The 110,509-nt window shown below is 63.2% G+C and carries 117 protein-coding genes (1 of these 117 cut by a window edge); 59 read left to right on the plus strand and 58 right to left on the minus strand.

What is annotated here, in order from left to right; genetic code table 11:
* Nucleotides 1–92 precede the first annotated feature (92 nt).
* Together soxR and RFM98_RS25430 are read right to left on the minus strand one after the other, a co-directional pair.
* Nucleotides 93–581, minus strand: coding sequence for a redox-sensitive transcriptional activator SoxR (soxR, locus tag RFM98_RS25425; protein ID WP_320311374.1), 489 nt, complete (start codon nt 579–581; stop codon nt 93–95).
* A gap of 149 nt (nt 582–730) precedes the next feature.
* Nucleotides 731–1,189 (minus strand): tRNA (cytidine(34)-2'-O)-methyltransferase, encoded by a 459-nt coding sequence (locus tag RFM98_RS25430; protein WP_320311375.1) that lies wholly within the window; start codon nt 1,187–1,189, stop codon nt 731–733.
* 446 nt (nt 1,190–1,635) lie between these two features.
* Here RFM98_RS25430 and RFM98_RS25435 point away from each other — a divergent pair, with 446 nt between their 5' ends.
* The 6 genes from RFM98_RS25435 (at nt 1,636) to RFM98_RS25460 (ending at nt 8,764) form a co-directional block, all read left to right on the plus strand.
* Complete coding sequence (locus RFM98_RS25435; RefSeq protein WP_320311376.1) at nt 1,636–2,052, plus strand: hypothetical protein; 417 nt, start codon at nt 1,636–1,638, stop codon at nt 2,050–2,052.
* A gap of 25 nt (nt 2,053–2,077) precedes the next feature.
* Nucleotides 2,078–3,958 carry an ABC transporter ATP-binding protein gene (locus RFM98_RS25440; RefSeq protein WP_320311377.1) on the plus strand — a complete coding sequence of 627 codons (1,881 nt, stop codon included), beginning with the start codon at nt 2,078–2,080 and terminating at the stop codon, nt 3,956–3,958.
* A gap of 237 nt (nt 3,959–4,195) precedes the next feature.
* Nucleotides 4,196–6,088 carry an ABC transporter ATP-binding protein gene (locus tag RFM98_RS25445; protein ID WP_320311378.1) on the plus strand — a complete coding sequence of 631 codons (1,893 nt, stop codon included), beginning with the start codon at nt 4,196–4,198 and terminating at the stop codon, nt 6,086–6,088.
* A complete protein-coding gene (locus RFM98_RS25450) occupies nt 6,085–7,968 on the plus strand; it encodes an ABC transporter ATP-binding protein (RefSeq protein ID WP_320311379.1) in 1,884 nt (627 codons plus the stop codon). Before RFM98_RS25445 ends, RFM98_RS25450 begins: the two co-directional genes overlap by 4 nt.
* A 10-nt stretch (nt 7,969–7,978) precedes the next feature.
* A complete protein-coding gene (locus tag RFM98_RS25455; RefSeq protein ID WP_320311380.1) occupies nt 7,979–8,452 on the plus strand; it encodes a GNAT family N-acetyltransferase in 474 nt (157 codons plus the stop codon).
* Nucleotides 8,453–8,764: a DUF6665 family protein gene (locus RFM98_RS25460; protein ID WP_320311381.1), complete on the plus strand. Its 312-nt coding sequence runs from the start codon at nt 8,453–8,455 to the stop codon at nt 8,762–8,764.
* 9 nt (nt 8,765–8,773) lie between these two features.
* Here the strand turns inward: RFM98_RS25460 and RFM98_RS25465 are convergent, their stop codons facing one another.
* Nucleotides 8,774–9,118 carry a cupin domain-containing protein gene (locus RFM98_RS25465; RefSeq protein WP_320311478.1) on the minus strand — a complete coding sequence of 115 codons (345 nt, stop codon included), beginning with the start codon at nt 9,116–9,118 and terminating at the stop codon, nt 8,774–8,776.
* Nucleotides 9,119–9,430: 312 nt separating this feature from the next.
* Between RFM98_RS25465 and petA the strand changes: the two genes are divergently transcribed.
* The 5 genes from petA (at nt 9,431) to RFM98_RS25490 (ending at nt 13,890) form a co-directional block, all read left to right on the plus strand.
* Nucleotides 9,431–9,991, plus strand: a complete 561-nt coding sequence (petA, locus tag RFM98_RS25470) for a ubiquinol-cytochrome c reductase iron-sulfur subunit (protein WP_027164966.1) — start codon at nt 9,431–9,433, stop codon at nt 9,989–9,991.
* 16 nt (nt 9,992–10,007) lie between these two features.
* A complete protein-coding gene (locus RFM98_RS25475; RefSeq protein WP_320311382.1) occupies nt 10,008–11,309 on the plus strand; it encodes a cytochrome b in 1,302 nt (433 codons plus the stop codon).
* A gap of 27 nt (nt 11,310–11,336) precedes the next feature.
* Entirely contained in the window at nt 11,337–12,209 is an 873-nt protein-coding gene (locus RFM98_RS25480) for a cytochrome c1 (protein ID WP_320311383.1), read from the plus strand.
* A 246-nt stretch (nt 12,210–12,455) separates the two neighbouring features.
* Entirely contained in the window at nt 12,456–13,151 is a 696-nt protein-coding gene (locus RFM98_RS25485) for an acid phosphatase (protein WP_320311384.1), read from the plus strand.
* 193 nt (nt 13,152–13,344) lie between these two features.
* Nucleotides 13,345–13,890, plus strand: a complete 546-nt coding sequence (locus RFM98_RS25490) for an adenine phosphoribosyltransferase (RefSeq protein ID WP_320311385.1) — start codon at nt 13,345–13,347, stop codon at nt 13,888–13,890.
* Between the two features lie 162 nt (nt 13,891–14,052).
* On the opposite strand, the gene RFM98_RS25495 is transcribed toward RFM98_RS25490, so the two are convergent.
* From RFM98_RS25495 to RFM98_RS25520, 6 genes are all read right to left on the minus strand, one after another.
* Entirely contained in the window at nt 14,053–14,523 is a 471-nt protein-coding gene (locus tag RFM98_RS25495) for a MaoC family dehydratase (RefSeq protein WP_320311386.1), read from the minus strand.
* Nucleotides 14,520–14,990, minus strand: a complete 471-nt coding sequence (locus RFM98_RS25500) for a MaoC family dehydratase (RefSeq protein ID WP_320311387.1) — start codon at nt 14,988–14,990, stop codon at nt 14,520–14,522. The genes RFM98_RS25495 and RFM98_RS25500 overlap by 4 nt, the downstream gene beginning before the upstream one ends.
* Nucleotides 14,991–15,104: 114 nt before the next feature.
* A complete protein-coding gene (gene corA / locus RFM98_RS25505) occupies nt 15,105–16,079 on the minus strand; it encodes a magnesium/cobalt transporter CorA (RefSeq protein WP_320311388.1) in 975 nt (324 codons plus the stop codon).
* Between the two features lie 23 nt (nt 16,080–16,102).
* Nucleotides 16,103–17,206, minus strand: a complete 1,104-nt coding sequence (ychF, locus tag RFM98_RS25510; RefSeq protein ID WP_320311389.1) for a redox-regulated ATPase YchF — start codon at nt 17,204–17,206, stop codon at nt 16,103–16,105.
* 244 nt (nt 17,207–17,450) lie between these two features.
* A complete protein-coding gene (pth, locus tag RFM98_RS25515) occupies nt 17,451–18,173 on the minus strand; it encodes an aminoacyl-tRNA hydrolase (RefSeq protein ID WP_320212676.1) in 723 nt (240 codons plus the stop codon).
* 114 nt (nt 18,174–18,287) lie between these two features.
* On the minus strand, nt 18,288–18,932 hold the full coding sequence (locus tag RFM98_RS25520; RefSeq protein ID WP_320311390.1) for a 50S ribosomal protein L25/general stress protein Ctc: 645 nt from the start codon (nt 18,930–18,932) through the stop codon (nt 18,288–18,290).
* Nucleotides 18,933–19,280: 348 nt separating this feature from the next.
* Here RFM98_RS25520 and RFM98_RS25525 point away from each other — a divergent pair, with 348 nt between their 5' ends.
* The 6 genes from RFM98_RS25525 (at nt 19,281) to RFM98_RS25550 (ending at nt 24,728) form a co-directional block, all read left to right on the plus strand.
* Nucleotides 19,281–19,925, plus strand: coding sequence for a glutathione S-transferase family protein (locus RFM98_RS25525; RefSeq protein WP_320311391.1), 645 nt, complete (start codon nt 19,281–19,283; stop codon nt 19,923–19,925).
* 140 nt (nt 19,926–20,065) lie between these two features.
* On the plus strand, nt 20,066–20,623 hold the full coding sequence (gene msuE / locus RFM98_RS25530; protein ID WP_320311392.1) for an FMN reductase: 558 nt from the start codon (nt 20,066–20,068) through the stop codon (nt 20,621–20,623).
* Nucleotides 20,624–20,658: 35 nt separating this feature from the next.
* Complete coding sequence (locus RFM98_RS25535; RefSeq protein ID WP_320311393.1) at nt 20,659–22,023, plus strand: LLM class flavin-dependent oxidoreductase; 1,365 nt, start codon at nt 20,659–20,661, stop codon at nt 22,021–22,023.
* 22 nt (nt 22,024–22,045) lie between these two features.
* A complete protein-coding gene (locus tag RFM98_RS25540) occupies nt 22,046–22,891 on the plus strand; it encodes an ABC transporter permease (protein ID WP_320311394.1) in 846 nt (281 codons plus the stop codon).
* Between the two features lie 62 nt (nt 22,892–22,953).
* On the plus strand, nt 22,954–23,949 hold the full coding sequence (locus RFM98_RS25545; protein ID WP_320311395.1) for an ABC transporter substrate-binding protein: 996 nt from the start codon (nt 22,954–22,956) through the stop codon (nt 23,947–23,949).
* A gap of 17 nt (nt 23,950–23,966) precedes the next feature.
* The gene (locus RFM98_RS25550; protein ID WP_430682347.1) at nt 23,967–24,728 is read left to right on the plus strand and encodes an ABC transporter ATP-binding protein; all 762 of its coding nucleotides are present in this window, start codon (nt 23,967–23,969) and stop codon (nt 24,726–24,728) included.
* 16 nt (nt 24,729–24,744) lie between these two features.
* Here the strand turns inward: RFM98_RS25550 and RFM98_RS25555 are convergent, their stop codons facing one another.
* A complete protein-coding gene (locus tag RFM98_RS25555) occupies nt 24,745–25,188 on the minus strand; it encodes a MarR family winged helix-turn-helix transcriptional regulator (RefSeq protein WP_320311397.1) in 444 nt (147 codons plus the stop codon).
* A gap of 148 nt (nt 25,189–25,336) precedes the next feature.
* Between RFM98_RS25555 and RFM98_RS25560 the strand changes: the two genes are divergently transcribed.
* Complete coding sequence (locus RFM98_RS25560) at nt 25,337–26,194, plus strand: alpha/beta fold hydrolase (protein ID WP_320311398.1); 858 nt, start codon at nt 25,337–25,339, stop codon at nt 26,192–26,194.
* Nucleotides 26,195–26,274: 80 nt separating this feature from the next.
* On the opposite strand, the gene RFM98_RS25565 is transcribed toward RFM98_RS25560, so the two are convergent.
* Both RFM98_RS25565 and RFM98_RS25570 read right to left on the minus strand, forming a co-directional pair.
* On the minus strand, nt 26,275–27,192 hold the full coding sequence (locus RFM98_RS25565) for a hypothetical protein (RefSeq protein WP_320311399.1): 918 nt from the start codon (nt 27,190–27,192) through the stop codon (nt 26,275–26,277).
* Nucleotides 27,189–28,238, minus strand: a complete 1,050-nt coding sequence (locus RFM98_RS25570; protein ID WP_320311400.1) for a glycosyltransferase — start codon at nt 28,236–28,238, stop codon at nt 27,189–27,191. Before RFM98_RS25570 ends, RFM98_RS25565 begins: the two co-directional genes overlap by 4 nt.
* 259 nt (nt 28,239–28,497) lie before the next feature.
* Here RFM98_RS25570 and RFM98_RS25575 point away from each other — a divergent pair, with 259 nt between their 5' ends.
* On the plus strand, nt 28,498–29,664 hold the full coding sequence (locus RFM98_RS25575) for a glycosyltransferase (RefSeq protein ID WP_430682348.1): 1,167 nt from the start codon (nt 28,498–28,500) through the stop codon (nt 29,662–29,664).
* Nucleotides 29,665–29,764: 100 nt separating this feature from the next.
* Here RFM98_RS25575 and RFM98_RS25580 read toward each other — a convergent pair whose 3' ends face one another.
* Entirely contained in the window at nt 29,765–30,994 is a 1,230-nt protein-coding gene (locus RFM98_RS25580) for an MFS transporter (RefSeq protein ID WP_320311402.1), read from the minus strand.
* A 111-nt stretch (nt 30,995–31,105) separates the two neighbouring features.
* On the opposite strand from RFM98_RS25580, the gene RFM98_RS25585 reads away from it, so the two are divergent.
* The gene (locus RFM98_RS25585; RefSeq protein ID WP_320311403.1) at nt 31,106–31,975 is read left to right on the plus strand and encodes an AraC family transcriptional regulator; all 870 of its coding nucleotides are present in this window, start codon (nt 31,106–31,108) and stop codon (nt 31,973–31,975) included.
* Nucleotides 31,976–32,096: 121 nt separating this feature from the next.
* Nucleotides 32,097–32,657 (plus strand): dihydrofolate reductase family protein, encoded by a 561-nt coding sequence (locus tag RFM98_RS25590; RefSeq protein WP_320311404.1) that lies wholly within the window; start codon nt 32,097–32,099, stop codon nt 32,655–32,657.
* A gap of 98 nt (nt 32,658–32,755) precedes the next feature.
* On the opposite strand, the gene RFM98_RS25595 is transcribed toward RFM98_RS25590, so the two are convergent.
* The 7 genes from RFM98_RS25595 to RFM98_RS25625 all read right to left on the minus strand — a co-directional run bounded on the left by RFM98_RS25595 (nt 32,756) and on the right by RFM98_RS25625 (nt 38,861).
* Nucleotides 32,756–33,691, minus strand: a complete 936-nt coding sequence (locus RFM98_RS25595; RefSeq protein ID WP_095817296.1) for a ribose-phosphate pyrophosphokinase — start codon at nt 33,689–33,691, stop codon at nt 32,756–32,758.
* A gap of 204 nt (nt 33,692–33,895) precedes the next feature.
* Nucleotides 33,896–34,516 (minus strand): hypothetical protein, encoded by a 621-nt coding sequence (locus RFM98_RS25600; protein ID WP_320311405.1) that lies wholly within the window; start codon nt 34,514–34,516, stop codon nt 33,896–33,898.
* A 54-nt stretch (nt 34,517–34,570) separates the two neighbouring features.
* Complete coding sequence (locus RFM98_RS25605; RefSeq protein ID WP_320311406.1) at nt 34,571–35,722, minus strand: M24 family metallopeptidase; 1,152 nt, start codon at nt 35,720–35,722, stop codon at nt 34,571–34,573.
* Nucleotides 35,722–36,510, minus strand: coding sequence for a peptidoglycan editing factor PgeF (gene pgeF / locus RFM98_RS25610; protein WP_320311407.1), 789 nt, complete (start codon nt 36,508–36,510; stop codon nt 35,722–35,724). Before pgeF ends, RFM98_RS25605 begins: the two co-directional genes overlap by 1 nt.
* Nucleotides 36,511–36,599: 89 nt before the next feature.
* Nucleotides 36,600–37,667: a class I SAM-dependent methyltransferase gene (locus RFM98_RS25615; RefSeq protein ID WP_320311408.1), complete on the minus strand. Its 1,068-nt coding sequence runs from the start codon at nt 37,665–37,667 to the stop codon at nt 36,600–36,602.
* Nucleotides 37,664–38,518, minus strand: a complete 855-nt coding sequence (lgt, locus tag RFM98_RS25620; RefSeq protein ID WP_320311409.1) for a prolipoprotein diacylglyceryl transferase — start codon at nt 38,516–38,518, stop codon at nt 37,664–37,666. Before lgt ends, RFM98_RS25615 begins: the two co-directional genes overlap by 4 nt.
* Before the next feature lie 103 nt (nt 38,519–38,621).
* The gene (locus RFM98_RS25625) at nt 38,622–38,861 is read right to left on the minus strand and encodes a BrnA antitoxin family protein (RefSeq protein WP_320311410.1); all 240 of its coding nucleotides are present in this window, start codon (nt 38,859–38,861) and stop codon (nt 38,622–38,624) included.
* Nucleotides 38,862–39,069: 208 nt separating this feature from the next.
* On the opposite strand from RFM98_RS25625, the gene RFM98_RS25630 reads away from it, so the two are divergent.
* From RFM98_RS25630 to RFM98_RS25640, 3 genes are all read left to right on the plus strand, one after another.
* On the plus strand, nt 39,070–39,372 hold the full coding sequence (locus RFM98_RS25630) for an accessory factor UbiK family protein (protein WP_320311411.1): 303 nt from the start codon (nt 39,070–39,072) through the stop codon (nt 39,370–39,372).
* A gap of 313 nt (nt 39,373–39,685) precedes the next feature.
* On the plus strand, nt 39,686–40,186 hold the full coding sequence (locus RFM98_RS25635) for a type III secretion system chaperone family protein (RefSeq protein WP_040989643.1): 501 nt from the start codon (nt 39,686–39,688) through the stop codon (nt 40,184–40,186).
* A gap of 18 nt (nt 40,187–40,204) precedes the next feature.
* A complete protein-coding gene (locus RFM98_RS25640; protein ID WP_320311412.1) occupies nt 40,205–40,564 on the plus strand; it encodes a tRNA-binding protein in 360 nt (119 codons plus the stop codon).
* On the opposite strand, the gene RFM98_RS25645 is transcribed toward RFM98_RS25640, so the two are convergent.
* The 4 genes from RFM98_RS25645 to RFM98_RS25660 form a co-directional block, all read right to left on the minus strand.
* The gene (locus tag RFM98_RS25645; RefSeq protein WP_320311479.1) at nt 40,561–41,637 is read right to left on the minus strand and encodes a glycosyltransferase family 4 protein; all 1,077 of its coding nucleotides are present in this window, start codon (nt 41,635–41,637) and stop codon (nt 40,561–40,563) included. The two genes, RFM98_RS25640 and RFM98_RS25645, sit on opposite strands and share 4 nt — an antisense overlap.
* 274 nt (nt 41,638–41,911) lie before the next feature.
* Nucleotides 41,912–43,324, minus strand: a complete 1,413-nt coding sequence (locus tag RFM98_RS25650; RefSeq protein WP_320311413.1) for an ATP-binding protein — start codon at nt 43,322–43,324, stop codon at nt 41,912–41,914.
* Nucleotides 43,325–43,376: 52 nt separating this feature from the next.
* Nucleotides 43,377–44,096: a response regulator gene (locus tag RFM98_RS25655; RefSeq protein ID WP_040989639.1), complete on the minus strand. Its 720-nt coding sequence runs from the start codon at nt 44,094–44,096 to the stop codon at nt 43,377–43,379.
* The gene (locus RFM98_RS25660; RefSeq protein WP_430681725.1) at nt 44,083–44,613 is read right to left on the minus strand and encodes a MarR family winged helix-turn-helix transcriptional regulator; all 531 of its coding nucleotides are present in this window, start codon (nt 44,611–44,613) and stop codon (nt 44,083–44,085) included. The genes RFM98_RS25655 and RFM98_RS25660 overlap by 14 nt, the downstream gene beginning before the upstream one ends.
* 257 nt (nt 44,614–44,870) lie before the next feature.
* Here RFM98_RS25660 and RFM98_RS25665 point away from each other — a divergent pair, with 257 nt between their 5' ends.
* The 3 genes from RFM98_RS25665 to RFM98_RS25675 all read left to right on the plus strand — a co-directional run bounded on the left by RFM98_RS25665 (nt 44,871) and on the right by RFM98_RS25675 (nt 46,981).
* Nucleotides 44,871–45,764, plus strand: coding sequence for a branched-chain amino acid aminotransferase (locus tag RFM98_RS25665; protein WP_320311414.1), 894 nt, complete (start codon nt 44,871–44,873; stop codon nt 45,762–45,764).
* Between the two features lie 146 nt (nt 45,765–45,910).
* Nucleotides 45,911–46,210: a hypothetical protein gene (locus tag RFM98_RS25670; protein ID WP_320311415.1), complete on the plus strand. Its 300-nt coding sequence runs from the start codon at nt 45,911–45,913 to the stop codon at nt 46,208–46,210.
* A gap of 132 nt (nt 46,211–46,342) precedes the next feature.
* Nucleotides 46,343–46,981, plus strand: coding sequence for an MBL fold metallo-hydrolase (locus RFM98_RS25675; protein WP_320311416.1), 639 nt, complete (start codon nt 46,343–46,345; stop codon nt 46,979–46,981).
* Nucleotides 46,982–47,220: 239 nt separating this feature from the next.
* Here RFM98_RS25675 and RFM98_RS25680 read toward each other — a convergent pair whose 3' ends face one another.
* The 3 genes from RFM98_RS25680 to RFM98_RS25690 form a co-directional block, all read right to left on the minus strand.
* Nucleotides 47,221–47,634: a BA14K family protein gene (locus tag RFM98_RS25680; protein ID WP_320311417.1), complete on the minus strand. Its 414-nt coding sequence runs from the start codon at nt 47,632–47,634 to the stop codon at nt 47,221–47,223.
* 217 nt (nt 47,635–47,851) lie between these two features.
* Complete coding sequence (locus tag RFM98_RS25685; RefSeq protein WP_006202521.1) at nt 47,852–48,064, minus strand: cold-shock protein; 213 nt, start codon at nt 48,062–48,064, stop codon at nt 47,852–47,854.
* A gap of 238 nt (nt 48,065–48,302) precedes the next feature.
* Nucleotides 48,303–48,515, minus strand: coding sequence for a cold-shock protein (locus RFM98_RS25690; RefSeq protein ID WP_006202520.1), 213 nt, complete (start codon nt 48,513–48,515; stop codon nt 48,303–48,305).
* Nucleotides 48,516–48,944: 429 nt separating this feature from the next.
* Here RFM98_RS25690 and RFM98_RS25695 point away from each other — a divergent pair, with 429 nt between their 5' ends.
* Together RFM98_RS25695 and RFM98_RS25700 are read left to right on the plus strand one after the other, a co-directional pair.
* Nucleotides 48,945–49,340: a Kazal-type serine protease inhibitor domain-containing protein gene (locus tag RFM98_RS25695; RefSeq protein ID WP_320311418.1), complete on the plus strand. Its 396-nt coding sequence runs from the start codon at nt 48,945–48,947 to the stop codon at nt 49,338–49,340.
* A 197-nt stretch (nt 49,341–49,537) separates the two neighbouring features.
* A complete protein-coding gene (locus RFM98_RS25700; protein WP_320311419.1) occupies nt 49,538–51,172 on the plus strand; it encodes a tetratricopeptide repeat-containing sulfotransferase family protein in 1,635 nt (544 codons plus the stop codon).
* Nucleotides 51,173–51,462: 290 nt separating this feature from the next.
* Here RFM98_RS25700 and RFM98_RS25705 read toward each other — a convergent pair whose 3' ends face one another.
* The 7 genes from RFM98_RS25705 to RFM98_RS25735 all read right to left on the minus strand — a co-directional run bounded on the left by RFM98_RS25705 (nt 51,463) and on the right by RFM98_RS25735 (nt 59,922).
* Nucleotides 51,463–51,816 (minus strand): DUF1428 domain-containing protein, encoded by a 354-nt coding sequence (locus tag RFM98_RS25705; protein ID WP_320311420.1) that lies wholly within the window; start codon nt 51,814–51,816, stop codon nt 51,463–51,465.
* 173 nt (nt 51,817–51,989) lie between these two features.
* Nucleotides 51,990–52,409: a VOC family protein gene (locus RFM98_RS25710; RefSeq protein WP_320311421.1), complete on the minus strand. Its 420-nt coding sequence runs from the start codon at nt 52,407–52,409 to the stop codon at nt 51,990–51,992.
* A 159-nt stretch (nt 52,410–52,568) separates the two neighbouring features.
* Nucleotides 52,569–52,751, minus strand: a complete 183-nt coding sequence (locus RFM98_RS25715; protein ID WP_320311422.1) for a hypothetical protein — start codon at nt 52,749–52,751, stop codon at nt 52,569–52,571.
* A 92-nt stretch (nt 52,752–52,843) separates the two neighbouring features.
* Nucleotides 52,844–53,233 carry a nuclear transport factor 2 family protein gene (locus RFM98_RS25720; RefSeq protein ID WP_320311423.1) on the minus strand — a complete coding sequence of 130 codons (390 nt, stop codon included), beginning with the start codon at nt 53,231–53,233 and terminating at the stop codon, nt 52,844–52,846.
* A 103-nt stretch (nt 53,234–53,336) separates the two neighbouring features.
* Nucleotides 53,337–54,863, minus strand: a complete 1,527-nt coding sequence (locus RFM98_RS25725) for an ABC-F family ATP-binding cassette domain-containing protein (RefSeq protein ID WP_320311424.1) — start codon at nt 54,861–54,863, stop codon at nt 53,337–53,339.
* Nucleotides 54,864–55,323: 460 nt separating this feature from the next.
* Nucleotides 55,324–58,437: an excinuclease ABC subunit UvrB gene (gene uvrB / locus RFM98_RS25730; RefSeq protein WP_320311425.1), complete on the minus strand. Its 3,114-nt coding sequence runs from the start codon at nt 58,435–58,437 to the stop codon at nt 55,324–55,326.
* A 231-nt stretch (nt 58,438–58,668) separates the two neighbouring features.
* Entirely contained in the window at nt 58,669–59,922 is a 1,254-nt protein-coding gene (locus tag RFM98_RS25735; protein WP_430682349.1) for a hypothetical protein, read from the minus strand.
* A gap of 138 nt (nt 59,923–60,060) precedes the next feature.
* On the opposite strand from RFM98_RS25735, the gene RFM98_RS25740 reads away from it, so the two are divergent.
* Entirely contained in the window at nt 60,061–61,110 is a 1,050-nt protein-coding gene (locus RFM98_RS25740; RefSeq protein WP_320311427.1) for a CapA family protein, read from the plus strand.
* Between the two features lie 463 nt (nt 61,111–61,573).
* The gene (locus RFM98_RS25745) at nt 61,574–62,545 is read left to right on the plus strand and encodes a DUF3137 domain-containing protein (RefSeq protein WP_320311428.1); all 972 of its coding nucleotides are present in this window, start codon (nt 61,574–61,576) and stop codon (nt 62,543–62,545) included.
* Between the two features lie 3 nt (nt 62,546–62,548).
* Here RFM98_RS25745 and RFM98_RS25750 read toward each other — a convergent pair whose 3' ends face one another.
* A complete protein-coding gene (locus RFM98_RS25750; protein ID WP_320311429.1) occupies nt 62,549–63,031 on the minus strand; it encodes a YegJ family protein in 483 nt (160 codons plus the stop codon).
* Nucleotides 63,032–63,256: 225 nt separating this feature from the next.
* Between RFM98_RS25750 and RFM98_RS25755 the strand changes: the two genes are divergently transcribed.
* Nucleotides 63,257–63,883: a hypothetical protein gene (locus tag RFM98_RS25755; RefSeq protein WP_320311430.1), complete on the plus strand. Its 627-nt coding sequence runs from the start codon at nt 63,257–63,259 to the stop codon at nt 63,881–63,883.
* A gap of 6 nt (nt 63,884–63,889) precedes the next feature.
* Here RFM98_RS25755 and RFM98_RS25760 read toward each other — a convergent pair whose 3' ends face one another.
* The gene (locus RFM98_RS25760) at nt 63,890–64,405 is read right to left on the minus strand and encodes a hypothetical protein (RefSeq protein ID WP_320311431.1); all 516 of its coding nucleotides are present in this window, start codon (nt 64,403–64,405) and stop codon (nt 63,890–63,892) included.
* Nucleotides 64,406–65,311: 906 nt separating this feature from the next.
* Here RFM98_RS25760 and RFM98_RS25765 point away from each other — a divergent pair.
* Nucleotides 65,312–66,250, plus strand: a complete 939-nt coding sequence (locus RFM98_RS25765) for a diacylglycerol/lipid kinase family protein (protein ID WP_320311432.1) — start codon at nt 65,312–65,314, stop codon at nt 66,248–66,250.
* Between the two features lie 72 nt (nt 66,251–66,322).
* On the opposite strand, the gene RFM98_RS25770 is transcribed toward RFM98_RS25765, so the two are convergent.
* From RFM98_RS25770 to RFM98_RS25780, 3 genes are read right to left on the minus strand one after another with little or no spacing between them, the layout of a single operon-like run.
* Nucleotides 66,323–67,240, minus strand: coding sequence for an NAD(P)-dependent oxidoreductase (locus RFM98_RS25770; RefSeq protein WP_320311433.1), 918 nt, complete (start codon nt 67,238–67,240; stop codon nt 66,323–66,325).
* Entirely contained in the window at nt 67,237–68,448 is a 1,212-nt protein-coding gene (locus RFM98_RS25775; protein WP_320311434.1) for a mandelate racemase/muconate lactonizing enzyme family protein, read from the minus strand. The genes RFM98_RS25770 and RFM98_RS25775 overlap by 4 nt, the downstream gene beginning before the upstream one ends.
* Nucleotides 68,445–70,061, minus strand: a complete 1,617-nt coding sequence (locus tag RFM98_RS25780; protein ID WP_320311435.1) for a GMC family oxidoreductase — start codon at nt 70,059–70,061, stop codon at nt 68,445–68,447. The genes RFM98_RS25775 and RFM98_RS25780 overlap by 4 nt, the downstream gene beginning before the upstream one ends.
* Before the next feature lie 191 nt (nt 70,062–70,252).
* Between RFM98_RS25780 and RFM98_RS25785 the strand changes: the two genes are divergently transcribed.
* Nucleotides 70,253–70,648 carry an acyl-CoA thioesterase gene (locus RFM98_RS25785; protein ID WP_320311436.1) on the plus strand — a complete coding sequence of 132 codons (396 nt, stop codon included), beginning with the start codon at nt 70,253–70,255 and terminating at the stop codon, nt 70,646–70,648.
* A 114-nt stretch (nt 70,649–70,762) separates the two neighbouring features.
* The gene (locus RFM98_RS25790; protein WP_320311437.1) at nt 70,763–70,966 is read left to right on the plus strand and encodes a hypothetical protein; all 204 of its coding nucleotides are present in this window, start codon (nt 70,763–70,765) and stop codon (nt 70,964–70,966) included.
* Nucleotides 70,967–71,136: 170 nt separating this feature from the next.
* Here the strand turns inward: RFM98_RS25790 and RFM98_RS25795 are convergent, their stop codons facing one another.
* Nucleotides 71,137–71,505 carry a winged helix-turn-helix transcriptional regulator gene (locus tag RFM98_RS25795; RefSeq protein WP_320217523.1) on the minus strand — a complete coding sequence of 123 codons (369 nt, stop codon included), beginning with the start codon at nt 71,503–71,505 and terminating at the stop codon, nt 71,137–71,139.
* A gap of 89 nt (nt 71,506–71,594) precedes the next feature.
* Here RFM98_RS25795 and RFM98_RS25800 point away from each other — a divergent pair, with 89 nt between their 5' ends.
* Nucleotides 71,595–72,200: an NADPH-dependent FMN reductase gene (locus RFM98_RS25800; RefSeq protein WP_320217524.1), complete on the plus strand. Its 606-nt coding sequence runs from the start codon at nt 71,595–71,597 to the stop codon at nt 72,198–72,200.
* A 367-nt stretch (nt 72,201–72,567) separates the two neighbouring features.
* Here the strand turns inward: RFM98_RS25800 and RFM98_RS25805 are convergent, their stop codons facing one another.
* Nucleotides 72,568–73,461: a LysR family transcriptional regulator gene (locus RFM98_RS25805; protein ID WP_320311438.1), complete on the minus strand. Its 894-nt coding sequence runs from the start codon at nt 73,459–73,461 to the stop codon at nt 72,568–72,570.
* Between the two features lie 112 nt (nt 73,462–73,573).
* On the opposite strand from RFM98_RS25805, the gene RFM98_RS25810 reads away from it, so the two are divergent.
* The 4 genes from RFM98_RS25810 to RFM98_RS25825 all read left to right on the plus strand — a co-directional run bounded on the left by RFM98_RS25810 (nt 73,574) and on the right by RFM98_RS25825 (nt 77,975).
* Entirely contained in the window at nt 73,574–74,611 is a 1,038-nt protein-coding gene (locus RFM98_RS25810) for a DUF1254 domain-containing protein (protein WP_320311439.1), read from the plus strand.
* Between the two features lie 138 nt (nt 74,612–74,749).
* The gene (locus RFM98_RS25815) at nt 74,750–75,298 is read left to right on the plus strand and encodes a winged helix-turn-helix transcriptional regulator (RefSeq protein ID WP_320311440.1); all 549 of its coding nucleotides are present in this window, start codon (nt 74,750–74,752) and stop codon (nt 75,296–75,298) included.
* Complete coding sequence (locus RFM98_RS25820; protein WP_320311441.1) at nt 75,295–76,404, plus strand: HlyD family secretion protein; 1,110 nt, start codon at nt 75,295–75,297, stop codon at nt 76,402–76,404. Before RFM98_RS25815 ends, RFM98_RS25820 begins: the two co-directional genes overlap by 4 nt.
* A gap of 8 nt (nt 76,405–76,412) precedes the next feature.
* Entirely contained in the window at nt 76,413–77,975 is a 1,563-nt protein-coding gene (locus RFM98_RS25825; RefSeq protein WP_320311442.1) for a DHA2 family efflux MFS transporter permease subunit, read from the plus strand.
* Nucleotides 77,976–78,253: 278 nt separating this feature from the next.
* On the opposite strand, the gene RFM98_RS25830 is transcribed toward RFM98_RS25825, so the two are convergent.
* The 7 genes from RFM98_RS25830 to RFM98_RS25860 form a co-directional block, all read right to left on the minus strand.
* Nucleotides 78,254–78,448, minus strand: coding sequence for a hypothetical protein (locus RFM98_RS25830; RefSeq protein WP_320311443.1), 195 nt, complete (start codon nt 78,446–78,448; stop codon nt 78,254–78,256).
* Between the two features lie 379 nt (nt 78,449–78,827).
* The gene (locus RFM98_RS25835; protein WP_320311444.1) at nt 78,828–80,138 is read right to left on the minus strand and encodes a hemolysin family protein; all 1,311 of its coding nucleotides are present in this window, start codon (nt 80,136–80,138) and stop codon (nt 78,828–78,830) included.
* 46 nt (nt 80,139–80,184) lie between these two features.
* Nucleotides 80,185–80,415: a hypothetical protein gene (locus tag RFM98_RS25840; protein WP_320311445.1), complete on the minus strand. Its 231-nt coding sequence runs from the start codon at nt 80,413–80,415 to the stop codon at nt 80,185–80,187.
* A 4-nt stretch (nt 80,416–80,419) separates the two neighbouring features.
* Entirely contained in the window at nt 80,420–81,127 is a 708-nt protein-coding gene (locus tag RFM98_RS25845; protein WP_320311446.1) for an LssY C-terminal domain-containing protein, read from the minus strand.
* A 68-nt stretch (nt 81,128–81,195) separates the two neighbouring features.
* On the minus strand, nt 81,196–82,020 hold the full coding sequence (locus RFM98_RS25850; protein WP_320311447.1) for an extensin-like domain-containing protein: 825 nt from the start codon (nt 82,018–82,020) through the stop codon (nt 81,196–81,198).
* A 167-nt stretch (nt 82,021–82,187) separates the two neighbouring features.
* On the minus strand, nt 82,188–83,234 hold the full coding sequence (locus RFM98_RS25855; RefSeq protein ID WP_430682350.1) for an extensin-like domain-containing protein: 1,047 nt from the start codon (nt 83,232–83,234) through the stop codon (nt 82,188–82,190).
* A gap of 75 nt (nt 83,235–83,309) precedes the next feature.
* Nucleotides 83,310–83,735: a DUF3775 domain-containing protein gene (locus RFM98_RS25860; protein WP_320217531.1), complete on the minus strand. Its 426-nt coding sequence runs from the start codon at nt 83,733–83,735 to the stop codon at nt 83,310–83,312.
* Nucleotides 83,736–83,913: 178 nt separating this feature from the next.
* Between RFM98_RS25860 and RFM98_RS25865 the strand changes: the two genes are divergently transcribed.
* Both RFM98_RS25865 and greA read left to right on the plus strand, forming a co-directional pair.
* Nucleotides 83,914–84,450: a tetratricopeptide repeat protein gene (locus RFM98_RS25865; RefSeq protein WP_320217532.1), complete on the plus strand. Its 537-nt coding sequence runs from the start codon at nt 83,914–83,916 to the stop codon at nt 84,448–84,450.
* Nucleotides 84,451–84,722: 272 nt separating this feature from the next.
* The gene (gene greA, locus RFM98_RS25870; protein WP_126088090.1) at nt 84,723–85,196 is read left to right on the plus strand and encodes a transcription elongation factor GreA; all 474 of its coding nucleotides are present in this window, start codon (nt 84,723–84,725) and stop codon (nt 85,194–85,196) included.
* Here greA and waaC read toward each other — a convergent pair.
* The 3 genes from waaC to rfaD are packed head-to-tail and all read right to left on the minus strand — an operon-like array spanning nt 85,193 to nt 88,082.
* Nucleotides 85,193–86,155 (minus strand): lipopolysaccharide heptosyltransferase I, encoded by a 963-nt coding sequence (gene waaC / locus RFM98_RS25875; protein WP_320311449.1) that lies wholly within the window; start codon nt 86,153–86,155, stop codon nt 85,193–85,195. The genes greA and waaC overlap by 4 nt on opposite strands.
* On the minus strand, nt 86,152–87,159 hold the full coding sequence (gene waaF, locus RFM98_RS25880) for a lipopolysaccharide heptosyltransferase II (protein ID WP_320311450.1): 1,008 nt from the start codon (nt 87,157–87,159) through the stop codon (nt 86,152–86,154). The genes waaC and waaF overlap by 4 nt, the downstream gene beginning before the upstream one ends.
* Nucleotides 87,132–88,082, minus strand: coding sequence for an ADP-glyceromanno-heptose 6-epimerase (gene rfaD / locus RFM98_RS25885; RefSeq protein WP_320311451.1), 951 nt, complete (start codon nt 88,080–88,082; stop codon nt 87,132–87,134). Before rfaD ends, waaF begins: the two co-directional genes overlap by 28 nt.
* Before the next feature lie 142 nt (nt 88,083–88,224).
* Here rfaD and RFM98_RS25890 point away from each other — a divergent pair, with 142 nt between their 5' ends.
* The 5 genes from RFM98_RS25890 (at nt 88,225) to RFM98_RS25910 (ending at nt 92,270) form a co-directional block, all read left to right on the plus strand.
* Nucleotides 88,225–88,461, plus strand: a complete 237-nt coding sequence (locus RFM98_RS25890) for a type II toxin-antitoxin system Phd/YefM family antitoxin (RefSeq protein ID WP_320311452.1) — start codon at nt 88,225–88,227, stop codon at nt 88,459–88,461.
* A gap of 362 nt (nt 88,462–88,823) precedes the next feature.
* Entirely contained in the window at nt 88,824–89,456 is a 633-nt protein-coding gene (locus RFM98_RS25895; protein WP_320311453.1) for a LysE family translocator, read from the plus strand.
* A gap of 127 nt (nt 89,457–89,583) precedes the next feature.
* Nucleotides 89,584–91,068 carry a D-glycero-beta-D-manno-heptose-7-phosphate kinase gene (rfaE1, locus tag RFM98_RS25900; RefSeq protein WP_320311454.1) on the plus strand — a complete coding sequence of 495 codons (1,485 nt, stop codon included), beginning with the start codon at nt 89,584–89,586 and terminating at the stop codon, nt 91,066–91,068.
* Between the two features lie 7 nt (nt 91,069–91,075).
* Entirely contained in the window at nt 91,076–91,648 is a 573-nt protein-coding gene (locus RFM98_RS25905) for a D-sedoheptulose-7-phosphate isomerase (RefSeq protein ID WP_320311455.1), read from the plus strand.
* Entirely contained in the window at nt 91,641–92,270 is a 630-nt protein-coding gene (locus RFM98_RS25910; RefSeq protein ID WP_320311456.1) for a D-glycero-alpha-D-manno-heptose-1,7-bisphosphate 7-phosphatase, read from the plus strand. Before RFM98_RS25905 ends, RFM98_RS25910 begins: the two co-directional genes overlap by 8 nt.
* Before the next feature lie 68 nt (nt 92,271–92,338).
* On the opposite strand, the gene RFM98_RS25915 is transcribed toward RFM98_RS25910, so the two are convergent.
* Nucleotides 92,339–92,815 carry an Lrp/AsnC family transcriptional regulator gene (locus RFM98_RS25915; RefSeq protein WP_320217112.1) on the minus strand — a complete coding sequence of 159 codons (477 nt, stop codon included), beginning with the start codon at nt 92,813–92,815 and terminating at the stop codon, nt 92,339–92,341.
* Nucleotides 92,816–93,048: 233 nt separating this feature from the next.
* Between RFM98_RS25915 and trxB the strand changes: the two genes are divergently transcribed.
* Nucleotides 93,049–94,023, plus strand: a complete 975-nt coding sequence (trxB, locus tag RFM98_RS25920) for a thioredoxin-disulfide reductase (RefSeq protein ID WP_320311457.1) — start codon at nt 93,049–93,051, stop codon at nt 94,021–94,023.
* 72 nt (nt 94,024–94,095) lie between these two features.
* Nucleotides 94,096–94,992: a LysR family transcriptional regulator gene (locus tag RFM98_RS25925; protein WP_140754530.1), complete on the plus strand. Its 897-nt coding sequence runs from the start codon at nt 94,096–94,098 to the stop codon at nt 94,990–94,992.
* Between the two features lie 216 nt (nt 94,993–95,208).
* Here RFM98_RS25925 and RFM98_RS25930 read toward each other — a convergent pair whose 3' ends face one another.
* The 3 genes from RFM98_RS25930 to RFM98_RS25940 form a co-directional block, all read right to left on the minus strand.
* Nucleotides 95,209–95,706: a methyltransferase family protein gene (locus RFM98_RS25930; RefSeq protein WP_320311458.1), complete on the minus strand. Its 498-nt coding sequence runs from the start codon at nt 95,704–95,706 to the stop codon at nt 95,209–95,211.
* A 672-nt stretch (nt 95,707–96,378) separates the two neighbouring features.
* Nucleotides 96,379–98,427, minus strand: coding sequence for an elongation factor G (locus tag RFM98_RS25935; RefSeq protein ID WP_320311459.1), 2,049 nt, complete (start codon nt 98,425–98,427; stop codon nt 96,379–96,381).
* 349 nt (nt 98,428–98,776) lie between these two features.
* Nucleotides 98,777–99,634, minus strand: a complete 858-nt coding sequence (locus tag RFM98_RS25940; RefSeq protein WP_320311460.1) for an alpha/beta fold hydrolase — start codon at nt 99,632–99,634, stop codon at nt 98,777–98,779.
* A gap of 148 nt (nt 99,635–99,782) precedes the next feature.
* Between RFM98_RS25940 and RFM98_RS25945 the strand changes: the two genes are divergently transcribed.
* Both RFM98_RS25945 and RFM98_RS25950 read left to right on the plus strand, forming a co-directional pair.
* On the plus strand, nt 99,783–100,334 hold the full coding sequence (locus tag RFM98_RS25945) for a methyltransferase family protein (protein WP_320311461.1): 552 nt from the start codon (nt 99,783–99,785) through the stop codon (nt 100,332–100,334).
* A gap of 46 nt (nt 100,335–100,380) precedes the next feature.
* Nucleotides 100,381–100,776 (plus strand): (R)-mandelonitrile lyase, encoded by a 396-nt coding sequence (locus tag RFM98_RS25950; RefSeq protein WP_320311462.1) that lies wholly within the window; start codon nt 100,381–100,383, stop codon nt 100,774–100,776.
* Nucleotides 100,777–100,888: 112 nt separating this feature from the next.
* Here the strand turns inward: RFM98_RS25950 and RFM98_RS25955 are convergent, their stop codons facing one another.
* A complete protein-coding gene (locus RFM98_RS25955; protein WP_320311463.1) occupies nt 100,889–102,091 on the minus strand; it encodes a pyridoxal phosphate-dependent aminotransferase in 1,203 nt (400 codons plus the stop codon).
* Nucleotides 102,092–102,292: 201 nt separating this feature from the next.
* On the opposite strand from RFM98_RS25955, the gene RFM98_RS25960 reads away from it, so the two are divergent.
* The 3 genes from RFM98_RS25960 (at nt 102,293) to RFM98_RS25970 (ending at nt 104,810) form a co-directional block, all read left to right on the plus strand.
* Entirely contained in the window at nt 102,293–103,192 is a 900-nt protein-coding gene (locus tag RFM98_RS25960; RefSeq protein ID WP_320311464.1) for an EAL domain-containing protein, read from the plus strand.
* Nucleotides 103,189–104,049, plus strand: coding sequence for an EAL domain-containing protein (locus RFM98_RS25965; protein ID WP_320311465.1), 861 nt, complete (start codon nt 103,189–103,191; stop codon nt 104,047–104,049). Before RFM98_RS25960 ends, RFM98_RS25965 begins: the two co-directional genes overlap by 4 nt.
* Before the next feature lie 152 nt (nt 104,050–104,201).
* On the plus strand, nt 104,202–104,810 hold the full coding sequence (locus RFM98_RS25970; RefSeq protein WP_320311466.1) for a glutathione S-transferase family protein: 609 nt from the start codon (nt 104,202–104,204) through the stop codon (nt 104,808–104,810).
* 742 nt (nt 104,811–105,552) lie between these two features.
* On the opposite strand, the gene RFM98_RS25975 is transcribed toward RFM98_RS25970, so the two are convergent.
* The gene (locus tag RFM98_RS25975; RefSeq protein ID WP_027168154.1) at nt 105,553–105,765 is read right to left on the minus strand and encodes a cold-shock protein; all 213 of its coding nucleotides are present in this window, start codon (nt 105,763–105,765) and stop codon (nt 105,553–105,555) included.
* Between the two features lie 285 nt (nt 105,766–106,050).
* On the opposite strand from RFM98_RS25975, the gene RFM98_RS25980 reads away from it, so the two are divergent.
* Nucleotides 106,051–106,377 (plus strand): hypothetical protein, encoded by a 327-nt coding sequence (locus RFM98_RS25980; RefSeq protein WP_320217125.1) that lies wholly within the window; start codon nt 106,051–106,053, stop codon nt 106,375–106,377.
* A 26-nt stretch (nt 106,378–106,403) separates the two neighbouring features.
* On the opposite strand, the gene RFM98_RS25985 is transcribed toward RFM98_RS25980, so the two are convergent.
* The gene (locus RFM98_RS25985) at nt 106,404–106,973 is read right to left on the minus strand and encodes a methylated-DNA--[protein]-cysteine S-methyltransferase (RefSeq protein ID WP_320311467.1); all 570 of its coding nucleotides are present in this window, start codon (nt 106,971–106,973) and stop codon (nt 106,404–106,406) included.
* A gap of 165 nt (nt 106,974–107,138) precedes the next feature.
* On the opposite strand from RFM98_RS25985, the gene RFM98_RS25990 reads away from it, so the two are divergent.
* The 4 genes from RFM98_RS25990 to RFM98_RS26005 all read left to right on the plus strand — a co-directional run.
* A complete protein-coding gene (locus tag RFM98_RS25990) occupies nt 107,139–108,134 on the plus strand; it encodes a transglycosylase SLT domain-containing protein (protein ID WP_320311468.1) in 996 nt (331 codons plus the stop codon).
* Between the two features lie 40 nt (nt 108,135–108,174).
* Nucleotides 108,175–108,672 (plus strand): GNAT family N-acetyltransferase, encoded by a 498-nt coding sequence (locus RFM98_RS25995; protein WP_320311469.1) that lies wholly within the window; start codon nt 108,175–108,177, stop codon nt 108,670–108,672.
* Nucleotides 108,673–109,062: 390 nt separating this feature from the next.
* The gene (locus RFM98_RS26000) at nt 109,063–110,325 is read left to right on the plus strand and encodes an ABC transporter substrate-binding protein (protein ID WP_320311470.1); all 1,263 of its coding nucleotides are present in this window, start codon (nt 109,063–109,065) and stop codon (nt 110,323–110,325) included.
* 23 nt (nt 110,326–110,348) lie between these two features.
* Nucleotides 110,349–110,509 carry the 5' portion of a carbohydrate ABC transporter permease gene (locus tag RFM98_RS26005; protein ID WP_320311480.1) on the plus strand. 754 nt of this gene lie beyond the right edge of the window, so the window shows 161 of its 915 coding nt (coding positions 1–161); its start codon is at nt 110,349–110,351; the stop codon falls past the right edge of the window.

Genomic DNA, 110,509 nt, shown 5'->3' on the forward strand with positions numbered 1-110,509 from the left:
CGGGCAGCGCGCCGAAATAGCTCTCTAGGCTCGAAATGGCAGTCTCTCCTCAGTTCGACTGCCTGCCCAAAGAATCTCTTCCTAGCCCAACTTCAAGTCCCAAAAAGCCATATGCGATTCCCCTGCCGTGAACGGGGAGAAGGAAGAACCAGCCGCCTCGCGCCTGTTCCCTCCCTGGCCAGCCGGTCTTCCTTGTTCCTCAGCGGGCATCTGTCGATCGACATGCAGCCGCAGCCGATGCAATCGGTCAGGCCGTCCCGCAATTTCTTCAACTGACTGATCTTATGATCGAGCCCATCGCGCCAAGCCGTTGAAAGCAGGTTCCAGTCCTCGCGGGTCGGGGTGCGACCTTCGGGCAGGGATTGGAACGCCGCGGCTATGTCGGCGAGCGGGATGCCGACCTCCTGGGCGACGCGGATGATCGCCACGCGCCGCAGCACGTCACGGCTGTAGCGGCGCTGGTTGCCCGACGTGCGGTGGCTGCGGATCAGCCCGCGCGCCTCGTAGAAATGCAGCGCCGATACCGCCACGCCGCTGCGCACCGCCACCTGGCCGACCGTCAATTCCCTTACCGGAGCCATTCTCAAATTCCCGCTTGACCTCAAGTTAAGTTGAGCTTGTAGCCAGGAAAAATTGATTGGGCAATTGCAGGAGAAGGCGAATGTGCGCCTGGGTGAGAACGACTGCCGAAGCGGAAGCCGTCCGCGACGGTGATGGAGCGTTGAAGATATTATCCCAGCTGGCGGAGCGCTTCGCCCGCGACCATGGCGACGGACAGCGCCACATTGATGCTGCGCGCGCCGGGCCGCATCGGAATGGTCAGTCGCGCGTCCGCCGCCTGGTGGACCTGATCCGGCACGCCGGCGGATTCGCGGCCGAAGAGAAGAATGTCGCCGGACGCGAAAGCGAAGTCCGTATAGGCGGTCGCGGCCTTGGTGCTGAGCAGCACCAGGCGGCGCGCATTGGCCCGCCGCCATTCCTCGAAGGCGTGCCAGTCGGCATGGCGGGAGAGCGCCGCCATTTCGAGATAATCCATGCCGGCCCGTTTCAGCGTCCGGTCCGAGAGCGGGAAGCCGGCCGGCTCGATGATGTCGACACCGATGTCGAGGCAGGCGGCGAAGCGCAGGATTGTTCCGGTGTTGCCGGCGATATCCGGCTGGTAGAGCGCGATGCGGAGACGATCGTTCATTTCCGCTTCCTGCTAATAAGTGGCAGATCGGCCACAGGCATCTCCAGCTTTCGGCGATTTCTGGACTGGCGGGTGGCCATTTTCTGCGAAGTCGAGTATATGCCGACCATCGTCAACCCAAACCGAAGGAGGGGGACCACATGATGACCATGCATTTCCAGCTCCTCTCCGGGGCTCACCTATGCCCGCCGGCGGTTTCGGTACGACGATTCTTCTGACACTTTAAGTCCTCATCGCACCGATTCCCGCCGAACCCAGTTTTCGGCCCTCGAAGGAATCTTGCGATGTTTTTCAAACTGCCAAAGGGGCACCGCGCCCCAAACGAACGTGTCGGGACCGACGCTTGTCGCCAGGCCCCGACCGGTCCGATCCGTGCCTCCGGCCGAATGCCGGCGGTCGAGGTCGCTTCACCCTTTTTAACGCATTTGCACATGGAGGACGGACCAATGTTCGATCCCTACAAGATACCGGGGTCAAGAAGCCTGCACGAACGCAAGGTGGCAACCTGGGCGCTGCTGATCGGCGAGACCTATTCGTCGGCGGTGCACGCCGAGGAACGGCGCCGGCCGCATCGCGGCATGCTGCCGGACGTCGATTTCTCGCACGCGGTGCCCGACCACAGCCGGCCCACGCTGGTGCGCCGGATCATCCGAATGATCCGGCCGGGCGACAAGAGCAGGGCAGGCTCGAGCTTCTCGTCAGGAAGTTCGGCGCCGTCAGGATCGTCAAGCGAGCCTGTCGGCGAAAAGCCCGCAACACCCTATATTGCGCGAAGCGGGGCCGGCGATACGAGTGATTCCGTATCGCCGGCCCGCAAAGCCGCGCGGCCGCAAAGTCTTGCCCGTCAATCCCGCGCCGCGTGAGCGCATAGACAGTCGAGTGCCTGGAATGTTCCGCTGGTTTGAAAACAGGCTCAATCCGTTTCCCGCCGCGGAGCCGGTCGAGCCGCCGAGGACGCTGATCGCCTTCTGCGTGCATTACACGCGCGGTGCGTGGCCTTACATCATAATGGACGCAGTCGTGGTGGCGGGGATCGCCATCGCCGAAGTGTGGATGTTCGGTTTCATGGGCCGCATCGTCGACTGGCTGTCGGCGCAGAACCGCGAAACCTTCCTGCAGACCGAGGGCTGGAAGCTCGCCGGCATGGCTTTCGTCGTGCTGTTCGCGCTGCCGGGCACGGTCTGGCTGCATTCGCTGCTCAACCAGCAGACGCTGATGGGCAACTATCCCATGCGCATCCGCTGGCAGGTGCATCGCTATCTCTTGAAACAGTCGATGGCGTTCTACCAGGACGAGTTCGCCGGCCGCATCGCCACCAAGCTGATGCAGACCGCACTCGCGGTGCGCGACTGCGTCATCAAGGTGATAGACGTCCTCAACTACGTCATCGTCTACTTCCTCGGCATGCTGTTCATCGTCGGCTCGGCAGACTTGCGGCTGGCGGCGCCGCTGGGTGTGTGGCTGGTCGGCTACATCGCGTTGCTGCGTTATTTCATTCCTCGATTGGGTAAAGTCGGCGAAGAACAGGCCAATGCGCGCTCGACCATGACCGGTCGCGTCGTCGACAGCTACGCCAACATCCAGACGGTGAAGCTGTTCAGCCACGCGCGCCGCGAGGCGGCCTTCGCCAGGGAAGGCATGGCGGGATTTCTGGAGACGGTCTACCGCTCGATGCGGCTGGTGACGGTGCTCTACGGCCTGCTCTACATCCTGAACGCGCTGCTGTTGTTCTCGGTCACCGCGCTGTCGCTGTGGCTGTGGCTCAACGATGCGGTGACGATCGGCGCCGTCGCCGTGGTCATCGGCCTGGTGCTTCGCATGTGGGGCATGTCGCAGTGGATCATGTGGGAGATGTCGGGCTTGTTCGAGAACATCGGCACGGTGCAGGACGGCATCGCCTCGATCTCGCTGCCGCGCCTGGTCGAGGACCGGCCGGATGCCAAGGACATTGTCGTCACCCGTGGCGAGATCCGCTTCGACGACATCCGCTTCCATTACGGCAGGCAGAAGGGTGTCATCGAGAACCTGTCGCTTGCCGTGAAGCCCGGCGAGAAGGTCGGCATTGTCGGTCGCTCCGGCGCCGGCAAGTCGACGCTGGTCAACCTCTTGCTGCGCTTCTACGACCTGGAAAGCGGCCGGATCCTGATCGACGGCCAGGACATCGCTGGTGTGGCGCAGGATTCGCTGCGCGCGCAGATCGGCATGGTGACGCAGGATACCTCGCTGCTGCACCGGTCCGTGCGCGACAACATCCTCTACGGCCGGCCCGACGCAACCGAAGAGATGCTGATCGAGGCGGCCAAGCGTGCCGAGGCGCTGGACTTCATCGCCGAGCTTTCCGATTCCGAAGACCGCAAGAATTTCGATGCCTATGTCGGCGACCGCGGCGTCAAATTGTCCGGCGGCCAGCGGCAGCGCGTTGCGATTGCCCGCGTCATGCTCAAGGACGCGCCGATCCTGATCCTCGACGAGGCGACCTCGGCGCTCGATTCGGAAGCCGAGGCGGCAATCCAGGAGAACCTCTACAAGCTGATGCAGGGCAAGACCGTCATTGCGATCGCGCATCGCCTGTCGACCATCGCGGCGATGGACCGGCTCGTCGTCATGGACAAGGGCCGCATCATCGAAGAAGGCTCGCATGAGGAACTCGTCGCCAAAAGCGGGCTCTATGCCCAGCTCTGGCAGCGCCAGTCGGGTGGCTTCCTGCTCGATGACGTACCGAGTGAGTTGGATACCAAGGCACCCGGAACCGAGATGGCAGCGGAGTGACGCGATCGCGATCAAAGCGCGTCGCGCTGAAACGGAGTCAAGCGACGCGCTTTAAGTCTCTATTTTGTTGCATGTCGTTGTCCCCAAACCGCTACGCACTTTGGGGCGACATGCAATAGCAACCAATGGGTTACGACGATTGCCGGGAATCGATCCCGGGCGTAACCACGGCATGGTCAGAGGCGCGCCGGCTGCCAGATTGAGTGCGGGCGGGTTTGCTGCGTCTACGAGAGAAAAATGTTCGACCGCATCTTCACCTGGTTCGAAAGCCGTTATTCGCCGGTGGCGCTCGCCGACGACCGGCAGCCGCCAATGGGGCTTTGGCGGTTCTATTGGTATTTCATAAGCCAGTTTCGCGCCGCCTATTGGCTGCGCATGGTCATCGTTGCGGTCGCTGCCATTTCGGACGCGATGCTGCCGATCTTCGTCGGCCTGATCGTGGGCGCGCTCACCGACGCCAAGCCAGGCGATTTCTTCGCGGCGCATGGGCCGCTGCTCGTCTTGATGGCGTTCGTCGTGCTGCTGCGTCCGCTGTCGATGGTTGTCGATGCGCTCATTCGCAACCACGCCATCGCGCCCAATCTTATCGACCTCATCCGCTGGCAGAGCCATTGGCATGTCGTGCGCCAGGACTGGTCCTTCTTCCAGAACGACTTCGCCGGCCGCATCGGAACCAAGGTCATGCAGAGCGGCGATTCGGTGGAGATGAGCGTCAATCTCACCGTCGATGCCGTCTGGTATGCGCTGGTCTTCGTCGCCGTTGCCATCGTGGTGCTGGCGCGGCTTGACCTGCTTCTCCTGGCGGTGGTGGCGGTGTGGCTGGTGTTCTATTGCCTGATCTTCTGGTTTGCGATGCCCAGGATAACGCGGCGATCTTCCGCGCTGTCGGAGCGGTGGTCGCAGGTCAGCGGCCGCATGGTCGACAGCTACACCAACATTCTGACGCTCAAGACATTCTCGACCGGCGAACACGAAGACAAATATGTCTCGAAAGCGGTGGTCGAGCACGCCGACACGTTTTACCAGCTGATGCGCGTTTTCACGCTGATGTGGTCGGCCTTGTTCGTCCTCAACGCGGTGCTGCTCATCGCCATAAGCTGGCTGGCGCTCGCCGGCTGGAACGCCGGCGCCATGACCACGGCGGCCGTGGCGACGGCAATACCGTTCGCGCTGCAGATCGCCAACATCTCCGGCAGGATCCTCGATGTCGGCGCCAACGTCTTCCGGCAGATCGGCGTCGCCAGCAATTCGATGACGACGATCGCGCGTCCCATCACCATGCAGGACCAGCCTGGCGCACCGGCCCTGGTCGTAAGCGCCGGCGGCATCGAATTCGACCGGGTGAACTTCAACTACTGGCGCAAAGACGGCAAAGGCGGCGTCATCGACGATCTGTCGCTGAAGATCGCGCCGGGTGAGCGGGTTGGCCTGATCGGGCGTTCGGGAGCCGGCAAGTCGACGCTGGTCAATCTCGTGCTGCGGCTGTTCGACGTGCAGGACGGCAAGGTGCTGATCGACGGACAGGACATCCGCAACGTCTCGCAGGAGAGCGTTCGCGCGGCGATCGGCTTCGTCAACCAGGATACGTCGCTCTTGCATCGATCCGTTCGCGAGAACCTGAAATATGGACGCCAGTCCGCCAGCGACGAAGCGATGGTCAGCGCCGCGAAAGCGGCTCAGATCGCCGACGTGGTCGCGGAACTGAACGATCCGCATGGGCAGAGCGGCTATGACGCGCTTGTCGGTGAGCGCGGCGTAAAGCTGTCCGGCGGCCAGCGGCAACGCATCGCCATCGCCCGCGTCATGCTGAAGGACGCGCCGATCCTCATTCTCGACGAGGCGACGTCCGCGCTCGATTCGGAGGTGGAAGCAGCGATCCAGGAGAATCTGTACAAGCTTATGCAAGGCAAGACCGTCATCGCCATAGCCCATCGGCTGTCGACCATTGCGGCGATGGACAGGCTGGTGGTGATGGACAGGGGGCGTATCGTCGAAGACGGCTCGCATGAGGCGCTGATCGCCAAGGGCGGGCTTTATGCCCAGCTCTGGCGGCGCCAGTCGGGCGGGTTCCTGCTCGAGGAAAAGCAGGCCGCCGAAGACCTGTCGACAAAAGGTGAAGCCGCGGAATGATGCAAGCCATCTATCGCTGGTTCGAGCGCTGGGTCTATCCGTTTCGAGAGCCGGCGAATCTGCGGCCGCCCGCCAGCGTCGGCGGCTTCCTCTGGCACTATGTCGGGCAAGCCAAGCTCGCCTTCTTCGCCATGCTCATCATCGGCGGCATCGCGCCGCTGGTCGAGGCCGGCCTCTTCTATTTCGTCGGAAGGCTGGTCGATATCCTCGACCAATTGCCCGGCGAACGCAGCTGGCACGCACTTTGGGCCGCGGCAGGCCCCGAGCTAATGTTCATGGGCGCAGTGGTGCTCGTCATCCGCACCGCCGTCGTCGGTCTTTCGGCGCTGGTCGACGAACAGACGATCACGCCCGGTTTCTACAATCTGGTGCGCTGGCAGGCGCACCGGCATGTCTCGCGCCAGTCCTACGCCTTCTTCCAGAACGATTTCGCCGGCCGCATCGCCACCAAGGTCTGGCAGGCGGGGCAGGCAACGGGCGACCTGATGGAGAGCTTCATCGAGGTCATCTGGTTCATGATCATCTATACCGTGACGACGCTGGCGCTGGTCGCGGGCCTGGACCTCAGGCTGGCGGTGCTGGTGATGATCTGGATCGCCGTCTTCGGCTGGTTGGCCAAGCTCTATCTGCCGGAGATCCGCAAGCATGCCGAGGCGACAGCCGAAGCCGGATCGATGATCACCGGCCGGATCGTCGATTCCTACTCCAATGTGCAGACGCTGAAGCTGTTCTCGGCCGACGGCGACGACCGCTACATCAGGAACGGCTTCAACATCTATCTCGATGCGCTTCGTCCGTTCACGCGCCGGCTGACCGGCGTGCGGATCGCGCTGACGACGCTGTCGGGCGTCATGATCACCGTGATCGCCGGCTTCGCCATCTATCTGTGGGTCGAGGGCTCGATCACGGTCGGCGCCGTTGCCTTCACGCTCTCTCTCGTCCTCAGGCTCAACATGCTGCTTGGACGGGTGATGATGCAGCTCAACGGCATTCTGCGGAACCTCGGCGTGCTGGAGAATTCCAAGGCGCTGATCACGCAACCGCTTGGCCTGACAGACGCCCCGGGCGCCAAGGAATTGATCGTCACCGGCGGCCGCATCGACGTCAAGAACGTCACCTTCCACTATGGCAAAGGGGCAGGGGTTCTCGACGGCATCGACCTCGTCGTGCGCCCGGGGGAAAAGGTCGGTCTGGTTGGCCCGTCCGGCGCTGGCAAGACGACGTTGGCCAATCTGATCCTACGGCTCTACGATCTCGAGGGCGGCCAGATCCTGATCGACGGCCAGGACATCGCCGGGGTCACGCAGAACTCGCTGCGCGGGAATATCGGCGTGGTCAGCCAGGATACGGCGCTGTTCCACCGTTCGCTGCGCGACAACATCAAGCTCGGCATGCCGAATGCCACCGATGCGCAAGTGATCGCCGCGGCCAGGAAAGCCGAGGCGCATGACTTTATCCTGGGACTGCGCGACAACCGCGATCGCGCCGGCTACGAGGCTTATGTCGGCGAGCGCGGCGTGAAACTCTCCGGCGGCCAGCGGCAGCGCGTCGCCATCGCGCGCGTGTTCCTCAAGGACGCGCCGATCCTCATCCTCGACGAAGCGACCTCGGCGCTCGATTCGGACATCGAGGCGGCGATCCAGGAGAATCTGACGCGGTTGATGGAGAACAAGACCGTGATCGCCATCGCGCACCGGCTGTCGACGATCGCCGCGCTCGACCGGCTGGTGGTGCTCGACGGCGGCCGCATCGTGGAACAGGGCACGCATGACGAGCTGGTGGCGCTCGACGGGCTCTATGCGCGGCTCTGGAAACGGCAGTCCGGCGGCTTCCTGTTCAACGAGGAAAGCGCGCTGGAAGAGACGCGGCCGGCGGAGTAGGGACAACGACGTGCTCTCGAAGGACTATTCGATCGATCGGATGCGGCCCACCACGGCGGCCTTCCGGCTGTTGGTGGAGGAAAGCCGGAAGGAAGGTTACTGGATGCTGGTGCGCCTGCACGATGGGTGGAAGAGCGGGCGCAATAAGTTTTCCAAGAGACCCGAAATACTTTTCGGCGCCCGTCACGGCAAGCAATTGGTTGGCGTCGGCGGGCTGAATGTCGATCCCTATTTCGAGGGAGGCGATTTCGGTCGCGTGCGCCATCTCTATGTCAGCGCTACCCATCGGCGGCACGGTGTCGGCCGTGTGCTGGTCGAGGCGATCGTCGAGCGGGCGCGGGCGCATTTTTCGGCGCTCAACACGCGCGCTCCGGCAGAATCATTTGCCTTTTACGAGAAGCTTGGCTTCCATCGCGTTTCAGGCGAGGAATTCGTCACCCATCGCATGATGCTGCGCGATGGCAATACCAAGGAGGCGAACTGAATGTCTCTGCGACCGCCATCCGGCTTGACCGGGCCTTCCGCCGGCGAACTTGCCTTTGACGCGCTCGGCCATGAAATATTGGCCGAGAAAGCGGCAGCTCTCGGCCGCGCCGGTCAGCGCGTCGAGGAGACGCTGGCCAAGCTGCGCGACAATGCCGAGGAGCAACTGCGGCCTCAACTGCTCAAGGCAGCGGCAGCGGCCGTCCACGCCTATTTCATCCAGCGCGAACTGTGCGGATTACGCAGGCACGACGCGGTGATCCGCGAGTACAGTATTCCGAGGGCCGTGCTGGTCAGGCTCGGCGCCAGCTGAGAGTTCGGCCTATTCCAGCCATTCAGTGATGAAGTGGCCGTTCTCGTGGATATCGGTACTTTCGAGCGGACCGGGGCCGAGATTGGTGAATTTGTGCGGCGTGTCGGGCGGCACGATCAGGATCTGGCCGGCCGTGGCTTTGATTTCCTGATCGCCGACCGTGAACAGGCCGGTGCCGGAGCGGATGACGAAGATTTCCGCATAGGGGTGCTTGTGCAGGCGCGGGCCGCCGCCGACCGTCGGCTGATAGTTGAAGATCAGGCAGGAATTGGCGCCGAACTGGCCGCATTGCAGCTCGCCTTTCCAGCGGTCGCGGGCCTCGGCCCAGCTGTCGCGTTCAATGACATGCGCCATGGCGGCAGAATAGACCGGGCCAGGACCCGGTGTCGAGGCAAACACCGGCCCGATTTCACCCCGGATTTCCCGCTGTCTCAGCCTGTTCGGCGGCGTGGCGGGGATGCTTCGCACATGGCCGCCGCACATCCCCGCGACAATCTGCCCTTGTGCCTTCACCCGACTGGACAAAAACGGGCTTCACGCATAAACCGAAAATCCAAATGCCGGAGGAATTCGCTAGCCTGTTCGCCATGCGCTGTCGGGCAGGTGCGATTGAGCGGGGACAAGGCTCGGCCTCCGGTTAGGAAGAGGCGAAAGGATCAGGCACCCGTGAGCGCAACCGACATCCACGATCCCAACCGTCGCGATTTTCTCTACGTAGCCACCGGCATGGCCGCCGTTGTCGGCGCGGGAGCCGTCGCGTGGCCGTTCATCGACCAGATGCGCCCCGACGCCTCGACGCTGGCACTTGCTTCGGTCGAGGTCGATGTCTCCTCGCTGCAGCCCGGTTCTTCGCTGATCGTCAAGTGGCGCGGCAAGCCGGTGGTGGTGCGCAACCGCACCGAAAAGGAAATGAAGGACGGCGAAGCCGTCAACCTTGGTGATCTCAAGGATCCGATCGCCCGCAACGCCAACCTGCCGTCCGACGCGCCGGCGACCGACGCCAACCGCACCACGCCCGGCAAGGAAGCCTGGATGGTGATGGTGCAGGTCTGCACCCATCTCGGCTGCATCCCGCTCGGCCAGGAAGGCGATTTCGGCGGCTGGTTCTGCCCGTGCCACGGTTCGCAATACGACACCGCCGGCCGCATCCGCAAAGGCCCGGCGCCGGAGAACATGGCGATCCCGGTATTCAAGTTCATTTCCGATACCAAGATCCTTATCGGTTGAGGCAGGGGACATTTCGATGAGCGAGGGACACTCGACCTATACGCCCAAGACCGGTATCGAGCGCTGGTTCGACGCCCGCATGCCGCTGCCGCGGCTGATGTATGACAGCTTCGTCGCCTATCCGGTGCCGCGCAACCTCAACTACATGTGGACGTTCGGCGGCATCCTGTCGATCATGCTGGTCGCGCAGATCCTGACCGGCATCGTGCTGGCGATGCATTACACGTCAGACACCAATCTCGCCTTCGATTCGGTCGAGAAGATCATGCGCGACGTGAATTCGGGATGGCTGTTGCGCTATCTCCATTCCAACGGCGCTTCGTTCTTCTTCGTCGCCGTCTACATCCACATCTTCCGCGGCCTGTTCTACGGCTCCTACAAGGCGCCGCGCGAGCTCTTGTGGATCCTCGGCTGCATCATCTACCTTCTGATGATGGCCACCGGCTTCATGGGCTATGTGCTGCCCTGGGGCCAGATGAGCTTCTGGGGCGCCACCGTCATCACCGGCTTCTTCAGCGCCATCCCGCTGGTCGGCGACTGGATTCAGCAGCTGCTGCTCGGCGGCTTCGCCGTCGACAATCCGACGCTGAACCGCTTCTTCGCGCTGCATTACCTGCTGCCGTTCATGATCGCCGGCGTCGTCGTGCTGCACATCTGGGCGCTCCATGTCGTGGGCCAGTCGAACCCGACCGGCATCGAGGTCAAGTCGAAGACCGACACCGTCGCCTTCACGCCCTATGCGACCATCAAGGACGCGTTCGGCATGATCGTGTTCCTATTCATCTTCGCCTATTTCGTCTTCTACCTGCCGAACTATCTCGGCCACCCGGACAACTACACGGTCGCCAACCCGCTGAAGACGCCGGCCCATATCGTTCCGGAATGGTACTTCCTGCCGTTCTACGCGATCCTGCGCGCCATCACCTTCAATGTCGGGCCGATCAATTCCAAGCTCGGCGGCGTGCTGTGCATGTTCGGCGCCATCGCCATGCTGTTCCTGGTGCCGTGGCTCGACACCTCCAAGGTGCGCTCGGCGGTCTACCGGCCATGGTACAAGCTGTTCTTCTGGCTGTTCGTGGCCGACGCCATCCTGCTCGGATGGCTGGGCTCGCAGCCTGCGGAAGGCAGCTACGTGTTCATGGCGCAGATGGCGACGCTGTTCTACTTCGCCTTCTTCCTGATCGTCATGCCGGTGCTCGGCCTGATCGAGACGCCGCGCAGGCTGCCGAACTCGATCACCGAGGCGGTGCTTGAAAAGAACAAGGGCGGCAGCGGACATCCGGCTGGCGCCACGGCCGCACCGCAGACCAAGGGCTGAGCGGTAGAGAATCTAAGGGGATTTGGCATGAAGAAGATTCTCACCTCGCTGGCGCTGATCGGCCTTGTGGCCGCCGGCACTGGGGCTGCCAGCACTTGGGCGATTGCAGCCGAAGAAGCGCACAATGCCGCCGCGCCGACGCATTTCCCGATCGACGAGCCGAAGGAAATGAGCTGGAGCTTCTCCGGGCCGTTCGGCACCTATGACAAGGGCCAGCTGCAGCGTGGCCTGAAGGTCTATAAGGAAGTCTGCTCTGCCTGCCATTCGATGAACCTGGTGGCGTTCCGCACGTTGTCGGACCTTGGCTATTCCGACGCCCAGATCAAGTCGCTGGCGGCGACCTACACCATCCATGACGGCCCCAACGATGCCGGCGACATGTTCGACCGTCCTGGCAAGCCGTCCGATCATTTCCCGGCGCCGTTCGCCAATGAGGAAGCCGCCGCTGCCTCGAATGGCGGTGCGGCTCCGCCCGACATGTCGCTGCTCGCCAAGGCGCGCGGTGTCGAGCGCGGCTTCCCGCGCTTCGTCTTCGATATCTTCACCCAGTATGCGCAGGGCGGCCCGGATTACATCCACTCGCTGCTCACCGGCTACGACCAGACGCCACCGGCCGGCATGGTGATCCCGGAAGGCACGCACTACAATCCGTACTTCCTGTCCGGCGTATCGCTGAAGATGCCAAAGCCGCTCTCGGACGGCCAGGTGACCTATGACGACGGCTCGCCGCAGACGGTCGACCAGTATGCCCGCGACGTCTCGGCCTTCCTGATGTTTGCCGCCGAGCCGCATCTGGAGGACCGCAAGAAGACCGGCTTCCGCGTCATGGTCTTCCTGCTGCTCTTGGGCGCATTGGTCTACATGACCAAGCGCAGGGTGTGGGCCGACGTGGCGCATTGACGCGCCATCGACCGCAAGAAATCTGAAGGGCGCCACAGGGCGCCCTTTTGCATTTAAAGCGCGTCGCGCTGAACCGGATTCAGGCGACGCGCTTTAAAAGTCTTTGTTTTGATGCATGTCGTTGTCCCAGAACCGCTGCACACTTCTGGGCGACATGCATTAGGCGCCCCGCAAACCGGGGACCATGTCACATGGCCGTCATCGCGCGCGGCGATCCTGCCTTGCCCTCATCAAAGGATCGCACCCATGAAAAGATACGCATCGCTCGCGGCCGGTTTCCTGCTGCTTGTCACCGGATATGCCGCCCATGCCGACGACGCCCAGCCTTTCGCCACCAACAAGGACATCGACCTGACGATGATCCTGCCGCCGCCGCCTGCCAATGATTCGGCCGTGACCAAAGCCGAACTCGGTGAAGTGCTGACGCTGCAGGTGACGCGCACGCCGGAGATGGAGAAGCGCGCCATTGCCGATGCCGAAGAGAATGTCTGGCGCTTCGCCGATGTCATGGGTGCGAAGTTCAACAAGGAGACGCTGCCGAAATTCAGCGCCTTCTTCGATCGGGTCGTGGCCACCGAAGGCGCCGTCGTCGATCCGGCCAAGGATGTCTGGAAGCGGCCGCGGCCGCACCAGCTCAGCGATCTGGTCAAGCCGGCGGTGAAACTGTCCAGCTCCGGCTCCTGGCCGTCGGGCCATGCGACGGTCGGCACGATGATGGGCATCATCCTGTCCGACATGGTCCCGGAAAAACGCGCCGAGATCATGGCTCGCGCCGCCGAATATGCCCATAACCGGGTGGTCGGCGGCATCCATTATCCATCCGACGTGGAGATGGGCAAGATTTCCGGCAGCGTCATCGCCGCGGTCCTGCTCGGCAGGCCCGACTTCAAGGCCGAATACGAAGTGGCGCGGTCCGAGCTGCGCTCGGATCTCGGCATGTAGCTGCACAAGCGACCCTGCTTTCGAAGGGCGCCCTCGCGGCGCCCTTTTGGTTACGGCTGAGGCCAGCTGGCAGCAATCCTTTGCCGGATGCGCTTGTCTCGGGCGAAGCATCGCGGTAGCCCTTGTCGGTCGCGTCGGGCAGGTATGGTCGACGCCGCCCTATCCGACAGCCGGACACGCGGAAAGCTTCTCCATGAAACCCTCGCTCGAAGACACGCTGCTTGCGGCCATCCGCACCATTCCGGATTACCCGAAGCCCGGCATATTGTTTCGCGACATCACCACGCTGCTTAGCGATGCGCGCGCCTTCCGCCGCGCCATCGACGAGCTGGTCCATCCCTATGCCGGGTTGAAGATCGACAAGATCGCCGGCATCGAGGCGCGCGGCTTCATCCTCGGCGGCGCCGTGGCGCATCAGCTGTCGGCCGGCTTCGTGCCGATCCGCAAGAAAGGCAAGCTGCCTTATGAGACGGTGCGGGTAGCCTACAGCCTCGAATACGGGCTGGACGAGATGGAGATGCACAAGGACGGCGTCTCGCCGGGCGAGAAGGTGATCCTGGTCGACGACCTGATCGCCACCGGCGGAACTGCGGAAGCGGCGGTGAAGCTGCTCCGGCAGATCGGCGCCGACATTGTCGCCGCGTGCTTCGTCATCGACCTGCCGGATATCGGAGGCCGCAAGAAGCTGGAAGCGCTCGGCGTGCCGGTCAGGACGCTGATCGGGTATGAGGGGCATTGAGCGCCTTCCCCTTCTCCCCTTGTGGGAGAAGGTGTCGCCGCAGGCGACGGATGAGGGGTGTTCCAGGGAACGCCAGCGTCTCACTCCGCTGGAACACCCCTCATCCGTCTCGGCGCTGCGCGCCGATCCACCTTCTCCCACAAGGGGAGAAGGAAGAGGCGCTCACTCCACCTTCACCAGCACGGCGCTGTCGAATTCGATGACCTTGTCGCCGGTCGAATCAAAACCTTCCGAGCGCAGCGTGAGCAGGTTCCAGCCTGGGCGCCCGGCAAGCGGGCGATGAGCGAGAGCGGTGCGCGTGAAGGTCACGGTTTCGCCGGCATAGACCGGCTTCAGCCATTTGAGGTTGCGGAAGCCTGGCGAGGGGCCGAATTCGGGCTGCGGGCCGGGGCCGGTCCAGCGCACGCCCTCGGTCTCCATGCGCTTTTCGAGGTTGTATTTCATCCAGGTCGCGGCGGTGTGCCAGCCCGAGGCGCAGAGCCCGCCAAGCACGCTCTTCTTCGCCGCCTCTTCATCGACATGGAATATCTGCGGATCGTATTTTTTGGCAAACGCCTTGATCTCGTCGGCCTCGAATTTATGCGAGCCGAGCGTGATGGTTTCGCCGATCAGGAAATACTCGTCCAAAGTCATGATTGGCCCTGTACGGCATCACGCGCGAGGAACATGCCGGTGTTCTCCAGCTCGAAGACGCATTCGCCGCGCTGGTTGAAGAGCTCGCTGCGCATGGTGATCAAGCCGAGCTGGGGCCTCGATTTGGACTGACGCTTGGAAAGTATGGTGACCGTGCCGGTCAGGCGGTCGCCGGCCAGAACAGGCCGTTTCCATTTCACATGCTCGATGCCGGGCGAGCCCTGCGAGGTCGAATCGAGCAGGAAGGCGTCGCACAGCATGCGCATGAACATCGCGCAGGTGTGCCAGCCCGAAGCCGAAAGCCCACCGAGGATGCTCGCCTTGCCGGCCTCCTCGTCGAGATGCATCGGCTGCGGGTCGAACTCGCCGGCGAATTCGATGATTTCGGCCGCGCTCACGTCCTTGCTGCCGAGGTCGAGCGAGGCGCCCTCGACGAAATCCTCATAGGCCCAGGTCTTTCCGGTCATGCTGACAATCCGGTTGACGAACGCTCGATCCCCAAGTCGGGCATTCCCGGATGAAGGTCCAAGGCAATTTGGTCAAGTGATTTCTGGTAAGCCAGCCGTCGCCGGCCAAGGCCGTCAGAGCCAGCCGCGGCGGCGGAAATACCAGAAGGGCAGGATCGCCGAGATGATCATCAGGCCGATGGCGAAGGGATAGCCAAGTTCCCACTTGAGCTCGGGGATGATGTCGAAATTCATGCCGTAGATCGAGGCGACAAGCGTCGGCGGCAGGAAGATGACGGCGGCGACGGAGAAGATCTTGATGATGGCGTTCTGCTCGATCGAGATCATGCCGAGCGTGGCATCGAGCAGGAAGGAGATCTTCTGCGACAGGAAGGTGGCGTGGTCGGCGAGCGAGAGCACGTCGCGCGACAGTGTCTTGATGCGGGCGCGCACATCCTTGCTCATCTTGGTCTGGGCCGCGACATGGGCGAGAAAGCCGGCCAGGCGCTGCAGTGAGATCAGGCTGTCGCGGACCGAGGAGGCGATGTCCTCCTTGCGGCCGATGCCTTTCAGCAGCTCCTGGAAATCGCGGTTGCGCTTCGAGGCCTTGGTCGAGCGCGCCTCGAAAATGTCGCGCGAAATCACTTCCACCTCACGGCCGGCGCGCTCGAGGATGTCGGCCAGGCGATCGACGATCGCTTCCAAAAGACCGATCAGGATGGTGTCGCCGCTGGTGCAGCCGGTCGCCACCTTTTCGGCGCGCAGCGGGAAGGTCTTGAAAGCCTTGGGTTCATGGTAGCGGATGGTGATCAGCCGGTTGCCTGCAAGCGCGAAGGTCACCGGCGACATCAGGGGATCGTCGGCCTCGGTCTGCGCCGGCAGGACGGCGGTCATGAAGTAGCCGCCGTCCTCGATATAGAGGCGGCTCGAAATCTCGATCTCCTCCATCTCCTCGCGGGTCGGTATGGCAATGCCCAGCCAGCTCTCGATGCGCGCCTCTTCCTCCTTGGTCGGATTGAAAAGGTCGGCCCAGACGACCCTGTCGCCATCCGCCGCAAGATCCTCGGTGAGGCGCAGGCGATCATTGTCCACGACGAAGGTTTTTATCATCGCCGGGTCTCTCTCCCTGGCCATCAGGTGTTGAACTTGAACAGCATGATGTCGCCGTCCTGGACGACATACTCCTTGCCTTCGTCGCGCGCCTTGCCGGCTTCCTTGGCGGCCGCTTCGCCGCCCAGCGTGACGAAGTCGTTGTAGGAGATGGTCTGGGCGCGGATGAAGCCGCGCTCGAAGTCAGTGTGGATAACGCCGGCCGCTTGCGGGGCCTTGTCGCCCTTATGGACGGTCCAGGCGCGCGTCTCCTTCGGCCCTACGGTGAAATAGGTGATGAGGTGCAGAAGCTCATAGCCGGCGCGGATGACCTTGTTGAGGCCCGGCTCGTCGAGCCCGATCGAGGCAAGGAACTCCATTTCCTCCTCGTCGGAAAGCTGGGCGACCTCCGCCTCGATCGCGGCCGAGATCACAACGGTGCTGGCGCCCTGCGCCGCAGCCATCTTCTCCACGGCTCGCGTATGCTCGTTGCCGGTTGCGGCATCGGCCTCGGCGACGTTGCAGACATAGAGCACGGGATGCGAGGTGAGCAAGTTCAGTCCCTGCAGGATGCGCAGGTCCTCGGTCGCGATGCCGTTGAGCAGCACGCGTGTCGGCTTGCCGGCCTGCAGCAGTTCGAGTGCCGCCTCCATCATCGGCAGGACGGCCATCGCTTCCTTGTCCTTGCCTGCGGCGCGCTTGCGGAACTGAGCGATGCGGCGCTCGAGGCTTTCGAGGTCGGCGAGCATCAGCTCGGTCTCGACGGTCTCGGCGTCGGCAACGGGATCGATGCGGCCTTCGACATGGGTGATGTCGTCATCCTCGAAGCAGCGGAGCACATGCACGATCGCGTCGACCTCGCGGATGTTGGCGAGGAACTGGTTGCCCAACCCTTCGCCCTTGGAGGCGCCGCGCACCAGGCCGGCGATGTCGACGAAGGAGATGCGGGTCGGGATGATCTCCTTCGACTTGCCGATCGCCGCGATCTTCTGCAGGCGCGGGTCCGGCACCGCCACCTCGCCGGTGTTCGGCTCGATGGTGCAGAAAGGATAGTTGGCGGCCTGCGCGGCGGCCGTTCTGGTCAACGCGTTGAACAGCGTCGACTTGCCGACGTTGGGCAAGCCAACGATGCCACATTTGAAACCCATGTTCGTTCAGTCCTATCGGAAATTCGATTTTGATGTGGGCTATGGGCGATAGCGGTGACGAACGTCAAGCCCTCGGCGTCGCCGGCGCGGGATTTCGGGCCTGGCGTTTCAGCCTGCCATCACGCCTTCGTCACTGCGGCGTGATGTGCACCTGCGATCAATTTAGCGCTGTCGCAAGACGGCGCCGCCCGCCGCCCGCCGCCATCGGCCGCTGAGCGGTCCTGCGCGGGCGGCGCCGCGCTTTCTAGTCTTTTCCGAACAGCTTCTTCAGCATTGCGGCCATCGGGCCGCTTTCGGGCAGCTTGGCCGCCGGCTGCTGCGGGCGCGCCTGGCGGACATGGCTTTGCTGCTTCGGTGCTTTGGGTGGCGGGCGGTCGTCATCGCCGGTCGGCACGAGCTTGTCGCGCAGGGCCAGCGTGACGCGGTTCATGAACGAGCTGTCGTCGCCTTTTGCCAACAAAGCGGCGCCGTCGGCGATGGCATCGAGCAGGACATCGAGCCATTCGCGATCAGCCTTGGCGAAATCGCCAAGCACGTGGCCGTGCACCATTTCCTTGACGCCGGGATGGCCGACACCGATGCGCACCCGGCGATAGGCGTTGCCGACATGCTGGTCGAGCGAGCGGATGCCGTTGTGGCCGCCGGAGCCGCCGCCCACCTTGACCCTGAGCTTGCCGGCGGCAAGGTCGATCTCATCGTAAAAGACAGTGAGAGCGGATGGTTCGAGCTTGTAGAAGCGCAGCGCTTCGCCGACCGACTGTCCGGACAGGTTCATGAAGGTCTGCGGCTTGATCAGCAGGATCTTCTCGCCGCCGAGCGTGCCTTCTGAAATCAGGCCCTGGAATTTTCGCGACCAGGGCGAAAAGGAATGGCGGCGGGCAATCGCGTCCGCCGCCATGAAGCCGACATTGTGCCGGTTGTTTTCGTATTTCGCGCCCGGATTGCCGAGGCCTGCAAAGACAAGCATCGCCGCCTCCGGGTCCTAGAGCATGATGCCGAAAAGTGTGAAGCGGTTTTCGGAAAACATCATGCTCTATTTCTTCGATCTAGAGCCGGATGAAATCATCCGGCTCGGGAGAAGTTACTTCTCTTCGGCCGCAGGAGCCGCTGCTTCGGGCTCCGCCGCTTCGGTGGTCGCTTCCGTCTCCGGCTTCATCGCCGACGAGCCGGCAACGGTCGCGATGGTGAAGTCGCGATCGGAGATGACCGGCTTGACGCCGGCCGGCAGCTTGACCGCCGAGATGTGGATCGAATCGCCGATGTCGGTGCCGGTGAGATCGACGGTGATGAATTCCGGGATCGCGTTGGCCGGGCAGTGGAACTCGACTTCGTGGCGAACGATGTTGAGCACGCCGCCGCGCTTGATGCCGGGCGACTTGTCCTCATTGATGAAGTGGACAGGCACGTCGACATTGACCTCGGTGTCCTTGCCGATGCGCAGGAAGTCGACATGGACAGGAAAATCCTTGACCGGGTCGAGCTGGAAATCCTTCGGCAGGACCTGGATCTTCTTGCCGTCGACATCGATCGTGGCGATCGTGGTCAGGAACCCGCCGCCATGGATCTTGTAGAAGAGATCCTTGTAGTTGAGCGCAATCGCCAGGGGAGGCTGCTTGTCGCCGTAAATAACTGCAGGCACTTTACCGTCGCGACGAACTGCACGGGCGGACCCCTTACCGACCTGTTCGCGCGCTTCGGCTTTGAGCTCATAAGCATCGTGGCTCATGGCATTTCCTTTCGCGTGTTGTGGAGCGTCCACGGCCGGCAAACCCGTCCGTAAACGTCGAAAGCCGTCGCGGCCTTGCACGATCTGTCCGATGCGTTTGGCGATCCAAATGCGTCTGGGGATCAAGCAGGCCTGGCCGGCCTTCCTCCGCGTTGCCTCCAAGGGTGTCTACGCGGGTGGCGGCTCTATAGCGGAAGGCTCGCGAGGGCGCAAGCGGTTGGGCCGGAAGGCTTGCAGGGTCGTTTCCAGTGCCGATGGCATAAACCGGAAATCCCATTTGTGACAAATGTAGGATCGGGCGGATTTCAGTCGTCCTGCGGCATGTAACCAACCCCGTGGGGACCAGACATGAAACTCCTGTTCAGCCGCAATCCCAATCCTCGCCTCGCGGTCGCGACAGCGCGCTATCTTAAAGCGGAGATCGCGTTCGAGTTCGCATCGCCCATGGCGCCGGGGCAGGCCGAGCGCTATCGCGCGCTCAACCCCAATCTGACCTTGCCGATCCTGGTCGGTCCGGGATGGAGCCTGTGGGAGACCGACGCCATCGCCTGCCGGTTGTCGCGCGGGGTGCATTCGGATTTCTGGCGCACCGGCGACGAGGAGCCGGAAATGATCCGGTGGATAAGCTGGGGCAAGGAACGGTTCGCATTCGCTTGCGACATGGTGCATTTCGAGCGCGGGACCAAGCAGCGCTATGGGATCGGTCCGATCGATCAGGCGCTGGTCGAGGAGGGGCTGAGGCAGTTCCATAGAGCTGCGGCGGTCCTCGAGCCCGAGCTTTCCGGACGGGAGTGGCTGGTCGGCAACTCCATCTCCTACGCGGACTTCCGCATGGCGACGTTCTTGCCCTTCAACGACGTCGCCGGATTGCCGCTCGACGACTACCCGGCGATCCGTCGCTGGTATCGCCGGCTGGAAGTGATCGACGCCTGGCGCGACCCGTTCCAGGAACTGGAAGCGCCGCAACTGCCGCCTGTCAAGGTCGAGGCGTGACCCGCATCCGCTGAACCAATCAACGGCGTGGGGACGCAAACTCAATCTCTCCATCCCGCCGCTTTTGAAATCTTCTCGCTCATTTAATTCTATAAAATCGGTAGTCTTAATGAGGAAACGCCTGCGAGGAGAGCCCGAAAATGAACAAGAAGCTGGTGGTGGGAATATCCGGCAATCTGACCCGCCCGTCGAAGACCAGGGCCTTCATCACCCAGATCGCAGGAGAGGTGGCGGGGCGCATCGGGGCTAGTTCGGCAATCCACGATATTGAAGATCTCGGTCCGTCGTTCCCGTCGGCACGGCGCATCTCCGATCTCGACGCGACGGCGCGTGCCATCGTCGAACAGTTGACCGGCGCCGATGTGCTGGTTGCCGGATCGCCGACCTTCAAAGGAAGTTACACCGGACTTTTCAAGCACTTGTTCGATCTGCTCGACCCATCGTCGCTGCGCGGAAAGCCGGTCATCCTGACGGCGACAGGCGGCGGCGAGCGCCATTCGCTGATCGTCGAGCACCAGTTGCGGCCGCTGTTCGGCTTCTTCGAAGCGCTGACGATCCCGACCGCAATCTACGCTTCGGACAAGGACTTCGCCAACGGCGCTCTGGTGTCGGAGGCGATCCATGCCCGCGCCCGCCAGGCCGTCGCCGAGGTTTTGCGCGTCGTCGGCCAGACCGGCAGCGTCGGCCTTGCCGCCTGAGTTCAGCCAGTCGTTTCCGAACCGAAGGATCAGCCATGACAAGCTCCAGCACGTCCAGACAGATCAAACTTGGCGCTTTCCTGCCCGGTGGCGGCCAGCACATCGCGGCATGGCGGCATCCGGATGCGCCCGCCGACGGCGCAACCAATTTCGAGTTCCACAAAAAACTGGCGCTGACCGCCGAGCGCGGCCTGTTCGACGCCTATTTCCTCGCGGACAATCTGACGGTCGGGCTCGGCGCGCGTGAAGGCGGCAACGCCAAGATCGCGGGTTTCGAACCGGTGACGCTGTTTGCGGCACTGGCGCCGCTGACCACGCATATCGGCTTCATCGCCACGGCCTCGACCACCTATGAGGAACCCTACACGCTCGCCCGCAAGTTCGCCTCGCTCGACCTTCTGTCGAACGGCCGCGCCGGCTGGAACGTGGTGACGTCTGCCGGCGACGACACGGCGCAGAACTTCAATCGCGACGTCCAGCCCAGTCATGCCGAGCGCTATGCGCGGGCGCATGAGCATGTCGAGACGGTCAAGGCATTGTGGGACAGTTGGGAAGACGACGCCTTCATCCGCGACAAGAAGACGGGTCGCTTTTACGACAGGGACAGACTGCACGACGTCAACCACAAGGGCGAGCATTTCAGCGTCAAAGGGCCGCTCAACGTGCCGCGTCCGGTGCAAGGTCATCCGGTGGTGGTACAGGCGGGGCAGTCCGAGGACGGGCGCGGGCTTGCGGCAGCCTCGGCCGAAGTGATCTTCACCGCGCATCAGAATCTGGCGTCGGCGCAGGAGTTCTATCGCGACATCAAGGCGCGCGTGGCGGCGGCGGGCCGCGATCCGGCGCAGGTGCTGATCATGCCGGGCGTGGCGCCTTTCGTCGGCCGCACCGAGGAAGAAGCCCGCGCCAAATACCGGCAGCTGAACGACCTGATCCTGCCCGAGGACGGCGTGGCGCTGCTCAACGGGCTTGCCGGCCAGACACTCGACCTCAGGGATTATCCGCTCGACGGACCGCTGCCCGTAGCCAACGAAACCGAGGGCATGAAGAGCCGCCAGGCGCTGATCCGCCAGATCGCCGACGAGCACAACTTCACCATCCGCCAGCTCTATCAATGGGTTGCGACCGCGCGCGGCCATTACACGGTGATCGGCAGCGCCTCGCACGTCGCCGACCAGCTGGAGGAGTGGTTCGCAGGCGAAGCCGCCGACGGCTTCAACATCCTGCCGCCGTGGCTGCCCGGCGCGCTCGACGATTTCGTCGACCTGGTCATCCCGGAGCTGCAGCGGCGCGGCCTTTTCCGCACTGCCTATGAGGGCAGGACCCTGCGTGAGAACCTCGGCCTCAGGCGGCCGCAGAACCCGTGGACGGTCGCCCGCTCGACCGTGCTCGCCGCCGAATGATCCCGAAGCGAAAGGCAGGACGATGACCTTGCAGCACATCGAACGAACGGCCGGTATCGGCTCGCGAGAGGGCTACGGCCTTCCCACGGAATTCCTGCGGCTGGCCGGCCGGACTTCGGCGCGGATCCTGTCACGCTATGGCGTGCTGCTGGGATTCCTTGGGCTCTGGCAGGTGGCGGCGAGCAGCGGCTGGGTCAACGCGGCCGTGCTGCCGCCGGTCGATACGATCGTCGCAGCGCTTTGGAAGGGTCTTGCCGGTGGCAGCCTGCTCGGCGATATCGCCATCAGCCTGCAGCGAGCTGGCCTTGCTTTCGCCGCCGCCGTCCTCGTCGCCATCCCGCTCGGCCTGATGATGGGCCAGGCGCGCGCCGTGGAAACGGCGCTCGACCCGATCCTGCAGCTGTTCCGTCAGACCTCGGCGCTGGCGCTCTACCCGGTTTTCATCCTGCTTCTGGGACTGGGCGAAGCCTCGAAAGTGTTCGTCATCTTCTGGGCGACGCTGTTCCCGCTGCTGCTCAACACGATCAGCGGCGTGAAGGAGGTCGACCCGAAATTGCTTGAGATGGCGCGTGTCTATGGCGCCCGGCGGCTGACGATTTTCCGCCGTGTGGTGCTGCCGGGCGCCGTGCCTTCGATCTTCGTGGGTTTAAGGCTCGGCGCCACCACCGCGCTGCTGCTCTTGATCGCCTCGGAGATGATCGGCGCCAACAAGGGCATCGGCTTCCAGGTGATGAACGCACAGTACAATTTCCAGATCCCGCTGATGTTCGCGGCGATCGTCATTCTTGCCGCGCTTGGCCTGATCGCCAACCAGGCGCTGGTCATCCTGCAGCGGCGGCTGTGCCGCTGGAGCAACCAAGTCGGCTAAGGAGCCGATCTTTCACTGTCATTCTTGAAAACTACGAACTTGAAACCACGAAAGGCCTGGCCATGAGCATCACCCGCCGTTCGCTTCTCCTGCGCGCCCCGCTTGCCGCCGGCATTCTCGCCGGCCTGCCATCGATTGCACGCTCGCAAGCCGCTTCCGTCAAAATCCGCTATCTCGCCAGCCGCGGCGGCATCTCCCCGCACGAGCTCGCCGGTGAGCTCGGCTATTTCAGAGGCCTCGGCATCGAGCTCGAAAATGTCGGCTATGTCGGCGGCGGTCCGGAGTCGCTGTTTGCGCTGGCCTCCGGCAGCGTCGATCTGGGTTCGGCAGCGACACCAGCGGTGATCAACTCGATCGCCGGCGGCAACGACTTTGTCGCGGCCTATCCAAGCAACGGCATCAACAAGGATGTGAAGAGCGTGTTCTACGTGCTCGAAGACAGCCCGATCAAATCGATCGCCGACATCGCCGGCAAGACGATCTCGGTCAACACACTCGGTGCCCATCTCGACTACACGGTGCGCGAGGCGCTGCACAGCGTCGGCCTGCCGCCGGATGCGGCCAAGCTCGTCGTGGTGCCCGGGCCGCAGCTCGAACAGACCTTGCGCTCGCAGCAGGTCGACATTGCCGGGCTGGGCTACTGGCAGGCGACCTTTGCCGGCAAACTGGTCAGCAATGGCGGCGTGCGCGGCGTCTTCAACGACACCGACGTGCTGGGCGAGATCGCCGGCGGCTTCGTTGTGCTGCGGCGCGACTTCATCGCCGCCAATCCCGATGCTGCCCGTAACTTCGTCGAGCAATCGGTGCGCGCCGCCGACTGGTCACGGCAGAATCCCGACGAGGCGCGCAAGCTGCTCGCCGACATCCTCAACAGGCGCGGCGAGAACGGCGAGCTGGCGCGTTACTGGACCGGCTTCGGCCTGCGCGAAAAGGCGGCGGTGACTGATCGCGACGTCGACTTCTGGGTGAGCATTCTCGAGCGCGACGGACGCCTGCCGAAGGGCAAGCTCAAGGCCGCCGATATCCTCTACCGCCCAGGCGAAACCAAAACCAACTGAGCATGGAGGCGCAAGCCTTGGTCACGGAACGCGGCGGCGAGGTCACGATACGCGACCTGTCGAAATCCTTCAGCCTCGGCGGGCGAAAGCTTGCCGTGCTGCGCTCGCTCAACCTCGATATCCGCTCCGGCGAATGCCTGGTCATCGTCGGTGCTAGCGGCTCAGGCAAGACAACGCTGCTGCGTATCCTTGCCGGGCTGGAGAGTGCCGACGGCGGCGCGGTCGTGATCGACGGCAGAGATGTCGAGGGCGTGGGCGAGGAGCGGGCGGTGATCTTCCAGGAGCCGCGGCTGCTGCCCTGGCTCACCGTGCTCGGCAATGTCGCCTTCGGTCTCGAAGTGCGCGGCGTCGCGAAGGCACAAGCCGAGAAGCGCGCGCGTTTCTATATCGCGCTGGTCGGCCTTGCCGAGTTCACTGACGCCTATCCCAGGCAGCTCTCGGGCGGCATGGCGCAGCGCGTCGGCATCGCGCGGGCGCTGACGGTGCAGCCCGGGATCCTGTTGCTCGACGAGCCGCTCGGCGCGCTCGACGCCATGACCAAGATTTCCATGCAGGAGGAGCTGGCACGCATCTGGAGCGAGGAAAACGTCACCATGGTCATGGTCACCCATGACCTGGAGGAGGCGATCTATCTCGCCGACCGGGTGCTGATCCTGCCCAAGGAGAAAGGCGGCGCGGCAAGGCTGATCGATGTCGACCTGCCGCGCCCGCGCGACCGCAGCGACAGCCGCTTCGTGCGTTATCGCGAGGAACTGCTGCGCGAGTTCGGCCTGCACTAAGGTTTGTTAACACACCTTAGACGGCGTTAACCGGCTGGCCGCCGCTCAGCGCATCGCGCAATTTTTGGATTTGCCGGTTCAAGGCATCGAGTTCAGCCAGTTTCATGCCTGAGCGCTCGATCAGCGTCTCGTTCAGGCAATTGCACCGGACGAGCAGGGTCCGTCCGCTTGGGGTCAGGTCGACCTGCACCTGGCGCTCGTCGGTCTGGCTGCGCTGTCGGGTGACGAGGCCGGCCTGCTCCATTCGCTTCACCAGCGGTGTGATGGTGCTCGATTCCAGGGCGAGCCGGTGCGCGATGCTGCCCACCGACATTCCGTCCGCCTCTCCCAGCGCATTGAGCACGAGATATTGCGGATAGGTGATGCCCATTTCGTCCAGCATCGGTTTGTAGGTACGATTGATTGTCATGCTGGTGGCGTAAAGCGTGAAACAGAGCTGATTGTCCAAGGGAAGAGGCACGGCACGATCCTTTTGCCGACTGAGTGCTGATTATATACCACGAAAAATGTTATCGTGGTATATAATTCTGTGGACAATCGAGCCCGATCCCGTTACGCATATCGTTATCGCGGTATTATTTATTGCGGAAATTACAAAGGAGATGGAGATGACTGAAGCTTCGCAGACCAAGATCGGCAGCGGCACGATCACCACGAAGGACGGAACGCAGATCTTCTACAAGGACTGGGGGACCGGTCAGCCGATCGTCTTCCACCATGGCTGGCCATTGAGCAGCGACGACTGGGACGCCCAGATGCTGTTCTTCCTGTCGAAGGGCTACCGCGTCATCGCGCATGACCGCCGCGGCCATGGTCGTTCGACCCAGACCGACATCGGCAACGAGATGGACACCTATGCCGCCGATGTGGCGGCGCTCGTCGCGCATCTCGACCTTAAGAACGCAATCCATGTCGGGCATTCGACCGGCGGCGGCGAGGTGGCGCGCTATGTCGCCCAATACGGTTCCGGCGGTCGCGTCGCCAAGGCCGTGCTGATCGGCGCCGTGCCGCCGATCATGCTCAAGACCGATGCCAATCCCGGCGGCTTGCCGATCGAGGTGTTCGATGGCTTCCGTTCCGCCCAAGCAGCCAACCGCGCCCAGTTCTTCCGCGACGTTCCGGCCGGTCCGTTCTACGGCTTCAATCGTCCGGGCGCGGTGGTATCGCAGGGGGTCGTCGACAATTGGTGGCGCCAGGGCATGATGGGTGGCACCAAGGCGCACTACGACTGCATCAAGGCCTTCTCTGAAACCGACTTCACCGAAGACCTGAAGAAGATCGACGTGCCGGTGCTGGTCATGCATGGCGACGACGACCAGATCGTCCCGATCGCGGACTCGGCGCTGCTTTCGATCAAGCTGCTCAAGAAGGGCGAGCTCAAGATCTACAAGGGCTTTCCGCACGGCATGGCGACGACCCATGCGGACGTCATCAACGCCGACCTTTTGGCCTTCTTCAAGGCCTGAGTCCGCCTGCCGAAAACACGAAAGCACCCGCCCAAGGGCGGGTGCTGCAAGGAGGATGAAGCACGAAATCGTCCTATCTGCTAGGGCTGTCCTGCTCGACCGGGTTTACCGAGGAGCCGCGCGAATTTGCGCCCCACCCTTGGTCGGATCTGGGTTCGCCAATCGGGGATGTCGCCCAAGGATATTCTGTTTGCAGCCTTGGCCTTCCTTGCCAGCCAGGTGACATCGACAATCGTGCTGCCGATTGCGAGCAATCGGTTCGTCAACATCTGCTCGTTGAGGATCGCCCTTGCCTTGCTCTCGAAAAAAGGCAGCGTCTCAAGTGTGAGATCGAACCCGGAATGCCATCCAGGTCCTTGCCCCGTCCCGACCCCGGTAAGCCATCCAACCAAAAACTGTCTATACGAGCGCGAGATCGGTGCGTCTTTCCGAAACGGCGCAAGCGGATCTCCGCTGAAAATCGGCGCGCTGCCGGTCACGCCGACCATCGATCCAAGCGCTTGCAAATGCCTGGGCCGCATCAGGATGAACGAGCTGCGGAGCCATGCCTGCGAGGAAGTTCCAAATACCGACACGGGCTCATTGTAGAAATCAACATGGCCGAGCACCGCGTTCAGACCCGGCAGATGCCGCACGACATTGTGGTCTATCAGCTTGAGATGGTCCGGCGTGTATTCGGCGAATGCCGACGTGGCGAGATGGACCAGATCATGGTCATTCACCCGTTTGCCCAGATAGGCAATGCCGCTGTCCCACGCGGAGAATTCCCAACTGGAGTTTGAGCCCCCGATCAATTCGACGCCGCGATCAAGGTCGGCGCGGTGGCCTTCCGGCAGTGCATTGTCGACCACAAGCATATGGTGTGACACGTCGGGCATTTGCGCGGCGAACATCGCCCTCAAATCCTGGAGCGCGGTGGGATACTTGGCGGTGCCATGACGCGCCAGCAGCGTCAGGATTCGCAACTTGGAAGGGTCTCGACCGTATCCAGGCGTCAACGCTTCTTTCCCCTAATACGCAAACTGATCCTCTTCATGGCAGCCTTGAGTGACGACCTTTGCCCGCGCGGTGAAATTTCCATATCAACCCTGCGGCGTCCCGGCCTAAGTGCATCATCGCTGGCTTTCAATTCCGCACGGACCGCGGCGAACACCGCTTTCCCGTCGGGGCCTCCCTGAGCCTCCCAGAGCTTTGCCCGATCGGCGATATCGTAAGTCGCTTCCAATTCAGCGCAGACGGCGGCAAAGGCCCGATTCCCATCCAGCCCGTCCTGTGCTTCCCAGAGCTTCACCCGATCGACGATGTCATAGACTGCCCGCAGAAGCGCTGCCGAGACAACATAGTCGGACCGGGATCTCGACTGAGCCAGCCAGAATTCTATTCGCTCCTGAGCGAAAATTTCCAGCGGTTTGCTGGTGTCGAAGAAAGAGACCCTATCTTGTACGTTGGTGTAGCGATTGGTCTTCTCGATCCATTGATAGGTATCCCGGTGAGACAGATTGTGAATGCACGCGCCTCCATCATAGGGGACATCATGGACATCTCCTTTTATGCGCCCGACCTCTTCATGAAGCGTTGAAACGAATTCGGCCGAGCCTCGGCGGAAAGCACGTATATTATAGGAAGGCCAGTAATATGCGTCTTCGTCGTGACGCCCCAGGATGTATTCGCGCTTGGGGAAGCGAAACACGCCGGCGGGATGCGAGCCGGCATTTTCCCTGACCCAATGGATGCCTTCGACGCTGAGACATTCGTCGTGGTCCAGATAGAGGATAAAATCATGGGAGCATGCGTCGTAGGCGACGAATCTCGTCTCGGTGGGCAGCGGCGACCACGGAACAGAGATGACCTTGTCGGCGTAGGCCGCTGCCACGGAAGGTGTTTTGTCCGTTGATGATTTGTCGATGACAATCAGTTCGTCGACGAAACGGAGGGAGCGGAGGCATGTCCTGAGAATCTCGCCGCTGTTGTAGGTGATGACGAAGCCGCTTATTCGAGGGTTGTTGGCGCCCATGTTCTCACCTTTGAAATCGCCAAGATCCATCCAGCATGCCTGGCATCCTTCCGCCAGCATCATGTCGAGACTTGGCGTCGAAATGGTAGCGTCCACGTGAGCACGGGAGCGAGAAAATGAATGCGACGTCGAGACCGCCATTTGCCGGCGGTTGCAGTATCACGTCGATCCGATGAGGTATGTGTCGCTCGGAACGTTTCCGATCTGGCGGCCGGTCCATGGCGGCCAATTGCGGGCAAATGCCGTTCACAGGGTCCTGCGGGATTGTGGATGGGAAACACACCATGTCGTGGTTACTCCCAACCGCGGCGCCAGGCGGGAAATGGAGGCCGGCGATCTTTTCATCGAGATGCCGCGCCGGTTTCGCAAGAAGATGGCCAGGCGCAAATGGCGTTCCGATGTCGCCACTGCCGAATTCGTCGCGGCCAGCAGGTTCCATCGTCGCGAAATCGCAAAATTTCTCGATGGCTTCAGGCCGGACGTCATCGCCCTGGAGCAATGTTGGCTGTGGCCGGCTTTGCGCGAGTACGTTGAGACATGCACGCCCGAGGCACGCTTTTCGATCGTGTACTGCTCGCAGAATGTCGAACAGGAATTGATGGCGCAAGAAGCCATGATGTCGGGCGCGGAGGTGGACCCATGGAGCGTCCAGCGCGCGGTGGAAATCGAGTCGGACCTTGCGGCAAAGGCCGACCTGGTGGTTGCCGTCAGCGAACAGGATGCCGCGTATTTTCGCAAACTCAATCCAGGCGTGGTGGTCGCCGCCAACGGCATCTGGCCGCGGGAAATGCCCGCCGGCCTCGATCACTGGGCATCGCGGCTTGCCGGCCTGCGCACGGCGCTGTTCGTGGCATCGGGCCACCCTCCCAACGCGAACGGATTTCTTGAGATGACGGCGCCGGATCTCGGCTTCCTCTCACCTGCCGAACGCATTGTGGTGGTCGGAGGCGTTGCCGGTCAGATTCAGAGCGATCCAAGATTTTTGCGAAGCGCGGACCTCAACAATGCCCGGATCGAGTTGCTCGGCGTACAGGACGGCCCGACCCTCAGCGCGTTGATCGAGTTTGCCGATGTCGTGATGCTTCCAATCGTCGACGGCGGTGGCACCAACATCAAGACGGCGGAAGCGCTGTACAATCGCAAGCCGATCGTGGCGACGTCCTTCGCGTTTCGCGGCTACGAGCATTTCCGGCACTGGCAGAATGTCCGGCTGGCGGATAATCCGGCGGATTTCCAGGACTCACTTGTGAAGGCGCTCAGGAGTGAAGCTGCCGTGCTAAAATCGACAGAGATCGAACAGCTCGATACGCTGCTCTGGACCGAGACGCTTCAAAGGCTTCCTGAGCAGTTCGCGGCTCTACCGAGGCAGCGCCGGGTGCCGGCGAACCAGGCCAATGGTTCTGGCCGCTTTATTCCTGGTCTTTTGCAGCGCCTGGGCTTGAGGAGAAAAAGCTGATCTCGCGTGCGGGGACGCACAGCAAGGCCCCGCAGGTTTAGACAATCGTCGCGGAAAGCCGCCGGATTGGAATATTCAAGGTTCCGAACCCGGCAGCGGCTCAGGCCTTGCGCGCTTCCTTCATGTTCGGCAGGAACACCGTCAGCAGGCCAAGCAGCGGCAGATACGAGCAGACCTGGAAGACGAAATCGATGCCCTTGATATCGGCGACGACGCCGAGCACCGCGGCGGCGATGCCGCCCATGCCGAAGGCAAAGCCGAAGAAGATGCCGGCGATCATGCCGACGCGGCCCGGAACCAGTTCCTGCGCGAAGACGACGATGTTGGAGAAGGCCGACGACAGGATCAGGCCGATCAGCACGGTGAGCACCATCGTCCACTCCAGATTGGCGTAGGGCAGCGCCAGCGTGAACGGCAGCACGCCGACGATCGAGAACCAGATCATCGCCTTCTGGCCGTAGCGGTCGCCGAACGGCCCGCCGAGCAGGATGCCGAGCGCCGAGGCGCCGAGGAACAGGAACAGCATCACCTGGCTCATCTGCACCGAAACCCCGAACTTATGCATGGCGTAGAAGGTGTAGTAGCTGGACAGCGAGGCGATATAGGCATTCTTGGTCAGCACCAGCAGCGTCAGCACGGCCAATGCCCACATGACCTTCCTGCGCGCGAAGGGCGACACGTGGGCGACCTGCTTGCGGGCGGCCAACGAGGCGCGCAGCCGGCTGTACCAGCCGCCGACCTGCCACAAAACGATGATGCCGATCAGTGAGCCGACGGCGAACCAGGAAATGCTGGTCTGCCCGAACGGCACGACGATGAAGGCGGCGAGCAACGGGCCCATCGCCTGGCCGAAATTGCCGCCGACCTGGAACAGCGATTGCGCCAGGCCGAAGCGGCCGCCCGAGGCAAAGCGGGCTATGCGCGATGATTCCGGATGGAAGATCGCCGAGCCGATGCCGATCAGCGAGGCGCCGATCAGGAGCAGCCAGTAATGGCCGGCGTGAGCGAGCACCACCAGGCCGACCAGCGACGAGGCCATGCCCCAGGGCAAGGAATAGGGCATCGGCCGCTTGTCGGTGATCATGCCGATCACCGGCTGCAGCAGCGAGGCCGTCACCTGGAAGGTGAAGGTCAGAAGGCCGATCTGCCAGAAATCGAGACCGTAATTGTCCTTGAGCAGCGGATAGATCGCCGAAAGCAGCGACTGCATGATGTCGTTGACGCAATGGCAGAAGCTCACCGCAAGAATGACGGTGAAGGCCGTCGCTTGCGCCGAGATGTTGCTTGCCGGCGCCGGTGCGGCGACGGAGGTGGCGGTCGTATCAGTCAAGGCAATGCTCCGTAGTCTTCTCGCGGCGAACCGCAGCCGGCCTTATAGCCCTGTTGCCAAGCGACTTCTTTCGTGGTTTGGTCCAATAGTTTCGCAAGTGGGCCACATCCGATGCCAAATAGCCGGGAGATCTTCAGGGGCGACGCCGCCGAGCTCGGCCGGCTGCATGAAAGCCGCTGGCAATGGCTGGAACAGGCTGTCGGGCCGGCGGTGGCGCTGCCGACGGAATGTCCGGACGGCTATCACGTGCCGCAGCACCGCCACAGCCGCAGCCAGCTTTTGCATGCCCTTGTGGGCGTGGTCCTGGTCACGACGAAGCACGGGCGCTGGATGGTGCCGCCCGACCATGCGATGTGGATACCGGCCGGCACCGAGCACTCGGTCGAGATGCTGGGCGACGTTTCGATGCGTTCGGTCTATGTCATGCCGGATGCCATTGCCGGCCTGCCGGAAGGTTTGCGCGTCGTCGGCATCACCGAGCTGATGCACAGCCTGATCGTTGAATCGGAGAAGCTGCCGCAGGGCGGCGAGCTCGAAGGGCGCGCGGCACTTGTCATGGGGCTTTTGCTGCACGAGATCCCGAACCTGCCGGAACGGCCGCTCGGCCTGCCTTTCCCGTCCGATCCGAAGCTCGCGGCGCTCTGCCGGCGTTTCGTGGCGGCCCCTTCGCCGCATGCGACGATCGACGAATGGGCGGATGCCGCCGGCATGAGCCGGCGCTCCTTCACCCGCGCCTTCCATCGCCAGACGCGGCTGTCGCTCTCGACCTGGCGACAGCAGGCATGCCTGTTCGCGGCGCTGCCGAGGCTCACCGACGGCGAGCCGATCACCAGGGTGGCGCTCGATCTCGGCTATGACAGCGTGCCGGCCTTCATCACCATGTTCAAGCGCATGCTCGGGACCTCGCCGCGCGGCTATATGCGCGGCGCGCGCGATGCCGGCGAGAACCCGCGGCGCACAGGCGGTCCGATCGCCGCGTGAAACCGCGCCGGCGGCATTGAGCCGATGCGTCGGCTGCCGGTCTGGCTCCATTTGCCGAATACCGATTGCAAATTGCAATCAGTTGTGCTCTTTTCGGAAAGGTAAGTTCGGAGGAACCCTGGTGGCGACGATCGTCTATGCCATGCTGACATCGCTGGATGGCTACATTGCCGGGCCGACCGGAGACATCGACCTGCCGGTTCCGGAAGAAGAATTGCATCAGCATTTCAACGACGAGATGCGGCGGACATCGATCGCGCTCTGCGGGCGCAGGATGTATGAAACCATGCGCTTCTGGGACAGCCCCGAACGCGAGATTGCCGCTGAAGAAGTCGAGCGGGATTTTGCCCGCGCTTGGCGGGAAACGCCGAAGATCGTGTTTTCAACCACGCTTCGAGAGGTTGGGCCGAATGCCCGCCTGGTGAAGGGCGGCGCGGAGGCGGTGGCAAGGTCGCTCAAGGCGGAAACGGATGGCGAGATTTCCGTCTCCGGCGCCGAGCTTGCCGGGCACCTTGCGCGCGCCGGCCTGATCGACGAGTACCGGCTCTATATGCATCCGGTCGTGTTGGGCGGTGGCAAGCCGTATTTCCGCTCCGGCCTGTCACTGGCGTTGAAGCCGCTCGGCACGGAGCGGCTTGCGCAAGGTGTCACGCTGCTGCGTTACGCACCTGCGGGAAATTAATGCATGTCGCCCAGAAGTGTACGCGGTTCTGGGACAACGACATGCATAAAACAAGGACTTAAAGCGCGGCGCCTGAATCCGTTTCAGCGCGACGCGCTTTAGTCGAACAGGCTCGACACCGACTCTTCGGTCGCGGTGCGCGAGATCGCTTCGCCCATCAGATCGGCGATCGAAATGACGCGAATGTTCGGCGCGTCGAGCACGGCCTGGCTCGGCTGGATGGAATCGGTGATCACCAGCTCCTGCAGCTTCGAGCCGGCGATGCGCGCCACCGCGCCGCCCGACAGCACGCCATGAGTGATATAGGCGGTGACGCTTGTGGCGCCGTTGGCGAGCAGCGCGTCGGCCGCGTTGCACAGCGTGCCGCCGGAATCGACGATGTCGTCGATCAAGAGGCAGTCCTTGCCGGCGACGGCGCCGATGATGTTCATGACTTCGGATTCGCCTGGGCGCTCGCGGCGCTTGTCGACGATGGCGAGTTGCGCGTCGAAGCGCTTGGCCAGCGCACGCGCCCGCACCACGCCGCCGATATCGGGCGACACGACGACGACATTGCCGAGCTGCTTGTACTTGGCTTTCACGTCGCGGGCCATCACTGGCACCGAGAACAGATTATCGGTCGGGATGTCGAAGAAACCCTGGATCTGGCCGGCATGGAGATCAAGCGTCAGCACGCGGTCGGCGCCGGCGCGGGTGATCATGTTGGCGACCAGCTTGGCCGAGATCGGCGTGCGGCCGGAGGCGCGGCGGTCCTGCCTTGCATAGCCGAAATAGGGGATGACCGCCGTGATGCGCCGGGCCGAGGAGCGCATGAAGGCGTCCATCATGATGAGCAGTTCCATCAGATGGTCGTTTGTCGGATAAGAGGTCGACTGCAGGATGAAGACATCCTCGCCGCGCACGTTTTCCTGGATCTCGACGAAGATTTCCTGATCGGCGAAGCGCCGGACGCTGGCCTTACCCAGCGGGACGTTGAGATAGCGAGCGACCGCTTCGGCCAGCACCCGGTTGGAATTGCCCGCGAAAAGCTTCATACACCGTTCCTGGCGAAGGATGGAGAGGCCGGAGAGACTCTCATGAGCCTTTTATGCGGGCTTTTAGCGGCCCGCGCCGGTATTGCAAGCCTCGTTGTGGGGAATCCTTCCGGCGACCGCAACAAACGTTGAAAACATCGCAAGCCGGCAACAGTTTGGCCGGCAACAGTTTGGCCGGCAACAGTTCGGCCGGCAATCGTTGGGTCAACCGGCGCGGCCGCTGCCGAGCCATGCGGCGAACTGGTCGATCGTCTGGTCGGCAATGGCCTGCATGGTCGCGGGTGCCACCGTGGGCCAGCCCTCGCCGGAGCCGACCGCAGCCGCCTTCTGCTGGCCATTGATGCGGTGCAGGCGATTTCCGGAGGGGTCGTAAATATCCCAGACGTAAATGACAGTGGTGTCCTTGCCTTCGGACATTGTCGAAAAATAGCCTTTCAGCACATGCGTCGCCGTCTGGTCCGTGCTGCCGACAAGCGTCAGGCCGCGCTGCTTGGCACGGGTCTGCAGTTCCGCCGTCAAGGGCGCCGCTGCGTCCACGGATGCGCCGACGATCGGCGCCACCTGCAGCCGCGTCCTGGCCAGGACGGCGGTCTGGGTGGCGGGTGTCGCGGACGCCGCCGCCGTCGCAGGGGCGGTCGAAGGGGCCGGCGCGGTCGTGGTCGGAGACGCGGCAGCCGTCGATGTGCCCTGCGTGGCGGGCAAAGACTGGGCCGAACTTGCCGGCGGAGTAATGGCCGAAGGTTCCAGAACGTCCTTGGCGTTGGTGCAGGCGCCAAGCGCCAGCACCGCAAGCAATGACACGGTCGTCACCTGCGATCGTCTCATTGCCTGAAAACTCCCTACTGGCGAACGCCCCCGCGTGAACCAACCATTATGGATTCACTGTACGATCAAGTCGAGATCATGGCGCGACAGCGGCTTCGGCGCCGATTCCGTGGTGAGGTAGGTGCGGCCGAGCGTCATTGCGGTCTCGGTCTCGGAGTCCATGATGATCATATGCGCGAACAGCGTCATATTGGGCGCGATCGGTTCCGGGTTGCCCTGATAGAACATCGGCATGTCCATCCAGGACGGCGTGAAGCGCGCGCCGACCGAGTAGCCGCAGGCGTTCAGCCGGTGCTTGGTGAGATTGTGCGCCTCGAGCGTGCGGGCATGCGCGTCGAAGACGTCGCCGAAGGTGTTGCCCGGCGTCATCGCCTTTTCGACCGCGAGCAGGGCGGCGCGGGAAGCGTCGAACAGCTCCTGATGGCGTTTCGACGCTTTGCCGGTCAAAACGGTGCGCATCATCGGGGCATGATAGTGATGGAAGACGCCGGCCCATTCGAGCGTCAGCTGGTCGTTCTTGGTGAGCTTGCGGCGGCCGGCCTTGTAGCGGCAGAGCAGGGCATCGGCGCCAGAGCCGATAATGTACTCGTTGGCGGGATAGTCGCCGCCGCCGGCAAAGACAGCGCCCTGCATGGCGGCGAGGATGAGCCCTTCGTCACCGCCCTGCTTGATCAGCGGCAAAGCGGCATCCAGCGCGTCGTCGGAAAGATTGGCGGCCTTTTCCGCCTTGGCGACCTCGGCCGGGCTTTTGAACAGGCGCAGCCGGCCGACGATGCCGGAAGCATCGGCGATCTGGCCGAAGGTCTGCAACTGCTCATCCAGGCGGCGGCCGTTGTAGGCGGTCAGGCCATGGGTGTCATATTCGACACCGATGCGGGCGCCGAGCAGATCGAGGTCGTTGAGCAGGTTGCGCAGGTCGATCGCCGGATTGGCGCCCTGACGATCGGTCCACAGCATGATGTTTTCGATGGTCGAGGTGTGACGCGCCTGCCTCAGATCGGCGGAACGGGTGAGCAGCACCATCGAGCCGTCGGCCTTCACCACAAGGCACTGGAAGAAGCAGAAGCCGAATGTGTCGTAGCCGGTCAGCCAGTACATGCTCTCCTGCGCGAACAGGAGCACGGCGTCGAGCTTCTTTTCGGCCATTTCGATCAGCAGCCGGTCGCGCCGCGCGTCGAATTCTGAACGTTCGAAATGCAGCGCCATTACTCTTTCTCCAGAACGATTGCTGAAACCTGGCGCCCGTAATCCGCTTCCTTGCGGTGTGTGGTGCGCCGGTAGGAATAGAAAAGATCTTCTTCCGCGTAGGTGCAGCGGCCAAGGCCCTCGGCGGTCACGCCGGCCTTGCGCAGCCGATCGACCGTATATTGATTGAGGTCGAACATCGAGTGGCCGGGGGTCTTCGATGGCCTGAAATAGCGGGCATTGCCGGCGTCGGCCTCGACGAAGCGGGCGACGAATTCCGGCCCGACCTCGTAATTGTCGGGGCCGATGGAGGGGCCGAGCACCGCGACGATCCGCTCGCGGCTGGCGCCGAGACCTTCCATGGCGGTGACGGTGTTTTCAAGCACGCCGGTGAAGGCACCCTTCCAGCCGGCATGGGCGGCGCCGATGATGCGGGCCTCGGCATCGGCGAAGAGAACCGGCCCGCAATCGGCGGTCGAGGCGCCGATGGCGATGCCCGGACGGTCGGTGACGATGGCATCGGCCTTTGGGCGAGGGCCTGCGAAGGCTTGCCTGGCGACGACGACATCGGGCGAGTGGATCTGGTGCGCGGTCAGCAGATAATCCGGCGGCACGCCCATCCAGTCGGCAACGCGTCGCCGGTTCTCGGCGACCAGCATTTGATCGTCACTGGAGCCCGTGCCGACGTTGAGGCCCCGATAGATACCGTCGGAGACGCCGCCGATACGGGTGAAATAGCCGTGGCGTATGCCTTGCGCCTTTTCAAGGAGCGGCGAGCGTACTGGATCGGGTCTGGTCTGACTCAGCATGGTTGGGTTTGTCGTCCGTGCGGGGCGGTTTCGTCAAGGCGAAGTTCGGACGACCAAGAGGGCCAGGCGGCGGAACCCGCCAACCAGGCTCAGGCGGCTCTCGCTGCCGGCAGGACCTTCATCACCTTGAACAGCTCACCCATCGCGTCGGGACCGGCCAGGCGTTCGACCGCGTCCGAAATGGCTTGACGTGTCTTGGCATCGGCATCGGCGCCCAGCGTGCCGGCACGCTCGATCAGGCCCATGCCAAGCAGGAATTCGCCCTGCGTCGACAATTGCGCACCGAGCCCGTGAGCGCCCGCCATATCGGCAAGAGGAGCGAAATCGACATGGGCGGTGAGATCGGCTTCACCTGGATTGGCCAGCACGTCTTCATGCCGATGCCGGCGCAAGGCCTGCAACGTGTCGCCGATGCCCGGCCGCAAATGGCCGTAGTCGATGAAGAGGCCCGCGCCGCCCTGGGCAGCGATGTGCCCTGCGATCACCGACATCAATGCCACACGGGCTGGTGCCACTTCGGCGATCGCGCCTTCGGGCGCATCGGAGGCATCCTCGGGCAACAGCGTGGGGTCTAGCGAGCCCGCGCCGGCAAAGAAGCGCAGGTCGTCATTGTCGTCGAGGCCGACCATGCGCTCGCGCCAGCTTTCACCGACATGCACGAACTGCCGGATCGGCACCGCGTCGAAGAGTTCGTTGCCGACGATGAACAGCGGTTGCCGCGGCAGCGTGCCGATGGTCTGGTGCCAATCCAACTTCGCGTCCCGGCCGGCAAGCGTCTCTTTCTGGATTTCGACTAGGCGGCGGCTGGTCTCGATCATGGCAAAGGATGCGTCGGCGACGAGCGCGGGGTCGAGCCGCGACCATGTCCGCAGCATGTCCTTCATCAGCGTGCCGCGGCCCGGTCCGATCTCGGCAAAGGTTACGGGCAACGGCCGGCCGGCACCTTGCCAGGCCTGGTAAAGCCAGACAGCGACGAGCTCGCCGAACATCTGGCTGATCTCCGGCGCGGTGATGAAGTCGCCGGCGGCGCCGAAGGGCTCGCGCGTCGTGTAATAGCCGGCGTCGGGGTCGAACAGGCAAAGCGCCATATACTCGCTGACCGGGATCGGCCCCGTCGCGCCGATCAGGCCAACGATGCGCTCTTTCAGCGGGGTCATGCCGCTTGCGGCTGTGTCACCGGCTTGGCCGTGACCATGGCCCAGACACCCGCCAGTACCATCGGCGTGGACAGGATCATGCCCATCGTCAGCCAGCCGGTGCCGAGCAGGTAGCCGAGCTGCTGGTCGGGTTCGCGGAAGAACTCGACGAAGATGCGCGACAGGCCGTAGCCGCAGATGAAAGCGCCGCCGACGAAGCGCGGCGTCTTCAGCTTCAGGCGCGAATGGGTGAGGAAGCGCAGCACCAGAAATAGCACGAGGCCTTCGAGCAGTGCCTCATAGAGCTGGCTTGGATGGCGGGTGAACGGGCCGCCATTGGGGAATTCGATCGCCCAGGGCACGTTCGAGGGCCGGCCCCACAGTTCCGAGTTGATGAAGTTGGCGACGCGCACCAGGCCGAGCCCGACGGGTACGCCGGCCGACACCACGTCGAACAGCGTCCAGGTAGGGATGCGGCGTTTGATCGAAAACAAGGTCATGGCGAGGATGACGCCGAGCAGGCCGCCGTGAAACGACATGCCGCCCTGCCAGACAGCAAAAATGTCGAGCGGATGCGCGATGTAACGCGGCAGGTCGTAGAACAGCACATAGCCGGTGCGTCCGCCGAGCACGACGCCGATGGCCGCCCAGACGATGAAATCGTCGAGGTCCTCGGGCTTCATCGGCAGATTGCCGTCCGGCCAGAGATGCGGGTTGGTAACCAGGCGCTTGGCGTACCACCAGGCAAAGAGGATGCCGACGATATAGCCGACGCCGTACCAGTGCACCGCCAGCGGCCCGATGTTGACGATGACCGGATCGATGTTGGGGAAGGGCAGGGAGGCAAGCGGCAGCAGGAAATATTCGCTCAAAATGGGGTCCCTTGGCGGTCACGATTGGGCGCGGACCATGCGGCAGGGTTTTGGCGCGGTCAAGGCAAGGCGATTGTTGTTCTGACCGGCACGGCGAGCGGTCTCAAACCTGAGGCTTGCCGGCGACAATTTGCCTTAAAGCGTCGTTGATCCTGTCCTGCCAGCCGGGACCATCTTCCTGGAAATGGTCCAGCACAGCTCGATCGATCCTTATCGAAACAAGCTCTCTGACGTTCGGCGCCGCCGCGACCTCGCGAATTGGGGCCGCTGGTTTTTTGACTGGCTTGAAGGCGGCTTCCGCGGCAGCCATCGGGTTGGTCGGTCGGCGCGGGGGCGTTGCCATCGGTTGATCCTGACTGAAGAGTACGGAAACAATACACACCACAGTAGGCGATTTGGCGTCCTGAAGTACAGGTCGGGGCGATGTGATAGCTTCGTTCAGGCACGGCGCCGCCATGCGCCATAGCAACGCAGACGAGGCATCGAACCTCAACGTTCTTGCATTCCGCGTCACGCCCCACTACGTCAAATCAAGCAAGCGAGGATTTGCCATGTCGACCGGACCGAACCGCATTCTCGACGAATTCGCCAAGATCATGACCGATGCGGCGGGTGCCGCGCAGGGCGTGCGGCGTGAGGTGGAGACGGCGTTCCGGGCGCAGGCCGAGCGCATGCTCAACTCCATGGAAATCGTACAGCGCGAAGAATTCGAGGCCGTGCGCGAGATGGCGGTCAAGGCGCGGGAAGACAACATCCAGTTGGCGACGCGCGTCGAGGCGCTCGAGGCCAGGCTCGTCGAACTGACCGGCCAGGCCGCACCTGCGGGTGCCGCGAAGCCCCGCGCAAAAAAATAATCGTTAAACTTTTCCACATAGCGCGATCCGAAAAATCGCTTTGCCGTGAATCGCTTATCGGCATTGCATGAATCTTTGTGACAGCGGCTTTCCACATGCGAATGACGCAGTGCGAAAAATTGGGCTGTTCACGCGACTCCCGATCAATAGACTGAATTCGTTGCATGATTCGAAGCAGGGTCATGCGCCGGGCGGTGGGGTCCGGTTGGGGTCTTCGCGTTGGAAAGTCCTGACCGTCCGAGTTCTAGACAAGATTGTTCGTCGTGTGTGCCCCGCGGAGCGTGTGGCGCTCCCCTGAACACAGGAAGCATTCATGGAACTCCTCGAACTCGAATTCTCCCGCGAAATCCACCCGGTGGATGTCATCGAGCAGGTGGCCCACAACAACGACTGGTCCTTCGAACGCGCCGGTGACGACGAGATTTCGATTTCGGTGGCCGGGAGCTGGACCGACTATCACGTCTCCTTTTCCTGGATGGAGGATTTCGAGGCGCTGCATCTGGCCTGTGCCTTCGACATCAAGGTGCCGGAGACGCGCGCGCTCGAAGTGATGCGGCTCTTGTCGCTGATCAACGAACAGATGCTGTTCGGTCATTTCGATCTCTGGGAGCAGGAAGGCGCGATCATGTTCAGGCAATCGCTGCTGCTTGCCGGCGGGGTCGAGCCGTCGAGCCAGCAGGTCGAGGTGCTTTTGTCATCGGCGCTCGAAGCCTGCGAATGCTATTTCCAGGCCTTCCAGTTCGTCGTCTGGTCGGGTACATCGGCCAAGGACGCGCTGTCCAGCGTGCTCTTTGAGACCCATGGAAACGCCTGAACCAAGCCGATATTTTCGATGAGTTCCAGCAGCGAGCGCAAGCCCGAGATCAGCTTCGCCGATTTCGACCGTGTCGACATCCGTGCCGGCACGATCATCGAGGCCGAGGCGTTTCCGGAGGCCCGCAAGCCGGCAATCAAGCTGAAGATCGATTTCGGTCCGGTGATCGGGGTGAAGAAATCGTCGGCGCAGATCACCAAATACTACGCGCCGGAATCGCTGATCGGCCGCCAGGTCTTTGCGGTGGTCAATTTCCCGCCGCGCCAGATCGGTCCGTTTATGTCGGAAGTGCTGACGCTCGGCTTTCCGGATGAAGAGGGCGCGGTGGTGCTCGGCGCCATCGAGCGCAAAGTGCCGGATGGCGGGCGGCTTTTTTAGGTAAGCTCGGCCTGACCGAAGCCGCGGTGCGCCCTGGCCGCCGGGTTTGGCACGCCGCCGGCTTGTGCGGAATTTCCCAGCGCTTCGTCGACCACATCGAGGAACATTTCGGCGCAGGCCTTCCAACTGTAGCGCATCGCGCGCTGGCGCGCCTCCGCGCGGTCGACATGAAGCGCCTTGAGCGCGGCTTCGCCCAGATTCTCCGACACGGCCCCGCCGACGCCGTCGCCGACGATGTCGATCGGTCCGGTCACCGGATAGGCGGCGACGGGCGTTCCGCTGGCCAGCGCCTCGATGATGACGTTGCCGAACGTGTCGGTGCGGCTCGGGAACACGAAGACATCGGCCGATGCGTAGATCTCGGCCAGTTCGTCGTTCGGGCGATGGCCGAGGAAATACGCCTTCGGATAGCGCGCCTTGAGCTTCGCCAGTTCCGGCCCTTCGCCGACAAGGATCTTGCTGCCGGGCAGGTCGAGGTCGAGGAAGGCGGTCAGGTTCTTTTCGATCGCGATGCGGCCGACGCACAGGAAAACCGGGTGGGGAAATTCGGTTTCCTTGCGCTTGTCCGGCCGGAAATGATCTGTATCGACGCCGCGTGTCCAGGGCCTCAGCTTGTTGAAGCCGCGCGCCGCGAGATCGTCCGCCAGCGATTGCGTCGCCACCAGCGTGCCCTGTCCGGAATTGTGGAAGTCGCGCAGCCAGTTATAGGCCCAGCTCTCCGGCACCGGCAGGCGGGCGCTGAGATATTCGGGAAAGCGCGTGTGGTAGCTGGTGGTGAAGGGGCGGCCTGCCCTGCGGCAATAGCGGCGCGCCATGATGCCGAGCGGACCCTCGGTGACGATGTGGATATGGTCGGCCTTGGTCGCCTCGATAAGGTGCGCGACATGGCCCGGCGTCGTCAGCGCGAGCCGGATGTCGGGATAGGTCGGCATCGGCAAGGTGCGAAACAGGTTGGGCGTCAGGAAATCGAGCTCGACGTCGAAGGGTTTCAGCGCCTCGGTGAGGCGTTCCAGCGTGTGCACCACGCCATTGACTTGCGGCCGCCACGCGTCGGTGACCATCAGGATACGCATGGCGATCCCGATGCGCATGACGGCCCTTTGCCGCAATAGTTCCTGAGCGCGCCGGCGCGGTGCCGGAACGGCAGCCAGGCAGCAGCTCGCGCCTCGCTCCAGCGCACCCTGGCAGGGGCTGGATCGAAGCGGGGCGGCAGGGCCGAATCAACAGAGGTCGCGCGCTTCATGCGCGCTCTTGACCATGATTTCATGACGGGCGGATGAAGCTGTTTTTTGATTGAGCATGATCTTGTCCGAAAACCGGTTTCCACTTTTCGGGATCATGCTCTGGCTAAGCGGGGACCTTTATCACGGCGCGCAAGCCGCCGAGCGGGCTGTCCTCGAGGCTGATGTCGCCGCCGTGGCTGCGGGCGATGTCGCGGGCGATCGACAGGCCGAGCCCGGTGCCGCTGGCATCGAGGTTGCGCGCCTCGTCGAGCCGCAGGAAAGGCTTGAACACCTCTTCACGCTTGTCGGGGGCGATGCCCGGGCCGTTGTCGTCGATGGTGACGGTGAGCGAGCCGCGGCCGTGGCTGGCGTGGACCTCGACGGTCTTGGCATAGCGGAAAGCATTGCCGATGACATTCGAAAGCAAACGGGCAAAGGCGTTCGGCCGCACATGCACGGTCGGATCGCCGGTCAGCGTCGTCGTGAGCTTGCAGCGGCGCAATTGCGCTTCCTCGCCGAGCTTCTGGAAGTAGGTCTCGAGGTCGAAGCGGCCGGTGTCCTCCTCGGCCTCGCCGCGGGCAAACGAGAGATAGCCTTCCAGCATCGACTGCATGTCGTCGATGTCCTGGTTGAGCGCGGCCTTGGTCTCCGACTTGCCGCCGGCCAGCGCGAGCTGCAGCTTGAAGCGGGTGAGGATGGTCCTGAGGTCGTGGCTGACACCGGTCAGCATGGCGGTGCGCTGCTCGATCTGGCGCTCGATGCGCTCACGCATCTGGATGAAGGCGAAGCCGGCGCGGCGGACTTCCTCGGCGCCGCGCGGGCGGAAATCGCGCGGCATCGGCCGGCCCTTGCCGAAACTTTCGGCGGCCTCGGCGAGCGTCAGGATCGGCCTTATCTGGTTGCGCAGGAAGGGGATGGCGATCATCAAAAGCACCAGCGAGGTGCCGACCATCCAGATCAGGAAGATGTGGGTGTTCGAGGCATAGGCCTGGCTGCGCCGTACGAAGACGCGCAGCACCTTGCCTTCAAGTTGGACGCGAACCTCGACGACGTTGGAGTTGCCGACCGTGTCGATCCAGAACGGGCGGTTGATCTGCTTTGTGATCTCCGACGACAGGGCCTCGTCGAGGATCGAGAAGAACGGTTTCGGGCCGGGCGGCGGCAGCGGATCAGGCGGCAGCAGATCCACCTTCAACTGCATGCGGTCCTGGGCGATGCGGATGATGTTGGCGTAATCGGCGTCGTGCGGATAAGTCTCCATCATGTCGATGACGGCCGCTATGTCGGCGATGGTCGCTTGCGACAGGCGCTGGGTGACCGTCTGCCAGTGGCGCTCCATGAAGACGAAGGCGACCACCGACTGCAGCAGGATCATCGGCGCGATCACGATGATCAGCGAGCGGGCGTAGAGCCGCTTCGGCATGTAGAGCGCGACCCGGCGCCAGAACCGGTTCCAGGCGCGCGGCATCGCCCTCAGCGTCCGCAGTGCGAAATCGCCAGGGCCGCCCTTGGGCTTTTCCAGTTGCGTGGTCGCCATTCGCCCTTCCGCTCGTCGATGGCCTGTTCAGCAAAGGGCCTTCGACGGTAACTTATTCGACGCTGAGCCGATACCCAATACCGCGCACCGTCTGCAGCCACACCGGATTGGACGGATCGCGCTCGATCTTGCGGCGCAGCCGGTTGATCTGCACGTCGATGGTGCGCTCGCCGACATCCGATTCATCGCCCACCAGCTCATGGCGCGGTATGGTCTCGCCCGCTCGCGCGGCGAAGATCGCGAGGATCTCCTGCTCGCGGTCGGTCAGCTTAAGCGCCTCGCCGCCGCGCTTCAATTCGCGCTTGGCGATCTGGAAGGTGTAGGGCCCGAACACCAGCTGTTCGACCTTCGGTGTCGCCGCCGGGCCGCCACGGCGCAGGATGTTGTTGATGCGCAGGATCAGCTCGCGCGGATCGAACGGTTTCGGCAGGTAATCATCGGCGCCGGCTTCCAGCCCGGTGATGCGGCTGTCGGTCTCGGACAGCGCCGTCAGCATCAGGATCGGCACGTTCTTCTCGGCCCGCAGCGCCTTGGTGAGGTCGACGCCGGTTTCGCCCGGCATCATGACATCGAGCACCAAAAGATCGAAGTCGAGGCCGGCGAGCTTGCGCCTGGCCTCACCGGAATTGCCGGCGACGGTGACGCGAAAGCCGTTCTCGGACAGATATTGCTTGAGCAGGTTGCGGATACGCGTGTCGTCATCGACAACCAGAAGGTGCGGCGCGTCATCGTCGGGCGCGGCCGGATGATCAACCTTCTCAATGGTCTCCATGGTTCTTCCCCGATGTTTGCGCAGGCACAATGTCGATCTGCGCTCTTAGTTCCGGATTGACCATCGCTTCCAGGAATCGCTCGATCGTAACGCGTTCGGTGGCTCCGGAATCCTCCAATGCCGCACGGATGCGGCGCGACTGTGGCCGCGCCAGCGCCAAGGCCAGGGCGCGGCCCTTGGCGGTCGGGTAGAGCTCGCGCTGCCGGCGGTCGCGCGGACCCTGCACCTGGACGATATGGTCGGTATCGATGAGCTGCTTCAAAACTCGCGCAAGGCTCTGCTTGGTGATCTTCAGCACATCGAGCAGCTCGGCGACGGTAAGGCCCGGCCTGCGGTTGACGAAGTGCAGCACACGATGATGGGCGCGGCCGAAGCCGTAATCGGCGAGAATCTGGTCCGGGTCGGAGGTGAAATCGCGATAGGCGAAGAAAAACAGTTCGATGATGGCGAAGTCGATACCGTCCTCATCGGTGATGGCCGTCCTGATCGGTTTTCCGGCTGCGGGGCTCGTCATCATTTCTCCATGCGAGGCGTAATTATGTCAGTACTATTGACGTAATTTCCGGGCAATGATAATTTTTGACAAGCTTTTCGGCGGATTGCGAACGAAAAGGCAAGAGGAAGCCGTTTTTCCGGAACTTCCTGAGTTTGCCACGGATTGAATATCCGCCTACGCTTTCAAGCACTGGCCAGCGTTTCGGATCCTGTGGCGGGGCCGGCACGAAAGACTATATGACGCAACGATTTGCGGGCGGCCGCCCGCGGGAGGTTTCCATGGCATCCGTTCCCTTCGATCAATTGGACGGCTTCATCTGGATGAACGGCGAGTTCGTCAAATGGGCCGACGCCAAGATCCATGTGCTGACCCATGGCCTGCACTATGCCAGCGCCGTCTTCGAGGGCGAGCGCGCCTATGGCGGCCAGATATTCAAGCTGACCGAGCATAATGAGCGTCTGCATGAATCGGCACGCCTCTTGGGCTTCAAGATTCCCTATCCGGTCGCCGAGATCGACGAGGCCTGCCGCACGCTTTTGAAGAAACAGGGTTTTCAGGACGCCTATGTGCGTCCGATCGCCTGGCGCGGCAGCGAGCAGATGGGCGTCTCGGCGCAGAACAACCGCATCAATTGCGCCATCGCCATCTGGCAGTGGCCGAGCTATTTCGACCCGGCGCAGAAACTCAAGGGTATCCGCCTCGATGTCGCCGAATGGCGCCGGCCCGATCCGCGCACCGCGCCCTCCAAGTCGAAGGCCGCCGGCCTCTACATGATCTGCACGCTGTCCAAGCATGCCGCCGAGGCCAAGGGCTATGCCGACGCCATGATGCTCGACTGGCGTGGCCAGGTGGCGGAAGCCACGGGCGCCAACATCTTCTTCGTCAAGGACGGCAAGATTCATACGCCGACGCCCGACTGCTTCCTCGACGGCATAACCCGCCGCACGGTGATCGGCCTGGCGAAGGATCGCGGTTTCGAAGTGATCGAGCGCGTCATCATGCCGGAGGACCTCGAAGGTTTCGAGCAGTGTTTCCTCACCGGGACGGCCGCCGAAGTAACGCCGGTTTCGGAAATCGGGCCATACCGATTCGAGGTCGGCGAGATCGCCAAGACGCTGATGAACGACTATTCGGCTGCGGTGCAACCAAAGCACGCCATCGCCGCAGAATAGCGATAGTCACAGCTTTTTTGTGCAATAGGGGCGGTTTTGCAGCCGCCCTTTTTATTTAAGCTTTCACGCATTTGACTTTCGAACGGTTCGGCGTCTCATGATGGTGTCGGCCCGAGGAGGCTGGCGGCTATGGAGGGACCAATTACATGGATACGAACACGATTGTTGCGATCGTTGTACAGGTGATTGCGGGTGTTATCGGCGGCCAGGCGGTAGGTGTGGCACTGAAGCAGGCGGCGATGGGCCAGCTCACCAAAATTCTCGGCGGCGCGATCGGCGGCGTCGGTGGCGCAGCCATCCTCGGCAGCCTGCTCGGCGCCGATCCGGCGGCAGCCGCGGGAGCGGCGGGAAGCGCGATCGACTTGAAGAACATCCTTGGCGGCGCCGGCGGCGGCGCGATCCTGACCGGCATCATCGGCGCGGTCATGGGCGCGATGAAGAAGTAAGGCCTGTCACTTCAGGCTTCAAAATGGGCGGCTTCGGCCGCCCATTTCCTTTCGCGGACTATTCGTGTCAGCCGACGGTGGACGCGGCCGGCCATGGCCTCTACATCAGGGCGACATCGCGAAAGGAAAGCCATGGGTCAGCTCAATGCCGGCATCGTGCCGGTCACGCCCTTCCAGCAGAATTGCACCATTCTCTTCGACATGGACGACAAGAACGGCGTCGTCGTCGATCCCGGCGGCGATGTCGACAAGATACTGTCGGTGCTGAAGGACAATGCCATCAACGCCGGCGCGATCTGGATCACGCACGGTCATATCGACCATGCCGGCGGCGCGATGGAGCTGAAGGAGGCGCTCGGCATCGACATCATCGGCCCGCACGAGGCCGACAAGATGTTGCTCGACAACCTTGAGAACCAGGGCCGGCGCTATGGCATCGCCGGCGTGCGCAACTGCGTGCCGGACCGTTTCCTCACCGAAGGCGAGACGGTGTCCTTCGGCAATCACGTGTTCGAGGTGCTGCATTGCCCGGGGCATGCGCCGGGCCACGTGGTCTACTACAATCGCGCGGCCAAATTCGCGCATGTCGGCGACGTGCTGTTTCGCGGCTCGATCGGGCGCACCGATCTGCCCGGCGGCGACCACGCCGCGCTGATCGCCTCGATCAAGGATAAGCTTCTGCCGCTTGGCGACGATATCGGTTTCATCTGCGGCCATGGCCCGGGCAGCCGTTTTGGCGACGAGCGGCGGACCAATCCGTTTTTGACTTGACCTAAAGCGCGTCGCGCTGAACCGGATTCAGGCGACGCGCTTTAGAGTCTTTGTTTTGATGCATGTCGTTGTCCCAGAACCGCTGCACACTTCTGGGCGACATGCATTAGACTTTGCAAAAGAAAAGCGCCGCCGAGAGGCAGCGCTTTGCTTGGGCAGGGAACCCAGTCTTTGTTAGACGCAATTCCAAGCGGAAGTCTACGGCGGAAGCGCCGAGCCGTTTCCTGGAATTGCTTCGGTCAGTTGGCGACGCAGAAGTGCTGGTCGCCGTCATTGCCGGTGAAGGTGCCGGTCCGCGAATTGAAGCTGCGGTAGCGATCCGAGCAATACTCGTACCAGGCCCGGGTCCACGGCTCGGCATAGCGGTCGGCATAGACGACGCGCGGCTGCTGGACGTAGTAGCGACGCACCGGGCGCTCGGCATAGTAGCCGTCATCATAGGCTGGATCGTAATATCTCGGCCCGGGGTTGCTGAGGGCGCTGCCGATCAGCGCGCCGGCCGCGAGACCGACAACGCCGGCTGCAAGGGCGTCGCCACCATGATCATGATGATGGCGCCAGCGCCAGTCGTCGGCATTAGCCGCCGAGAAGGTGGCCAAGGTGGTCGCGGCAATGCCCGCGGTCAGGATGGCGGTCTTGAGAAAACGGTTCATTTTCAGTCTCCTTCGCACCGGCCCGCGCATTTTTTCAGGGGATGCGAACCGGCTTTAGCAAAAGTTAATAGAAGACCGTGGCTGAACGGAGGCTGAACGGAAATCGGCGCAATCGATTTTTTGGAGGATGGCTATTTCTTCGAGGCTTGGGCACAACCCGTTCCGGGCGGGAGCGGCCCCGCCTGAAAAGCCTCCGTCGGATCCGTCGTGAGCCGGCTTAGCCGATCGACAGATTGACGGCCTTCGGACCCTTGCCGCGCTTGTCCGGCTCGGTGTCGAATGTCACTTTCTGCCCATCCTCAAGACCGGGAAGGCCCGACGCCTGAACAGCCGAGATGTGAACGAAGACATCCTTCGCGCCATCATCGGGCGTGATGAAGCCGAAGCCCTTGGCATGGTTGAAGAATTTGACGGTGCCGGTCTGCGGCATGGGAAACTCCTTTGATCCCATCAAGTCAAGTCTCGGGCCGGCAAACTGCCCGAGAGGAAATTTGTCCTTTATTTTAGCGCTATCGGCAAGAGAAAGTTTTCGCCTGCCGACCCAAGCATTTGGGTGCAAAAAAGGCGCGACGGTTCGGTCGCGCCTTTGCATTTTCGGGCCTGCCCTGAGGCCCGTTCACGACTCCTGCCGCATCATTGCATCCGCAAGGACCGGCCGGTTGCGACGGTCAGGCTGCGCGCAGGTTGACCGCCTTCGGGCCTTTGCCCATGCGGTCCGGCTCGACGTCGAAGGTGACCTTCTGACCGTCGACCAGCGTGCGCAGGCCAGATGCCTCGATCGCGGAAATGTGGACGAACACGTCCTTGGCGCCGCCATCCGGCGTGATGAAGCCGAAGCCTTTGGTGGCGTTGAAGAACTTTACGGTACCGGTCTGGGCCATTGGGGAAACTCCTTCACCCGTGTCAGTCTTGGTGGTTTGCCCGCTGCCTCGCGCCTAGGGCAAATCCTGGTGGTTGCTTCGGCGGTCATGCATTCGCGCATGGTCAAACCCCCCGCCGAAAAACGGGGCTGTCAGAGATTCACACTTATCGGGGAAAGGTCGTCCAAAACGTTCCGCTCTCCGGGTCGCAAATGCCCGAACCTGATTTTTATTACACGGAACCGTGATAGTTGCAAGATGACGGTCGCGGGCGGCCTATGGCGCGTCCAACGCTTGGCCTCGATAGACCCCGTGCCACCATGGGTCATCGGCCAGAGACGAGCCAAGCATGGGCCAGGTGAGGCTTCCCACAAACGGTGGTTGCGTTTGCCGCGGGGAATGCGAGGATACCGCGAGCCGGCATCGTGGCGCCGTATAGAGGAGGGACACATGCGATTTCTTGCGATCTCTCGGCGGGGCCTGGTCTTTTTCATCCTGTCCGCGCTGCTGGCGGCCTGTACCGTCGTCGTCGACGACGGGCCGCGCCCGCGCCCGCCAAGGCCGCATCCGCAGCTCTGCACCATGCAGTATCAACCGGTTTGCGCCCGGCGCGACGGCGGCCGCCAGACTTTCGCCAATGCCTGTCTGGCCGAAAGGGAAGGATACCGCATCGTGCGTGACGGTCCGTGCCGCGACGGCGGCGGCGGTGGGGGCGGCGAGCAGACGTTCTGCACGCGTGAATACGCTCCGGTCTGCGCCAGGCGCCACGGGCAAGTGCGCACCTTCCCGAATGCATGTGAGGCCCGCGCAGCGGATTATCGCATCGTTGGCGATGGGCCTTGCTGAGAAGATTGCGGTGCCCGTCTCCAGAGACGCATATGGGTACAGCAACGCGCGTGGTGATGCTTAGCCTTGAATCTCTCGCCCGCATGGCTTAGGTCCGGCGGACCAACAAACACGGCAGGTTTCCCATTAACAGAGATCAAAGAAGAGCGGCAAACGCGGGTGGCAAGCCAGGTTCGGCGAGCCCGCTCGATCCTCATGTGCAGCGGGCGCTGCAGCTGCACCAGGCCGGCCGCCGCCAGGAAGCCGAGGCGCTCTACCGGCAGGTGTTGGAGCAGCAGCCGAACCATGCCGCCGCATTGCACTTCCTCGGGCTACTGTTGCACCAGACCGGGCGCAGCGAGGAAGGGCTCGAGCTCATCGAGCAGTCAGTGACGCTGCAGCCCAGGAACGCCGACTTCCTCAACAACATGGGGACTGTCATGCGCGACCTCGGTCGCGTCGCTGCCGCGGTCGATTTCTTCCGCGGCGCGGTGGACATCCGGCCGGAGCAGCTGGCCGCGCGCGACAATCTCGGCTCGTCGCTGAAGCAGCTCGGCCAGTTCGACGCCGCTGAGGAGATCTATCGCGGCACGATCGGCCGCAACCCGTTCCATGTCCGTGCCCGCACCGGCCTTGCCGAAACGCTGCAGGAGGCCGGGCGGCTGGATGAGGCGATCACTCTGTTCCGCGAGTCCTTGTCGATCCGACCAAAGGACGCGGAACTGCTTTATGGCTTGGGCGTCGCCATGATGGAAAAGGGCAAGCTCGACGAAGCCGCCGACCTTGCCCGCCAGGCGGTGGCGGTCGCACCGGCCATGGCAAAAGCCTGGCTGCTGCTCACTCAGGTCAAGCGCCAGACCGAGCGCGACAAAGAGCTTTCCGGCATGGAGGCCGAGCATGCCAAGGCGCCGCAGGGCAGCCTTGCGCGCATGCAGCTTTCCTTCGGTCTCGGCAAGGCCAATGACGACCTCAAGGACTATGGCCGCGCCTTCGACTATTTCGCCGAGGGCAATGCCATCCGCCGCCAAGGCATCGACTACGATCCGGTCCGCACACGCGACGAATTCGAGGCGATGAAGGCGGTCTTGGACAAGGCTTTCTTCGAGAAGCACAAGCCTAGCGACATTTCCGACGACACGCCGATCTTCGTCGTCGGCATGCCGCGCTCCGGCACGACGCTGGTCGAGCAGATCATCGCCAGCCACCCGCAGGTCTTTGGCGCGGGCGAGTTGAACATCCTGAAGACGGCCGTCGGCAAGCAGTTTCCGATGAGCATGCCAGGCGGCTTCCCCGCCGGGATAGCCGACATGCCCGACAGCGCTTTTGCCGAGGCGGGACAGGCCTATCTCGACATGCTGCATACCCGCTATCCGGGCTTGCGCCATGTCACCGACAAGATGCCGGGCAACTTCCTTCTGGTCGGCTTCCTGCACATGATGCTGCCGAAGGCGAAGATCATCCATTGCGCCCGCGACGCGGCTGCCACGTGCCTGTCGATCTTCAAGGTGCATTTCCGCGGCGACAGCCACCGTTACGGTTACGACCTCGGCGAGCTCGCCGATTTCCATAACCTCTATGCCGACATCATGGCGCATTGGCACAAGGTGCTGCCGGGCGTCGTGCACGATGTTCGCTATGAGGATTTCGTCGCCGACCAGGAAGGACAGACACGGGCGCTGATGGCGTTTCTCGGGCTGCCTTGGGACGACAAGGTGCTGTCGTTCCACGAGACGGATCGGCCGGTTCGCACGGCGTCCGCCGCGCAGGTGCGCCGGCCGATGTATCAGGGCTCGGTCGACCTGTGGAAGCGTTATGGGGACCGGCTGAAGCCGCTGCTTGATCGACTGAATTAGCACACCGGTCACGGATTGGCCGAAGCGTCCGAACTTCGTCATCCACGGGCGGAGCGGGCGCGAAGCGGACGCGCAGACCCGAGGATCCATGCCGTGACCTCGCGCGAAGGGTAGGCGGCGCAGAACAGAGGTCGTTCTGTACCGCCGTGACGTTTGTAGGTAACGGCATGGATCCTATGGTCTGCGCCGCGTCGCTTCGCTCCTTGCTTCGCCATAGGATGACGACCTCACGAGCGTTTCGGCCAATCGCATAGGGTTGCAATCTGCCAACCTGGCATTGCGCCAGTTCCTCAAAGCTCGATGAACGGCTGGAAGCCGCCGAAGATCATGCGCTTGCCGTCGAACGGCATTGTCGACCAGTCCATCTTGAGACGTTCATCGGCCATCACCTTGGCCATGACCGCATCGCGGCTCTGTCTGGACTCATAGACGACCCAGGCGAAGACAACGGTCTCGTCATCCTTTGCCTGAACGGCGCGCGGGAACGACGTCAGCTCGCCATAGGGCACGTCGTCGGCGACGCATTCGACATAGGCGAGCGCGCCGTGCTCCTTCCAGACAGCGCCGGCGTTCCCGGCCATTTTCTTGTACGCATCGAGATTTGCCTTCGGCACGGCAAGCACGAAGCCATCGACATAGGACATGGGTATACTCCTTGGTTGGCGCGGCTCCCCCGTGGGAGAAGATGGCCGAGCGAAGCTCGGTCGGATGAGGGGTGCTCCAGCTTGGCGCCGAGCTATCCCTCACCCGGATTGCCAGCCGAATTGCGAAAGGCAATTCGGGGCAATCCGACCTCTCACAGGGGGAGAGGCAGGCTTCAGCCCTTCACCGGAGCGTTCATCGCCCAGGCGACGCCGAAGGGGTCTTTCACCTGGCCCCAGCGGTCGCCCCAGAACATCACCTGCAGCGGGGTGACGACTTCGCAGCCGGCATCGACCGCGCGCTGCCACCAGGCATCGATGTCGTCGCTGCCGAGATGAAGCTGCAGCGTATAGCCCTGCGCTGACTGATGCGGGTGGCCGTGTTCCGGATAGGCATCGCCCAGCATCAGCGTCGAACCGTTGACGTAGAGATGGATATGCATGGTGCGGCCCTTGTCGTCAGGCGGATAGGCGAACACTTCCTCCGCGCCGAAAGCCTTCTTGTAGAATTCGGCGGCCTTGATGGCGCCGTCGACCTGCAGATAGGGGGTCAATCCGCCAAGGACCTTGGCGCGGGGCGGGGTCTGGTCGTTCATTCTTCTGTTCCTCTTCACGGGTTGATCTGGTTGCGACCCAAAGGACGGATGAAGCGGCGGCGATCCTACACGGCCTTCGAAAATTTTTTAGAGTGCCGGACCCGGACAGCGCCCGGGCGACCGGCGAGGCTGGGAAACAATCGCATTGCAAGTGCCACTCTATATGACCTTCGCCGAGAAGGTGGCGGCGCGGCGGCTTTCCCGCGTTTCGAAAATCTCCGGAAAGCCGATGTCCTTGCGCAGTTCGGCGGGCAGCGAAAGCAGAATGCGCTCGCTGCGATGACGGGCGCGCGCCGCGACATACCGGTTGGCAAAGCGGCCGATCGATGACAGTACCGACATGATGGTTCTCCCTGGTTGATGCCGGCATCAGCGCGTCGGCATCCCAAGGACGAGGCGGCAATTGGCGATCCGACAGACCGCCCCAATCTTTTTCAGAACACCGACGCGGCCAGCGCGGTATCGTAATATTCCACCATCTCGATGATCTCGCCGTCGCGGACCGTCCAGAAATCGGCGGTGCGCATGACAAATTCCTCGCCGGTGGCGCGGCGCGTCATGTGGATTTCGACCTGCGCCGCGACCTTGTCGCCACCGTCGATGATCTCGACCGGGACAAAGTGCCGGTATTCGAAGTCATCGTCGAGCGCCAAGAGCCTGGAGAGGAATTCCTGCTTGCCGCGGGCGGTGCCGGCATGACGCGATTGCCGGGGATCGGCAATCCAGCGGAAAACAACATCCTCGGAACAATGCGACAGGGCGCCCTCGATGTCGCGGTCCGCGTAGGCTTTGTAGAGATTGCTGACGATTTCCACTGCACGCATGGCCGTTTCCTCCATGGCTAAACAACTCAACATGCTCTTTTTTTAGCAAGTGTAAAAGTATTGCCGAGCCGGCAGTACTTCGAATGCCGGCCTGTACCGTCTCTCAGTTCGGTGTTTCGGCGACCGAGCGGAAGAACTCCTCGGGGTCGTCGACCTCGGTCAGCTGCCGCCTCTCGATCAGCCAGAAGCGGTTGCCGACGGCGCGGATGAAGGAGCGGTCGTGCGAGGCGAGCAGGCAGCTTGCCTGGTGCTTCAGCAACTCGTCCTCCAGCGCTTCCTGGCCGTCGATGTCGAGATGGTTGGTCGGCTCGTCGAGCAGGTAGAAGTTGGGGTTGGCGAGGCGCAGCACCAGCATCATCAGCCGCGCCTTCTGGCCGCCCGACAAGGCACCGATCTTCCTTTCCTGCATCTCGATGACGACGCCGGCGCCGGCGAGCAGCGAGCGGGCGCGCTGCTCGCCGACCTCGAACCGGCGCGAGACCATCGCCAGCGGCGTGTCGTCGCCGCTGATGCCCGACAGCGCCTGGTCGCTGTAGCCGAGCACGGTCGACGGTGTCACCTTGACGTTCGCAACCGTCCCGGGGTCCGCAATGGCGTTGCGGATCATCGCAATGAAGCGCGTCTTGCCGACGCCGTTGCGGCCGAGCAGCACGATGCGATCGTCCTGGCAGATATGTCGCTTGCCGGTCCTGAACAGCAGCGTGCCGTCAGGCGTTTCGACCGCCGCGTCCTCCAGCGTGATCAGCACCTTGGCGTGGGTGCCGCGGTTGGCCAGCCTGATCGCGCCAGCCGAACGTTCGCGATGCGCCTGCACGGCGGCATCCTCCAGCCTTTCCGCTCGTTCCTTGAGCTGCCTGGTCTTCACCGTCAAAAGGTCGCTGCCGGAATTGATGCCGATGTTGTTCAGCTTTGCGGCTTGCTTGCGCAATTGCTGGGCGACTTTCATGTCGCGCTCGAACTTGCGCGCCGTCGAGGCGTCGACCTCATCGAGGGCCTGCCTCGCCCGTGAATAGGCCAGCGCGAACACCGGCGATTCTTCCGGGCGCAGGAACAGCGTGCGGTTGGTGGTGGCGTCGAGGAAGGCGCGATCGTGGCTGGCGATGACCACCGTCATGTCGCGCGGCAGCGCGTTGAGCCATGTTTCCAGCTGGTTGATCCTGGCGAGGTCGAGATGGTTGGTCGGCTCGTCGAGCAGGAGCACGTCCGGATCGGTGACCCAGACGCGGGCGATCAGCGCCAGCCGCTGCCAGCCGCCGCTCAAGGCTCGCATTTTGCGTTCGCGCATGTCTTCCGGCACGTCGAGCGAATCCAGCACGACGTCGACGCGCCATAGCTCGCCGTCGCGCTGCTCGGTCGGCAAGGCATCGGCGACGACTTCGTGGAAGCTGCGATCGAACAGCGCCTCGGGAACCGATTGTTCGACATGGCCGACGCGCAGGCCGCGCGAGCGGGTGACGTCGCCGTTGCTGGGTTCGAATTCACCGGCCAGGCATCTGAGCAAGGTGGACTTGCCACGGCCATTGGCGGCGACGATGCCGAGCCGGTCGCCGGCGCCGATAGCGAGGTCGAGATTGGAGAACAGCGGCGCACTCATGGTGACGCCGAAGGATTTGAGGCTGATCAGGGCCATTTCGATTTCTCAGGTCTTGCCGGCGGCAAAGTCCGGCTGATGCACTTTGACGGTGCGCGTGCCGGGCTTCATGCTCGGACTAGCGCACCCCGAAGGGCAGACCAAAAAATCGAAACGGGAAAACCCGGACCGTCCTGGTCAGCCCTGCAAGCAAGCTCGCAGGGCACAAATCGGGCCACGCTGACGATGGTGATCGATAAACACGCAGCCCTCCTTTCCAGATGTTCGAGGCGAGAGATTGGGTACACCAAAGGCGAGGGTGAGGGCAAGTGGACGGCTTCAAGCGGCGACAGTTGAGTTCTTGCCTTCTCCCCTTGTGGGAGAAGGTGGCCGAGCGAAGCTCGGTCGGATGAGGGGTGTTCCAGGGAACGCAAACGTCTCACTCCGCTGGAGCACCCCTCATCCGTCTCGGCGCTGCGCGCCGATCCACCTTCTCCCACAAGGGGAGAAGAAAAAGGCGCTACTGCCCCGGCCGCCCGGTCTTGCCCGGCCGGCGCATTTGACGGCGCTCGTCGCCTGGATCTTCGTAAGAGCCGATGCCGGAGCGCTGACGGACGATCGGTTTGTCGTCCTTCGCGCCCCGTTCGGTCTCGCCAGCTCCCGAGATCGGCTTTGGCTTCGCCGGCACCTTTCCTTCGACGGGTTTTTCCGTCCGCCGCACCGTCATCTCGTCGAGCGAGTTCTTCCTGAACAGCGGCTTGTTGCGATCGCCGGGAATGCCGAAATCGGAACCATGCGCTTCCTGTGCCGACTGTTTCTTGAACAGCGAGCGCGATACCGCACCGGCCGGAGTGGTCATGTCGGTACCGGGTCCCATGTCGTCGATCGACGGTTTGGCGAAGAGTGGCTTCTTCACCGGCACGGCGCCGTCGGCGCCCATCTCGTCGAGATGCGGCTTGCGGAAGAGGTTGGGCCGGGCAGCCTTGGCCGCCTCTTCGGCGGCACGTGCCTCGTCGAGCCTGCGGAACCGCTCCTGTTCCTCGACTGTCCGATGCTTGGCGACACCCTTGTTGTGCTTGCCCTTTTCGCGGCCCGAGGCGGGACTTTGGCCTTCCACCTCGCGCGCCAGCGGGTCGTCGGAGATGGCAAGCTCCATCTCGCGCAGCCGCTTGATCTCGTCGCGGACACGCGCGGCCTTCTCGAAGTCGAGATTGGCGGCGGCGTCGCGCATCTGCTTGTCCAGTGCCTCGAGATGGGTTTTCAGGTTGTTGCCGATCATCGCCCCGGCATCGTCGGTGAACTGCGAGATGTCGGCGCGCACGTGATCCTTCTCGTAGACGGAGTCGAGAATGTCGGCGATGCGTGACTTGACCGATTCCGGCGTGATGCCGTTGGCGGTGTTCCACTCCATCTGCTTCTCGCGGCGGCGGTTGGTCTCCGCCATCGCGCGCTCCATCGAGCCGGTGATCTGGTCGGCGTAGAGGATGACCTTGCCGTCGACATTACGCGCGGCGCGGCCGATGGTCTGGATCAGCGAAGTTTCAGAACGCAGGAACCCTTCCTTGTCGGCGTCGAGGATGGCGACGAAGCCGCATTCGGGGATATCGAGGCCTTCGCGCAACAGGTTGATGCCGACCAGCACGTCGAAGGCGCCGAGACGCAAATCGCGCAGGATCTCGATGCGCTCCAGCGTGTCGATATCGGAGTGCATGTAACGGACGCGGATGCCGTTCTCATGCAGATATTCGGTCAGGTCCTCGGCCATGCGCTTGGTGAGCACCGTGACCAGCGTCCGATAGCCGGCCCTGGTGGTATCGCGGATCTCGCCGACGACATCGTCGACCTGGCTCTTGGCAGGACGCACCTCGACCGGCGGATCGATCAGCCCGGTCGGGCGGATGACCTGCTCGGCGAAGACGCCGCCGGACTGCTCCATCTCCCAGCCGCCCGGCGTCGCCGAAACGGCGACCGACAGCGGGCGCATGGCGTCCCATTCCTCGAAGCGCAGCGGCCGGTTGTCCATGCAGGAGGGCAGGCGGAAGCCGTATTCCGCCAGCGTCGCCTTGCGGCGGAAGTCGCCGCGATACATGCCGCCGATCTGCGGCACGGTGACGTGACTCTCGTCGATGAAGACCAGCGCGTTGTCGGGGATGTATTCGAACAGCGTCGGCGGCGGATCGCCCGGCTGGCGTCCCGTCAGATAGCGCGAATAGTTCTCGATGCCGGCGCAGGAGCCGGTGGCTTCCAGCATCTCGAGGTCGAAGCGGGTGCGCTGCTCCAGGCGCTGCGCCTCCAGCAGGCGGCCAGCCTTTTCAAGCTCTTGCAGGCGATGCTTGAGCTCTTCCTTGATCGACTTGATGGCTTGATTCAAGGTCGGACGCGGCGTCACATAGTGCGAATTGGCGTAGATCTTGACGCTTTTCAGCTCGCCGGTCTTCTGGCCGGTGAGCGGGTCGAATTCGGTGATCTGTTCGATCTCGTCGCCGAACATCGAGATGCGCCAGGCGCGGTCTTCCAGGTGGGCGGGGAAGATCTCGATCGTGTCGCCGCGCACGCGAAAGGAGCCGCGCACGAAGTTGATGTCCTGGCGCTTGTATTGCTGGGCGACGAGGTCGGCGAGCAGGGAGCGCTGGTCGAGCTGGTCGCCGACCTGCATCTGGAAGGTCATCGCCGTATAGGTCTCGACCGAGCCGATACCGTAGATGCAGGAGACCGAGGCGACGATGATGACGTCGTCGCGCTCCAGCAGCGAGCGCGTCGCCGAATGGCGCATGCGGTCGATCTGCTCGTTGATCGAGGATTCCTTCTCGATGAAAGTGTCGGTGCGCGGGACGTAGGCTTCCGGCTGGTAATAGTCGTAGTAGGAGACGAAATACTCCACCGCATTGTCGGGGAAGAATTTCTTGAACTCGGCATAGAGCTGCGCGGCCAGCGTCTTGTTGGGCGCCAGGATCAAGGCAGGGCGCTGCGTCTCCTCGATCACCTTGGCCATGGTGAAGGTCTTGCCCGAGCCGGTGACGCCGAGCAGCACCTGGGTGCGGTCATTGTTGTCGACGCCCTCGACGAGATCCTTGATGGCGGTCGGCTGGTCGCCGGCGGGCTCGAAATCCGATACCATCTTGATGGCGATGCCGCCTTCGGATTTGTCGGGGCGGGCAGGGCGGTGCGGCGTCCACAGCACGCCGTCCTTGTGCAGCGGATTGCCGGATTCGATCAGCGCCGACAGCGCCGCGACCGTAGCGGTGACGCCGCTGGAGGTCATGGTCTCGGCGTCTTCGAGCGAGATGTCGAGACCGGCGACCGGGTTGAGGCCCGCTGCCGTGCGTTCGCGGGCGGTGGCGGCGCCGCCCATCGACGTGCCGCGTGCCGTGCGCCCAGGCGCGGACGAGCGCTCGGGGATCTTCTTCGCCGCTTTCGTCTTCGGCTGCTTTTCCGCCTCACGCTCGATCTGACCCGCCCAATCGGAGATCGAGCCGGTCAATGGTGCGCCGGAAAAGTCGGCTTGAGGCGCCTCGGAAAAACCACCCGGCTGCGACGGCTCGGCGGCGTCGAGGAATTCGGTCAACGGACTGCGCCGCTTCGGCGCGCCATCTTGCGCCGGCAAAGGCGTCTTCTTGTCAGGATGTTTGGCCATGGCCCGAATATGGGAGGACTCGGCCAAAATGGAAAGAGCGGAGTGAAAAGGCGCCCGCCGCTCGCGGATGCTGCTGACAGAAGGCTGTCAGGAGATGCCTCATGACCCGATGAGGGGAACTGGTGCCAACCTCGAATTCATCCAGGCCGAGCCATCCCCCTCTCCGTCGCGGCTTCGCCGAGCCACCTCTCCCCCATTTCATGGGGGCGAGGAACCCAAGACTTGCGATCCTCAATTGAACCACAGCGCGAAAGTCAAAAAGCCGGCCCCGCCGAACTGGCGCTGGATCTGGTCGAAATCATCGCTGCTGAGGATCTTGCCGCTTTCGAGATAAGGCGCGATGCCGGGGCCGGTGATCGACAGCACGAGATCAAAAGGTTTCGGCTCGTCGAAGAAGCGCTTCATGTTGATGCCTTTGCCGGTGATGCGGAAATGCGGCAGCAGCACCCGGCCTTCGAGAAGATCCTCGGCCACCGTCAGTGTGGCGAGCCACGCCTGCACCTGTTCTTCGCCGACCTCGAGGCCGGTCAGCGGGTTGACGCCCTTCTGTTGCGGTCCTGGCAGCCATTCGCGGTCGTTGTCGGTCTCGGCCAGGATCGCTTTCCAGTCCTCGCGCGACAGCCGGATCATCTCCAGCAGGTGGCGGCGCGCGGCCTGCCGGCGCTCCGGCTCGACCACCGGCCAGTTGACGAGATGCACCAGCGAGATGAAGTCGGCGAAGCGCCATTCCGAGGCGAACATGTTGCCGCTCATGCCGCCATCCAGCGGCACCAGCGTATCCTGGAGCGGCAGTTTGGCGCGAGGGAACAGCATGTGAAACGAGCCGTCGAAGGCATTGCGGAAATCATGCGCCAGCCAGAAATCGGCCTGCGCCATCAGGAATTCGGCGTAGCCCTGCAGCCAAAAGCCGTCGGAGCGGTCGAAGCGGAAGGTGAGCGACGGCGCGGCATCGCTCGTGTCGATGCTGCCGCGTGAGAGCGAGGCCATGATCGCGGCGATGCTTTCGTCGGGCGCGAGCTTGCCATCCTCGTTGAGATCGATGCCGACGCGGGTGAGGTCGACCACCATGCCGATATCGGCACCGGCCGGCACTGAGCCCAGCGTTGCGGCGGATTTTTCCAGCCGGTCGCGGAAGGCGACGAGGATGGCGCGGAACTCTTCGTAAGTCAGCGGTTCCGGGTTGGGATTGTCCGGCACCGGCAATTGCATCAGCGGCAGCATGAAGGATTTCGGGCTTTCGAAACCGTGGCGATGCAGGCCGCTGGCGAGGAGCTCCAATGCGGTGAAGAATTCGCCGGCGCCGGCCGCATAGGCCGATGCCGGGTCCTTGGCCGCTGCCGTTTCCAGCGTCGACAGCGCCGTGTTCCGGTCGGTCACGTTTGTCGCTTCGAACATGGATTTGGCCGCGTCCGGCATCTCCGCCCTGGCGAAGGACGCCGGCAGGAACACCGACAGGGCAATTGCAAACACTGCTTTGAGCAACATCATCATCGTCCTCCACTGCGTGGCATGGCGAGCATACACGTATTTTGGTCGGCCCGAGATATCCGCCGCGGGATCATTCGGCGGCCGGCTTCAACCGATCCGTCAGACAGTCTACACAGGGCAAAACTGGACGTGCCCGTGTCGAATTATCCGCTTTCCTACAAACTGTCGTGGCTGCCGCGTTTCCTGAAGCCGTCACTTGCCGGCGACAGAGCCGGCTTTACGGCATCGGCGGCGGCAATGATGGATCCGCTGCCGACGCGGTCGGTGCGGCTAGCCTTCATCGGCGACATTTCGGCCGTCGCCAATCGCGATGTGCCGGAATGCGATCCGGTGCTCGCCGCACTGCTTTCATCCGCCGACCTCGTGGTCGGCAATTGCGAAAGCCCGATCGTCGAACGCCCAGGTGCGATCATGGGCACGTGGCTCGGCACGCATCACGCGATGAGCGAGCGTTTCCTGGCCGATGCGCTTGCAACTGCCGGCATCGCGCGCGACCGGCTGGTGTTGTCTTTAGCCAACAATCATATGCTCGACCAGGGCATTGCCGGGTTCGAGGAAACGTTCGCGGCGCTGAACCGCCTCGGGATTCGCACCATAGGTACGGTGGCGGGCGGACCGGTCCAGCGTCACGCAGCCGGATCGCTGGCGATCGGCTTTGCAGCGTTCACGCTCTGGCGTAACACGGACGCCGCGGCGTTCGAGGAACGCATCTTGATGCGCAGCGATCCCGCCGAATGGCCGCGCGGCGCTGCTTCCGGCATCGATCTGCTCTGCGCGGTGCCGCATTGGGACTGGGAGTTCCGGCACTTTCCAAGGCCGGCAACCCGGGCGCTGGCGAGGCGGCTGGCAGATCACGGTGCCGGACTGATCGTGGGGCATCACGCCCATGTCGTGCAGCCAATTGAGCGGCCCGGCGACAGCCTGGTCGCCTACGGCCTTGGCGATTTCCTCGGCACTGCCTTTACCCGTCAGCCTTGGCCCGGCCGCATAGGTTCCATCCTCATCGTCGATATCAGCACCGATACCGACACGCGCGGCATGATCGCCGCTTACCGGCTGCATTTCTTCATGCGTTTAGCCAACAACGGCCATGAGCGGCTGGTGCCGGTCGAGGCTCTGGACGGCGCGCTCAAGCAGCGGGTCGCGGCCCGGCTGGAGGCAATTTTTCCAGCTTCGGACAACTAGTGGCACTGCACAGGGATTTTGACCGGTCGGCTCTGTTTGCATTGGCAGGAGGCATGCGTTGGTGATTGGCCGAAACGCCCTTCGCGATCGTCATTCTAGGGCGGAGCGACGCGAAGCGGCGCGCAGACCCTAGAATCCATGCCGCTACCTTCGCCAAGGCGTGCAACGGAGCAAAATTCAGCACCGTGGCGACGCTTCGAAGTCACGGCATGGATTCTATGGTCTGCGCCGCGTCGCTTCGCTCCTTGCTCCGCCATAGAAATGACGAGGTTGGGGCGGCTTCAACCAATTCCCGGCGTTTGCGCTGATTTCACGGTAATGAACGGAAAATCTTGCACTAGGACAAACGGCTGCCTTTCAAAATCAGTGTGTCGGGACGTAGCCGCCGATCGCCGCAAGCGCAGGCGACTTTCGCGTGAAAAGCGCTATCATGGCCGCATCTCAGCGGCGGCCGGGGGTGGCCATGGAAGCAGCGGATTTCATGCCGAGCGAGGCGGTGATCGCGGGCATCAGGCGCGGCATCGAGGATTATGAGGCGAAACGGGCGTCAGCCCAGCGACAGGTGCGCTGGCGGGTGCCTGTGTTCGTCGGCCTGGTCGTCGTCTTCGTCGCGCTCATTGCCTGGCTGTTCAACGCTGCCGCCGATCCTCACGAACAATGGTTCTCGACACCGCATGTCTTTCTCTATCTTGGCGGCCTCGGCGTCGCGGTGCTCGTCTATTTCCAGGCGCTGAGGCCGGCGACCCGGCTGCAGCAATCCTTCCGCGACATGCTGCTGCCGATGATCTTCGGCTTCGTGCGCGACGTGCGTTACCAGCGCGGTGTGCGGCCGAATTCCTTCGACAGGATGCCGCGCGAAACGGTTGGCGCTTTCAACCGGCAGAGCTTCGACGACATCATTTCGGGACGCTACGAGGATTTTCCGTTCGAGCTTTACGAGGCGAAGCTCTGGGAAGGCTCGGGCAAGAGCGAGACGACCGCCTTCAAGGGCGTCATCGTCGCCTTCGAGACCATCGAGCCGTTCCCGGGCACGCTGGTCGCGGCGCGCAAGGCCGGCAAGGTGGCGCATTTCTTCCGCGGCATGTTTGCCAGCAAGATGCAGGAGCTGTCCTCCGGCGTCGAAGACCTCGATGCCACCTATGAATTCCGCACCGACAATGTCGAGGCGGCGCGGCCGCTGGTAACCGGGCGGATGGCGCAGGCGCTGACCTGGCTCCGCGAGACATGGCCCTTCGACCAGGCGCGGGTGGCGCTCAGCGGCAGCGATGGTTTTCTGTTGATGCCGCGTTCGAAGAACTTCTTCGAGCTTCCGGATATCTCGGAGCCGATCGACTACAACACACATGTCGCGCCGATGATCACCGATCTCGGCGCCATGCTGGCGACGGCGGCGCTGGTGCGAAAGGTCGGCGCGCGGGATGACGTGGCCGAATAGGATTCAGCAGTCGAAGCCGTATGCAGAACGCATGTAATCCGCCTCTTCCTTCGACATCTTCTTGAACATCACGCAGACGGTGAAGCTTCCGACCTGATGGCCGTTTTTGGTATAGCCCCAGTCGGAGATATCGTCCCTGGTGAATTCGATGTTCTGGCCGAGGACCACGTTGCGGACGATTTCCGGCTCGTTCGCCAATATGCCGACGAAGCCGGTGTCGGTCCGCCTGAACGGGATGACCCAGAAGTGCTCCGTCGTATTTCCGTCTACGACCATCACCTTCAGCTTGAACCTGTCGGTTCCCGGCGGCGGAGCGTCGGACAAAGCCAGGAATCCATCCAGGCCGGATCGCGCCTTTGCTATCGCCGCCGCCATATCGGCGTCGTCCGAGGCGATCATCATCGCCTTGTCGTCGTTTTGCGCCCGAGCATGCAAGGGGATGAACGCCAGCAGCAGGCATAGCGCGATACGAACGGCAATTGTCATGACATCCCCCAACCCCAGTCAAGGGTACTATCTTCCTGTAATATGTCGGCATTATCAATCGAACTGCGGCTCGCCGCCAAGTTACCAAGGTCGTCGGCGGACGCCTGCCATTGCGACAATGGTTTGCGAAGTGGCCCACGCTGATCTCATTGGGACATGATAAGCGGCAACGACCCAGGCTGCCGATCGAATACATTGAATGGAACTGCGCGGAGAGGACAGGATATGCGACTGAGATTTGCGGCAGTGGCGTTCGCAGCGATCGTGCTTTGCACAGGGCTTGTCCGCGCCGACGACCCGAAGGCCTTCAAACTGACCGTCGACGGCGTGACTGTCGACATCGATCCCGGCGAGGATGTCGACGTGACCTTGCCCGGCGGCAAGACCAGCAAGGTAAGGCTCGAGCACAATGATTTCGCCACCTTCTCGGGCGGCACATTCTCCTTCGTCCATCCGAGCACCAATTCGGTAACCAAGACCGATCTCGGCGACGGCATCGCCCAGTATCTGATGGCATCGGCGCTCGGCACCCTCGTCGTGGTGCAGAAGTACGACAAGATGAACCCTGTCTCCCTCAACCAGCTGATGCTGCAGGAGATGACCAGGGAAACGGTCCAGGCGGGCGGGCAGCTGACGCAGCAGCCGACGAGCCGCAAGCTAGCCGACGGCAAGGAGCTGACGGGGCTCAAGGCCACCGTCAAGACGCGCACCGATCGGGCGGATTTCGAGATCGTCGGCTTTGGCACCGCCGATCAAGGGCTGCTCTTCATCACGCGCATCGGCGACCAGGACAACGCCACCGAACAGCCGCTGATCGACAAGTTCTGGGAGACGCTCAGGATCAAACTGTAGGCGGGCTTACAGCCCAGTCAGACCGGCCAGCCAGCCCGCCGACCGCTTTGCCGCGTCCACTGTCGCGGTGGCGGCGCGACCAAGATCGGTCTTGACCACGGCATAGCCTGTCTTGGTGCGGTAAAGCACGGCGCGGCCGCCATCGACCGACCCATAAAAGGCGACCGGTTTCGCCGCTTCCGTTTCGCTGGCGGTCACCGTCGCGCCGACCGGGACGCTCGGGCGATGGTCGAGTTCGGGCGGCAACGGGGCGATGGTTTCGACGACGCGGTTCGCGGGCTTCAGGTCCGGCCTGGAGGCTTTCGCGGCGAGCTGGGAGGAAGAGGCCGAGCCCTTGACGCGGCAGATGCCTGAAACCAGCGGATAGTTGAAATTGCGCTGATGCAGCATCTGGCTCTTCATCGCCGCTTCGCAGTCGGCAATCGTTGTCCATTTGGCCGGCGTCTCACCGATATATTCGCACAGCTTGGCGTCGCAGTCGCAGCCGACAATGGTCATGGCGACAAGGGCGGTCTTGATCACGGTCTCGTCCCTTCGAATTCGTTCCCGGTGAATCGCTGGGGAACAAGGCGGGATTTGGCCGCGATTGTGAATTGTGCATGACCGCGCGTTGTTGAAGGTTGCTTGGCTTCCGTCTGTGGCTGGAAAGCATCAGTGGCAGGTGCTGGGGAGGTGTGGGGTGCGGCGAAAAGCCGGCGAGGCGGACAGCCCCAGAAAGACAGTCGGCGCTGGGATTTCTCCCAGCGCCTCCCTGTCAGATCAGGAACCGGTCAAGGCAGCAACTTCCGTAAAGTCGTCGCGCCAGGCCAGCCTTGATTTTGACGGTCCTGCCAGTCGCCACCCGAGGGCAGCGCCCGTTCCAGACCACGCCGATCTCCACCCTTGCGGGCTTCGCCCAGCGTGCCATCGAAGGTTTTTACCGGCCTTCATGGCAGCATCGGTCCGCCGTCGGCGTTGGCACGCTTTCCGCGGCACCCGTAGGTCTCGGCATCCGTCCCTCCAACAGGCGAACCTGCTCTCGTTCTGGGCCGTACGGGCCTCAGGAAATCCGCCTTGCGCTTTTGCCTTTCGGCTGGGCGTTCGGTAGCCGCCTGAGATGGGTTGACTGTACGCCGGGTAACGGGTCTGGGGAATGCCGGTGTGCCTGTGGATAGCGGGATTATCGGGGACCAATGGCAAAAGCCCCGGAACTTGCCGGCCCAACCCCATTAGACAGCCTGTCCCGCATTTCTGTGACCCTTGGATGCTGGAGCCTTGCCCCGCCGCCCGGTCCGCGTTTCAATGCCGGCAAAAGACTTTGGGCCGGCAAAAGACTTTGGGCCAGCAAAAGACTTTGGGCCGGCAAAAGAGTTGAACCGGGAAAAGACTTTGGGCGCCAGCGCGGAATCCACCGCGCACTTTGGGCGACCTGCCTCGGGGGAGATCAGTTTGAAGGTCGGGGTGGTTCTCAATCCGATTGCCGGAGGCGGCAAGCTCAAGCGGCATTGGACGGAGGCCGCGGCGTCGCTCAACCGGAATTTCGGCGATTTCGACTTGCGGGAGACTCAGGCCAGCGGCGACGCCGAGCGGCTGGCGATCGACCTCGCCGCCGGCGGATGCGACCTGGTGATCGCGGCAGGCGGCGACGGCACCGCCAGCGAGGTGGCCGACGGGTTGCTGCAGGTACAGCACGAGACCGGCCGCGAAAGCGCGCTGGGGGTTCTGCCTTGCGGCACCGGCATCGACTTCGCGCGCGGGCTCGACTTGCCGCGCGGCATCGACGCCACGCTGAAGCGGATCGCCGATGCCAAGGGCCGGAAGATCGACGCCGGGCGTGTCTGTTACATCGACGACCATGGCGCGCTGGCCAGCCGCCATTTCATCAACATCGCCAGCCTCGGCCTGTCCGGCGCGACGGATCGCGCCGTCAATGCCGATAAGCGCAAGGGCAGTGTCTCGGCCAAGGCGCTGTTCTTCTGGCGCACGGTGCTGGAGTTCATCCGCTACCGCTTCCAGGACGTCCGGATCACCATCGACGACGGCGAACCGATCGAGGCGCACGTGGCGCTGGTGGCGGTGGCCAATGGCAGGTTCTTCGGTGGCGGCATGATGATCGCGCCGGACGCCGAACTCGCCGATGGCCAGTTCGACATCGTCATCCTGCGCGCGGCCGGCAAGCTCGGCCTAATAAGGGACATCCGCCTCATCTATGGCGGTCGGCATCGCAACCATCCGGCAATCACCATCCTGCGGGGACGCAAGGTGCTGGTCGAGCCGCTGGGCGATATCGAGAAGAACGGCGCGCTGGTCGACATAGACGGCGAGTCTCCAGGCCGGATTCCGGCGACGTTCGAAATCCTGCCCGGCGCGCTGACGCTGAGAGGTTGAATCAACTGGCTGAAGGCTTGATTCAGCCGATACAGTCAGGCGATTGAAATAGCTGGCTAAATTTTTGCCGGATTACAGTTCGAGCTTGGCCGGGAAGCCCGGCGCGCGAAGCTCCGTCCCGACCGCATCCTCCAGCAGCTTGACGATCCGGGTCGACCAGGCGTCGCCGCCATAGGCGCGCTTGCCCTCTTCGAAGATCGCGTTGACGCGCGACGCCAGATCGAGCGGCACGCCGAAATCCCTGCCCATGGCCAGCGCGAAGCCGAGGTCCTTCAGCGCCAAGTCCATGGTGAAGCCGATATCGTAGGAGCCGTTCAAGACGAGCTGGCTTTCGGTTTCGTGGACGAAGCTGTTGCCAGAAGAGGCGACGATGGCGTGGTAGGCCTGGGCAAGGTCGAGCCCGCCTTGTTTGGCGAGCATCAGCGCCTCGCCGGCGGCGACCAGATGGATGAAGGCCAGCATGTTGGTGATGACCTTGATCACCGCCGCCGAGCCGAGCGGTCCCATCAGGAACGATTTCGCGCACATCGCCTCGATCGCCGGACGGTGTCGCTCATAGAGCGCGGCGTCGCCACCGACGAGCGCGGTTATCTTTCCAACGGCAGCCAGATGCACGCCACCTGTGACCGGACATTCCAGCGTGTCGATGCCTTTTTTCGAAGCAAGCGCGGCGAGCCGCAGTATCTCGTCGCGGCCATTGGTCGACATCTCGATCCAGGTGCCGCCCGAGGGCAGGCCCCGAAGCAATCCGTCCGGACCGGCGAGCACCGCTTCGCTGACCCTCGGCGAGGGCAGGCAGGTTAGCGCATTGCCGGCGCGGGCGGCGGCATCGGCCGGGCTGGTCGCCGGCGTGGCGCCGAGCGCAACCAAGCGCTTGATCGCTTCAGGCTCGCGGTCGAAGACGGTGACGGCAAAGCCGCTGCGCAGCAGGCTGGCGGCAAGGTTGCCGCCGAGATGGCCGAGGCCGATGAAGGCGTAAGCGAGGGTCACGGCATCAGCGGCGTCTGCATCATCTGCAGATGCAGGTCCTTGCCGCTATAGGGATGCGCGTCGCAGACGTCTTCGTCGAGCTCCACGCCGAGGCCGGGCTCCTTCGAGGGGATGACGTTGCCGTCCTGCCATTCGATCTTCTTCTTGAGCAGTTTTTCGTGGAAGCCGTCCCACTGCTTGAGCGATTCCAGGATGAGGAAATTGGGCAGCGTCACGGCAAGCTGGATGTTGGCTGCGCCGACGATTGGGCCGCAATAGCAGTGCGGCGCCACCTGTATGTGGTAGGCCTCGGCCATGGCCGCAATCTTCTTGGTCTCCAGAATGCCGCCGGAGCGGCCGAGATCAGGCTGCAGGATCGTGGCGGCACGGTTTTCGATGACGCGGGCGAATTCGAATTTCGTCGTCAGACGCTCGCCCGTGGCGATCGGGATGGACGTGCCGCGGGCGACCTGCGCCATCACCTCGGGCATGTCCGGCGGCACCGGCTCCTCGAACCAGAGCGGATCGTAGGGCTCGATGGCGCGCGCCATGCGCAGGGCACCGGAAGCGGTGAACTGGCCATGCGTGCCGAACAGGATGTCGGCGCGCGTGCCGACCGCCTCGCGGATAGCCTTGATCATGCGCGCCGAAAGGTCGATGTCGATCAAGCGCGGCTGATGGCCGTCATAGGCGGTGTAGGGGCCGGCCGGATCGAGCTTCACGGCGTTGAACCCCTGCTCGACATATTCAAGCGCGCAGGCGGCGGCCATGTCGGGATCGTTGTAGACATTGCGACCGCGCGCATCTTCCGAATGGACGCTGCCGGTGTGCGGATAGAGATAGGTGTAGGAGCGCAGCGTCTCATGCACCTGGCCGCCGAGCAGCTTATAGACCGGCTTGTCGGCTTCCTTGCCGATGATGTCCCAGCAGGCCATTTCCAGCGCCGAGAAGCAGCCCATGCCGGAGACGTCGGGACGCTGGGTGAAGCCGGAGGAATAGGCGCGCCGGAAGAAATTCTCGATGTCGTGCGGATCGCTGCCGACGAGATAGCGCTCGGCCATGTCCTCGATCATCTTCGCGGTGACATGGGCGGAGAAGGTCGCGTTGTAGGCCTCGCCATAGCCGACCACGCCGCCATCAGTGGTGAGCTTGACGAAGATGAAATACTTGCCGCCGATGCCGGGCGGCGGGTTGCCGACAACCCAGGTCTTTACGTCGGTGATTTTCATTTGTGATCCTCCAGAACCAGCTCGGCGCCTTTCCATCCGGTCAGGATCGAGGCGGCGTTGGTGTTGCCCGTGATGTTGTCGGGGAAAATCGAAGCGTCGATGACGCGCAGCGCTTCCAGCCCATGCACCCTCAGCCGCGGATCGACCACGGCGCGCGCGGCATCCGGTCCCATGCGGCAGGTCGAGACCGGATGATAGACGGTGCCCGAGCGTTTCCTGAAATCCTGGATCAGGTCGGCGTCCGACTTTATCGACGGGCCGGGCAGAACCTCTTCCTCGATGATCTCAGCCATGGCCGGCATCGAGGCGATCCTGCGCACGAACTTCACCGCCGCCAGCATTTCGTCGACATCGGCATTGGTCGAATAGGCATTGGGCGTGATCCTCGGATAGTCGCGCGGGTCGTTCGAGCGGATCATGATCTCGCCGCGGCTCGACGGGCGGCAGTTGGACAAGCCGATGGAGAAGCCCGGCCAGGGGTCGGGCGTCAGGATCGGGCGTTCGCCGCTCTTTGGGATGACGGTCGAAAAGGCCTGGAAATAGAGCTGCATGTTCGGCCGCGTCATCGACGGGTCGGTGCGGAAGAAGCCGCCGGCATTGTTCATCGACAGCGACAGCGGACCCGAGCGCAGCAGGATGTATTGCATGCCGACCAGGAGCTTGCCCCACCAGGGGCGCAGGATCTGGTTCAGCGTCGGCAGCTTGCTCTTGAAGGTGTAGTTGATGCCGACGTGGTCCTGCAAATTGGCGCCGACATTGTCGTTGGCGTGGATGACCGGGATGCCGAGATCGCCGAGCAGTTCCGCCGGGCCGATGCCCGACAGCTGCAACAGTTGCGGCGAGTTGACCGAGCCGCCCGAAAGGATCACCTCGCGGCCCGCGCGGACAGTTTTCCTCTCACCGTTCTGCTCATATTCGACGCCGACGGCGCGCTTGCCCTCAAACAGGATTTTCGTCGCCAGCGCGTTGGTCTCGACATGGACGTTGCCGCGTCTCATCGCCGGCCGCAGGAAGGCGCGGGCGGCGGACATGCGGCGGCCGTTCTTTGTCGTGATCTGGTAGACGCCGACGCCTTCCTGGGAGGCGCCGTTGAAGTCCCGATTGAACGGCAGCCCGGCCTGCTGGGCGGCGGCAAGATAGCGTTTGGTCAGCGGGTGCACGGCGTTCGTGCAGTCGGTGATGTGCAGCGGGCCGCCGACGCCGCGCCACTGGTCGGCGCCGGCCGCATTGTCCTCCATCGCCTTGAAAGAGGGCAGGAGGTCGTCATAGGCCCAGCCGGGATTGCCCGCGGCCGCCCAGGCATCGAAATCCTCCCGCGCGCCCCTGATGAAGACCATGGCGTTGATCGAGCTCGAGCCGCCGAGCAGCTTGCCGCGCGGCCAATGATCGGCGTTGTTGCTGAGACCAGGATCCGGCTCGGTCTTGTAGCTCCAGTTGACGACCGGGTCGAAGAAGGTCTTGCCGTAGCCGAGCGGCATCTGGACGTAGAAGCGTCGGTCGGTCCCGCCGGCCTCCAGCACCAGCACCGAAAAACGGCCCGACGCCGACAGCTTGTCGGCAACCACCGAACCGGCCGAGCCGGAGCCGACAACAATGAAATCATAAGTCCGCATGATGGGTGGGCGCGCTCCGAAATTCGCGGGCTAGCCTAGACATTGCCGGCTCAAGTCGTCGCCGTGGCTTCCGGCATGGCTTGTGAAAAAAGCGACCGCTTCGGCGACGTAGCTTTCGCTTTCAGCAGAGCTTGCGACATCGCAACTGCGTTGGTACGGGTTCAGGAAAGCAGCGGCTGAAGGACCTCCCCATGGTGCATTACGCGGACGGAAAACCGCTTGGCGATCTCACGCTGCGCACGCTCGCCATGCCGTCCGACGCCAATGCCGCCGGCGATATCTTCGGCGGCTGGGTGATGGCGCAGATGGATCTTGCCTGCGGCATCCGCGCCGCCGAGCGCGCCAAGGGCCGCGTGGTGACGGCAGCGGTCAAGGAGATGTCCTTCGCCAAAGCGATGAAGATCGGCGACACGCTCTGCATCTACACGCATGTCGAGCGCGTCGGCCGCACCTCGATAATGCTCAAGGTCGAGGCCTGGGCGCAGCGCTACCTTTCCGACCTGATGGAGAAGGTCACCCATGCCGATTTCGTCATGGTGGCGCTCGACGGCGAGGGCAAGCCGAAGCCGGTTCCGGCCGAGAGCTGACGGGTCCTGATTCTCCCAGCTTGCGGTTTTGTAACAACGCCCGCGCGGCGGATGCGCTCCGCGACATCCAATGGTTGCCTTCACGCCTCACTTTGAGGCTGCGGGGGAAAGACAATGCGTCAACACATGCTGAACGGCTGGCTCGTGGCAGCCCTTGTCGCCCTGATCTGCCTGCTCGGCATAACAGCCTATATGGAGGTCAGGAAAGACCTTCCACGCGTTGCGTGCATGCGGGATTTGAAGGCGGTCGACAAGCGGGCGGCACAGTTGGAAACCTGCTCGACGGCGTGCTGCAACGGTACCTCCGCAAGCGCCTGACAAGTGGCTGTCTGAAGGGGCTTCTCGTTGGCACGGCGACTATGGGCGGACGTGTGCAAGGCTGGCCCGGGACCGCTCCGGATCTGATCGAAAATCGGATGGCGTGAAGCAGCCGGCGCTGAGCCGCACGGCTCATCTAACGGTTCAAAATCCCTTGAACTATAAGGGTTTCAGGCCACCTGGCCGTCGAACCTCGCGCGTGCTTCGCGGACCCGATTGGTGTTCTTGCGCGCCCATTCGCCGAGCGCGCCAACCGGCACCAGCAGCTCGTGGCCGAGCTCGGTCAGCTCGTAATCGACACGCGGCGGAATGGTCGGAAACACTTTTCGCGTGACGAAGCCGTCGCGCTCCAGGCCGCGCAAGGTAGTGGTCAGCATCTTCTGCGAAATGCCGCCGACGGCCGCGCGCAATTCGTTGAAGCGCATTGCCCCGCCGCCCAGCTTGCCGACGACGAGCACGGTCCATTTGTCGCCGACCCGTTGCAGGATTTCCGACACGGCCCGGCAGTCCTCGGTGTTGTGCGGGTGCCTCAGTAACAAAAACGTGCCTCCTTGCGCGCCGATTTGTCAGTATCACATATAGCGCCGGTATCCAAACGATACCAGAAATCCCGCAAGGAGAGCCCCTTATGTCCAAGCCCAAAATTGCTATTGTCGTCGGTTCGACGCGCGCCGCCCGCTTCGCCGACGTGCCGGCGCAGTGGATTGCCAAGATCGCCAAGTCCCACGCCGATATCGACGTCGAAGTCGTCGATCTGCGCGACTGGCCGCTGCCCTTCTTCGACGAGGTCGCTTCCTCCGCCTGGGCGCCGTCGCAAAATGAAGTGGCGCAGCGCTGGCAGAAGAAGGTCGCCGGGTTCGATGGCTTCATCTTCACCGCCGCCGAATACAATCACGGCCCGACCGCCGTCTTGAAGAATGCCATCGACTACGCCGCCAATGAGTGGAACAAGAAGCCGGCCGGCTTTGTCGGCTATGGCTCGGTCGGCGGCTCGCGAGCGGTCGAACACCTTCGCCTTGCCGCTGTCGAGTTGCAGATGGCGCCCGTCAAGTCGGCCGTGCATATCGCCTGGGGCGATTTCCTTGCCGTCCGCCAGGGCGAGAAGAAGCTCGAGGACATCGAGCATCTGAACCAGTCGGCCGCCGCGCTGGTCAATGATGTCGCCTGGTGGGCGAAGGTGCTGAAGGCCGCGCGTGCCGCCGACGCGATCGCCAGCGAAGCCCAGGCCGCTTAAAAAGATTATCTTCCCAAGATTATCCTCTTGAGGGCGGCGCTTGCGCCGCCCTTTTCAACTTGTAGAATTGTAGAAACGACCTCACCGATCTGTCTTGGCCTGATGATACAGCTGGCAAGGCGTTCCCGATTGTTCAGTTCGTCAGCGTGGTTCTGACCCTCTCACAAAGCGCCAGCAGGATCGGCTCGAGACTGAGGCAGGAGAGCGCATTCCGCTGGACCAGGCCGGGGCATCAACTGGTTGAGGAGCCGTTCGAGGGGCAAGGTCGTGCTGATACCGCAGCTCTTCTGCCTGATGCCCACACTATGTTGACTGGCGAAGGTGAGGCGCAACGCTCCAGCCTCGCGTTACAGATGCTCCCTCATCCTCAGGCACCGACATCGCAAGCGTGGACGATTTTTGGAAGATAGTCGTGGCAGAAGTCCAGATAAGTCCTGACGATGGTGGATGGGTGGCGATGAGGCGGATAGACCAGGTTGATCGACCACTCCGGCAAAGGGTATTGCGCCAGCAATGGCACCAGGCGCTTTTCCCGGATGGGCGCGGCCGCCAGGAACGGCGGCAGTTCCGTCACCACGTCGCCACCGAGCGCGCGGCTGCACAGATGGTGATAATCGTTGGTGGACAGGACCGCCTGGGGCTCGACCACATGGCTGCCTAACTCCCAGCGCACCGCAGCATCGACACGCGACGCCCATACCGCGCAGGGGAAGCGATGAAGTGCGTCGGGCTCGGCCGGCATGCCGAAGCGCTCCACCAATTTCGGGCTGGCGACAAGAATGTTGCGATACGACAGCACGTGTCGCGCCACCATGGTCTCGTGAACGATCGCACCCACACGAAGGGCGACGTCGATGCCGTCCTCAACCAGGTCCATGCGACGCTCGGTCGAGTAGACGTAAACCTGAACGCCCGGGTAGCTGCGCTGGAACGCGGCGATCAGATCCCACCATGGCTGGAACGTCTGCGGCAAGGACAGGCGCAGGCGCCCTTTCAGCCGTGCCTGATCGCTCACCACGGCCTGCTCGGCTTCCAGCAATGCCTCGATCCCGCGGTTGGCCTGCTCGTACAGCCTTGCCCCGGCATCGGTCAATTTCGTGCCGCGCGCCGAGCGCTCCAGCAATTGCACCTTGAGTTGGCGCTCCAAGTCACGGATTCGGCGGCTCAGCGTTGGAAGCGGCATTCCGAGACGGCTTGCCGCCGTAGAGAGGCTGCCGGCTTTGACAACCGCGACAAACATCCGGGTGGCATTCAAGTCCATGGCATAGCCTACCAGATTCGATAGGCTCGCTGTCAATGTTGGTCGTTAATTTCCATATTTGATCGATCTACTATGCGGTGCAGCGGGAAGGGCTCATTGTACGGAAAGCATCATGACACAGACCAGCATGAGGATATTGGCGGCCATGTCACTGGCGATGGTAAGTTCAGTCGCATCGGCGCAAACGACCGCCTCAGCTGTCAATCCCGTCACCGTCGACAACTACAACCGCGCTCAGACCGACGTTAATTTCGTCGGGGTGGTCAAGAATGGCGGCTTCGGAAAATTCCGGCATGGGCGCGAGCTGGCTCCTCCTGTGCAGCAAGGCATCGTTCGTCCCAATCGCGACACCTTGTATTCATTTGCGATCGTCGACCTCGACGCCGGGCCAGTGACGATCGCGCTGCCAGACGCCGGTAAGCGCTTCGAGGGGATGCAGGTCGTCAACCAGGATCAATACACTTCGGCCACGTATTACGGCGTGGGCACCCATACCCTGACCAAGGAGATGATCGGCACGCGCTACGCCATTGTCGTCGTCCGTTTCCTTGTCGACTTCTCGCACAAGGACGATGTCGATGAGGTCCACACTCTGCAGGATGCGATCAAGTTCAGCCAGGAACGTCCCGGCACGTTCGAAATTCCCGATTGGGATGAGGCAAGCTTGAAAAAAATACAAGCGGCGCTGGTCCAGCTTGGAACCACGGTTTCCGATACTCGGCGTATGTTTGGCGCCAACAAGAATGAGGTCGACCCGGTCAGGCACCTGATCGGTAGCGCTATGCTTTGGGGCGGCTACCCGGAGAAGGATGCGCTCTATCTGCCGATCACGCCGGCCCGGAACGACGGCAGCACGGTCCACAAGCTCAGCGTCGGCGATGTGCCTGTGGACGGGTTCTGGTCGCTCACCGTTTACAACAGCAAGGGTTACCTCCAGCCGAACCAGTACAATGCCTATTCGGTGAACTCCGTCACGGCAAAAAAGGGCCCGGACGGCTCGGTCACCATCGAGTTCGGCGGGTGCGACGGCAAGATCCAGAACTGTCTGCCGATCGCGCCGGGTTGGAATTACACGGTACGTCTGTTCCGCCCGCGCGCGGAAATCCTGAACGGCACATGGACATTTCCGTTGGCGCAACCGGTGGGTTGAAGCGGGGCTGACGGCTCAGCCTACCGCAGCAAGGTACGCCACAAACCAATCCCCGATGCCGATCGTCACAGCCATGTGACTTGCATTATGCTATTTACCTGCTATGAGTCACTTTCATCTTGAAAGGAACTCATAGCCGTGGTCGCAAAAACAAGTTTCGAAACGCGTCCTTGCCCGATTGCGCGCAGCCTCGATGAAGTCGGCGAGTGGTGGAGCATCCTGCTGCTGCGCGACGCGTTCCAGGGCCTGACGCGCTTCGACCAGTTCCAGAAGAGCCTGGACATTGCCCCGAACATGCTGACGCGGCGGCTGAACAGCCTGGTCGAGCGCGGGCTGTTCGAGAAGCGCGCCTACTGCGAACGGCCGCTTCGGCATGAATATGTGCTGACCGCCAAGGCGCGCGATTTCCGTCCGGTGATGCTTGCCCTGCTTGCCTGGGGCAACAGGCATCTGGCGCCCGAGGGTCCGAGTCTGGTGGTGGTGGACAAGGAAGACGGGCGCTGGGCCGATCCGGTTCTGGTCGACCGCGAGAGCGGGAGGCAACTCGACAGCGGCGGCTTCGCAATGGCGACGGCGCCGATGGCCACCGACCGGATGCGCCAGCGCTATCGCTTCAGCACGGAAGGTTCGGGCCTGCCGCTCATCGATAATGGGCTAAATAGCCAGGTTGAGGCTCGGGGCCAATGAACAAGGCGCTTTCTCCCGCTGAATTGCAGCAGCCATCGACGGTTCAGATCCAGGCCATCGCTCCGACGCCCGCGAGATCGCGCCGCAAACCGTTCCTGCTAGGCGCGGCGTTGGTCGCGATCGGCGTCGCCGGCTGGTATGGCGTGAACTGGTGGCAGGCCAATCGCTTCCTGGTCTCGACCGACGACGCCTATGTCGGCGGCAATGTCACGCCGCTCGCGCCGCGCGTCGCGGGACATATCGACCAGGTTCTCGTCGAGGACAACCAGCATGTCGCAGCGGGCCAGCCTGTCATCCGCATCGACGACAGGCCGTTCAAGGCGGCGCTGGAGCGCGCGCAGGCATCGGTGCAGCAGAAGCAGTCGGCGCTCGACAATCTGCGCGCGCAGATTTCGCTGCAGAACTCGCTGATCGAGCAGGCCAAGGCTGATCTTGAGGCGAAGAGCGCCACGGCGGTGTTCACCGCGCAGGATGCCAAGCGCTATCAGGTGCTGGCCAGCGCCAGGACCGGTTCGCAGCAGGATGCCCAGAAGAGCGCCGCAGCCGACGGCCAGGCGCAGGCATCCGTCACTGCCGCCCGGGCGGCGCTTGCGGCGTCCAGGCAGCAACTCGACGTCCTCAACACGCAGATTTCGGAAGCGACGGCGGAAGTCGCTGCCGCCAAGGCGGATCTCGATACGGCGGAACTCGACCTCGGCTTCACGGAAATCCGCTCGCCGATCGAGGGCGTTGTCGGCAACAGGCTGGCGCAGGTGGGCACCTTTGTTTCGCCGGGCAGCTACCTGCTGACCATCGTTCCCGCCTCGGGCCTTTGGGTCGATGCCAATTTCAAGGAAGACCAGCTGCGCGCGATGGCCGGCGGACAGGCCGCGACCGTCTATGCCGATGTCGCCCCCGACCAACCGCTCAAGGGTCACATCACCAGCCTGGGGCCGGCCACGGGGGCGATCTTCAGCGTCATCCCGCCGCAGAATGCGACCGGCAATTTCACCAAGATCGTCCAGCGGGTCCCGGTCAGGATCGCCATCGACGGCGACCAGGCTGCCAAAGTCGCGCTGCGGCCAGGCCTGTCGACGGTCGTCACCGTCGATACCGGGTCGCACTGAGGGGCTCCATGTCAGCGCCGGCCGCCCCGCAATCCTTCTTCGCGAGCATCCTGCCGTTCATGGTGATGTGCGTGGGGATGTTCATCGCGCTGCTCGACATCCAGATCGTTGCCTCCTCGCTGCAGGATATCGGCGGCGGCCTGTCGGCCGCGCAGGACCAGATCGGCTGGGTCCAGACCTCCTATCTGGTGGCGGAAATCATCGTCATCCCGCTGTCGGGCTGGCTCACCCGCGTCTTTTCCACCAGATGGCTTTTCACCATCTCGGCGGCCGGCTTCACGCTGGCCAGCATGCTTTGCGGCTTTGCCTGGAACATCGAAAGCATGATCGTGTTCCGGGCGCTGCAGGGGCTGCTCGGCGCTTCGATGATCCCGACGGTGTTCACCTCGTCCTTCCATTATTTCCAAGGCCCGAGGCGCGTCTATGCCGCCGCCGTCGTCGGCAGCATAGCGTCGATCGCGCCGACGCTCGGCCCCGTCATCGGCGGCTGGATCACCGACACCTTGAACTGGCACTGGCTGTTCTATGTGAATGTCGTCCCCGGGGTGGTCATCACCATCCTTGTTGCGCTTCTGGTCAAGATCGACAAAGCCGACCCGTCATTGCTGAAGGGCGCAGACTATATCGGTATGGCCCTGATGGCGGTCAGTCTCGGCACGGCGGAATATGTCCTGGAGGAGGGTTCACGCTGGAACTGGTTCGACGACGCGACGATCCGCAACGGCGCTATCGTCGCCGCAATTACCCTGGTTCTATTCGTCATCCGAAGCCTGACCTATGCGCAGCCCGTGGTCGACTTCCGCGCCTTCGGCAACCGCAATTTCGCCATCGGCTGCTTCCTGTCCTTCGTCACCGGCATCGGCATCTTCGCCACGATCTATCTTACGCCGCTGTTCCTGGGTTACGTACGCGGCTACAACGCCTTGCAGACAGGGCTGGCGGTGTTCTCCACCGGCGTCGCCTCGATGATCGGCGTTCCCGTCTATATCTTCCTCGCCAAGCGGTTCGATACGCGTTGGCTGATGATGTTCGGTCTGGCGTCCTTCGGCGCATCGATGTGGAGTTTCAGCGCCATCACCAGCCAATGGGGCTCCGCCGAGCTCCTCATCCCGCAAATCTTTCGCGGATTCCCGCAGGTCTTCGCCGTGGCGCCGAGTGTCAATCTCGGGCTTGGCAGCCTGCCACCGGACCGGCTGAAATATGCCAGCGGCCTGTTCAACACCATGCGCAATCTCGGCGGCGCGGTCGGCATCGCCATTTGCGGCGCGATCCTCAACAACCGCACCAATTTCCATTTCCTGACGATCGCCTCGCATCTGACGCCGCGGAACGAGGCGGCCATGCGTCTGCTGGACAATGTGGCGCAGCGCTATGGACAGTTGCCCGGCGCCATCGATGATGGCCACGCCGCGTCGCTGAAGCAGCTCTGGCAGCTGGCCTATCGCGAGGCTTCCACGATGGCCTATGCCGATGCGTTCCTGGTCATCATGGTGGCTTTCGTCATCGCCACGGCGCTGGTTCCGTTTCTGCGCAACGTGACGCCGAAGGCGCCGCCTCCGGACGCGCATTGAGCGGAACGGAAGCAATGGCAGTCGGCAACTCGGAGCCTACCACTTGACGCTGAAGCCGACCGAGCCGCCAAAGGAATGCTGTCGCCAAAATCCTCGAGGCTCGAGCGGGCGAGCAGTTCGCCATGGACAGCGTAGCGGTCGTCGGGCCAGCTCAGCGAGCCGCACCGGGTGGCGCCGTCGGATTATCCGCACCCCATGATAGTCCGCAGACATGCGTGCGGAGGCCTGGGCGCTACCCTGGGAGATACAGCGCGCGGTCGAAAATCAGCGGGGGACGATCAGGCACAAGCCCGTTCAAGCTCCGCCGACAGTTGGATTGGGTCGGAAACGCCCCGTCCGAAAAGCGCCATGACCCTGAGCGCGATCCGTTCGCGCTCATCATCGTCCGCAACGTGATGCTTTGCGCAGTAGTCGGTCAAGGCTTTTGTGAGAATGCCGAGCTGGGCGGAATCCGCTACGCCGTAAGCTGACATGCTTGCCTCCCTGGACCGGGGCGAAAGCATGATAACCGCTTCCAAGCGTCCGCTTGCCTCTACTCGGTGCGGACGACCAAAGCAGCGTACGCTTGAAATGTGACCGTTACGAGTCAGCTCGCGGGGACTGAAGTCTGCAACTTCTTCAGCAGCCGCGCCTCGCGAAGAGTTCGCATCGATGCCGATCATCTCGAAAAGGCCGCGGGCCTGGGCCTCGGTGATGCCGTTTTCTTCACAAGAAACTGGATCCGGAATTCCTTCTCCGCCTGTATGCGTTCGTCGCGCTCTTGCTTGCTCTCGGCCATGGAATTTTTCCCCATGTCCTAGAACCGCAAGTTATCGCCTAAAGTTCCGCTCTCAGAACCGCGGCACGGATCTATCAGCGCACCACCGGGCGGTGGCCGTCGGGCAGGCGGGTGGCGATCAGCTTGTCGATGCGGCGGCCGTCGAGGTCGACGACCTCGAAGCGCCAGCCTTGCGCGTCGACGCACTCGCCGGTCGCGGGTAGATGATGCAGATGCGACAGCACATAGCCGGCGACGGTTTCATAGTCGCGGTTCTCCGGCAGGTCGATGCCCAGCACCTCGGCCATCTCGTCGGCCTGCATGTAGCCGGCGAGCAGCCAGGAGCCGTCCTCGCGCTTCACGGCGTTTTCCTCCTCGCCGGCCTCGAGGTCGGAGCGGAAGACGCCGGTGATGGCTTCGAGGATGTCGGCCGGCGTGACGATGCCTTCGAAATGGCCGTATTCGTCATGGACCAGCGCCATCGGCACGTCCGATTCCTTGAGTTTCTGCAGCACGTCGAGCGCATCGGCCTGATCGTGGACGATCGGGGCAGCGCGCACATGCTGGCGCGGATCCAGCACCCTGCCGGCAAGAAGGGCCGCCAGCACGTCGCGCGTCTGGATGACGCCGACCATGGCGTCGACATTGCCGTCGCCGACAGGCAATCGCGAGTGCTGGGTGTCCATCAAGAGTTTTCGAACCGTAGCCTCGTCGGATTGCAGGTTCAGCCAGTCGACCTCGGTGCGCGGCGACATCACGGCGCGCACGGCACGGTCGCCGAGACGCATGACGCCGGCAATCATGCGGCGCTCGTCGGATTCGATGGTGCCGTGATGCTCGGCCTCGGCGACCAGCATCTTGATTTCCTCGTCGGTGACCTTCTCTTCCGCCTCGCCGCTCTGACCGAGCAGCCATAGAATGGCGCGGCCGGAAAGGTCGAGCAGGACGACGACCGGCGCCGACACGGTGGCAAGGATGGTCATCGCGGGCGCTGCCCTGACGGCGACGCGCTCCGGGTCCTTCAGCGCGATCTGCTTCGGCACCAGCTCGCCGACGATCAGCGAGGCGTAGGTGATCAAAGCAACGACGATGCCGACGCCGACCGGGTCGGCGATGTTTTCGCGGATGCCGGTCGAGGCCAGATATTGCGCCAGCCGCTGGCCAAGGGTCGCGCCCGAAAACGCGCCCGAGAGAACGCCGACCAGGGTGATGCCGATCTGCACCGACGACAGGAACTTGCCGGGGTTCGAGCCGAGCGCCAGCGCGCGGCCGGCGCCCTTGACGTTGCGGTCGATCATCGCCTTGAGGCGGGCGGGCCGCGACGAGACGATGGCAAGCTCCGACATCGACAAAAGGCCGTTCACCAAGATGAGGACGGCAACGACGGCGATTTCAACATAAAGCATGGGCGGTCAATAGCATTGCTGCAGTGCATTCGAAAATAGCCCGCCGTTATTTTTGGAAGATGACAGGCGCACTGCTCAGGCGGCATCCCAAATCGGTGCCGACAAATGCCCGACAAGAGCGTTTCACCGTTTCACGGAAACGGCGAACCGCTCTATCTCTTTGTTTTGATGCAATTCCGGAACGGAAGGCTACGGCGAAGGCGTCGAGCCTAACTGCTAGGCGCTGTTCCTGGAATTGCTCCAACGTGTCGCGCACCTTTGGCGTCAGCGCGCGCATGACGTCACTGCGGAGTCTTCAACACGCCGATCACAGCCATGCCGTCGGTGAAATAGGGATCGCCGCCGCCGTTGCGTCCGGCTTTGGTGGCGCCGATCCCTGGTATCTGGCTGGCCGATGCCAGCAAACCGGCGTTCTGCAGGTCGCCGATCACGAAATTGCGCTCCTCATCGATGTCGGGGCCGATATGGTGGGTGACGGCGCCCGTGTCGTGGCTGAGGCCGACGCCGCGATCGAAGCTCGCGGCACCCAGCCAGAGCGGGCGGCCGTCATCACCGACAGTGTCCGTCTGCCAGAAGCGGACGTGGTGGCGCCGGTCGGCGCTGCCGCCGACTGGCTTCTCGAAGGCAAGATCCTGCGCGCGGCCCTCGAACAGCAGGCGGCTCATCGGCGCATCGGGATAGGGGCGGGAAAACAACACGCTTTCGCCGATGTCGATCGCGGTCCGCAGCGTCACGGCGTCGGCCGTATCCCAGCCGGCGACGGCGAAGGCGTGGACGACTTGCTTTCCGGTGCCGACCAGGCCGATATTGATCGGATCGCCGGGAATGCCCTGCGGCGTATGCGTCACCATCTCGAAGGGCCGGGTGCGGAAGCCCCGCTCCCGCCAGGTCCAGAATCCCGGCGCGGCGACATAGGCGAGCGCCAGGTAGAAGGCGCAAACCGCCGCCAGCCAGATCGCCGCGTGCCGCCTCAGGCTTCGCTCACCCACAACCAACCGCTCCCAAATCCATAGGCGACCATTTTATGCGGTGTTGGCCGTTTTGGGGCTGAATTGCCTCAGCGGCAGGCGCGGTAGCCGCTTTTGCGGTTCTTGATGTCGAAATGGAAGTGGTTGCGGTGGTCGTAATTGTAGCCCGGGCCGAGCACGGTGGTGAAATACTCGCAGCCGTCGGCGCGCACATTGTTGAGGAAGCCGCGGGTGCGGAAGGCGAACAGGCCGGGCTTGCGGACGTCGATGTCGTCGCCATTGTTGAGCTCGATGCTCATGACGTCGAGCGCGTTGCCCTTGCCATGCTCGGACAGGACGCCTTCGCCGGCGATGTTGCGGCATGAATAGCTGGACCCTTGGTGGATCGCCTTGACGCCGGAGAAATAACGCCAGCGGGCGGCCGGCTGCAGCTCGTTTTTCGTCCAGGCGGCAAAGGTGGCGGCCATGTTGCAGGTCAGCGTTGCCGCCGGCTGCATGGCGACGCTGCCGATCGCCGAGACCTTCACCGGAAAATCGATGCCGCACTGGCCTTCATGGATCGGCTGGATGTCCTGATAGACGACGCCCATCCGCTTCAGCTCGTTGCGGCAGTCGATTTCGCTGGCCGGCATCTGCTCGACCGGCGACATCGGCTCATCCATGCGCGGATAGGCGGCCTGTGTCATGTAGGGATTGGACGGAACAAGCCGCTGCATGCCGACATATTGCGGGGCCTCCGGCACGGCGGCGGTCTGGCTGCCGACATCTACGGCCGGCTGCAGCGCAAAGACGTCGCCGGTCGTGCAGGCCGATATTGTCGCGATGGCAACGCCTGCGACCAGCCCGACGATCGTGACGCGCGCACGCTTGTGCTGTTGCGCCGCGACCAGCATAGCGCCAAGTCTTCGAGCCATCGAAAGGCATCCTTGTCCCCAAGAGCCGATCCCTGTTGGGATCATGCTCCCGAATGGCACAAGGTTAACCGTCAACGGTAAAGGAAAGATCAGCGCCGGCATTCACGCATGGGGCGGAATTGCGGCGCTGTTCTTGGGCGGAAGCGCCCAAGACTTCCGGGATTTACCTATTGGCAGAAAGTGCCGCCGTGGCGGCGGGGCTCCAGATCGAGGTGGAAATGCAGCGCGTGATCAGCGTCGGCGCCTGGCCCGAGCACCGTCTTGAATGGCCCGCAGGCAGCCTTGCGCACCGCGTTGAGGAACTTCGCGTCCTTCTCCGGCGGCGTCGGCCCGACCTCGATCTTCCTCCCGTCCGACAAGGTGAAGCTGGCGATATCGAGCGCGTTGCCGAAGGCGTGTTCCGACAGTTTGCGCGTGCCGTTGCGCGGGCGGCAGACAAAGGCGGAGGCCTGGTTGATCGACTTCAGGTCGGCGCCGAATTCGGCCTTCGCCGCTGGCTGGACGGTGTCTGCTACGAAGCGCGCCGTCGCCTCGGCCATATGGCAGTTGAGTTCGGTGCCGGCGCTGATGCCGGTGGATTTGCCGAGTGTTTGCAGAATTACCGGGTAAGGAATCGAGCAGCCGATTTCGGCATCGTGTTCGGCCTTGTGCTCCTCGAATTGGACGCCAAGCGCCTTCAACCGCTCGCGGCAGGCGGTTTCTTCTGCCGGCATCTTGTCGGCCGGCAGATCGGCCGAGCGCGGATCGGGAAGCATCTTTTCCTCGCCGGCATCCGCCGGCTTTCCCGGTGGTTGCGGCGCGGTCTCCGGCGACTCCGGCTCGAGTTCGGCCGGTTTCTCCGGCGGTGTGGGGACAATGTCCGGCGTCCGCGGCTCGGGTTCCGTCTGCGGCCCGGATTCAGCGCCCTTCGAACGCGGCGGACGGGCATCCCATTTCGGGTGCGACTTCTCCTGGTTGATGAAGTCGTCATTGCTGTCCGCGCGCGGTTTGCCTTGCCGGGACTTTTCGGTGCCGTTCTCCAGATCCTGCGGGCGCGGTCCTGGATCCGGCGTGGCCGGTGGCGTTTCCGGCGCCGGAGCGGCGCTCTGGCTGGCCGGCGGCAGGTGTCGTTTATGCCGATGATGATGCTTGGCCATGGCCGGCGTAACCACGAGGGCCGCAGCCGCCAAAGGCAGCGCCAGTTTGCAAAGTCGTGAAAAGCTCAGCGTTGCCATCGCCCCGAAACGGCGGTCGCGTTGCGAAGTTGCTTGCTTCACCCCCCTTGCCGATCACAATCGGTTACCGGCGCGTTACGCGCCGATGGCTTCAAGGCCTTCCTCCAGCCAGTCGGCAAGCATTGGCAGGCCGAGCAGATATTTGGCCGTGCGCTTTCTGGGGCGGTCCCTGGCGGTGGCCACCGCATCCGCCCATTCGGTTGCGTCATAGTCGCCGCGCCCGACCCAGGCGAGCGCGATCAATTCGGCCGCTTCGTCGATGTTGAGATCGTTGATCAGCTCGCGGAATTCTTCCTCGGTGAGGTCTTCCGAGGCTTCCTCGACGAGGCCGTCATGGTGATGGCTGGCATGCCTGTCGCCGTCGAACTCCACCTCGTGCTCGGCACCGTCATCGTAATCCTCGTTGACGGCCGCGCTCAACGCCTTCGCCTTGAGGATGAACAGGCGAACGGTGTCCGGGTCGATCGAAAGATCCCATTCCTTATCGAGGCGCTGCTGCACGGCCCTTCTCCACGTGATGCGCTTGGCCCCGATGATAGCGGATTTGCAGCGCGCGTCACGTCCGGAGGTAACGGCTTCTTTCCAGCCGTTCAAAATAGTTCGGCATCTGCCTGGATTTCGGGATGAAACCGCACCGAGGCGGCGTTAATCTGGCATTCTCACGCTCAAGGAGGCTTCGATGCGCAGACGTTTGCTTGTTCAGGTCATGGCTATCGCGGCGCTGCCGCTGTTCGCCGCGCCGGCTTATACTGCCGGTGAAGGCGGCGGCGGGAGCGGTCAAACCACTACCCAGTGCAAGAAGGGCGAGGTCTGGGACAAGAAGAAGCAGAAATGCGTCGTGCCGCAATATGGCATGCTGGATGACGACAGCATCTACGAGGCCGGCCACGATCTTGCGATGGCCGGGCGCTATGACGAAGCCATTTCCGTGCTGACGCTCGCCGCCAACAAGCAGGATCCGCGCATCCTCAACTATCTCGGCTATTCGCATCGCCATTCGGGCCGCGTCACCGTTGGCCTCGGCTATTACGAGGAAGCGCTGAGGATCGACCCGAACTATACGCTGGTGCGCGAATATCTCGGCGAGGCGCATCTGCAGATCGGCGATCTCGCCGGCGCCCAGCAGCAGCTCCAGGAGATCGAAAAACGGACCGGCAAGGGCTCGCGCGAATACGGCATGCTGTCGGAGCAGATCGGCCATTTCCTGAGGAGCTGAACTGCCCTCAACACTGTTTGAGGCCGGCTGCGGGCAACCGCAGCCGGCTTTTTGTTGCCTGTCGTCGTTCGCCCTCAGCTAGGCCCGCGAAAGCGGTGATCATTTTGCCGAACTTCAATTTTTGGGCGTGAAAATCGCGCAAAGATCGCTATATTCGGGGAAATTGTGGTGAAACGGTTCCGTTAGCCCGAGGCTGCCGGACCGTTTTCTTTTTGTACCCATTGACAAGGCCGCTCCCGAAAACGGGGGTGGCGGCAGGAAAGGTCAGGCATATGATCAAGGTCCCGATGACAGGCGAGGGGTTCGCGTCATTGAAGGAAGAACTTCGCTGGCGTCAGCAGGAGGAACGTCCTCGTATCATCGAGGCGATCTCCGAAGCGCGCTCGCATGGCGACCTGTCCGAAAATGCCGAATATCACGCGGCCAAGGAGTCGCAGAGCCACAATGAAGGCCGTGTCAACGAGCTCGAGGATCTGATCGCGCGCGCCGAGGTCATCGACGTCTCCAAGCTCAGCGGCGACAAGGTGAAGTTCGGCGCGACCGTCGTGCTGGTCGACGAGGACACCGAGGAAAAGAAGACCTATCAGATCGTCGGCGACCAGGAAGCGGACGTGAAGTCCGGCCGCATCTCGATCTCCTCGCCGATCGCGCGTGCGCTGATCGGCAAGGAAGTCGGCGACGCCATCGAGGTCAATGCCCCGGGCGGCGCACGCGGGTATGAGATCGTCCAGGTCCAGTTTATCTAAGCGTTCAGGCTGAGCAGTTGCTCAGCCTCCGCCATCACGTCAGCCGGCGTTACCTTGCCGCCGGCGGGCGCCAGCAAAGTTGACGAGAACGGCCCGCGCGGACCGGTCAGGCCTGGCTCCGTCGCCAGGAAGACGGCGACGGTCGGCAGGCCGAAGGCGCTGGCGAGGTGGGTGAGGCCGGTGTCGGCGCCGATGACAAGCGCCGAGCGACCGAGGACCGCGGCGACATCCGCGAGCGGCGATTTCGGAACCAGCACCGTCCTTGGCACGGCTGCGGCAATGGCTTCCGCTACTTTCCTTTCCGCCTCATTCGACCAGGTGACCACCGGCGTGAACTGCCGGTCGGCCAGTTGGCGCGCGGTTTCGATCCAGTCCTCGACCGGCCATTTCTTGTCCTCGCGGCTGGTGCCGTGCAGCAGGAAGGCGGTTCTGCCTTCAACGCCGGGCAGCCCGCCCGCCGGCGGCACGATGCCGGACTCGAGCGCCGACAGGTCGGGCTGATAGCCAAGCGCCAGGCCGAACAGCCGCCTGGTGCGTTCGATGGCGTGCAGGTCGCGCGGCACGGCGTATTTGCGCTGATAAAACAGCGTTGCGGAAGGCTCGCGGGCGCTGGCCCGATCGAAGCCGGCAATCGGCGCGCCGGCCTGGATGGCGACCAGGGCCGACTTCAACAAGCCTTGCGCGTCCATGACGAGATCGTAGCGGGAGGCGCGGAGCGCTCGGCGCAGTCCCGCCATCTCGCGCCATGTGCCGCCGTCGAACAGCGTCTTGCGCCAGCGCCGGATCGCCACCTTGTGGATGGTTGCAATCGCCGGATGCAGTCCCACGATCCCGGCAAACGGCTCCTCCACGCACCAGTCGAAGCTGATATCGGGGCGATTGCGGATCGCGTCTTGGACGGCGGGAAACGTATGAATGACATCGCCCATCGACGACGTCTTGACGATCAGCACTTTCATGCGGCCGCCGGAACCTTCAGCAAACGCTCGGCGGCGGCGGTGACGCGGGCAACATCGAGCGTCTTGAGGCAGTTGAGGTGCCCGAGCGGGCAGACCTTCTTGTGGCAGGGCGAGCAGGACAGATGCAGCCAGATCAGCTCGGAGCGCTCGCTGAGCGGCGGCGTGTTTTCCGGCGAGGTCGAACCGTAGACGGCCACGATCGGCGTGCCGACGGCGGCGGCGACATGCATCAGCCCGCTGTCGTTCGACACCGCAAGCTTCGCCGCGGCGATCAGGTCGATGGCATCCTCCAGCCGCGTCTTGCCGGCAAGGTCGATGGCGCCCGGCGCGAGCGCGGCGATCTCGCCGGTCACGTCGGCGTCGTTCTTGGAGCCGAGCAGCGCGACGGCCAGACCCTTGGCCATCATGTCCCGGGCAAGCCCGGCATAGTGATCGCTCGGCCAGCGTTTCGCCGGGCCGAACTCGGCGCCGGGCATCAGCGCCACGAATTTCCGGCCGGTCAGCCCGAAGCGCGCCAGCAAATCGGCCTGATTGGCCTTGTCGACGGTAAGCCTCGGCGCGCGAAAGGTGCCGCCGCGAGCGAGGCCGAAATAGGCGCGCGCCGTGCGCCGTTTCAGAGCTTCGGGCAGCGGCACGATGTCGGTCAGCAGGCCGTAGCGCATTTCGCGCAAATTGCCGACACGATGCGGGATGCGGGCAAAGAACGGGATCAGCGCCGATTTCCAGCTTCCCGGCAACACATAGGCCATGTCGTAGCGGCCACGCAGCAGCCGGCCGAAGCGCCTGCGGCTGCGGAATTCGAGCGCTCCCGGCATCAGCGGAAAGTCGATCTGGCTGCGTATCTCGGGCATGCGCTTGACCAGGGGTGCCGCCCAGGCCGGCGCCAGCACGTCGATGGCCGCGTTCGGATGCATTTCCTTCAGCGCCGCAAACAGGCACTGCGCCATGACCATATCGCCCACCCAGCGTGGGCCGATCACGAGGATCGTTGGGCCTTCAGCCATTCGACATAGTCCCTGACGCCGGTTTCGACTGTGCGGAATTGGCCATTGTAGCCGGCCGCGCGCAAGCGGGACATATCAGCCTGCGTAAAACTCTGGTAGCTGCCCTTGAGGTGATCGGGGAAGGGGATGAATTCGATCTGCCCTCGACCCAGTGTGTCGATCACCGTTTCGGCGATGGCGCGGAACGGCTGGGCGCGGCCGGTACCGCAGTTGAAGATGCCGCTCAAACCACGTTTCCACAGCCACAGATTGACCTCCGCGACATCGCCGACATGGATGAAGTCGCGGCTCTGTTCGCCAGGGCCGAAGTCGCCATAGGCGCCGAACAATTTCGGATTCTCGCCGCGCTCGACCTGGTTGAACAGGTGGAAGGCGACCGAGGCCATGGCACCCTTATGCGCCTCGCGCGGCCCGTAGACGTTGAAATAGCGCAGGCCGGCGACCTGCGAATGGTCGGTGTCGAAGACGTTGCGGCGGACATAGTCATCGAAGAGTTTCTTCGAATAGGCATAGACGTTGAGTGGCCGCTCGAAGTCGGGCTCCTCGCGAAACTCGCTGCCGCCGCCATAGACCGAAGCCGACGAGGCATAGAGGAAGGGCACGCGAAGCGCCAGGCAGGCATGTAAGAGCCGCTTCGAATAAGCGTAGTTCACCTCCATCATGAACCTGCCGTTCCACTCGGTGGTGGTCGAGCAGGCGCCCTGATGGAAGACGGCCTCGATGCGGCCGAGCGCGCCGTCCTCGACCCGGGCGAGAAAATCGTCCTTGTCGAGATAGTCGGCGATGCGAAGGTCGGCTAGGTTGGCGATCTTGTGGCCGTCGGTGAGATCGTCGACGACGACGATGTCGTCATGCCCCTCGGCGTTGAGCGCGGCGACGATGTTGGAGCCGATCATGCCGGCGCCGCCCGTGACGATGATCATAAAGGCCTCTGTCTAGCTGCGATTCCGGTTCTTATAAGGGAGGCTCGCCGGGCTGTCGACAAAGCAGGCGTCGTCCTGCGTCTCCGTTCGATGCTTGTCTATTTTGTCTATTTTGTCTATTATGTGCAAAATGGAGCGTCTCATGAAACAGTATCCGTCGACCGATCTGAAACAAAATCTCGGTGACGTGCTTGCGGCTGCGAGCCAGCATCCCGTCTCTATCACCCGTCACAACAAGCCGAGATACGTCCTGATGAGCATCGAGACTTACGAGGCTCGCTTCGTCGACAACAGCCGCCGCGCTTACGCCGCCAACGATGCCCCATTAGAACATGTCGAGATGCTCGAGGAATACTCTGCAGAGTTGGATCGTGATTAAACCTGTTGCCGCCGAGAGCCCAGGCGCTTCCGGCTGAATGTCGACAATCATGCCAGGTCAGCGCTGCCCCTCATCCGCCCTTCGGGCACCTTCTCCCCGTATAGGGACGGGGAGAAGGGAAGTTGTCGCGAACGCTGGCGACCTCCCCTGCAACGTTGGCGATTGGCGAAACCGTCGATGACGGCTCCCCTCTCCCCGTCACTATACGTGGAGAGGATGCCGGTAGGCAGGTGAGGGGCAGCGCCAACGCCTGGAATAATGTTGGAGGAATTCGAAGACATCCATATCTGTGGTATCGCGAATATGGAGATCAGGCCGGCAGGGCGTAGCCTGACAGAGACGTGATCATTGAGGGACCAGGCATGCCATCGACCGAACTTTTGATCGCCTTCTTCGCCACCACCGCGATCTTTGCCTACATTCCCGGCCCCGCCATGCTTTATGCCGCCGCCCAGACGATGGCGCGCGGGCGCTGGTCGGGGTTGACGGCGGCGCTGGGCATCCATCTCGGCGGCTATGTGCATGTCTTTGCCGCCGCCGCAGGCCTGTCCGTTTTGTTCCACGCGGTGCCGCCGCTCTATCTGGCGGTCAAGCTCGTCGGTGCGCTCTATCTGATCTGGCTCGGTGTTTCCATGTTCCGCAAACGCACGGATGGCGATGCGGCTTTGCCCGTCATCGAGCGGAAATCGGCCCGTCGCGCCTTTTTCGAAAGCATCACCGTCGAGGTGCTCAATCCGAAGACGGCGATCTTCTTCATGGCGTTCCTGCCGCAATTCATCGACGCCTCGGCAACATTGCCGGTCTGGCTGCAGTTCGTCGTGCTCGGAACCATCGTCAACCTGATGTTCTCCTCGGCCGACATCGTTTGCGTGTTCCTGGCCGGCGCGATGATCGCGCGGCTGCGGCGCTCAGGGCGCGCGCAGCGCCTGATGCAGCGGGCGGGCGGCGCGGTGCTCGTCGGGCTGGGCGTCCATGTGGCCTTGCAGAAGAGCTGAACCGGCGGGCCGGCGTTGCGCTGGCCCGAATTGCGGTATATCCGCTTCGCTTTGAACGGCCCGCGCCATAATTTTGGCGCTGCACCCTAATTAAGTCTGGCCTGTTTTCGGGCCTGCCTCGAGTAAGATGATCAAGCAATATCTCCCTTCTCCGGAACCGTTGCATCGCACCATCGCCCGCTTCGGCGACGTCACTGTGCTGGTGGTGGGCGACTTCATTCTCGACCGCTTCGTCAGCGGCGTGATCGAGCGCATCTCGCCGGAAGCCCCCATCCCCGTGCTGCATGGAAGGGGCGAGACGGCGAACATGGGCGGCGCCGGCAATGTCGTCTCCAACATCGTTTCGCTGGGTGCAGCCGCTATACCCGTTTCGGTGATCGGCGCCGACCAGGCGGGCAACAATCTGATGCGCATGCTCGGCGAGATCGGCGTCGACACGGACGGGCTTCTGCAACGGCCGGACCGCATGACCTCGTCGAAAAGCCGCTTCAGCGCGCTCAACCAGCAGGTGCTGCGGTTCGACGAGGAAGAGATCAAGCCGCTTACGTCCGCCGAGCGGGCGAAGCTCATCGATCATTTCCAGGCGGCCCTTGGCCGCGCCGATATCGTCATCCTCTCCGATTACGGCAAAGGCATCCTGCTCGACGGCGTCGCCGGCGAGTTGATCGCGATCTGCCGCGATGCCGGCAAGCCGGTGCTGGTCGATCCGAAGGGTCGCGACTATACGCGCTATGCCGGCGCGACGGCGGTGACGCCGAACCGCAAGGAGCTTGGCGAGGCAGTCGGGCGCAAGGTGTTCGGCGACGACGAGATCGTGGCCGCTGCGCGCGACCTGATCGCCGCGCATGATTTCGAGTTCATCGTCGCCACGCGCAGCGAAAAGGGTATGAGCGTGGTCTCCGCCGAGGATGCCCGCCACATCTCCACCCAGGCGCGCGAAGTGTTCGACGTTTCCGGCGCCGGCGACACGGTCATCGCGAGTTTCGCGCTTTCGCTCGCCTCCGGCGCCGACCGGGTGCACGCAGCCGTCATTGCCAATGCTGCCGGCGGCGTCGTGGTGGGAAAACGCGGCACCGCGCGCCTGAAAGTCGAGGAGCTGTCCGGCGCGCTGTTTCGCTCACATGGGCCGACCGGGCATCAGGATGCCATCCTCGATTTCAATGCCGCGGCCAGGATGGTCGCCGCCTGGAAGGAAGAGGGGCTGACCGTCGGCTTCACCAATGGCTGCTTCGATATCCTGCATGCCGGCCATGTGAGCCTGCTGCATGCCGCGCGCAGCCAGTGCGACCGGCTGGTGCTTGGCCTTAACAGCGACGCCTCTGTGCACCGGCTGAAGGAGCCTGGGCGCCCGGTCAACAATCAGCACGACCGCGCCTGCGTGCTGGCAGCACTTGCCTCCGTCGATGCCGTTGTCGTCTTCGAGGAGGACACGCCACTCAAGCTGATCGAGGCGCTTTTGCCGGACATTCTGGTCAAGGGCGCGGATTACACGATCGAGACCGTGGTCGGCGCCGATGTGGTGCAGAAGGCGGGCGGGCGCGTGGTGCTGGTCGACCTCGTCGCCGGCAAGAGCACGACGAACACGATCGGCAAGCTGCGTGCCGCAAACTGAGGGTCTGATGTCCGATTTGAACGACTACCTGGTCCGCTCCGCGGCGGCGATCTCGGCGATGGTCGAGCGCGACCTGACCGGCGAGATGGAACGCGCGGTGAACACCGTGGTGACGGCGCTTTCGCAGGGCAAGGCGCTGCTGATCTGCGGCAATGGCGGATCGGCCAGCGATGCCATACACATCGCCGGCGAGCTGGTCGGCCGCTTCCTGAAGGAACGCAAGGCCTACAATGTCATCGCACTGCCGGCCAACGCCGCGGTGTTGACCGCCTGGGGCAACGACTATGGCTTCGACACCGTCTTCTCGCGCCAGGTCGAGGCGCATGGGTCGGAAGGCGCGGTGCTGCTGGCGATCTCGACCAGCGGCAATTCGCCGAGCATCCTTGCCGCCGCCGAGCAGGCGCGGGCGATGGGCATGACGGTGATCAGCCTGACCGGCGAGACCGGCGGCAAGCTGAAGCCGCTGACCGATATCCTGCTCAACGTGCCGTCGACCTCGACGCCGATCATCCAGCAGGGGCATCTGTGCCTCTACCACCATCTGTGCGAGGCGGTCGAAGCGCGTCTCAGCAATGGCTGAGCACGCGGGCTTTCCGCTTGCCGAGCCCGGCCTTTGGGTCGAGCGGACCAGCACCACGAACTTTCCAGCGGGCCGGGCGGCGTTGTTCCTCGACCGTGACGGCACGATCAATGTCGATACCGGCTATCCCGACGATCCGTCGGCCGTGGCACTGCGCGACGGCATCGCGCCGGTGATCGAGGCCGCGAACCAATGCGGCATTCCGGTGGTTGTCGTCACCAACCAGTCCGGCATCGCGCGCGGCTATTTCGGCTGGGAGGCATTCGCCCGGGTCAACGGGCGCGTGCTCGATCTGCTGGGTGAAAGGAATGCCTTCGTGGACATGGTGCTTGCCTGCGCCTACCACGAGGCGGGCAGGGGCGCGCTGGCCGTTGCCGATCATCCGATGCGCAAACCCAATCCGGGCATGCTGCTGGAGGCTGGACGTCGGCTTGGCCTCGACCTGAAGCGATCGCTGATCGTCGGCGACAAGCCGGCCGACATGCAAGCCGGCCAGCGCGCCGGCCTCGAGCGTGGCTGGCTCGTCGAGGGCGAAATCTCGACGATGGGCGGGCTCTCGGTTTCGCCGTTGCGCGATGCGACGGACCTCGAGGGCCTAGTCACCTGTGTACGATCGCTCTGATCGCATACTGATTCAGAATGGATCACCAAGTCGCTGTTTTTGCAGCAGTTCCATCATAAGCCGGCACATCAGGTCGGAAAGGCCACCAGCCCCTCATCCTTGACCCGGCGGATGGTCAAGGCGGTGCGCACGGTGTCCACGTTCGGGGCCGAAGCCAGTTGCTCGATGACGAATGTCTGGAAGGTGCCGAGGTCGCTCGCCACGCAATGCAGCAGGAAATCGGATTCGCCCGAGACCATCCAGGCGTCGCGCACGATCGGCCAGCCGCGCGTGCGCTCGGCGAAGGTTTTCAGCTCGGCATCGGCCTGATGATGCAGGCCGATAAGGCAGAAGGCGACGACATCCATGCCAAGCGCCGGCGCATTGAGGAGGGCTCGATAGCCTCGAATGATGCCGGCCTCTTCCAGCCGCCTGACGCGGCGCAGGCAAGGCGGCGCCGAGATGCCGACACGGCTCGACAGTTCGACATTGGTCATGCGCCCGTCTCCCTGCAGCTCGCGCAGGATCTTCCAGTCGATGGCGTCGAGGTCGGCTTTCAAGGGCATGGCGGTCTCGGCTCTTGCGCAAGAATCTTTCGCAATTTTGTAATTAAACGACTTTTGTGTCCGCGCCACCCCTCATCGGCGTGATTTTTCAGGCGTAACAAAAGTCGCGATTTAGCGAATACCTGTTGATTGCAGCTTTCCGGGGACGACGGTCCGTTCGTCTTGCTGCCATGGTTGGCAACCCTTACATTAACCGCGACAAACCACGGCCTTGCGCCGCAGGGGACTTTTTCATGAACACCAAGCATGCACCCGTTCTCATCATCGGCTCCGGCCCGGCCGGCTACACAGCGGCGGTCTATGCCGCCCGCGCCATGCTTCGGCCGATGCTCGTCGCCGGCCTGCAGCAGGGCGGCCAGTTGATGATCACCACCGATGTCGAAAACTATCCGGGCTTCGCCGATCCGATCCAGGGTCCCTGGCTGATGGAACAAATGCTCAAACAGGCCGAGCATGTCGGCACCGACATCATCAACGACATCATCACCGAGGTCGACATCAACGTGAGGCCGTTCCGCGCCACGGGTGATTCCGGTACCGTCTACACGGCGGATGCGCTGATCATCGCCACCGGTGCGCAGGCCAAGTGGCTGGGCATCCCGTCGGAGCAGACCTTCATGGGGTTCGGCGTTTCGGCCTGCGCCACCTGCGACGGCTTCTTCTATCGCGGCAAAGACGTCGCTGTCGTCGGAGGCGGCAATTCCGCGGTCGAGGAAGCGCTCTATTTGTCGAACCTCGCCAAGAGCGTCACCGTCATCCACCGCCGCAGCGATTTCCGCGCCGAGCGCATCCTGCGCGAGCGGCTGCTCAAGAAGGACAATGTCCGAGTCATCTGGGACACTGTCGTCGACGAGATCACCGGACGGCCGGGCAAGGCGCCGCTGCCGCCTTCGGTGGAAGGCCTGACGCTGCGCAATGTCGTGACCGGCCAGGAATCGAAGCTGCCGGTCGACGGCGTGTTCGTTGCGATCGGTCATGCGCCGGCAGTGGAGCTCTTTGCCGGCAAACTGAAGCAGAAGCCGAACGGCTATCTGTGGACGGCGCCGGATTCGACCCGCACCGACGTGCCCGGCGTGTTCGCCGCCGGCGACGTCACCGACGACATCTACCGCCAGGCGGTGACGGCGGCGGGACTTGGCTGCATGGCAGCGCTCGAGGCGGAAAAATACCTGGCCGGGATCGAGGTTCACCGCGAAGCAGCGGAATAACAAATCGGCTGAGACAAGCCGTTCAAAAGCCTGATTTTTCATTCAGACGCCAAAGGCAACGCGAGGGGAATCATGGCGCTGGACTGGGACAAATTACGCGTATTTCACGCAGCGGCGGAAGCTGGGTCGTTCACTCATGCCGCCGAGACGCTGCATCTGTCGCAATCGGCCATTTCGCGGCAGGTCAGCGCGCTGGAGCATGATGTCGGCGTAGCGCTGTTCCATCGCCATGCGCGCGGCCTGGTGCTGACCGAGCAGGGCGAGATGCTGTTCCGCACGGCACATGACGTGCTGATGAAGCTGGAAACCATCAAGACGCGGCTGACCGAGACCAAGGACCGGCCGTCGGGTGTGCTGCGGGTGACGACGACAGTGGGCCTGGGCGCCGGCTGGCTGACCGAGCGCGTGCAGGAGTTCATCGAGCTTTATCCAGAAATCAGCCTGCAGCTGATCCTCGCCAATGAGGAGCTCGACCTCACCATGCGCCAAGCCGATTGCGCCATCCGACTGCGCCAGCCGCAGCAGCCGGACCTTATCCAGCGCCGGCTGTTCACAGTGCATTTCCATCTCTATGCGGCGCCGTCCTATATCGCGAAGTTCGGCAAGCCGGCCTCGATCGCCGAACTCAGGAACCATCGCATCGTCACCTTCGGCGTGCCGGTGCCGTCGCATCTGTCGGAGCTGAACTGGTTGGAGACGGTCGGCGATTTCGAGGGCGCGCAGCGCGTGCCGACGCTGCAGATCAACGACATCCTGTCGATCAAGCGGGCGGTGCAGGGCGGCGCCGGCATCGCCATGCTGCCCGACTACGTCATCAGCAAGGACACGAACCTGATCCAGCTGCTGCCGGAGACCGAGGTGCCGTCCTTCGACACCTATTTCGCCTATCCCGACGCGATGAAGAACCAGGCGAAGCTGCACGTCTTCCGCGATTTCATCATCGCGAAGGCTCGCAGCTGGTCCTACTAGCAGGGTGTGTCGATATTCAGGTGAGGCCGGCCTGCGAAGGGCGGCTTCCTGCGCTTCCGGTGCTCACGTAGTTCAAGTACGCTCCGCTCCGGCCTTCGCCGGCCGAAGCTCTCATAAGCATTCCGCTCTGTGAAGGCTACGGCCGGCGCAGGCCGGTTCTCGGCAGCCACCATTCTCGACTCGGCCCGACCTGAATCTCGGCGCACCCTGGACGGCTCATCCGCGCCACGGCGTCAGCCGAGGCAGCCAGCCGGGCACAGCGCGGCGGTAGACCTCGTATTCTCCGCCATAGCGGTTGGCGAGCGTCGGCTCTTCGTAGATTTTGACGAAGGAGACCATCGCCGCCGCGGCGATGAGGCCGTAGACCAGCACCGCCCAGCTTGAAAAGATCAGCGCCTGGCCGAGGATGATCGCCAGCACGGCCATGTACATTGGGTTGCGCACATGGCGGTAGATGCCGCCGACCACCAGTTTCTCGGTCGGCGCCACGGGGGCGGGCGTGCCGAGGCCCTCGAGGGCAAAACGAGCGAAGGCGTGGAGCAGGATCGCGGCCGCTCCGACCACGAGAATGGAGCCCGCGGCCACGAAACCCGGCACAGCCGCCAAAGGCTTGCGATAATGGTCGGTCAGCAGCCAGGGCATCAGTCCGGCGACAACGCCTGGCGCGACGACAAGGAATAGCGCGCTGCCGGCGATTGCCGAAAAAGTTCGCATCATCGGTCTCCTGCCGTAAAAATAAACTTGGCTTGCCGAAAACAGCATCATTTTGCCGACTTGCATATTTCAGAGCAAAATCGGCCCGGTTTCCCATTTTTGCAGCCGCTTCAGATCCGAAAGCGCGCCGGAATCGGCGATTTTTCTGGTCCTATGAGTTTCGGGAACAGGTTGGACCACAGCCTGCGTCTTTTTGCATGCGTGTGTTGCAAAATAGATGCTTGTTTCTTGGGCATGATGAGCACATATATATTCACATCTCCAGGGCGCGTTCTCCTCCCATTAGCGCCCTCGAGTGTTCCCCTCTGGAGGTTAGCCTTAATCGGCACTTCCAATCAAACTCAGCCGGATCTTTATTGATCCGGCTTTTTTGTTGCCCGTATGCCTTCGAGCCGGGAAGAAAACGACTGAATCCGCCGCGTAACAGTGACATGTAACATCGGGTAACATGTCGCAGACGCACTCCATCGATTAAGTGGATCATAGGACGCGGTTGGTCGGTTCGGGAGATGGGGGCATCACTCGAAATGACCGGGCTCAGGCAGCTACCGCGTCCGAACCATTTGCCCGGATACGGCGAACCCGCCGTTGCCTCCCAGGAAGTCGGTCCGCAATAAAAGCGGCGTCCGGTTCAACCGGACGCCGCTTTCACAATCGTCAGCAGAAGCTCGGTCAGGCAGCCTTGCCATTGGCGTTCATCGCCTCGTCGGCGAGGCGGCCAGTGAGCTCGGCCATGTGGTCGAACGCTGCCTTGTAACTGGCGACGCCGGCCGTTGCGGAGCGCAGCTCGATGATCAGGTCACCGATTTCGGCCTGCGGCATGGTCGCCTCGACCACGTCCCAGCCCGGCCAGTCAGGGCGTGCGTCGTAACCGAGGATCTGACCGCGCCGCTGCGGGATCAGCGCGATGATCTTCGAGGTCGCGTCGGAGGGCGTGACGATCTCCACCTTCATCACCGGTTCCAGCAGGACCGGCGAACAGGCCGTCATGCCTTCCTTCATCGCGAGCTTGGCGGCCATCTGGAAGGCCATGTCGGAGGAGTCGACCGCGTGGTAGGACCCGTCCGACAGGTTGACGGCGACATCGACGACCGGGAAGCCGAGCGGACCCGTCTTCAGATAGTCGCGAACGCCCGTCTCGACCGACTGGATGTAGGTCTTCGGCACCACGCCGCCAGTGATGGTGTCGGAGAACTGGAAACCCGAGCCGCGCGGCAGCGGCTTGATCTCGATCACCACGTCGCCGAACTGGCCGTGGCCGCCGGACTGCTTCTTGTGGCGGCCGCGCTGCTGTGCCGATTTGCGGATGGTTTCACGGTAGGGCACCGCCGGTGCATGACCCTCGATCGGAATCTGGTTCTTGCCCTCGAGGCGCTCGCGCACCACGCGCAGGTGCATTTCGCCGTGGCCCGACAGGACGGTTTCGGCGGAGTCCTGATTATGGCGCAGGCTGAGCGAGGGGTCTTCCTCGGCAAGCCGCTGGATGGCCGCCGACATCTTGACCTCGTCCTTGCGCTCCTTGGGGCGAAGCGCGAAGGCAAAGACGGGCTGCGGCGGCTCCAGCGCGATCAATGGCCGGATGCCGCCCTTGGCCGAACTCAGCGTCTGGCCGGTCTTGACGTTGTCGAGCTTGCCGAGCGCGACCGTGTCGCCCGCCTTGGCCGATGTCAGCTTCGACTGGTCCTTGCCGAGCATGCTGTAGATGCCGGAAACCTTCGCCGTGTCACCATTGGAGAGGAAAAGCTCGGCCGCGTCTGCCAATTGGCCGGAGAGCAAGCGCGACACCGAAAGCTTGCCGCCATGCGCGGTGTGGATTGTCTTCATCACCTGCACCACCGTCTGGCCGTCCGGCGCGCCAAGGCGCTTCCTCGTTGCCTCGATATCCGGCGCATCGTGGCGAATGGCCTTCAACAGGCGCAGCACGCCATTGCCCTTCTCGGCTGTGCCGATCAGCACCGGCGTCACCGCGCCGGCGCGCAGGTCGGCCGAGAGATCGTCGAAGATCGCATCCTTCGGCGGCTCGATCTCCTCCAGCAACTGCTCCATCAGGTGATCGTCGTGGTCGGCGAGCGTCTCCAGCATGGAGAAACGGGCTTCCAGTTCGCGCGCCTTGTCATCGCCCGGAATGTCGGCGACTTCGCTCTCGGCGTATTCCCGGTAGATATAGGCGCGTTCCAGCGCCAGATCGATCGAGCCGATAACGACGCCGTCCTTGCGCACCGGGATCTGGCGCAGCAGCAGCGGCACCGAACTTGCCGGCTGCAGCATCTTCAGTGTGTCGCGCACGCCGGCAATCGCCTTGTCGACCTTGTTGAGGAACAGGATGCGCGGCACGCCGAGATCGTCGAGCTTGCGCATGATGAGCTGGAGCGCCGGGATCTTCTTTTCGTCGGCCTCGGCGACAACGACCGCGAGGTCGCAAGCGGCAAGCACCGGTTCGGCCTCGAAGGCGAATTCGATGGAGCCGGGGCAATCGACGAAGGTGAGCTGCTCGCCCATGAAATCGGTGGTGGCGAAAGTCGCCTCGACGCTCATGGCATGGGCGCGGGCCTCGGGCGAATGATCGGAAACGGTGCTGCCCGATGAAACGGGTGACTGGCGGGGAATGGCGCCCGTGCGGGCGAGTATTGCTTCGAGAAGTGTCGTCTTACCGCTTGCAAAGGGACCGACTATGGCAATGCATTTCGGTCCCGTGCGTCGTCCTCCGGCGCGAGTACCCATGGCTGACCTCCACTCAGGCGTTTCCCAAGAGAGCGATCAGCAAAGTGGAAACCGGTTTTTGCGTCCGATCGCACCCTATGCAGAGCGGCGGCCGGCCTGTTCGGCCGTCGCGGGCGGGGTTTATCCACCCCTTCCCAAGGCCATCGTCACACGGGTTTGCCGGGAGGGCAAGAAAAATAGGATATTCGCCGGCTTGGGTTCGTCAGGCCGCCATTTTCCTGTTTGTCGGGCCGTGACGGCAAGAGCGCAGCCGCTAAAAAGGCAAACCGGCGGCTGCCAATTGGGCCGTCCGCGCCACCCATCGATGGTGATGGTTGAGAAGTCAGAACCGGAAGGTGTCAATAAAGGCTCAGCCGGCCTCGGTTCGGCGCGCCGGCCTGGCTGGGCTCTGCTTCACTGCCGTTTCGGCAAAGCGTGACAGCAGCGGATTGAACAGGTCCGGTTTTTCCCAGAAGGGTGCATGGCCGGCGCCGGATATGACATGGCACTGTTCCCACAGCGAGGCGTAGGCCACTGTCTCGAAGTAGCTCAGCCGCACGAGCGGGTCATGCTCTCCATTGATCACCGCGACCGGGAACGGGGCACTCTCGACCACCTGTTTCTGGTCGGCGCCCTTGCCGGCAAACATGCCGAACGCCACGCCCGAGCGCAGCCTGCCGTCGGTGCGCCTTATGGCCTCGCGGAAAGACGGACTTGCGCTGTCGCCGAAGCAAAACGTCTCAAAGCGCTCGATGTCGCGTTCGGAGTAAACTTTCTTGGAGGTGAGAAGCATGTCCCAGTTGGCATGAAAGCCACGCAGCATGCCGAGCGGCCCCCTCGACACCGGCGGCGCCCCGGTCAGCACCAGACCGTTCACCGCCGGGTGGAAGCTGGCAAGTTCAATCGCTACATGGCCGCCAAGCGACCAGCCGAAGATGATCGCGTGGCCGATGTTCAGGGCATCGAGAAGCCGGGCTGTGGCCTGGGCGAGGCCGGTAATCGTATAGACTGCGGCCGGGTCGCGGGCATCGGAGGAGTCGCCGTGGCCGGGAAGGTCGAAGGCGATGAGCCGGTGGGCATCGGCGAGCGGACTGTCGAACTGACGGGCAAAAACGGCGCGCGAACTGCCCGAGCCGTGGATCATGACGATGGGCATGCCGGAACCGGACGACTGGCTGAGGCGCAGATCGGCCTGCGGCGTGCGGATTGTGCGGTCAGTGACGCTCATGCTGGATTAGATCTCAGATTTGGCTGGTGGCCAACATCGCATCCGGGGCTCTATATCTTCTTTAAACAAGTGGTTAAGAGAGGATTTCTGGAAATAGACGGCCGGCGTGACCACCGGCTGCATGGCAAGCACCTGTGGAATCGCGACGATGGAACCAGTCCTCGATCTTCTTGTCTCGATCTGCAGCATCGCGACCATCGGCCAATATGTCTGGTCGATGCGGGCGCATTTCCAACTGCAGGCCATGTTTCCAGGCGCCATGGTGATTTCGGCAGTGGTGATTGCTACGGCGCTTCTCTTTCTCGCCATACTGTGGTTCCAATCGCAGCCGGTTCCGGCAAAGCTCACCGGGCTCGCCGTCGAACTGGCAAGCTCTGCCCTGTTCTGGTGGGCGATTGTCACGTCGCGCAAGGCGCGGCTGCACTTCGCCTTCGCGCCCGGCAATCCGCACAGCCTGCTGACCGATGGCCCCTACCGCTATATCCGCCACCCTTTCTACTCGTCCTACATCATCTTCTGGATTGGATGGGGGATCGCGACCTGGTCGATCTGGGCGGTGGTGCCGGTCGCCGGGATCGCCGTCCTCTATGTGGTTGCGGCGCTGGGCGAAGAAAAGAAATTTTCGCGTACTCTGTTGGCGGGCCACTACCAGGCCTATCGCGGTCGAGCCGGCCTGTTCTGGCCGCGGCTGGGGTGGTAGCCGACACCAGGGCAGGGCAGGGTCTGCCCAACGGAAGGATTGCCAGATGAAGATCATTGCGTGCGGCAGCGTGCCGACGATCGTCGCGCCGGAGGCGTATTTCACCGGGCGAGTGCTGCAGACGCCGATCATCGAGAAGGAAGCGCCGGCGCGGCTGCGGGCCACGCTAGTCAATTTCGAGCCCGGCGCACGCACCCATTGGCACACGCATCCGCTCGGGCAGACGCTCTATGTCACCGCTGGCGCCGGACTTGCCCAGACTTGGGGCGGGCCGATCCAAACGATCAGGGCAGGGGACGTCGTTTCCTTCGCGCCTGGCGAGAAGCACTGGCATGGCGCCGGATGGAAAACCGCCATGACCCATATCGCCATGCAGGAGGCGCTGGACGGTGTCCACGCCGACTGGCTGGAGCAGGTTTCCGACGAGCAATATGGTGGCTGATTAGCGCTCGACCAAAAACCCGGCTTCGTGAACGGATCCCCGAAAGTTGGACACAACCTTCGGGGGCCACCTCACGAAGCCGGGCTTTTCTCGGTGGCTGCCGCGTTGTCGATCAGGTCAGCGACGCGGTAAAGCGCTGGATGCGCGTGCAGGCTTCCTCCAGCAGCGCATCCGACGTGGCGTAGGAGATGCGGAAGTTCGGTCCGAGGCCAAAGGCCGAGCCAAACACCACCGCGACACCTTCGGCCTCCAGCAATTCCGAGCAGAAGGCCTCGTCATTGTCGATCACCTTGCCCGTCTTGGTCTTCTTGCCGATCAACTGGGCGCAGGACGGGTAGACGTAGAAGGCGCCTTCCGGCGACGGGCAGCTGATGCCGCGCGCCTGGTTGAGCATCGAGACGACGAGGTCGCGCCGGCCCTGGAAGATCGCCTTGTTCCTGGCAATGAAGTCCTGCGGGCCGTTGAGCGCCTCGACGGAGGCCCATTGCGCGATGGTGCAGGCGCCCGAGGTCTGCTGGCCCTGGATCATGTCCATCGCCTTGATGAGCGGCACCGGGCCGGCGGCGTAGCCGATGCGCCAGCCGGTCATGGCATAGGCTTTCGACACACCGTTCATGGTCAGTGTGCGCTCGTAGAGGCTGGGCTCGACCTCGGCGATGGTCTTGAAGACGAAGTCGCCATAGGTCAGGTGCTCATACATGTCGTCGGTCAGCGTCCAGACATGCGGATGCTTGAGGAGCACATCGGCCAAAGCCCGCAGTTCGGCCTCCGTGTAGGCGGCGCCCGACGGGTTCGACGGCGAATTCATCAAGAGCCACTTGGTCTTCGGCGTGATCGCCTTTTCCAGCACTTGCGGTGTCAGCTTGAAGCCGTTCTCGATCGAGGTGTCGGCGAAGACCGACGTGCCGCCGCAGATCGCCACCATTTCGGGATAGCTCACCCAGTAGGGGCGCGGGATGATGACTTCGTCGCCTGGGTTCAGCGTGGCCATGAAGGCGTTGAACAGGATCTGCTTGCCGCCGGTGCCGACGATGGTCTGCTCCGGCCGGTAATCGAGATTGTTCTCGCGCTTGAACTTCTTGGCGATCGCCTCGCGCAGCGGCACGATGCCGGAAACCGGCGGGTACTTGGTCTCGCCACGGCGGATCGCGTCGATCGCCGCGTTCTTGATGTTGTCGGGCGTATCGAAGTCCGGCTCGCCGGCGCCGAGGCCGATCACGTCACGGCCGGCATTTTTCAGCTCACGCGCTTTCTGCGTCACCGCGATGGTCGCGGAAGGCTTAACGCGGGAAAGGGCGTCGGCAAGAAAGGCCATGACAAAATGTCTCCTAGGAAAGCGGCCAGCAGCGGCCGCGGCGCCTCTCATGTCGCATCATCTCGCCAAGCGCAAGCATTGTGCGATGAGCCAGAGGTCAAGGAGGCGTGAGCGGCAACGCTAAATTCATCAACCACCGGTAAACCCTTGGCTGGCAGGATGGCTGATTGAATTCCGCTTGTTTCGCGGAGCGAGGGACCTTTGTCGCGCAGCATCGGGCTTGCCCACATCATCCGTCATGATGACGGCACCTCGACCGGTGTCTGGGGCATCTATACGCTGCAGAGCGCGTTCCAGCCGATCTTCGCCTTCAAGGAAGGCAAGCTTTCGGTCGCCGCTTTCGAGGGGCTGATCCGGCCGTTTCGCGACGGCGAGCCGCAATCGCCGCCGGCATTTTTCGGCACCTGCCCGGCTGGCGACCGGCTGCATATCGAGGCGCTGACGCGCACGCTGCATCTTCTGAACGCCGGCGCCTGCCTGCCGCAAGAGGCATCCGTCTTCGTCAATTTCGACCCGTCGGTCTTCACCGATCGCAGCATTGTCGACAAGGCGCTGCGCGACATGCGGCTGGTGCTGCACGAAGCCGGCATCGATCCGCGCCGCATCGTCTGCGAGGTCACCGAGCAGAAGTCGGCTTCGCAGGAAGCGCTCTACGATTTTGTCGAGGCGCTGAGGGCCAATGGCTTCCGCATCGCGGTTGACGACTATGGCGCCGATGAATCCGACATCAATCGGATCAAGGAGCTCAAGCCCGACATCGTCAAATTCGATGCGCATTGGATTACCCATCTGATGGAGTCCGGCGCCGGCTTCGCGTTGCTGACGACGATGGTGCGGAGCTTCGAAAACCAGGGCATCCGCACCGTCTTCGAAGGTATCGAGGAAGGCTGGCAATTGGAGCTTGCCGAGAAATCCGGGGCCTCCATGGTGCAAGGCTATGTGCTTGCCCGGCCCGAACTTGCCCCCACCAGCTTTCGCGTTTTCGGCGAGGGCGCGCAGCCACCTTCAGCCGAAGGGAGCAAGACACCAGCAGCCGCAAGTCCGGCGGCGGCGTCGCACGCGCGGCCGGCAAGAGTATTCGGGCGCAAGGTCGCGCCATGAGCGAAAGGCGTGAGAGGCGGCGCAATGTCGCCAAGGCGATCTTCGCCGACGAGATCGGCCTCCATTTCGGCATCTATGGCGAGTTCAGGCTGTGGAGCGCCTACCAGCCGATTTTCGCGCCGGAGGGCGAGGCACTCAGGGCGGTCGCCGTCGAGGGGCTGATCGAGCCGCGCCGGATCGCCGAGCCGGTGGCCCCGTCGATGTTCTTCGACGGCATTCCCGCGTCGGACCGGCTGTTTGTCGAAACGATGTGCCGGATGCTGCATCTCGGCAATTACCGCAATATCGGCGTCGAGGGACTTACGCTGTTCTTCAACTACAACCCGAAGATCAACGACCATCTCGGGCGGGCGCTTGCCGAAATCCGGCTTATGACCAGGCATCTGGGCGATTTCGAGCTGACGCCGGACCTGCTGGTCTGCGAGATCACTGAACAAGCGGCCGACGACCGGGTACTTACCAGCCTGGTGCGCGAAATGCGGCGCGATGGCATCCGTATTGCCATCGACGATTTCGGCACGGGACATTCGACCGAGGCGCGCATCGATCTGCTTGCGCCCGACATCGTCAAGATCGACGGCGCCTGGTTTGGAGAGCTCTGCCGGCATGCCGCCGCCGAGCGCTTCTTCCGGCCACTGGTGGCGATGCTGCACGAGCGCGGCGCCAAAGTGCTGGTCGAAGGCATAGAACACGCCCAGCATTTGCGCGTCGCGCTCGAGGGCGGCGTCGACCTGCTACAGGGTTTCCATCTCGCCCGCCCGGCGCCCGCCGGCACGGTCTTCAAGGAAGAACCGCTTTCCGTCGACGCTCTGCTCGACGCCGACAACAAGGTCATGCCCCTGCATCAGCGTCGCTGATGCTTGACCCAAACAGACGCATCAGCGTCGCGGATGCTTGATCTCCCAAGGATGCATCAGCGTCATTGATGGTTCTTCTCAAAAACAAATCACTGGATGAGACCGGCCAAGGCGCGTTAGAGGCTTCTGATCAGACGCGCGAGGTATGTGGCATGATCCTTTACGACATGGCCGACAGCGGCAATTGCTACAAGCCGCGGCTGTTGATGGCCAAGCTCGGCATTCCCTTCACCCGGGTCGAGGTGAGCTCGCACACCGGCGAGACGCGCAGGCCCGACTACGTCGCCAAGAATCCGAATGCGATGGTGCCGATGCTCGAGCTCGACGACGGCAGGCGCATCGCCGAATCCAACGCGATCCTGCTTTACCTCGCCGAAGGCACGCGCTTCCTGCCGGGCGACAAATATGAACGCGCGCTGGCTTACCAATGGCTGTTCTTCGAACAATACAGCCATGAGCCCTATATCGCGGTGCGCAAGGCGCTTTTGACCTTCCCGGAACGAGCGAAGGACGCTACGCCGGACCGGCTCGCCGTGACGCTGGAGCGCGGCAATAAGGCGCTGGGCGTCATGAACAGGCATCTGGAGCAGAACGAATTCTTCGCCGGCAACGCCTATAGCGTCGCCGACATCGCTTTATACGCCTACACCCACACCGCCGAGATGGGCGGCTTCCAACTCGACGCCTATCCGGCAGTCGCCGCATGGCTGAAGCGCGTCGAGGCGGACAAGGGGCATGTGCCGATCGAGTGGATGGGGTAATTTCTCACGCGATCGCCGCTTTGCGCCTGACCTGTGCGGGCGCGTCAACACGCCGCTCGGTATGCCTACGGCCGTAGGCGGCTATTTCAAAAGGCGTTCATATTCGGAGTGGGTGCCGATCCAAACCAGATCATGTCGTCCTGGTCCCGGACTGCAACAGCGCGGTAATTCAGGTCAACACGAGCTGACCAGTAACGTCCAACCCGCTTGAAATGAAGCGAAGGATGAAACGGATCTGCACGCAGCTTTGCGAAGCTGCTGTCAGCCTTCACTCTGATTGCTTTAGGTAGTTAATCATAGGCGTCCCAAAACGAAGGGGCGGCAAAGTGATTCACAAAGGCCGGGTCCGGCCTGCGCGGTGGTCGGCCAGAGCTTGCTCTGCAAGCTTGTCCAGCCGGCCCGCCGTCGCATCGGCTTCGATTTGCTTATCCCACAAATCAGCCTGCAGAGCCTCGAACCAAGTACCATTGGCGTATGACCAAGCTTGAACAGATCGAAAAATCCGTCTCCGAACTCAGCCCCGAGGAGCTGAAGTCGCCGGAAATCAGGCAACAAAAAAGGCGGGCAATGCCCGCCTTCCTCTGCCGGTAGCCTGATCGGGAGCGTCTGGTCCGGGCTGGCAGCTATCTGCTGTTCCAGCTTGTCGGGTCTTTTCGCTCCGGCGCGCTTCTCGCGCGACCGTCAGTACATCCGTGACTTGCCGCGCGCCCCGAACCTTCGCCCGGCGCGCGCTATCGCCAAATCAGGCTGCCTTGCTCAGAGACCCAGCAGCGGACTTGCCGGTACGGCGGTCCTGCTCGATCTCGAAGTTGATCTTCTGGCCTTCAGCCAAGCTGGTCATGCCAGCGCGCTCAACAGCGGAGATGTGGACGAAAACGTCCGCGCCGCCATTGTCAGGCTGGATGAAGCCGTAGCCCTTGGTGGCGTTAAACCACTTGACCGTACCAGTTGCCATATAGAATGCCCTTCACATTTGCTTTTGTTTGACCGGACCAACGTCCGGCCGGCGGTATCGAAACTTTGGAGATAGACGTCAGCAAACGCGAAGATCGCGGCCCGATCGATCGGCCAAATTCAATGTTGCGGATATAGGATAGTTTGAGCAAGAAAACAAGACGGGTCGCTTGGGCGCTGCCGGCATGCCGTCCGCATCGAAGGGAATGGGAGCGGGGCATGGAAGTTTTGACAGCGGCAGCGCGTTGTGGAGGGATGAGACGCTTGCCGTCCAGGGAGTGGAACCATGAAGACCATTGTGCTTGCCGCCTGCTTCCTGCTTGTGGCCGCCGAGGCGCAGGCGGTCTCGCGCTACGATCCGACCCGCATGAGCTGCAACCGGGTGCAGGCGACGATCGGCAGACAGGGCGCCGTCATCCTGCGCTATCAGTCGACGCGCGTGCCGGGGCTGCCACTCTACGATCGCTACGTGCGCGACGAGCGCTTCTGCAACGCGGGCGAACTGAGGGCGCGCGCTTACGTGCCGAGCGCCGATACCAGATCCTGCGCGGTCTATGTCTGCAAGCGCCCGGATTTCGAACGGCGTTTCCGCCGCCGGTTCCTGCAAGACTGATACCTGCGGGTAGAGACGAGACGTCCTCAGAACCCGAACGAGGCCTGCGCGGCCGGCGGCGGGCCGACGCGAACGCCTTCCATGGCCAGCATCTTTTCCTTGGTGGCCGAGCCGCCCGGCGCGGAGAAGCCGCCGATCTTGCCGCCGGCTGCAAGGATGCGATGACACGGAATGACCAGCGGCACCGGGTTGGCGCCAAGCGCCGCACCCGTTTCGCGCGGAAGGCCGGCATGACCGGCACGCTTGGCCAGTTCGCCATAGGTGGTGGTCTGGCCGAAGCCGAGCTTGCGCGCGGCGTCGTAGATGGCGAGGCGGAAATCGTCGACGCCGTCGAGATCGACCGGCACGCCGGAGAAGTCGACATCCTCGCCGGCCGCATAGGCTTTGATAGAGGCGATCAGGTCGACCACCCAGGACGGCTGGCCTGTCGAGGCAGAGACGCCGGGGTGGCGAAGCAGCCGGCGCTCAACCGCTTCGCGGCTGCGCTCCGGCAGGCAAAGCCGGATCAGGCCTTTCTCGCTCCAGGCAATGCCCATGAAGCCGATCACTGTTTCTAACACTGCGTGGCCGGCCGTGATCTGGGATGTGGGTTTCATGGCGTATTCCTTCCGGAAAACAGCGAAAAACGAGTACATATCCAGAACAATATGGCACTTGTGCCCTGTTGTCGCCACCCGAAAACCGCCGGGTGGCACCGATTGCCGGGTGTGAATCGCTGGTGTAAGGACTTCTTAACAACCGACAGACCGGACCCTCACGGCTTGCCAGCTAAAATCATCATCACCGCGATCGGCGTGCTCATTGCAGCGGCCGGTCTCAGCGGTTGCACCTCGACCTCGCAAATGAAGGCCGCGCCCACGCTTGCGGAAGCCTCGACGCCTGTCGTCACGGACGACACGCCGACGCTTGCGCTGCCCGAAACGGTGGCCGTGTTGCCGGAGCCTTCCGGCCTTGCGCAGGTGCAGACCGCGGCGCTGACCGGCGACGCCGTCGCCATGGCAACCACGCCAGGTGCGCCCGGGACGCAGGACGCGCTTTTGCCGCCACCTGTCCAGCCTGGCGCGCCGCAGCCCGGCGTGACGTTGGCGCAACCCGCGGCCTTCGCCGGAGCGACGCCGGCCGTCGGCCAGTTTCCGCCGCCGCCGGTGCTGACGGCCGGTGGCTCACCGACCGGCCCAGGATCCATCAAGCAAGCGGCGTCCATCAGCAAAGCGGCGGTCTACACGACCGCGGGCGTCGCCATGCCGGTCACCGGCCAGTCGGCGAAAATTGCTCCGATGCCCGGCGTCCAGCAGGTCGCTTATATGGTGCCGGAAAACCCGGCGCTGCTGGCTGCACCCGGCCAGCCCGAACAGCACGCCAGCGGCCCGCGCGGCGAGATCGAGCGGCTGATCGAGAAATATTCGGCGATCTATGAAGTGCCGGTCGAGCTGGTACGCCACGTCGTCAACCGCGAGAGCACCTTCAACCCGAAAGCCTTCAATCACGGCCATTGGGGGCTGATGCAGATCAAGCATGCGACGGCGCGCGGCATGGGCTATGACGGGCCGGCGACTGGTCTTTTCGACGCCGAGACCAATCTCAAATATGCGGTGAAATATCTGCGCGGCGCCTGGCTGGTTTCGGGCGGCAACGCCAAGCGTGCCGACACGCTCTACCAGACCGGCTATTACTACGACGCCAAGCGCAAGGGCCTGCTCGAGGCAACGGGGCTTGGCCTCGACCGCAAGCGGCACCGCTTGCCGCCGGACGCCTGAGCGGACGGCGCAGTCCCAGGCGGCGTTTCGAGACAGCGCCATGCATGAAAACACGACGCCCCGACCGCCGGCTCCCAACGACATCCGCCTGCGCAAGGTTCTAGACGACACGCTGGCCGCGCCGCATTGGCCGGAGGACTTCGTCATGCGAGCGTTCGAACATCGGGATGCGCAGGCCCTGCACGCGCTTTTGGAAGAGGTGTTCGATGACGGCGCCGACGGGCCGTTCGACGATTGGTGGCCGCGCATTGCCGGCGATGCCGAGTTCGATCCCGCTCTCTGTTTCCTGGCGATCGACGGCAAGGGCTTGCTGGCGGGCGCAGCGCTTTGCTGGACGTCCGGTTTCGTCAAGGATCTCGCCGTCCATCCGGAGTCCAGAAGGCAGGGCCTCGGCGAGGCGCTGATGCGGCACGTGTTCCTGACCTTCCGCGAGCGCGGGGCGGACCGTGTCGATCTCAAGACCAATACGGTGGAGAACACCGCGGCCTTCAGGCTCTACGAGCGTCTCGGCATGACCCCGGTCGCTTGGGAAGGCTGAGGCCTGCAGGGTGCCGCAACCACCTGGTCGCCGGCATTGTGAACTCCTTCACATAGGCTGACGTTAGGACATGCTAATGCGTCGTCGTGCCGGGCGGCCGATCGGCGGATCGACGCTGGCAAGGCGTCGGAGGAGGCTGTGCCGGCATGCGTCAGCCACTCCCAGGCGGGCTCCGGGGCGGGGGTTTCGGAGCCCGTCCGCTTTCGCGCGAAGTGAGGTGGACGGAACGGGCCAGCGACGCGGTCGGGCCGACCGAGGTCGGCTTTAACGAGCCGCCGGCCTGGTCGGCGCGCTCAAGCATGGGAACTCTAAGCGGCGTCGCGCATTCAACGCGGGGGCCTTGATGAGCCGCGACCTACGTCGCGGGTCGCGCAGGAGGTCCGCAACCCCGTGAAACTTGCATCTGCATTCCTGGCCGCCGGCATCTTGCTGGGCGTTGTTCAAGCGCGAGCCGTGGAACTGTCGATCGTGTCGGGCGATACCGGCAACGGCATCAAGGTGCTGCGCGAGATACTCGATCGTTACGAGAAGAAGAGCGGCAACAAGGTCGACATCGTCGTCATCCCGCCTTCGACCACCGACCAGTTCGGGCAATACCGGCTTTGGCTTGCCGCCGGCAGCAGCGATATCGACGTCTATCAGACCGACGTCATCTGGGCGCCGCAACTTGCCAGCCAACTGGTCGACCTGACGGAGGCGACCAGGGATGTCGTCGCCGAGCATTTTCCGTCGATCATCAAGTCGCAGACGGTCAACGGCAGGCTGGTCGCCCTGCCGATCTTCACCGACGCGCCGGCGCTCTACTACCGCAAGGATCTGCTCGACAAATACGGCGCCAAGGTGCCGACCACCTGGAAGGAGCTGCAGGACACCGCCAGGCTGGTGATGGACAAGGAGCGGGCGGCCGGCAACAAGGACATCTGGGGTGTCGTCTTCCAGGGCAATGCCTATGAGGGGCTGACCTGCAACGCGCTCGAATGGGTGATGTCGAATGGCGGCGGCGGGATCATCGAGCCGGACGGCGCGATCTCCATCAACAACCCACAAGCGGCGGCCGCGCTCGAGATGGTCAAGGGCTGGATCGGCGCAATAGCGCCGCCGGGCGTGCTCGCCTATCAGGAGGAAGAAGCGCGCGGCGTCTGGCAGACCGGCAACGCGGTCTTCATGCGCAACTGGCCCTATGCCTATGCGCTCGGCAACAGCGAGAATTCGCCGATCAGGGGCAAGTTCGACGTGGCGCCGCTGCCGGCAGGCACGGGCGAAGGCGCGCATCCGGTCGCGACGCTCGGCGGCTGGAACCTTGCCGTCTCCAAATATTCGAAACATCCGAATGCTGCGATCGAGCTGGTCAAGTTCGTCGCGTCGCGCGAGATGCAGAAATACCGGACGCTGAAGACATCCAACCTGCCGACCATCGCAGCACTTTACGACGACCCCGACATCGCCCGGCAGCAGCCGATCGTGCCGCGCTGGAAGCCGATCTTTCTCAACGCGCAGCCGCGGCCCTCGGCAACCGCCAGGATCAAATACAACGAGGCGTCCAGCCAGTTCTGGACGGCCGTGCACAACACGATCTCCGGCCAAGGCGCTGCCGCCGACAATCTGGCCGATCTCGAGGCGAGGCTGACCAGGCTGAAGGGCAAGGGCTGGTGACCGCGGCAAGGCGGTCGCCGCTGATGCGCCGGCGCGAGCGCATGGCATGGCTGTTTCTGGCGCCGATGCTTTTCGTGCTCGCCGCCGTCGCCGGCTGGCCGTTCCTGCGCACAGTCTATTACAGCTTCACCGACGCCTCGCTGGCCGATCTCGACGCAAGGCAATGGGTGGGCTTCGACAACTA

The organism is Mesorhizobium australafricanum, assembly GCF_033977265.1.
Taxonomy (GTDB): Bacteria; Pseudomonadota; Alphaproteobacteria; order Rhizobiales; family Rhizobiaceae; genus Mesorhizobium; species Mesorhizobium australafricanum.

Bases quoted from the DNA above. Each gene is read 5' to 3' on its own strand.
- soxR (WP_320311374.1), bottom strand. From the start codon at position 581: ATGGCTCCGGTAAGGGAATTGACGGTCGGCCAGGTGGCGGTGCGCAGC.
- RFM98_RS25430 (WP_320311375.1), bottom strand. From the start codon at position 1,189: ATGAACGATCGTCTCCGCATCGCGCTCTACCAGCCGGATATCGCCGGC.
- RFM98_RS25435 (WP_320311376.1), top strand. From the start codon at position 1,636: ATGTTCGATCCCTACAAGATACCGGGGTCAAGAAGCCTGCACGAACGC.
- RFM98_RS25440 (WP_320311377.1), top strand. From the start codon at position 2,078: ATGTTCCGCTGGTTTGAAAACAGGCTCAATCCGTTTCCCGCCGCGGAG.
- RFM98_RS25445 (WP_320311378.1), top strand. From the start codon at position 4,196: ATGTTCGACCGCATCTTCACCTGGTTCGAAAGCCGTTATTCGCCGGTG.
- RFM98_RS25450 (WP_320311379.1), top strand. From the start codon at position 6,085: ATGATGCAAGCCATCTATCGCTGGTTCGAGCGCTGGGTCTATCCGTTT.
- RFM98_RS25460 (WP_320311381.1), top strand. From the start codon at position 8,453: ATGTCTCTGCGACCGCCATCCGGCTTGACCGGGCCTTCCGCCGGCGAA.
- RFM98_RS25465 (WP_320311478.1), bottom strand. From the start codon at position 9,118: ATGGCGCATGTCATTGAACGCGACAGCTGGGCCGAGGCCCGCGACCGC.
- RFM98_RS25475 (WP_320311382.1), top strand. From the start codon at position 10,008: ATGAGCGAGGGACACTCGACCTATACGCCCAAGACCGGTATCGAGCGC.
- RFM98_RS25480 (WP_320311383.1), top strand. From the start codon at position 11,337: ATGAAGAAGATTCTCACCTCGCTGGCGCTGATCGGCCTTGTGGCCGCC.
- RFM98_RS25485 (WP_320311384.1), top strand. From the start codon at position 12,456: ATGAAAAGATACGCATCGCTCGCGGCCGGTTTCCTGCTGCTTGTCACC.
- RFM98_RS25490 (WP_320311385.1), top strand. From the start codon at position 13,345: ATGAAACCCTCGCTCGAAGACACGCTGCTTGCGGCCATCCGCACCATT.
- RFM98_RS25495 (WP_320311386.1), bottom strand. From the start codon at position 14,523: ATGACTTTGGACGAGTATTTCCTGATCGGCGAAACCATCACGCTCGGC.
- RFM98_RS25500 (WP_320311387.1), bottom strand. From the start codon at position 14,990: ATGACCGGAAAGACCTGGGCCTATGAGGATTTCGTCGAGGGCGCCTCG.
- corA (WP_320311388.1), bottom strand. From the start codon at position 16,079: ATGATAAAAACCTTCGTCGTGGACAATGATCGCCTGCGCCTCACCGAG.
- ychF (WP_320311389.1), bottom strand. From the start codon at position 17,206: ATGGGTTTCAAATGTGGCATCGTTGGCTTGCCCAACGTCGGCAAGTCG.
- pth (WP_320212676.1), bottom strand. From the start codon at position 18,173: ATGCTTGTCTTTGCAGGCCTCGGCAATCCGGGCGCGAAATACGAAAAC.
- RFM98_RS25520 (WP_320311390.1), bottom strand. From the start codon at position 18,932: ATGAGCCACGATGCTTATGAGCTCAAAGCCGAAGCGCGCGAACAGGTC.
- RFM98_RS25525 (WP_320311391.1), top strand. From the start codon at position 19,281: ATGAAACTCCTGTTCAGCCGCAATCCCAATCCTCGCCTCGCGGTCGCG.
- msuE (WP_320311392.1), top strand. From the start codon at position 20,066: ATGAACAAGAAGCTGGTGGTGGGAATATCCGGCAATCTGACCCGCCCG.
- RFM98_RS25535 (WP_320311393.1), top strand. From the start codon at position 20,659: ATGACAAGCTCCAGCACGTCCAGACAGATCAAACTTGGCGCTTTCCTG.
- RFM98_RS25540 (WP_320311394.1), top strand. From the start codon at position 22,046: ATGACCTTGCAGCACATCGAACGAACGGCCGGTATCGGCTCGCGAGAG.
- RFM98_RS25545 (WP_320311395.1), top strand. From the start codon at position 22,954: ATGAGCATCACCCGCCGTTCGCTTCTCCTGCGCGCCCCGCTTGCCGCC.
- RFM98_RS25560 (WP_320311398.1), top strand. From the start codon at position 25,337: ATGACTGAAGCTTCGCAGACCAAGATCGGCAGCGGCACGATCACCACG.
- RFM98_RS25570 (WP_320311400.1), bottom strand. From the start codon at position 28,238: ATGGATCTTGGCGATTTCAAAGGTGAGAACATGGGCGCCAACAACCCT.
- RFM98_RS25585 (WP_320311403.1), top strand. From the start codon at position 31,106: ATGCCAAATAGCCGGGAGATCTTCAGGGGCGACGCCGCCGAGCTCGGC.
- RFM98_RS25595 (WP_095817296.1), bottom strand. From the start codon at position 33,691: ATGAAGCTTTTCGCGGGCAATTCCAACCGGGTGCTGGCCGAAGCGGTC.
- RFM98_RS25600 (WP_320311405.1), bottom strand. From the start codon at position 34,516: ATGAGACGATCGCAGGTGACGACCGTGTCATTGCTTGCGGTGCTGGCG.
- RFM98_RS25605 (WP_320311406.1), bottom strand. From the start codon at position 35,722: ATGGCGCTGCATTTCGAACGTTCAGAATTCGACGCGCGGCGCGACCGG.
- pgeF (WP_320311407.1), bottom strand. From the start codon at position 36,510: ATGCTGAGTCAGACCAGACCCGATCCAGTACGCTCGCCGCTCCTTGAA.
- RFM98_RS25615 (WP_320311408.1), bottom strand. From the start codon at position 37,667: ATGACCCCGCTGAAAGAGCGCATCGTTGGCCTGATCGGCGCGACGGGG.
- RFM98_RS25625 (WP_320311410.1), bottom strand. From the start codon at position 38,861: ATGGCAACGCCCCCGCGCCGACCGACCAACCCGATGGCTGCCGCGGAA.
- RFM98_RS25630 (WP_320311411.1), top strand. From the start codon at position 39,070: ATGTCGACCGGACCGAACCGCATTCTCGACGAATTCGCCAAGATCATG.
- RFM98_RS25635 (WP_040989643.1), top strand. From the start codon at position 39,686: ATGGAACTCCTCGAACTCGAATTCTCCCGCGAAATCCACCCGGTGGAT.
- RFM98_RS25640 (WP_320311412.1), top strand. From the start codon at position 40,205: ATGAGTTCCAGCAGCGAGCGCAAGCCCGAGATCAGCTTCGCCGATTTC.
- RFM98_RS25645 (WP_320311479.1), bottom strand. From the start codon at position 41,637: ATGCGTATCCTGATGGTCACCGACGCGTGGCGGCCGCAAGTCAATGGC.
- RFM98_RS25650 (WP_320311413.1), bottom strand. From the start codon at position 43,324: ATGGCGACCACGCAACTGGAAAAGCCCAAGGGCGGCCCTGGCGATTTC.
- RFM98_RS25655 (WP_040989639.1), bottom strand. From the start codon at position 44,096: ATGGAGACCATTGAGAAGGTTGATCATCCGGCCGCGCCCGACGATGAC.
- RFM98_RS25660 (WP_430681725.1), bottom strand. From the start codon at position 44,613: ATGATGACGAGCCCCGCAGCCGGAAAACCGATCAGGACGGCCATCACC.
- RFM98_RS25665 (WP_320311414.1), top strand. From the start codon at position 44,871: ATGGCATCCGTTCCCTTCGATCAATTGGACGGCTTCATCTGGATGAAC.
- RFM98_RS25670 (WP_320311415.1), top strand. From the start codon at position 45,911: ATGGATACGAACACGATTGTTGCGATCGTTGTACAGGTGATTGCGGGT.
- RFM98_RS25675 (WP_320311416.1), top strand. From the start codon at position 46,343: ATGGGTCAGCTCAATGCCGGCATCGTGCCGGTCACGCCCTTCCAGCAG.
- RFM98_RS25680 (WP_320311417.1), bottom strand. From the start codon at position 47,634: ATGAACCGTTTTCTCAAGACCGCCATCCTGACCGCGGGCATTGCCGCG.
- RFM98_RS25685 (WP_006202521.1), bottom strand. From the start codon at position 48,064: ATGCCGCAGACCGGCACCGTCAAATTCTTCAACCATGCCAAGGGCTTC.
- RFM98_RS25690 (WP_006202520.1), bottom strand. From the start codon at position 48,515: ATGGCCCAGACCGGTACCGTAAAGTTCTTCAACGCCACCAAAGGCTTC.
- RFM98_RS25695 (WP_320311418.1), top strand. From the start codon at position 48,945: ATGCGATTTCTTGCGATCTCTCGGCGGGGCCTGGTCTTTTTCATCCTG.
- RFM98_RS25705 (WP_320311420.1), bottom strand. From the start codon at position 51,816: ATGTCCTATGTCGATGGCTTCGTGCTTGCCGTGCCGAAGGCAAATCTC.
- RFM98_RS25710 (WP_320311421.1), bottom strand. From the start codon at position 52,409: ATGAACGACCAGACCCCGCCCCGCGCCAAGGTCCTTGGCGGATTGACC.
- RFM98_RS25715 (WP_320311422.1), bottom strand. From the start codon at position 52,751: ATGTCGGTACTGTCATCGATCGGCCGCTTTGCCAACCGGTATGTCGCG.
- RFM98_RS25720 (WP_320311423.1), bottom strand. From the start codon at position 53,233: ATGCGTGCAGTGGAAATCGTCAGCAATCTCTACAAAGCCTACGCGGAC.
- RFM98_RS25725 (WP_320311424.1), bottom strand. From the start codon at position 54,863: ATGGCCCTGATCAGCCTCAAATCCTTCGGCGTCACCATGAGTGCGCCG.
- uvrB (WP_320311425.1), bottom strand. From the start codon at position 58,437: ATGGCCAAACATCCTGACAAGAAGACGCCTTTGCCGGCGCAAGATGGC.
- RFM98_RS25735 (WP_430682349.1), bottom strand. From the start codon at position 59,922: ATGTTGCTCAAAGCAGTGTTTGCAATTGCCCTGTCGGTGTTCCTGCCG.
- RFM98_RS25745 (WP_320311428.1), top strand. From the start codon at position 61,574: ATGGAAGCAGCGGATTTCATGCCGAGCGAGGCGGTGATCGCGGGCATC.
- RFM98_RS25750 (WP_320311429.1), bottom strand. From the start codon at position 63,031: ATGACAATTGCCGTTCGTATCGCGCTATGCCTGCTGCTGGCGTTCATC.
- RFM98_RS25755 (WP_320311430.1), top strand. From the start codon at position 63,257: ATGCGACTGAGATTTGCGGCAGTGGCGTTCGCAGCGATCGTGCTTTGC.
- RFM98_RS25775 (WP_320311434.1), bottom strand. From the start codon at position 68,448: ATGAAAATCACCGACGTAAAGACCTGGGTTGTCGGCAACCCGCCGCCC.
- RFM98_RS25780 (WP_320311435.1), bottom strand. From the start codon at position 70,061: ATGCGGACTTATGATTTCATTGTTGTCGGCTCCGGCTCGGCCGGTTCG.
- RFM98_RS25785 (WP_320311436.1), top strand. From the start codon at position 70,253: ATGGTGCATTACGCGGACGGAAAACCGCTTGGCGATCTCACGCTGCGC.
- RFM98_RS25790 (WP_320311437.1), top strand. From the start codon at position 70,763: ATGCGTCAACACATGCTGAACGGCTGGCTCGTGGCAGCCCTTGTCGCC.
- RFM98_RS25800 (WP_320217524.1), top strand. From the start codon at position 71,595: ATGTCCAAGCCCAAAATTGCTATTGTCGTCGGTTCGACGCGCGCCGCC.
- RFM98_RS25805 (WP_320311438.1), bottom strand. From the start codon at position 73,461: ATGGACTTGAATGCCACCCGGATGTTTGTCGCGGTTGTCAAAGCCGGC.
- RFM98_RS25810 (WP_320311439.1), top strand. From the start codon at position 73,574: ATGACACAGACCAGCATGAGGATATTGGCGGCCATGTCACTGGCGATG.
- RFM98_RS25820 (WP_320311441.1), top strand. From the start codon at position 75,295: ATGAACAAGGCGCTTTCTCCCGCTGAATTGCAGCAGCCATCGACGGTT.
- RFM98_RS25825 (WP_320311442.1), top strand. From the start codon at position 76,413: ATGTCAGCGCCGGCCGCCCCGCAATCCTTCTTCGCGAGCATCCTGCCG.
- RFM98_RS25830 (WP_320311443.1), bottom strand. From the start codon at position 78,448: ATGTCAGCTTACGGCGTAGCGGATTCCGCCCAGCTCGGCATTCTCACA.
- RFM98_RS25835 (WP_320311444.1), bottom strand. From the start codon at position 80,138: ATGCTTTATGTTGAAATCGCCGTCGTTGCCGTCCTCATCTTGGTGAAC.
- RFM98_RS25840 (WP_320311445.1), bottom strand. From the start codon at position 80,415: ATGCGCGCGCTGACGCCAAAGGTGCGCGACACGTTGGAGCAATTCCAG.
- RFM98_RS25850 (WP_320311447.1), bottom strand. From the start codon at position 82,020: ATGGCTCGAAGACTTGGCGCTATGCTGGTCGCGGCGCAACAGCACAAG.
- RFM98_RS25855 (WP_430682350.1), bottom strand. From the start codon at position 83,234: ATGGCAACGCTGAGCTTTTCACGACTTTGCAAACTGGCGCTGCCTTTG.
- RFM98_RS25865 (WP_320217532.1), top strand. From the start codon at position 83,914: ATGCGCAGACGTTTGCTTGTTCAGGTCATGGCTATCGCGGCGCTGCCG.
- greA (WP_126088090.1), top strand. From the start codon at position 84,723: ATGATCAAGGTCCCGATGACAGGCGAGGGGTTCGCGTCATTGAAGGAA.
- waaC (WP_320311449.1), bottom strand. From the start codon at position 86,155: ATGAAAGTGCTGATCGTCAAGACGTCGTCGATGGGCGATGTCATTCAT.
- waaF (WP_320311450.1), bottom strand. From the start codon at position 87,159: ATGGCTGAAGGCCCAACGATCCTCGTGATCGGCCCACGCTGGGTGGGC.
- rfaD (WP_320311451.1), bottom strand. From the start codon at position 88,082: ATGATCATCGTCACGGGCGGCGCCGGCATGATCGGCTCCAACATCGTC.
- RFM98_RS25890 (WP_320311452.1), top strand. From the start codon at position 88,225: ATGAAACAGTATCCGTCGACCGATCTGAAACAAAATCTCGGTGACGTG.
- RFM98_RS25895 (WP_320311453.1), top strand. From the start codon at position 88,824: ATGCCATCGACCGAACTTTTGATCGCCTTCTTCGCCACCACCGCGATC.
- rfaE1 (WP_320311454.1), top strand. From the start codon at position 89,584: ATGATCAAGCAATATCTCCCTTCTCCGGAACCGTTGCATCGCACCATC.
- RFM98_RS25905 (WP_320311455.1), top strand. From the start codon at position 91,076: ATGTCCGATTTGAACGACTACCTGGTCCGCTCCGCGGCGGCGATCTCG.
- RFM98_RS25910 (WP_320311456.1), top strand. From the start codon at position 91,641: ATGGCTGAGCACGCGGGCTTTCCGCTTGCCGAGCCCGGCCTTTGGGTC.
- RFM98_RS25915 (WP_320217112.1), bottom strand. From the start codon at position 92,815: ATGCCCTTGAAAGCCGACCTCGACGCCATCGACTGGAAGATCCTGCGC.
- trxB (WP_320311457.1), top strand. From the start codon at position 93,049: ATGAACACCAAGCATGCACCCGTTCTCATCATCGGCTCCGGCCCGGCC.
- RFM98_RS25925 (WP_140754530.1), top strand. From the start codon at position 94,096: ATGGCGCTGGACTGGGACAAATTACGCGTATTTCACGCAGCGGCGGAA.
- RFM98_RS25930 (WP_320311458.1), bottom strand. From the start codon at position 95,706: ATGCGAACTTTTTCGGCAATCGCCGGCAGCGCGCTATTCCTTGTCGTC.
- RFM98_RS25935 (WP_320311459.1), bottom strand. From the start codon at position 98,427: ATGGGTACTCGCGCCGGAGGACGACGCACGGGACCGAAATGCATTGCC.
- RFM98_RS25940 (WP_320311460.1), bottom strand. From the start codon at position 99,634: ATGAGCGTCACTGACCGCACAATCCGCACGCCGCAGGCCGATCTGCGC.
- RFM98_RS25945 (WP_320311461.1), top strand. From the start codon at position 99,783: ATGGAACCAGTCCTCGATCTTCTTGTCTCGATCTGCAGCATCGCGACC.
- RFM98_RS25950 (WP_320311462.1), top strand. From the start codon at position 100,381: ATGAAGATCATTGCGTGCGGCAGCGTGCCGACGATCGTCGCGCCGGAG.
- RFM98_RS25955 (WP_320311463.1), bottom strand. From the start codon at position 102,091: ATGGCCTTTCTTGCCGACGCCCTTTCCCGCGTTAAGCCTTCCGCGACC.
- RFM98_RS25965 (WP_320311465.1), top strand. From the start codon at position 103,189: ATGAGCGAAAGGCGTGAGAGGCGGCGCAATGTCGCCAAGGCGATCTTC.
- RFM98_RS25970 (WP_320311466.1), top strand. From the start codon at position 104,202: ATGATCCTTTACGACATGGCCGACAGCGGCAATTGCTACAAGCCGCGG.
- RFM98_RS25975 (WP_027168154.1), bottom strand. From the start codon at position 105,765: ATGGCAACTGGTACGGTCAAGTGGTTTAACGCCACCAAGGGCTACGGC.
- RFM98_RS25980 (WP_320217125.1), top strand. From the start codon at position 106,051: ATGAAGACCATTGTGCTTGCCGCCTGCTTCCTGCTTGTGGCCGCCGAG.
- RFM98_RS25985 (WP_320311467.1), bottom strand. From the start codon at position 106,973: ATGAAACCCACATCCCAGATCACGGCCGGCCACGCAGTGTTAGAAACA.
- RFM98_RS25995 (WP_320311469.1), top strand. From the start codon at position 108,175: ATGCATGAAAACACGACGCCCCGACCGCCGGCTCCCAACGACATCCGC.